The sequence below is a fragment of the Streptomyces ruber genome (assembly GCF_014648075.1).
GTDB lineage: Bacteria > Actinomycetota > Actinomycetes > Streptomycetales > Streptomycetaceae > Streptomyces > Streptomyces ruber.
The window spans coordinates 115,344-227,604 of record NZ_BMQK01000003.1; the positions used below are offsets into that span (position 1 = coordinate 115,344).

The following is a 112,261-nucleotide window of genomic DNA, read 5'->3' on the forward strand; positions in this document are numbered from 1 at the left end:
GGCTCGCCCATGCGGAGGACGCCCCCGGTGAACGCGACCAGGGGCTCGTCGGCGGGCGGGCAGACCGCTGCCGCGGAGTCGGCCATGTGCCGGGCCGCCGCGCGCAGGATGTCCGCGGCCACCGGGTCGTGCCCGGCGCGGGCGGCGACCTGCGGGGCGAAGGAGGCGAGCACGGCGGGACGGTCGGTACGGGGGTACAGGCGTCCGGGCAGCCCGTCGACGGGGCCGAACATCTCCTCGGCGGACGCCAGCAGGGCGGCCGAGCCGCCGGGGCGGCCGTCGTGGGCGCGCAGCGCCGCCTCCAGGCCCGCCCGGCCGATCCACGCCCCGCCGCCGCAGTCGCCCAGCAGATGTCCCCAGCCGTCCGCCCTGCGCCAGCTCCGCAGGTCGGTGCCGATCGCGATCAGCCCGGTGCCGGCGGCGACCACCGCGCCGGGCCGCGTGCCGAGGGCGCCGGTGTAGGCGGTGACCGCGTCGGCTACCAGGGCGATCCTGGGCGCACCGAACTCACGGGCCAGCGCGGACGGCAGTTCGGCGCGCATCCGGTCGCCGAGGGCGGCGAACCCGGTGGCGCCGATCACGACCGCCCGCGGCGGCCCGGAGCCCGCGGCACCGAGCAACTGCCGTGCCATGGGCAGCAGCTGGCCCAGCAGGTGCCCGGCGTCCACGCCCCGGTCCCCGATCCGCACGGGCTCGTCCGAGACCACGGGAGCACCGAGCGCCGCACCGCCCGCCGCCAGCACGGCCCGCAGACCGGAGCCCCCCGAGTCCACGGCCAGCACGACGGGCGAGGCCGGATCGCCGCCGGGGCCGCCCGGCGGCGACGGTGCGGCCGGAAGCGGTCCCGGCCCCGCGGCGGTCACGGCAGGCGCCAGTCCACCGGCTGCGCTCCCTGCCTCAGCAGCAGGTCGTTGGCGCGGCTGAACGGGCGGGAGCCGAAGAAGCCCCGGTCCGCCGACATGGGCGAGGGATGGGCGGACTCGATGGACGGGTAGTCGCCGAGCAGGGGGCGGAGGTTGCGGGCGTCCCGGCCCCACAGGACGGACACCAGCGGACGGCCGCGCGCCACCAGCGCCCTGATCGCCTGCTCCGTGACCTCCTCCCAGCCCTTGCCGCGGTGTGCCGCGGGGCGCCGGGGAGCCGTGGTGAGCGCTCTGTTGAGCAGCAGGACGCCCTGCTCGGTCCACGGTGTCAGGTCGCCGTTCGACGGCTGGGGCAGCGCGAGGTCGGCCTGCAGTTCGCGGAAGATGTTGATGAGGCTGCCCGGCAGCGGCCGCACGTCCGGCGCGACCGAGAAGGAGAGCCCCACCGCGTGTCCGGGCGTCGGGTACGGGTCCTGACCGACGATCAGGACGCGGACGTCGTCGAAGGGCTGCCGGAAGGCCCGCAGGACGTTCGCCCCGGCCGGGAGGTAGGTGCGTCCCGCGGCGATCTCGGCGCGCAGGAAGTCCCCCATCTCCGCGATCCGCCCGGCCACGGGGTCCAGGGCCTTCGCCCAGCCCGCCTCGACGATTTCATGCAAGGGTCGTGGTGCCACGGGCGTCACCCTACTGCCGTCCGCGCGACGACGATCAACCAGTGACCGCCGTACGACGGGGAATGACCGGTCGGTTGAGGAACGGGTCGCCTCCCGGGCGGACTTGACACACCGTGACGCGGACGCTCTTCCCCCGGCCGCGCGGACCGTCCCACGGGCACTCTCCTCTCGCTCGTCCTCCCCCTCCGTCCCGGTGTCAGTCCACGACCGCCGCGCGCACGCACAGCACGTCCGGCAGGTGGGACGCGAGCCGCCGCCAGCTGTCGCCGTCGTCGGCCGAGGCGTACACCTCGCCGTTGCGGTTGCCGAAGTACACGCCCGCCGGGTCCGCGCCGTCCGTGCACATCGCGTCGCGCAGCACCGTGCCGTAGTGGTCGGTGTCCGGCAGTCCGGCGGTGAGCGGCTCCCAGCTCTTGCCCGCGTCCGCCGTCCGGAAGACGCGGCAGCGCCGGCCGGCCGGTACCCGGTCCACGTCGGCGTTGATCGGGAAGACGTAGGCGGTGTCCCCGCGGCGCGGGTGGGCGGCCATGGCGAACCCGAACGTCGAGGGAAGGCCCTCGCCGATGTCCGTCCAGTGCGTGCCCGCGTCGTCGCTGCGGTACACACCCCAGTGGTTCTGCAGGTACAGCCGGTCGGGGACGGCCGCGTCCCGCGCGATCTTGTGCACGCACTGGCCGAACTCGGGATTCGGGTCGGGCAGGAACCCCGCGGCGACCCCGGAGTTCGAGGGGGACCAGCTCGCGCCGCCGTCCGCGGTGCGGAACACCCCGGCCGCGGAGACGGCGACCGTCACGGCCCGCGGGTCGCGCCCGTCGGTGAGGACGGTGTGCAGCCCCTCGCCGCCGCCACCGGGCATCCACCTGCCGCGCGTGGGGTGCTCCCAGAGCGGCCGGACGAGTGCGAAGCTCTCCCCCCGGTCCTCGGAGCGGTACAGGGCGGCCGGTTCCGTGCCCGCGTACACCACGTCCGGTTCGGCCGCCGACGGGTGCAGCTGCCAGACCCGCTCCAGTGAGGCGCCGGTGTCCTCGGGGAACCTGACGGGTGCCTGGGCGGGCTCGGTCCAGGTCCGTCCCAGGTCGTCGGAGTGGAACACCGAGGGGCCCCAGTGCGCGCTGTCGCCCCCGACGAGCAGCCGGGGCGTGTCCCGGCGGGTGTCGATGGCGATCGAGTACACGGCCTGCGCGTTGAAGTACGGGCTCTCGTCGAAATCCCAGCTCTGCCGGGAACCGCCGCGCCGCCGCCCGATGAACAGACCCTTGCGTGTGCCTACGGTGAGCAGGACGCCGGTCATGCCGACCACCTCCGGGACGTCGTTGTCTCAGACGGCAGTCAGTCTGCACCCCGGCACTGACAGTCACCTCGATGCGGGCGAAACCCCAGGTGGGCGACGTGAGCCCGCGGCACGGACCCGTGACCGAGCCCGCGGCGCGTGCCGTCGGGGGCCGCGGGCGGCCGGACCCCGGCTTGATGGCGCTGCCCTACGGGGTCATTCTTGGACATATGGTGACGGCTCCGCGTGGCCCCGAGCGGACGGACCCGGCCGGTGACGCCCTGGCCGTGGTCGACGCGCACGGCACCGTGACGGGCTGGAGCGAGGGGGCGCGCCGGCTGAGCGGCTACCCGGCCGCCGAGGTCACCGGCCGGCCCGTGACCGATCTGGTGGACCCGGGGGGCGGCGATCCGGCCGGGGCGTGGCGGAGCCTGTGCGGGGGCGGCGCCGCGACGGTGGTCCTGCGCCACCGGGACGGACACCGGACGGATCTCACGGTCCGGGCGTGTCCCGTACGGGGCGGGCGGCCCGCCTATGTGATCAGCGCGGTGCCGGACGACCGTGAGCGCCTCCTGGTCGAGGCGGTCTTCCGGCAGGCCTCCATGCCGATGTCCGTCTTCGACACCGAGCAGCGCTACCTCCGTATGAACGACGCGGCCAGCCGGGTCCTCGAGCGGCCGGAGTCGGAGCTGAGGCACCGGCCCTTCTTCCCGGACACCGCGGAGGACGCCAGTTTCCTGCGCCACCTGCGGCTGGTGGTGGAGACCGGGCGGCCGGTCCACTGGGAGAGCCGGACGAGCGGGCCGACCGGACGGCGCATGTACGCCTGGAACATCGAGATGTGGCCGGTGCGCGACTCCTCGGGCGAAGTGATCGGTACCGCGCTCGCCGCCCAGGACAGCAGCGAGCAGTACCTGGCCCGGCAGCGGCTGGCCATCCTGAACGAGGCCGCCGACGCGCTCGGCACCCAGCTGGACGTGACCCACACCGCCGAGGAACTGGTCGGCCTGGTCGTGCCCCGGTTCGCGGACGTCGCGGCCGTGGACCTCCTCGAATCGGTGCTCAGCGGCGAGGAGCCGCCCTCGGGCGTCGTCGGCGGTGAGGCGAAGCTGTGCCGGGTCGCCCACCACTCCCTCGGCTCCCCGCTGCCGCGCCCCCTGACGGAACTGGGCGCGGTGGAGAGCCACCCGCCGACCTCGCCGCCCGCGCGTGCGCTGGCCTCCGGCGAGATCGTGCTCGCCCGGACCGGGACCCCCGACGTCGACGACTGGCTGGAGCGGCGGGCCGTCCGGCGCCCCTGGCTGAGCGGGTGGCGGGGCCGGGACCTGTCCCTGATGGCGGTGCCCCTGGTGGCGCGGGGCACGACGCTGGGCGTGGCCATGTTCGCCCGGACGCTGCGGCCCGAGCAGCCCGTCGCCTTCGACCGCCACGACGTGTCGCTGGCGCAGGAGCTGGCCAGCCGGGCCGCCGTGTGCGCGGACAACGCCCGCCGTTACACGCGGGAGCGGACCACCGCACTGGCCCTGCAGCGCAGTCTGCTGCCGCAGGCCCTCACGGGCCAGGTGGCCGTCGAGATCGCGTCCCGGTACCAGCCCGCGCTGTCGCAGGCCGGCGTGGGCGGCGACTGGTTCGACGTGATCCCGCTGTCCGGCACCCGGGTGGCGCTGGTCGTCGGCGACGTCGTGGGCCACGGCATCCACGCCTCCGTGACCATGGGCCGGCTCCGTACGGCCGTGTGGACGCTGGCCGACGTCGACCTGCCGCCGGACGAGTTGCTCACCCACCTCGACGACCTGGTCGGACACCTCGCGACCGACGAGAGCCGGGAGACCGGGGAGATCGCGGCGACCTGCCTGTACGCCGTCTACGACCCGGTGTCCCGGCGCTGCACGCTCGCCTCCGCCGGCCATCCTCCGCCCGTCGTCCGGCTGCCCGAGGGCAGCGTACGGATCGTCGAGGTGTCCGCCGGTCCGATGCTCGGGGTCGGCGGGCTGCCGTTCGAGGCGACCGAGATCCAGCTTCCGGAGGGCTGCCTGCTGGCCCTGTACACCGACGGGCTGGTCGAGGGCCGCGAGCTCGACGTGGACTCGGGCCTGCGGGCCCTGTGCGCCGCCCTCGAGGCCCCCGCCGAGGACCTCGACGACCTGTGCGACACCGTGCTGCGTACCTGTCTGCCGGACACCCCCACCGACGACGTGGCCCTGCTGATCGCCCGCACCGAGGCCCTGGACGCGGACCGGGTGGCCGTCTGGGACATGCCCGCCGACCCGGCGATGGTCGCCACCGCCCGTCAGCACACCGTCGAGCAGCTCGCCCGCTGGGGCCTGGAGGAGGTGGCCTTCGTCACCGAGCTGGTGGTGAGCGAACTGGTCACCAACGCCATCCGCTACGGCGGTGCCCCCATCCAGTTGCGGCTCATCCGCGACAACTCGCTGATCTGCGAGGTCTCCGACGCCAGCAGCACCTCACCGCATCTGCGGCGGGCCCGCACCTACGACGAGGGCGGCCGGGGACTCCTCCTGGTCGCCCAGCTCACCGACCGCTGGGGCACCCGCCCGAACCGCAACGGCAAGACCATCTGGGCGGAGCAGTCGCTGCCGGGGGTATGAGGGCCACGAACGGAGCGGCCCCCTCCGGTGATTCGGAGGGGGCCGCTCCGTACGCGGGCGTCGCAGGCGTCAGACCGACCGGTGGTACTGGTGCGGGACGTGCGGCTCGGCGCCGAGCGCGCGGGCGGCGTGCTGCGCGAACGACGGGTCGCGCAGCAGCTCGCGGCCCAGCAGCACCGCGTCCGCCTCCCCGTTGACCAGGATCTTCTCGGCCTGCTCGGCCTCCGTGATCAGGCCCACGGCGGCGACCGGGAGCGAGGTCTCGGCCTTCACGCGCGCGGCGAACTCGACCTGGTAGCCGGGGCCGGTGGGGATGCGCACGCCGGAGGCGTTGCCGCCGGTCGACACGTCGAGCAGGTCCACGCCGTGGTCCTTCAGCTCGGCGGCGAAGCGCACCGTGTCGTCGGCCGTCCAGCCCCCCTCCTCCAGCCAGTCGGTGGCCGAGATGCGGAAGAACAGCGGCTTGTCCTCGGGCCACACCTCCCGTACGGCGTCGACGACCTCCAGGGCGAAGCGGACGCGGTTCTCGTACGAGCCGCCGTACTCGTCGTCGCGCTTGTTGGAGTGCGGGGAGAGGAACTCGTTGATCAGGTAGCCGTGGGCGCCGTGGATCTCGGCGACCTCGAAACCGGCGGCCAGGGCGCGGCGGGCCGCGTCCGCGAACAGGGCGACGTGCTCGCGGATCTGCTCGACGGTGAGTTCGGCGGGGACCGGGTGGCCCTCCTGGAACGGCACGGCGCTCGGCGCGAGCGGCTGCCAGCCGTACCCCTCGCCGGCCGCGATCGGCTCGCCGCCCTTCCAGGTGCGCTCGGTCGAGGCCTTGCGGCCGGCGTGCGCGAGCTGGATGCCGGGGACGGTGTTCTGCGTCCTCAGGAAGTCGGTGATCCGGCGGAAGGCCTCGACCTGGGTGTCGTTCCAGATGCCGAGGTCGTAGGGGGAGATACGGCCCTCGGGGCTGACGGCGGTGGCCTCCACGATGATCAGGCCCGTGCCGCCGGTGGCGCGCGCCGCGTAGTGCGCGAAGTGCCAGTCGTTGGGCGCGCCGGTCTCAGGACCCTCCGGGGCGGCCGAGTACTGGCACATCGGAGGCATCCACACCCGGTTGGGGAAGGTCAGTTCACGCAGGGTGTAGGGCTCGAAGAGCGCGCTCACGGCAGACTCCGTTCGTGTGGGGGACCGGGGTATCGTTCGTACGATAGTCATCGTAGTACGGCGGATGTCAAACTACGATGACTCTCGTACAATGAACGGCCATGAGGAATCCCATGAGGGATCCCGGAATACGCCCGGAGACACCCGCCCCGGACGAAGTGGAGCCGCCGTGACGACCCCCGCCCCTGTCAGTGCAGGCAGCCGCGATCTGCCGCACCCGCCGCGCGAGGAGATCCGCCTGGAGGGCGTGCTGCAGGCCCTGTCGGATCCGATGCGGCTCCGGATCGTGCGGGAGCTCGCCGCCGTCGGCGACGAACTCTCCTGTTCGCAGTTCGACCTGCCGGTCACCAAGTCCACGAGCACGCACCACTTCCGCGTGCTGCGCGAGACCGGGGTGATCCGGCAGGTCTACCGGGGCACCGCGAAACTGAACGGCCTGCGCGAGGACGACCTGGACGACCTGTTCCCCGGTCTCCTCGCCGGCGTCCTCGACGCGGCCGCCCGCCAGGACGCCCGCCTCGGGAGCGGGCCGGCCCTTCCGTCAGGCCACGCCGCCCCGCGCCGCGGCCAGCAGTGAGGTCCAGTCGGACAGCTTGACCACGCTCCGCCCGAGCGACGCCCCGAGCTCCGCCTCGGCGCGCTCGATCGCCTGCCAGCCGGACCAGTCCACGGGCGTGCGCCCCTCGGCCCGCAGGACGGCGAGCGGATCGTCCGGCAGCTCGCGCCGTACGAGCGCGGGCGCGTCCGCGAGCAGCGAGGCCACCGTCTCCTTGGCGCAGGGCCGGTTGGTGCCGATCACTCCGGTCGGGCCCCGCTTGATCCACCCGGCCACGTACTCGCCCGGCGCGACCACGCCCTCGCGCAGCACCCGCCCGGCCAGGTGCGGCACCGTGCCGCGCCCGGCGTCGAACGGCAGCCCCTCCAGCGGCACCCCGCGGTACCCCACGGACCGCAGCACGAGCTGGGCCTCGATCTCCTCGAACCGCCCGGTGCCGGTCACCCCGCCGCGGCCGTCCGGCTCCGTCCGCTCGAAACGCACCGCGCCCACCCGGTCCCCGCCGGCGTCGTCCGGCAGGAACGCCACGGGCCGCAGGAAGAAGCGCAGCCGCAGGCGGTGCCGGGGCGGGGGCGCGCCGGGGGCGGCCGCGCCCGCCCAGTCGCGCAGCACCTCCACGTTGCGGCGCAGGGGGCCGGGGAGGGCCGCCGGGTCGCCGTACCCGGGGTCGAGCTCCAGGTCCGCCCGCTCGACGGTGACCCGGGTGTCCGGCAGGGTCCCCAGTTCGCGCAGCTCCTTGGTGGTGAAGCGGGCCTGGGACGGGCCGCGCCGCCCCACCATGTGGACCTCGGTGACCTCGCTGGCGGCGAGCGCGCTGAGCGCGGCCTGGGGCATGTCGGTGGGGCTCAGCTCGGTGACGCCCCGCGCCAGCATCCGGGTCACGTCCACCGCGACGTTGCCGACGCCGATCACCACCGCCGTGCGCGCCCCGCTCAGGAAGGTGTCCGCGACGCAGTCCGGGTGCGCGCTGTACCAGGACACGAACTCCGTCGCCGACCAGCTGCCGCGCAGCTCCTCGCCGGGGATGCCGAGCCGGCGGTCGGTGGCGGCCCCCACGCAGTACACGACCGCGTGGTACAGCTCGCGCAGCCGGGCGGCCGGCAGCCCCGCCGGGCCGATCTCCACCCCGCCCAGGAAGCGCACCCGGTCGTGCTCCAGCACGGTGCGCAGGGTGTTCTGCAGCGACTTGATCTTCTCGTGGTCCGGCGCGACGCCGTAGCGCACCAGGCCGTACGGGCACGGCAGCCGGTCCAGCACGTCGACGCGTACCGCGGGGTCCTGCTGGACGAGGCTCTGGGCGGAGTAGACCCCGCTCGGTCCCGAGCCGACGACGGCGACACGCAGCACTGCGGAGCTCCTTACGGGAGGAGATCGCTGATGCCTTCAGCATCGCACCGCACCGGGCGGCGGGGGAGAGGGCGCGAAGGCGGTACGCCATACGCGCGCGGAGCCGGTGCGGCGGGCGGTGCGGCGGGTGGCGCGGGCGTCGTACGGGGGCCGCTGCGCTGACGGGGTGCGGTGGGCGGCCTTGGCGTGCGTGCCTCTTCGTTCACGGTGTGATCATTCACTTACGTTCCATAGGTGACGGTTGGAGCATTTCTGAATCTTTCTGATCGAAATTGGCCGGATAGTGCGGGTGGTGATGGCGGCGACGGGGGCGACGTCCACGTGTGGCCCGCGTGGCAGGTGCGCGACCGGGCCGGGGTCGCGGTGTGGTTCCACGCCCGGCTGGCCTTCGCCGACGGCGCCCGCGTCGACGCGCTCGCGGTGGCGGCCGGGGGGCGGGTCTCCCTCGAGGAGGTGCGCTCCGAGCCGCCCCTGGCACTCGACGACCTGGCCCTGCTGGCCGACTGGCTCGAGGGGCCGCTCTTCGAGGCGTGCGTCGTGGCCCGGTCGGGGCCGCCCGGACCACCCGGCGACCCCCGAGGAGCGCGCGGGCCGGAGGACGCGGTCTCACGGCACGTCCGGCCCGGCTGGCCGCGCGGTGCCGAGGGGCGCCGCAGGGTCGCCGAGGAGTACCGCGCGGCCCAGGAGCGGGGCGCCGACCCCGTGCTCGCCGTGATGTGCGCGACCGGCCACAGCCGCCGCAGGTCGCTCAGGCTGATCGCGGGCGCGCGCGACGCCGGACTGCTGGCGCCCCGCCACGTACGCCGCTGAGGTCACCCGGCGCGCCGCGGCCGGGCGCCGGCCGTCTCACGGCATCCGGCGCATCCGGCTGATCTCGGACGTCTGCTGCGCGATGACGTCGTCGGCCATCTCCTCGATCCGGATGTTGTTGCCCTGTGCCTTCACGTCCGTGGCCATGGTGACCGCGCCGTCGTGATGCGTGATCATCAGTTTCAGGAACAGCTCGTCGAAGGCCTCGCCCCGCGCCGCGCGCAGCTTTTCCAGCTGGGCCTCGGTCGCCATGCCGGGCATCGTCCCGTGATCGTGGGCGTGACCGTCCGGACCGCCCTGCTTGTCCTCGCCGTTCGATTTCAGCCAGCTCTCCATCATGGCGATCTCCGGCTGCTGCGCGGCCGTGATCCGCTCGGCGAGCCGCTTCACCTTGTCCGAATCGGCGCGCTCGGGGACGAGTCCGGCCATCTCCAGGGCCTGGCCGTGGTGCTCGATCATCATCCGGGCGTAGGCGAAGTCCGCCGAGTTGGGCGAGTCGTCCTCGGCGCGCCGCTTCTGCGCGTCGGCGGCGGAAAGGGTCTCGGCGGCCTCGCCCGGCAGGCCGGGAGCGATCACCGACGGGCCGGCCGCCCTGGCCGGATCCCTGTCCCCGCCGGAGTCCGGCCCGGAGTCGCAGCCCGCGAGCACGAGGACGGCGGCCGTCAGCGAGGCGGCGATCAGCGGTGCACGGGACGTGCGGCGAACGAGCACAGTGGCCTCCGGATGGGCACAGAACTGACGGACCCCTTGCGAATGTTGCTCACCGGTCTAGCACGGTTGCACGCGCGAGTGATCAGAAGAATTCGTTACAGGTGCGTTTCCATCTGTTGATCTGAGCATGCCGAAGACGATACTTCCGGTGGTCCGTGAACCGTTCATCTGCGAACGGCTACAAGGGAGGACGCAGTGACCCTGTTGAACGACCCGCGAACGCGGCGCAGACGCCTGGGAGTCGCCGCCACGGCGGCCGGGCTGCTCGCCGCGCTGCTCACGGCGGCCCCGGCGGCCGCGACCCCCGACCCCGGGGACGCCCCCGTCGGAAGGACGGAGGTCTCGAAGAACGACGTCAACGAGGCACGGAAGGCGATCGAGAACGGGGAGATACCCGGGGTGGACGAGATCGTCCACTCCGCCAACATCGAGCACGTCGCCAACGTCCCCAAGGACGCGCTGCCCGGCACCAACTCGGACCTGGCCTTCCAGGGCAAGTACGCCTTCGCCGGCAACTACGACGGCTTCCGCATCTTCGACATCAGCAACCCGAAGAAGCCCAGGACCGTCTCCCAGGTCCTCTGTCCCGGCTCGCAGAACGACATCTCGGTCGACGGCGACCTGCTCTTCCTGTCCACCGACTCCTCGCGCAGCGACAGTTCCTGCAACAGCACCACGCAGCCCGCCACGGAGAAGTCCTCGTGGGAGGGCATGAAGGTCTTCGACATCAGCGACAAGCGCAACCCGAAGTACGTCGCCGCCGTCGAGACCGCCTGCGGTTCGCACACCCACACGCTGGTGCCCGAGCGCAAGGACGTGTACATCTACGTCTCCTCGTACTCGCCGAGCGCGTCCTTCCCCGACTGCCAGCCCCCGCACGACGGCATCTCGGTCATCAAGGTGCCGCGCAAGGCCCCGCAGAAGGCGGCCGTGGTGGGCTTCCCGGTGCTCTTCCCCGGTGAGGGCGTGGACGGCGGCGGCAACCCGGGCGCGCCCACCAACCCGGGCGTGTCCAAGACCACGGGCTGCCACGACATCACCGTGCTGCCGTCCAAGGACCTGGCGGCGGGTGCCTGCATGGGCGACGGCATCCTGTTCTCCATCAAGGACCCGGAGCGTCCGAAGGTGATCGAACGGGTCCAGGACAACGTGAACTTCGCGTTCTGGCACTCGGCGACCTTCAATCAGAAGGCGGACAAGGTCGTCTTCACCGACGAGCTGGGCGGCGGCGGCGCGGCCACCTGCAACGCGGAGATCGGCCCGGACCGCGGGGCCAACGGCATCTACGACATCGTCGGCAAGGGCGACAAGCTGAAGCTGGAGTTCCGCAGCTACTACAAGATCCCCCGGCACCAGTCGGACGCCGAGAACTGCGTCGCCCACAACGGCTCGCTGATCCCGGTCAAGGGCAAGGACATCATGGTCCAGGCCTGGTACCAGGGCGGTGTCTCCGTCTGGGACTTCACCGACTCCGCCAGGCCCAAGGAGATCGCCTACTTCGAGCGGGGCCCGCTGTCCCTCGACGGCAGCCTGGGCGGTGGCTCGTGGTCGGCGTACTACTACAACGGCTACATCTACTCGAACGACATGGCCAAGGGCTTCGACGTGCTGAAGATCGACGACCGCCGCACGGACCCGGCGAAGCGCGTCCGCACGGACGAGCTGAACGTCCAGACCCAGCCGGACTACTTCGGCTGACCGCCCGGCCGCCGTGGCCGACGGGCGGCCGGTGCGTCCGTACGGCACCGTTCCGTCGAGAAGAAGCGTGACAGATCCTTGTCGCGTGCCGCCCCGCCGGACCCCTCGGGGTCCGGCGGGGCGCCCGACTCCCAGTCCAGTCCGTACCGCTCGAACAGTTCGGCCCTCAGCACGGTGAGGGGTAACGGCACGTTGGGGAGCACCATCGCGTACACCGCGCCCATGAGCAGGGAACGCAGCAGCGGATACCCCGCGGTGGCGTCCGTGCGGCCGTGGCGTGCGACCGTGTCCCCCAGCAGTTCGCCGAGCCGACGCTGTTCGGGGCACTGCATGAACCCCTCGGCATCGAGCAGCCCCGCCATGTGCTGGCGCATCAGTACGGGTTGGTCCCGGGCCAGCCCCAGGATCGCGTCGATCGCCCGCGCCATCCGTTCCCGGCCGTCCTCGGTGCGCGGCTCGCGCTCCAGCGCCTCCTCCAGTGTGCGGTGCATGAGCCGGTGCACGGCCGACTGCACCAACTGGCGCTTGCCTGGGAAGTAGTAGGACACCAGCCCGCGCGCCGATCCGGCCCGGTCCGCGATGGCCCCCAGCGTCGTCGCCTCGTAGCCGCGCTCGCCGACCAGTTCGACCGCAGCCTGAAGGAGCCGTTCCCGGGACCGTCGCCGCAATTCTTCATTGACCGAGGCGCTGCGCGGGGACATCCTGTAACTCCTGCGTTGACTGGCTGCCAGCCAACTATACTCAGCGCACCCAGGAGCTCACCCTGTGCGGACGCCCCTGGACAGCCGTCCGTCCCGGGCCACGCGGGGGATGGTCCGGGACGGACGGCCTCACTCCTCGCCGCGGGCGGTGGACCCGCCGCACGGGTCACCCGCGCCGCGCGCCTCCCCACCTCTCGTACGACGCCACGGCCAGCGCCACCGTCAGGGCGCCCAGCAGCCAGCCGCCCAGCACGTCCGTGGGCCAGTGCACACCGAGCCAGACGCGGGTCAGACCGACCCCGGCCACGGAGACCACCGCCACGGCGAGCGACGCGAGCCACAGGAGGCGCCCGGCGCCGTACAGCCGCAGCAGCCACAGCAGCAGACCGCACACCACCGTGGCCGTCATAGCGTGCCCCGAGGGAAAGGCCGCGTAGTGGGCGGAGTCCACGGGATCGGGCCACACGGGCCGCTCCCGGCCGACCGCGGCCTTCAGCCCCTGCTGCACCACCGTGCCCGACGCGCCCGCGACCACCAGCCACGCGGCGAGCAGCCGCTGCCCGTGTCTCCACAGCAGCCAGACGACGGCGACCGCACCCAGCACCCGCATGGTGTTGGGGTCCCACACCCAGTCCGTGAGGACGCGGGCGGCCCGGGTGACGCCGGGCTCGTCGACCGCCCAGCGATGCGTCGTGCGGGCGATGTCCCCGTCGAGCGACATCAGCGGCTGCCAGGAGGCGGCCACCAGCAGCAACAGCAGGACGGAGGGCACGGCGAGGACGACGGCGGCGCGTACGGCCGCGCGCGGGCCGGGCGGCCTCGGCGAGGAGTCGAGAGGCGGCGAGTGCATACGGTGATCCTCACCGACTTCCCGGGCCGCAGGCCAACTCCGCGGCGTGAGAAAGTCTTCACCTCGCGGCCGGAACCCGGCGGGGGACGCCAACAGTTGTGAGGAGATGACCGCCGGCGTGTTCCGCCCGGCGCGTCCCGGTCGAGTGCCGCACGACGTGCCGCCCCGGACCGGTCCCGCGCGGGGCGGCCGCTCTAACCGAGCGCCCGCAGCCCCGGCACGAACGCCACCAGCACCGGGACCACCGGGACCAGGGCCGCGGCCGCCGTCAGCCGCAGCCGGCGGACCGCCGGGAGCCGGTCCGGCGGGGTCAGGAGGCGGTCGACGCGCTGCGGGACATGGGCCTGCGGCGCCGGGCAGGGACCGAACACCCCGCGGTCCTCGTTGAGTTCGACCAGGGCGAGGGCGGTGGTGAGCCGGCCGAAGCGCCGGGACGCCATGTCGTCGGCGGCCAGCTCCACCAGACGGTGCATCTCGTCGCGGAACGCCGCGAACACCGGCACCTGCGGGAAGCCGTCCGCGAGGGCGGACGAGCAGTGCAGCAGCCAGTCGTGCCGCGCCCTGGCGTGACCCTGCTCGTGCGCGAGCAGGGCGTCCAGCTGCCGGCCCTTCAGGCGCCGCAACGCCGCCGTGGTGACGACGAGCCGGGGCTGCGCGCCGGGCAGCCACCAGGCGTCCGGACGGTCGCCCTCCAGGACGACCAGACGGTCGGGTCCCGGCGTCTCCCCGGGCAGCAGCGGGGCGCGTACGAGGAGTTCGGCCCGCCGTCGGCGGCGGCGCCGCCGCGTGCGGACGACCTCGCGGGCCAGCATCGCCGCGGTCCAGGCGCCGCCGCAGGCAAGGGCCACGGCGGTCGTCGCGGCCCACGTACGGCCGGTGCTCAACGCGTAGGCCTCCACCACCCCGTGGGGCGCGGGCGCGAACACATGCCCCCGCACGGCGGCCCAGGCGGCGGCCGCGCTCAGCGTCATCGACAGCGCACAGCACAGCAGGACGGCGACCACCACGCACTGCCAGGTCCACAGCGCGACCACGGGTTCACGGTCCGGCCAGTCGGCGCGGGCGAGCAGCCGCGGGGCGACGACGGCGGTCAGGGCGCCGAGCAGCAACAGTGCCGCGGGGACCATCATGCGGGCAGCCTATGAGGGGTGCGGCGCGCGGGGCACGGGGCCGGGCGGAAAGTGACGCAGACCACGGTTTCGTACAGCGCGGAGGGGTGCCGGCGCGCGGGGCCCGCGTCTCCCGTCCGTGCCGTCCGACCGCGCGGCTCAGAGCGCCGGCAGCATGACGAGCATCGCGATGCCCATCGACAGCCTGCACGCGCGCGCGACTTCCGGCCGGTCGCCCCAGCCGGTGCCGTCCCCCGCGGCCGCCGTGCGCGCGGGGTCCCCGGCCGCGGCCCCCACGGGCATCAGCCGGACACCGGTCCACAGGACGTACCCGGCGAAGTAGAGCAGCAGCGCACCGGTCACCCACGGCACGTCCGTCTGCCCGGAGCCCTCGTGCCCGCCGCCGTGGGAGCCGGGAGCGGCGGCCATGACGGCGGCCATGTAGGCCATCGCCAGCGAGCCCATCGCGTGGTGCAGGTGACGCGGGCGGGTCCGGGCCGCCCACAGGGCGCGCAGGGCGGCCGTGCCGAAGACGGCGGCGCAGGCCAGCCAGGCCCAGCGCGGCGGCGCCGACACGGCGGCGGGCACGGCCATCGCCGCCATGCCGAAGCCCATCAGCGCCTCCCCGCCCGCGGCCCGGCGCTGCTCCTCGACGGGGCTGCGCATCCGCAGCAGGCAGTAGGCGCCCGTCGCCGCGCACACCGCCACCAGCAGCCAGCCGGGTGCAGCCGGTCCATGCATCGCGCACCTCCCCGCTCGCCGCCGGACGGCCGGCGGTCCGGCGACGTCCGACGGTCGTCACGCGCCGTCTGTCGGGACATGCCCCCTCCCGGCGGGCGCGCATGCTGGCGCGAAGGGGTGCTCAGGAGCGCGCGCGAAGTGTTTTACTTGTGAAACACCTGTTAAAATCGACTTATGAGCAGTAACGGTTCGCCGTCCGTGCGCCCCCTTCCGGTCCTCGGTGCCCTCCGCCTCGGCCGCCCCTCGGACATCTGGTTCAAGCCCGCCCTGAGCGTCGTCGTCGCCGTCGCGCCGCCGAACCTGACGCTGGTGGCGCTCGACCGCCTCGACCTCGCCATGTACACGATGGCCGGATCGCTCTGCGCGCTCTACGCCCACAACCGCCCGTACGCCACCCGCGCGCGCGTGCTCGCCCTGGTCGTCCTGGGGATGCTCGGCTCCCTCGCCGGCGCTCTCGTCACGGCCTCGCTGACCTCGAACGCGGTCGTGCTGGTGACCGTCGGCGCGCTGCTCGCCGCCGCGCAGAAGGCGGTGTGCGACGCGACCCGCCTGGGCCCGCCCGGCAACGTGATCTTCGCGTTCGTCATGTCGGCGGCACTCTTCGTACCCCAGACCCTCGCCCAGGTGCCGGGTCACCTCGCGCTCGCCGCCGCCGCGGGCGCCTGGGCCTGGATCGTGGGCATGGCCCCCGCCCTCCCGCGCCCGCACGGACCGGAACGCCGGGCCGTCGCGGGCGCCCTGCACGCGGCGGCCGCCCACGCCGGCACCGGGGACCCGGCGGCGCGGGCCCGCGCCGCGGCCGCCGTCCACGCCGCCTGGCAGACGCTGCTCGCGAGCGGCGCCCGGCCGGCCGCCCGGCAGGCGCTGGAGCGGCTCGTGGTGCGCGCCGAGATCGCCCTCGCCGCGCCCGCCGACACCGACCCGGAGGAGCTGCGCCGCCTCGCCCGCGCCCTGCGCGGCACCGGCGCCGTCCCGCGCGCGGGCGACCTGGGCGCGGCCGCGGGCGAGGTGCTCGGCGCCGAGATCGAGCGGGCGACGCCCACGCCGCCGTGGTGGCGCGGACTCGGCCCGCTCGCCCCCATCGCCGTGCGCACCGCCGTCGGCTGCGCCCTCGCCGGATACGCCTCCCTCGCGATCGGCGTCGGCCGCCCGTACTGGGCCCTGGTCACCGCGGCCGCGCTGTACCAGGTCAACATCACCCTGACCTGGAACCGGGCCGTGCAGCGCGTCGTCGGCAACCTGGTCGGCGTCCTGGTCTTCGCCGCCGTCGCCCCGCTCGCCCACCTCCACCCGCTCGCCCTCGTCCTGTGCTGCCTCGCCTTCAACTTCGGCGCCGAGGCCCTGATCAGCCGCAACTACTGGCTCGGCAGCGTCTGCGTGACCCCGATGGCCCTGCTCATCACGGAGTTCGCGCACGTCGAGCGCACCGGTGAGCTGATGACCGACCGGATCCTGGACACCCTCGTCGGCGCGGTCGTCGGCTTCCTCGCGGCGATAGCCGTCACCAACCGCCGGGCGGGCGACCGCCTCGAACGGGCCGTCGCCGCCGTGGAGAGCGCCCGTGAGCACGCGGTCCGGACGCTCGCCGCCCCCTCCGCCGCTCCCGGCGCGGTCGAGGCCGCCCGCCGTCACCTCGCCGCCGCGCTGGTCGACCTGCGCGCCACCGCCGACGCCGCGGCCGGCGAATGGTGGCAGCGCGCCCTGCCCGAGGAGCGGGTGGTGAGCGCCGAACAGGCCGGGCATCGTACGCTCGCGGCGACGGTACGGCAGCGGACACAGCACACTGCGGAGGGTGCAGGGGCATGACGGCTGGCAGCGGGGGAGCGGGTGCGACGGACGGCGCGGTCGGACGGACGGTCACGGGGACGGGCAGCCCGGACGGCGTGCCCGTCGGCCCGCCACCGCCGGTGGACGGCGGCGACACGGTGGCCAAGGTGGTGCGCCAGTGGCGGGTCGTCCACCCGGAGCTGGACACCGGCCCCATGGAGATCATCGGCCGGGTGAACCGCTGCGCCGCCCTCCTCCAGCAGGCCGAGGACGCCCCGCTGCGCCGCGCCGGGCTCACCCGGCCCGAGTTCGACGTCCTGGGCACCCTGCGCCGCACCGGGCACGAACTGACCCCCAGCGAGATCGCCCGCGAGACCTTCTCCTCGGGCGCCGCCGTCACCAAGCGCCTCAAGCAGCTCACCGAGCGCGGCCTGGTCGAACGGCGCGGCGACGACCGCGACCGGCGCGTGGCCCACGTCCGGCTGACCGACGCGGGACGCGAGCTCGTCGACACGATCATCCCCGAGCAGCTCGGGTACGAGTCGGCCGTGCTGTCCGGGCTGGACGCCGAGGGACAGCGTGCCCTGGCCGCACTGCTGGGCGGACTGCTGATCCAGCTGGAGGGCCGGCTGGGCTCCTCACACCTCTGAACAGTCCTGAACGCCCGTGAAGAATCGTTCCGGGGGCGTTCAGGTCCCCGGCCGGTACCGCAGCGGATGGTCGGCGGGCACCTCCACCAGCACGATCTCCGTGCCGTCCGGGTCGGCGATCCACATCTCGATCAGTCCCCACGGCTCCCGCACCGGGGGCCGGCGCACCTCGACCCCGGCGGCCGCCAGTTCCGCGTGCGCCGCCCTCACGTCCGCCACCTGGAGCCACAGTCTCAGCGTGGGGGAGGCGGGGGCGTCCGCGCGGCCCGAGACCTCCAGGAAGCCGCCGCCGAGGAAGTAGACCGTGCCGCGTTCGGGGCCCGTGCCGAACTCCCGGTAGACGGGGAGTCCGAGCTGCTCGCCGTAGAAGGCGCGGGAACGCTCGGGGTCCGTGGGGCGCAGGAGGGTACGGCTGCTCAGTACGTGGATCATGTGGCGGAGCCTAGGCGCTCCGCTGTGCCGCGGCAGGCCGTTCCCGGGAGGCCGTCCAGGTGTCCCGGCTCCGCCGGCCGGGCCCGCCGCGCGGGGGACTAGGCTCGGCGCTGCACGAGACGCGTCACGCGACAGGAGTACCCCATGGACACCGCGATCCCCGACCTCACCTTCCGTGATGCCACCGAGGCCGACGCGGACGCCCTCGTCGCGCTCGTCGAGTCGGCGTACCGCGGGGAGTCCAGCCGGGCCGGGTGGACCACCGAGGCGGACATCCTGCACGGGCAGCGCACCGACCGGGAGAGCGTGCTGGAGGTCATCGGGGCGCCCGGCAGCCGGCTGCTCACCGTGGAGCGCGACGGCGCCGTCGTCGCCTGCTGCCAGCTCGAGCGGCGCGACGGGCACGCCTACTTCGGGATGTTCGCGGTCAGCCCCGCCCTGCAGGGCGCCGGACTCGGCAAGGCCGTCCTGGCCCGGGCCGAGCGGGAGGCGCGCGCGGACTGGGGCGCCGCGGAGATGCACATGACCGTGATCACCGCCCGCCAGGACCTCATCGCCTGGTACGAGCGGCGCGGCTACCGCCGTACGGGACGGACGAGCCCCTTCCCGTACGGCGACGAGCGGTTCGGTGTTCCGCAGCGGCCGGACCTGCGGTTCGAGCTGCTGGTCAAGGAGCTGGTCTGAGCCGGCCCGGCCGCGGCGCCGTCACGCGGTGAAGCGGCCCGTGCGCTTGATCTCCGGATAGTCGGTCGTCGCGCCGTCGAGCCCCAGCGCGCGCACCAGGCGCAGATGGTCCTGGGTGTTCACCACCCAGCCGATGATCCGCAGGTCCGCCTTGCGGGCCCGTTCGACGATCTCCAGCGTCAGCCGCCGGATGTTCAGCACCAGCGCCCCGGCCCCGACCGCCGTGGCGCGCTCCACCACATCGGTGCCGTAGCGGCTGGCCACCAGCGCGGTACGCACCCCGGGGACGAGCCGGGCGATCTCCGCCAGCGCCTCGTCGTGGAAGGACAGCACCTCCACCCGGGCGACCAGGTCCCTCCGGTGCATCACCTCGGCGAGCGCCCGCGCCGCCGCCACGTTCTTGATCTCCGCCTGCAGCGGGGCGCTCACCGCGTCCACGGCCTCCTCGAACGTCGGGACGCGCTCACCACGGCCCGCGTCGAGGGTGCGCAGCTCGGCGAGGGTCTTCTCGGCGATCGGGCCGCTGCCGTCGGTCGTACGGTCCACGTCGGCGTCGTGCATGACGACGAGCGCGCCGTCCTTGCTGAGGTGCAGGTCGAGTTCGATGACGTCGAGACCCGCGGCTTGCGCGGCGACGAAGGAGCGGAGGGTGTTCTCGGGCTCGACGCCCATCACCCCGCGGTGACCGATGGTGAGGAAGTTCAAGGCGACACTCGCTTCCGTCGACGGCGGCTCGGTCCGCGTGGGCGGAGGAGGCGGCTCCACGCGGCAAGGCCGCAGCGTAGTCCCACGGGCCGGTGATGCAGCCGATCCCGCGTGGGCGTGTACGAGCCGTACGGCAACCGGTGCGGGGAGACCGCCGCGGCGGCAGGCGGGAACGCGGTCACCCTCCGGTGGGCGCGTCCCGTGGCGGGTTGACCGTCGCGGGACCGGGTGGCGACGAGCCGACGCCCTTGAGTCGGCTTTCCGGCGACCTTGTGTCCGGCAGGCGGCGAAACAGGAGAATCTGCGGCGAACATATGAGTGAGCGCTACAACTTCCGGTGGTCGGCCTTGCGGAGGGCGTTCTGGCTTCCTTACGGTGAGGGGACGCAAGTTCTCCCGTGGAGGGTGGGTCATGACGGAAATTCTTGTGCGAGTGGGTTCGGAGGAGCAGGTTCCTCCCGTGGCCAGGGTGATCGATCACCCGGCCTGGCCCGTGCTCAAGGATGCCGTGGAGCAGATCCGGCCATGGCAGTCCAAGGACGGTTCCCTCGACCTCGACGCCGAGGGCGCCCCGGCCCGCGCGGACGCCGAGTCGGCCGTGGACCGTGTCGTCCGGGCGGTGGAGGAGCTCTCGCCGCTGCTGCCGCACGACGCCGCGTACCACCGGGCGCTGGTGCGGGACCTGCGGCGCTGGGCCGACGGCGGCTTCGGGGTGCCCGACTTCCTCGACTCCCTGCTGGCGTTCCAGCCGGCGGCCGACCGCAGGGACGGGCTGCAGCACCTCGTGGTCTTCCCGATGTACACGCAGAACGGCAACCCGGACCGCAATCTCGAAGCGGTCGTCCTCAGGATGGTCTGGCCGGACTGGCTCGCCGAACTGGAGCGCACCCGCTACGACAACCCCCTGTTCTGCGGCATCACGTTCGAGGACTTCACCGCCGGTTACGACACGAACTCGGCCGTCCTCTTCCCCGAGACCATCGCCGTGCGCGAGGCCCCCGAGCGCTTCACCTGGGGCGGCATCTTCTGCGACCGCGAGGCCGCCCGGTTCCGCCGGGTCACCGAGGCCGCCGTGGACGTGCTCGGTCTGGAACTGCCCGACGACGTCCGCGAGCTGATCGCCGACCAGGACCGCTGCCAGCAGGCCTTCGTCCTGTGGGACATGATCCACGACCGCACCCACAGCCATGGCGACCTGCCCTTCGATCCGTTCATGATCAAGCAGCGGCAGCCGTTCTGGATGTACGGCCTGGAGGAGCTGCGCTGCGACCTCACCGCCTTCAGGGAGGCGGTGAAGCTGGCGGACGACGGCGTCCCGCAGGGCCGCGACGTGCAGTACGCGATGCTGTTCGACCGGATGTTCCGCTTCCCGGTCACCGGTGCGCGCGTCCGCAACTACGACGGTCTCGGCGGCCAGCTCCTCTTCGCCTACCTGCACCGGCACGACGTCGTGCGCTGGACCGACAACAGGCTCTCCGTCGACTGGGAGCGCGCCCCGCAGGTCACCAACCAGCTGTGCGCCGAGATCGAGAAGCTCTACCGCGACGGCATCGACCGGCCGAAACTCGTCCACTGGTTCGCCGGGTACGAGCTGGTCTCCACCTACCTCGCCCCGCACCCCGGCTCCAAGTGGGCCAAGGGCCCCGACGCCCTGGATCTGTCGCTGCCGCCGCGTAAGCTCGTCGACGACGTGCTCCCGGACGAGTTCCCGCTGAGCATGTTCTACGAGGCGCTGGCCAAGAAGCTCAAGCACGTCATCGCCGCGACCAAGGGCATCGTCGCGGACACCGCGGCGCGGACGGCCGCGTGAGCGCCGCCCGCGCCGGAACCACCCGGACGGCCGGAACCGCTCGTACTGCTCAGGAGACACACATGGGGAACGGAAACGGCAACGGGGCACTGAGCGGTGCCGTCGTCGCGGTCGCCGGCGCCGGCGGTCCCGCCGGCCGCGCGGCGCTGCTGCGGCTCGCCGAGGCGGGGGCGACCGTCGTCGGCTCGGACAGCGACCCCGAGCGGCTGGCCGAGGCCGTGGACGCGGCACGCTACGCGCACGGCGGCGCCACCGTCGTGGGCGACACCGTCGACCTGCTCGACCTCCGGGCGGCCCGTGACTGGGCCACCCGCATCGAGAAGGACTTCGGGCGGGTGGACGGTCTCGTCCACCTCGTCGGCGGCTGGCGCGGCAGCGCGACCTTCGCGGAGACCGACCTCGCCGACTGGGACCTGCTGGAGAAGCTGCTCGTCCGCACCGTGCAGCACACCTCGCTCGCCTTCCACGACGCCCTGTCGCGCAGCGACCGCGGCCGGTACGTGCTGGTCAGCGCCGCGGGCGCGAGCAGGCCCACCGCGGGCAACGCCGCGTACGCCGCCGCGAAGGCCGCCGCCGAGGCGTGGACGCTCGCGATGGCGGACGGCTTCCGCAGGGCGGGGGGCGATCAGGGACCGGTGGCGGCGGCTGCGATCATGGTGGTGAAGGCGTTGGTGCACGAGGCCATGCGCGCCGAGCGCCCCGACGCGAAGTTCGCGGGCTTCACGGACGTGGGCGACCTCGCCGAGGCGGTCGCCGGCGTCTGGGAGCGGCCCGCCGCCGAAGTGAACGGGATGCGCCTGTGGCTGACCGAGAAGCCGTGAACCCCCCGAAGACCGACGCGCGCCGCCGTCACGACCCGGACGTCCGCGGGTTCGCCAGCGACAACTACGCCGGCGCCCACCCCGAGGTGCTCGCCGCCCTGTCCCTGGCCAACGGCGGGCACGAGGTGGCGTACGGCGGCGACGTCTACACGGAGAATCTCCAGCGGGTCCTCCGCAGCCACTTCGGCGCCACGGCCGAGGCGTACCCCGTGTTCAACGGCACCGGCGCCAACGTCCTCGCGCTCCAGGCCGTGACCGACCGCTGGGGCGCCGTGATCTGCGCCGAGAGCGCGCACATCAACGTGGACGAGGGCGGCGCCCCGGAGCGCATGGGCGGCCTGAAGCTGCTGACGGTGCCCACCCCCGACGGCAAGCTCACCCCGGAGCTGATCGACCGTCAGGCCTGGGGTTTCGAGGACGAGCACCGTGCGATGCCGCAGGTCGTCTCGCTCACCCAGTCCACCGAGCTGGGCACCCTCTACACGCCGGACGAGATACGGGCGATCTGCGAGCACGCCCACGCGCACGGCATGAAGGTGCACGTGGACGGCTCCCGGCTGGCCAACGCGGCCGCCTCCCTGGACGTGCCCATGCGGACGTTCACCAACGCGGCCGGCGTCGACATCCTCTCCCTCGGCGGGACGAAGAACGGCGCGCTGTTCGGCGAGGCGGTCGTCGTGATCAATCAGGACGCGGTGCGCCGGATGAACCACCTGCGCAAGCTGTCCATGCAGCTCGCCTCCAAGATGCGCTTCGTGTCGGTGCAGCTGGAGGCGCTGTTCGCCAAGGACCTGTGGCTGCGCAACGCCCGCCACGCCAACGAGATGGCCCGGCGGCTGGCCGAGGGCGTGCGCACCGTGCCCGGCGTGGAGATCCTGTACCCGGTCCGGGCCAACGCGGTGTTCGCCCGCCTGCCGCACGACGTGGCGGAGCGGCTGCGGAAGCGGTACCGCTTCTACTTCTGGGACGAGGCCGCCGGGCACGTCCGCTGGGTGTGCTCCTTCGACACGACCGAGGAGGACGTGGACGGCTTCCTGACGGCGCTGAAGGAGGAGACGGCGCGCTGACGCCCCGCAGGTGCAGGGCACCTCGGCGGCCCTGTCAGGGCGCTCCGGCCGCGGCGTCGGCGTAGCGGCGGGCCAGGCGGGCGAAGGCCTCCTTGAGTTCGGGCGGCCCGACGACCTCGATGTCGGCGTCGAACCCGCCGACGGCGGCGGCGAGGCCGGTCCACGACCAGGAGCCCAGTACGAGCCGGCAGCGGTCCGGGCCGAGTTCCTCGACGACCCCGTCATGGGTGTACCGGGACACGACCGCGGCGGGCAGGCCGAGGATCACCTCGCCGCGGCAGGGCCGCCCGCCCGGGCCGTCGGTGCCCTGGAACCTGCCCGCGACGAACGCGGCCACCTCGCCCCCGGGCACCTCGCGCGGGGTGAAGCGGGGCCCCGTGGGAGTGCGCGGGGTGATGCGGTCCGCGCGGAAGGTGCGCCAGTCCTCGCGGTCGAGGTCCCAGGCGACGAGGTACCAGCGCCCGTCCCAGGTGACGAGGTGGTGCGGCTCCACCCGGCGCGGCGGCGTCCCGGTGTCCCGGGCGGCGTCCGGGGCGGTGGCCCGGGCGTAGTCGAAGCGGAGCACCTCACGGGCGTGCACGGCGTCACCGAGCGCCACGAGCACGCCGCTGCCGACCCGCGGACGCGGCCCGACCGAGAGCCGCTCGACGGCGGTGACCTGCAGGGTGTCGATCCGGTGGCGCAGCCGGGCGGGCATGACCTGCCGCACGGTGTGCAGCGCGCGTGCCGCGGCCTCCTCGACGCCGGCACCGGAGGCGGTGGCGATCCGGAGCGCCACGGCGAGGGCGACGGCCTGCTCGTCGTCGAACAGCAGCGGAGGCAGCCGGGTACCCGCGCCGAGCCGGTACCCGCCGTCGGGACCCCTGACCGCCTCGATGGGGTAGCCCAGCTCACGCAGCCGGTCGACGTCGCGGCGCACGGTGCGCGCGCTGACGTCCAGCCGCTCCGCGAGCAGCGCCCCCGGCCAGTCCCGGCGCGCCTGGAGCAGCGAGAGCAGCGACAGCAGTCGCGCGGAGGTCTTCTGCATGCCCCCCATACTGGCCCGGGAAGCGGTCACGAACCGACCGCTTCTCCGAGCCTCGTCCGGCTCCCGCGGGCCGGCCGCACCGCCGTGGCCGGGCGGCTGAGCGGCCGGTGCGCCGTCAGCGGGCCTCGGCCGCGCGCACCTCTTCCGGCGTGGGAGCCGTGCCGCCCAGGTGCGCCGGAACCCACCAGGTGTCCTGGGGGCCCGTGGGGCGGACGGGGTAGGCGCGCTGCGCGGCCTCCAGCAGCTCCTGGACGCGGTCGCGCAGATGGCGGGTGATCGCACCCGCGTACTTGTCCTTGGGCGCCTGGATCGCCTCGCCGACCCGTATGGTGACCGGGATGTGGCTGCGCTTGAAGTTGCGCGGGTGCCCCTTGGTCCACAGCCGCTGCGTACCCCACACCGCCATCGGCACCAGCGGTACGCCCGCCTCCTGGGCCAGGCGGGCGGCGCCCGACTTGAAGGTCTTCAGCGTGAACGACCGCGAGATCGTGGCCTCCGGGAATATCCCCACGATCTCGCCGGACCGCAGCGAGGCCAGGGCGTGCGCGTACGCCTTCTCGCCCTGCGAACGGTCCACGGGGATGTGCTTCATGCTGCGCATCAGCGGCCCGGAGATCTTGTGCCGGAACACCGACTCCTTCGCCATGAAGCGCACCAGCCGCTTCTGGGGACGCGCGGCGAGGCCGTTGAAGATGAAGTCCAGGTAGCTGATGTGGTTGCTCACCAGCACCGCGCCGCCCGTACGCGGGATGTTCTCCCAGCCCTTGCAGTCGATCTTCAGATCCCAGGCCTTGAACAACGTGTGGGCGAGACCGACGACGGGACGGTAGACAAGCTCAGCCATGGACGAGGTGGACCCTTCTCTCTGCCGGGGAGGGAAGGGGACTCCCGGCGGGAAAGTTACGCAGCCGTAGGTCTACGGCATAGCGCAGATGGTGCCCCATCAAACGGACGGGCAACCAGCCCCGGTGCCGCGATATGGCGAGATCCTCGTCACGTCGTCCCTCGTGACCCCGACGGCGCGGGTGGCCGTTACTCAGCGCGTACGGCCGGTCGCTGGACGGACGGGCGCCGTCCGTGCCCCCGGAACGCCGGGTCGTCCGCCGACCGGGTTCCGGCCGGGAATCTTCGCGGCCGGAAGGACGCTGAAGCGGACGGACCGGACGGTCCGGGAGTGAGGGTGGCCGCGACGGCGGACGTCAGGGGACGGCCGGGCCGGCGGCGGAACGGAGAGGTGCGGTGCGCGGGTACGACGGGGACAGCAGGCTCGGGGCGGCGGAGCTGGGCACGGACCTGGGGGAACGGGCCACGCTCGTGCAGTTCTCCAGCGCGTTCTGCGCCCCCTGCCGGGCGACCCGCCGGGTGCTCACCGATGTCGCCGCGATGGTTCCCGGGGTCGCCCATGTGGAGATCGACGCCGAGCAGCACCTCGCCCTGGTGCGCGAACTGGAGATCGACCGCACGCCGACCGTGCTCGTCCTCGACGCGGCCGGGCACGTCGTGCGCCGGGCCGCGGGCCGGCCGCGCAGGGCCGATGTGATCGCGGCCCTCGGCGAGGCGGTCGGACCCGCATGACGTCCCCGGCCGGCCGGACGGCCCGGAGCGCGCGGCACCGGCGGCGGTGCGCGCGTCCTCCGGTCCCGTCCGGGCGGCATCCGGTCCGCCGCGTACGGCATCCGGTCCCGTGCGGGACACAACCGGTGGCGTACCTCCCGGATACCGGGACGCACTTGACTGTATGCCTCACTTATCGTCAGCCTGACCGTGTGCCCCGGGAACTCCGTCTCGTCGAACGTGTCCACGTGGACCTCGCCCGCACCGCGAGCGCGTGCTGTCCGGACCGCTGAGCGACCACGGAAATCCGCCTCACCTCCCGCAGAAGGGCATCGTCATGACGGCCGGCTCCGGTTTCGATACCTCCCACCCCCGGCTCGCCTCCCCCGACCTGCTGCGTTCCGTCTTCCGGCGGCACGCGGCCGGAGTCGCCGTGATCACGGCGCGCGGCCCGTCCGGCCCCGCCGGCTTCACCGCGACCTCGCTCAGCTCCGTCTCCGCCGAGCCCCCGCTGCTCTCCTTCGGCATCAGCACCGGCAGCTCCAGCTGGCCGGCCGTCTCCCGGGCCGGTCATGTCGGCGTGCACATACTCGGCGAGGACCAGCAGGAGCTGGCCGCCACCTTCGCCCGCAGCGGCGCCGACCGGTTCGCGGCGCCCACCCGGTGGAGCGCCGGTCCGGAGGACGTCCCGGTGCTGGACGGCGTGCTCGCCTGGCTGGTCTGCCGGGTGGTGGCACGGGTCCCGGCGGCGGACCACCGGATCGTGATCGGCGAGGTGGTCCTCGGCGACCCGTCGGGCGCGGGTCGTCCGCTGCTGTACCACCAGGGCCGCTACCACGGACTGCGGGACTGACCGCGCCAGGGCGGCGGCCGACCGATTACGCAGCGTTGTCAAGGTCACAGTTCAAAGCGCTTGCTCAGCGGGCAGCCAGTGACTGTACTGGCGAGTAATATTTTGGTCGGGAGCGTGGCCCGCCCCGACGGTGACCGGCTGCTTCAGGCGCCTATGCTGCCTGGAGGGAAGGCGGCCCGGAAGGCGGCCCCGAAATGACGATGCAGTAGGAGAGCCGGCGTGAGCTTGAGGATCGTTGTCACTGTGAAGTACGTGCCCGACGCCACTGGCGACCGGCACTTCGCCGATGACCTGACCGTCGACCGGGACGACGTGGACGGTCTGCTCTCGGAGCTCGACGAGTACGCGGTCGAGCAGGCTCTGCAGATCGCGGAGGAGGCCGACGACGCGGAGATCACCGTGCTGACCGTCGGCCCGGAGGACGCCAAGGACGCGCTGCGCAAGGCGCTGTCCATGGGTGCCGACAAGGCGATCCACGTCGAGGACGACGACCTGCACGGCACCGACGCCATCGGCACCTCCCTGGTGCTGGCCAAGGCGGTCGAGAAGGCCGGCTACGACCTGGTGATCTCCGGCATGGCCTCCACCGACGGTGTGATGGGCGTGGTGCCCGCGCTGCTCGCCGAGCGCCTGGGCGTCCCGCAGGTCACCCTGCTCTCCGAGGTCTCCGTCGAGGACGGCGTGGTGAAGGGCCGTCGCGACGGCGACGCCGCCTCCGAGCAGCTGGAGGCGTCCCTCCCGGCGGTCGTGTCGGTCACCGACCAGTCCGGTGAGGCGCGTTACCCGTCCTTCAAGGGCATCATGGCCGCCAAGAAGAAGCCGGTCACGTCCTGGGACCTGTCCGACCTGGACCTCGACGCCGACGAGGTCGGCCTGGAGGGTGCCTACACGGTCGTCGAATCCGCGACCGAGCGCCCGGCGCGCACCGCCGGCACGATCGTCAAGGACGAGGGCGAGGGCGGCAAGCAGCTCGCGGAGTTCCTGGCGGGCCAGAAGTTCATCTGAACCGGCCCGTCCGGCCGCCCGCCCCGCACACTTCACTGGAAGCAGGAGAGAAGAAGTCCCATGGCTGAAGTCCTCGTCTACGTCGACCACGTGGACGGTGCCGTCCGCAAGCCCACCCTGGAGCTGCTGACCCTGGCCCGCCGCATCGGCGAGCCGGTCGCCGTCGCCCTCGGCGCGGGCGCCGGGGACACCGCCGCCGCGCTCGCCGAGCACGGCGCGGTGAAGGTCCTCACCCACGACGCCGCCGAGTACGCCGACTACCTGGTCGTCCCGAAGGTCGACGCCCTGCAGGCCGCCTGCGAGCAGGTCTCCCCGGCCGCCGTGCTGGTGCCGTCCTCCACCGACGGCAAGGAGATCGCCGCGCGCCTGGCGCTGCGCATCGGCTCCGGCGTCATCACCGACGCGGTCGACCTCGAAGCCGGCGACGAGGGGCCGGTGGCCACGCAGTCGGTGTTCGCCGCCGCGTACACCACCAAGTCCCGTGTCTCCAAGGGCACCCCGGTCATCACGGTCAAGCCCAACAGCGCGGCCGTGGAGCCCGCCCCGGCCGCGGGGGAGGTCGAGGCCCTGTCCGTCACCTTCTCCGAGCAGGCCACCGGCACCAGGGTCACCGGCCGCACGCCGCGCGAGTCCACGGGCCGCCCGGAGCTGACCGAGGCCGCGATCGTGGTCTCCGGCGGCCGCGGGGTGAACGGCGCCGAGAACTTCGCGATCATCGAGGCCCTCGCCGACTCCCTCGGCGCGGCCGTCGGCGCCTCGCGCGCCGCGGTGGACGCGGGCTGGTACCCGCACACCAGCCAGGTCGGCCAGACCGGCAAGTCCGTCTCCCCGCAGCTGTACATCGCCTCCGGCATCTCGGGCGCGATCCAGCACCGGGCCGGCATGCAGACGTCGAAGACGATCGTGGCGGTCAACAAGGACGCCGAGGCCCCGATCTTCGAGCTGGTCGACTACGGCGTGGTCGGCGACCTCTTCGAGGTCGTCCCGCAGCTCACCGAGGAGATCAAGGCCCGCAAGGGCTGAACCCGCCGAGGGCCGCACCGGGGCCCCCGCGATCCCCGCGCACGCGCAGCCGGGTCGCGGGGGCCCCGGCCGTGTCAGCCGAGGGTGATCGACGCCTGCACCGGCAGGTGGTCGCTCGGGAACTGCCCGTCGCGGGAGAAGGTGTTGATCGACGCCGTGTGCACCGTGACACCCGGCGTGACCAGGATCCAGTCGATGCGGTCGCCGTCGCGCGTCAGCGGCTTGTACCCGTGGAACGTGGCGTACTGGGTGTTGTGCCAGGTGGCCTCGTCCCAGGTGTCGGTGAGGCCGGCGCCGAGCATCGTGTCGTACACCGGGTTTCCGTGGGCGGGGACGTTGAAGTCGCCGGTCACCACCAGGGGCAGCGCACGGTCGAGCCCGGCGGTCCTCTCGGCGATCAGCGCGGCGGCACGCTCGCGTGCGTTCTGGCTGACGTTGTCGAGGTGGGTGTTCAGGACGTAGAACTCCCGGCCGCCGTCGTGCAGATCGCGGAACCGGACCCACGTGACCATGCGGAGGTAACCGGCGCCCCAGGTGTTGGAGCCGATCACGTTCGGTGTGTCGGAGAGCCAGAAGTGGTCGTACTCCAGCGGAGCCAGCCGGCGGGTGTCGTAGAAGACCGCCATGAACTCGTCGCGGCTGCCGCCCGCGCGTCCGGTGCCGATCCAGTCCCAGTGCGGACCGAGATCGGACTCGATGTCGCGCACCTGCTGGTAAAGGCCCTCCTGGGTGCCGATGACGTGCGGGCTCTCACGGTGCAGCAGCTCGCGCATGACCGGTCGGCGGACGATCCAGCTGTTGGGTTCGGCCGTGCTCGCCAGGCGCAGGTTGAACGACATCACCTCCAGCCGGCCGCCCCGGGGGCCGGCGGCAGCGGCGGCGGGGGCGGCGGACAGCGCGGTACCGGCCAGCGGCAGGGCGGCCGCGGTGGCCAGTGCGGTCTTCAGGCCCGTGCGGCGAGTGATCCGACTGTGGTTCGGCACAGGGACTCCTTCGGCGGTGGGGGTTTCCGGACGAGTCGTGCGTACTTCGGTGAGAACGCTGCCCGTTGGACGTGAACATGCCGGGGTGGGGAAGTGGACCGCAGGCGAGACGGTGTTGACCGGCGGGAACGCGGTGGATAGCTTCGTGCGACACCGTTCAACGGATCGTTGATTCCGCGAAGCGCGAAGCGGGAGGGGCGCGGGATGGGGCAGCGTGAGCAGGTGGCGACCAGCCTCGCGGCCGCCGTCGGCGAGGAGATCGGCGCTCTCCTCGCCCCGGTGGACGCGGAACTGCTCCGTCACTATCCCGGAGACCCGGCCACCCGTCAGCCCGTCCACACCGTCTACGTCCCGGGCGACACCTTCACCGCCGGCACCGTCCGCTCCTGGGGCGACCAGGCCCTCGCGGCCCTCGACGAGCACGCCCCGGACGCCGCCTCCCTCGCCGCCGTGCTCGGCCTGGCCGGCGAGCTCGCCGAGCCGGTGTACGCGCGCGTGCGCGCCAAGCTGGAGCGCGAGCCCGTCGAAGACCTGCGCGTCGACTTCGAGGACGGCTACGGCCACCGCCCCGACGCCGAGGAGGACGAGGCCGCGGCCCGCGCCGCCCGGCTGATCGCCGAGGCCGACCGCGCCGGCACGGCGGCCCCGTACACGGGCATCCGTATGAAGTGCCTGGAGGCGCCGGTCCGCGACCGGGGCATCCGCACGCTCGACGTCTTCCTCAGCGGCCTGATGGAGGCCGGCGGACTGCCCGGCGGACTCGTGCTCACCCTGCCCAAGGTGACGTACGCCGAACAGGTCACCGCGATGGTCCGGCTGCTGGAGGCGTTCGAGGCGGCGCACGGCCTCGCACCCGGCCGGCTCGGCTTCGAGATCCAGATCGAGACCGGCCAGGCGATCCTCGCCGCCGACGGCACCGCGACCGTGGCTCGCATGATCCGGGCCGCCGGGGGCCGCGCCACCGGACTGCACTACGGCACCTTCGACTACAGCGCCTGTCTCGGCGTCTCCGCCGCGTACCAGGCGAGCGACCACCCCGCCGCCGACCACGCCAAGGCGATCATGCAGGTCGCCGCCGCGGGCACGGGCGTACGCGTCTCGGACGGCTCCACCAACGTCCTGCCGGTCGGCCCCGCCGAACGGGTCCACGAGGCGTGGCGGCTGCACTACGGCCTCACCCGCCGCGCCCTGGCCCGCGCCTACTACCAGGGCTGGGACATGCACCCCGGCCACCTCCCGACCCGGTACGCGGCCGTGTTCGCCTTCTACCGCGAGGGGTACGAGCAGGCCGCCGCGCGCCTCGCCCGGTACGCGGACCGGGCCGGCGGCGACGTGCTGGACGAACCCGCGACGGCCCGGGCCCTCGCCGGACACCTGCTGCGCGGCCTGGACTGCGGCGCGCTCGACCCCGACGAGGTGGCGACGGCGACCGAGGGCCTGACACGGGCCGACCTGGAGGGGTTCGCGGTGCCCCGCCCGGGGGTCTGAACGTCCGGGTACGGGCGGTCAGACGCCACCGCCCCGGCGCGCCCGCACGTCTCCCACGGCACCGCCCGCGTCCCCGTACCACCGCGCGCCGGAGGGCGGCACGTAACGCTCCAGTCCCGAGGCGACCACCAGGTCCTCCTCGGCGAGGACGCGCGTGCCCTTGTCGCACAGGCCCCGGTCGAACCGGGCGCGGGCGGAGAACTCCTCCGGTGTCTCCCCGAACATCTCCCGCAGCCGTGGTGACGCGGCGAGCAGTTCGGTCAGCAGCCGCCGCTCGCCCGGGTGGCGGCGCGGCGTGCGCGTGCCGTCGTGGAGGACGCCGTGCCGGTTGACGTAGGCGTGGACACCGGGGAGGGGCGGCCCGGCCGCCGTCTCGATCCGTACGGCCCCGCCGGGCAGCCAGGCGCGGTCGTACGCCCCTGACGACCGCGTGACACCCTCGCTGGCGTCGACGACGGCGAGCTGCCCGGCGTCGAGCCAGATCACGAACAGCTCCCGCACGGTCCCCGGGGAGGCGAACGGCGCCGCGGACACGTAGCCCATCAGGCTCACATGGGCGGACACACCGGTGTCGACGCCGGTGACCCGCGCGGCGACCATCGGCACGGGTGAGCGGATGCCGAACTCGTCCAGCTTGTCGCGCAGTTGGCCCGGGCAGGCGTTGGAACCCACGGCGAGCACGGGAACGCGGTCCTCGTACGTCCGCCGGCCCGGTGGCAGCGGCAGCAGCCGGTCGCCGGACAGCAGGCCGGACTCCGTGGGCCAGGCGCCCGGATAGGTGAGCGGCTCCGCGCGCGGGGCCACGGCGAGGCCGAGCTCCGCGAGAGTGCGTCCGCGCATCGGCGGCTCAGCCGGCCGGCGGCAGCTCGCCCGAGCCGCGGGTGATCAGACGGGTCGGCAGCTCGACGCGCTCCGGAGCGACGAGCGCGCCGTCGAGCCGGCGGAAGAGCCGGTCGGCGGCGGTGCGCCCGAGCCGGCCCGAGTCCTGGGCGACGACCGTTATGCCGGGCCGCAGCAGATCGGCCAGCTCGAAGTCGTCGAAGCCGACCAGGGCGACCGGGCGGCCGAGTTCGGCCAGCACCCGGACCACCGTGACCGTCACCCGGTTGTTGCCCGCGAAGATCGCGGTGACGGGCGCGGGACCCGAGAGCATCTCCTCGGCGGCGCGGCGCACCCGCTCGGGGACGGTGGCGCCCAGCGACGTCCAGGACGGCTCCACGGGTATCCCCGCGTCCTCCATGGCCGTCCGGTAGCCGCGCAGCCGCTCGGCGGCGGTGTGGATGCGCGGCATGTCGCCGATGAAGCCGATCCTCCGGTGGCCGTGCGCGACGAGGTGCGCGACCCCGGCCCGGGCGCCGCCGTGGTTGTCCGACAGCACCACGTCGGCGTCGATCCCCCCGGCCGGGCGGTCCACGAACACCGTGGCGACGCCCGCCCGGATCTCCGGTTCCAGATAGCGGTGGTCGCCGCCGGCCGGGATGATCACCAGTCCGTCCACCCGGCGGGCGCACAGGGCCAGCGCCAGCTCCTGCTCGCGGTCGGGGTCCTCCGCGCTGGAGCCGTTGAACAGCAGGGCGCCGTGGGCGCGCGCCACCTCCTCCACCGCACGGCTGAGCGGACCGTAGAACGGGTCCGCGAGGTCCTCCAGCACCAGGCCGATGCTCGCCGTGCGGCCCTTGCGCAGCACGCGCGCGCTGTCGTTGCGCCGGAAGCCCAGCGCCTCGATCGCCTCCTGTACCCGGCGCTCGGTGTCCGCGGTGACGCCGGGCTCGCCGTTGACGACACGGGACACCGTCTTCAGTCCGACTCCCGCGCGCGCGGCTACGTCTTTCATCGTCGGGCGGTTGCCGTAGCGGTTCTCGGGCCGGCGGGCGATCTCGGGCACGATGCGAAAGTCCTGTTCTGCCGTCGACGGTCGTGTTGTCGCGTTTCCGCCGGGCGGGGGTGCGCCGGCCGTCGGGCTCGTACGACGATGTGGCGTCGAGCATAGAACCCGTAGAGCCTGGACAACGTTGTCACGGGCGGGGGAGACTGTCCACCGCAATCCCGCCCCGTGCCTTTCACCGGGGCGCGTCGCAAGCAGGCGCCCCTCCGGCCGGGGAACCCGGTACGTCCGTGGGACGCCACAGCAGGGGGAGACCTGACACTCATGCAGACGGACCTCGTGGCCGCGCTCGACATCGGCGGCACCAAGATCGCGGGAGCCCTGGTGGACGACCGGGGCCGGATCCTGGTGCGGACCCAGCGCGCCACGCCCGCGCGGGAGGACGGGGAGACCGTGATGCGGGCCGTCGAGGAGGTGCTCGCCGAGCTGACCGCCTCCCCGCTGTGGAGCCGGGCGCGGGCCGTCGGGATCGGCAGCGCGGGCCCGGTGGACGCCTCCGCCGGCACGGTGAGTCCTGTGAACGTACCCGGCTGGCGCGGCTTCCCGCTGGTCGCCAGGGTCCGTGCGGTCACCGGCGGGCTGCCCGTCGAACTGATCGGCGACGGTGCGGCCATCACGGCCGCCGAGCACTGGCAGGGGGCGGCCCGCGGCCACGACAACGCGCTGTGCATGGTGGTCTCGACCGGCGTCGGCGGCGGTCTGGTCCTGAACGGGCGGCTGCATCCCGGGCCCACCGGCAACGCCGGTCACATCGGTCACATCTCCGTGGACCTCGACGGCGATCCGTGCCCGTGCGGGGCGCGCGGCTGTGTGGAGCGCATCGCGAGCGGGCCGAACATCGCGCGCCGCGCGCTGGAGGGCGGCTGGCGGCCCGGGCCCGGCGAGGACGCCTCGGCCGCCGCCGTGGCCGCGGCCGCCCGGGCCGGCGACCCCGTGGCGCTGGCCTCCTTCGAACGGGCCGCGCAGGCGCTCGCGGCGGGCATCGCGGCGACCGCGACCCTCGTCGAGGTCGACCTGGCGGTCGTCGGCGGCGGTGTGGCCAAGGCGGGCGACGTCCTCTTCGCCCCGCTGCGCACCGCCCTGAAGGACTACGCGACCCTGTCCTTCGTACAGCGGCTGACCGTGGCGCCCGCGCAGATGGGCACGGACGCGGGCCTGGTCGGCGCGGCCGCCGCGGCCCTGACCCGGAGGAGCGACGTCACGGCGGTGTGAGGCGCGCCGGGCCCGGCGGCCGCCGCCGACGGTCGGCCGCCCAGCCGAATCGCCCTGTTTCGCGTGACCTCGCACGCATTGCGCAGTTGGACCGGGCATGAAGAAGCGCAGCATGCTCGCCATCGCCTCCCTGGCCACCGGGTTCGTCGTCGCGGCCGTCACCCCGTCGCACAGCGCCGAGGCCGGTGAAGCGCTCGTCAGTCTGGACGTCGACGACCTCCTGAGGGAAGCCGGCTCCGTCGACAAGCTGATCACCGACAAGAGCCTGGAAGTCGACAAGCCGACGCTGGGCGGCAACGCGGGGCAGTAGTTCCCGGGGGGCGCCAAGGGGCAGCAGGGACTGGGCGGCTGACGTCCCGTCGACGGCGCCGGGTGCTCCGCCGGGCGGGCGGGGGACCCGGCGCGGTGTGTCCGGCTCCTCACCGGAGGCTGGTTTCCGTGCCGGGGTGGAGCGGGCAAGCCTCAGAGGGCCAACAGAAGAGGGGGAACCGTGATCGTCTGGATCAACGGTGCGTTCGGTGCGGGGAAGTCCACCACCGCACGGGAACTGATCGACCTGATCCCGAACAGCACGCTCTTCGACCCCGAGGTCATCGGCGGCGCACTCACGCACCTGCTGCCGGCCAAACGCCTCGCCGAGGTCGGCGACTACCAGGACCTGCCGAGCTGGCGTCGGCTCGTGGTGGACACGGCAGCCGCCATGCTCGCGGAGGTCGGCGGGACCCTCGTGGTTCCCATGACCCTGCTGCGCCAGGACTACCGCGACGAGATCTTCGGTGGTCTCGCCGCCCGCCGGATACCCGTACGGCACGTGCTCCTCGCCCCAGCCGAAACGATACTTCGCGAGCGGATAGCCAGACGGGAGATACCGCCCGACCTTCCCGACGGCGAGATGAGAGTCCGTCAGTGGTCGTACGACCACATCGAGCCCTACCACGCGGCGCTCGCGTCCTGGCTGACCGCCGACGCCCACGTCGTCGACACCAGCTTCCACACCCCGTACGAGACCGCGTCACGCGTGGCGGAGGCGGTGCGCACCGGCGACGTTCCGGTGTGCGACATCGTGCAGACCCCCGAGCCCACGGCCGAGACCCTCGCGGCGGGGGTGCTGCTCTTCGACGACCAGGACCGCTTCCTGCTCGTCGACCCCACGTACAAGGCGGGCTGGGAGTTCCCCGGCGGGGTCGTCGAGGCCGGTGAGGCGCCCGCGCGCGCGGGCGTGCGGGAGGTGGCCGAGGAGACCGGCATACACCTCGACGACGTACCCCGCCTGCTGGTCGTGGACTGGGAGCGGCCCGTGCCCCCCGGCTACGGCGGACTGCGCCTGCTGTACGACGGAGGACGCCTCGACAGCACCCGCCACCAGCGGCCCGTCCTGCCCGGCCCCGAACTGCGCGCATGGCGCTTCGTCACCGAGGAGGAGGCCGCCGACCTGCTGCCCCCCGTCCGCTACGAACGGCTCCGCTGGGCACTGCGGGCCCGCGAGCGGGGTACGGCGCTGTATCTGGAGGCGGGAGTGCCGGTGTAGCGCGCTGCGGCCGGCGCGGCGGGGCGTGGCGGCGGGGCCGCGGACGACCCGTCCGGCGGGTGCGGGGCGGCGACCACGGCGACCCGCCGACGCGCCACCGCCCGAGCGGCGGAGGCGGTCGGCTGCCCAGCCCGGTACACGGCCGACCGGCGGACGCGGCCCGTGGGCGGCCGTGGCGACGGGCCGGGCGCGGGCGCGGCGGCCGGCGCGGGCCGCGGGCGGTCGTGGTGACGGGGCGGACCCGTACCCGGCCGGTCGGTGAGGCCCGTGCGTGGCCGTGGCGACCGACCGCACCCATGCGCGTGGCCATGGTCGCTGGCGCGGCCTAAGTGCGGCCGTGGTGACGGGGCGGTCCTGTACCCGGCCGACCGGCCGGCGCGGCCCGTGCGTGGTCGTGGTGACCAGCCGGGCCCGGGCGCGGCGGCCGGTGCGGGCCGGGGGCGGTCGTGGTGACGGGCTGGTCCCGTACCCGGCCGGCCGGTCGGCGCGGCCCGTGCATGGCCGTCGCGACCGGTCGGGTACGGGCGCGGCGGCGGTCCCGCCGAGGGTGACGGTCCGCCGAGGGCGGCGGCCCCGTCGGAGGCAGCGGGGCCGGTCAGTTCGCCGCGTTCGCGTAGTTGCGCAGGAACAGTGCCTCCGCCACCGACAGGCGCTCCAGTTCCTCGGGGGACACGCTCTCGTCCAGGCCGTGGATCTGTGCCTCCGGCTCGCTCAGGCCGAACATGAGGATCTCGGCGTCCGGGTAGAGCCCGGCCAGCGTGGCGCAGAGCGGGATGGAGCCGCCCTCGCCCGCGTACCGCAGCTCCTCGCCGGGGTAGGCGAACGCCATCGCCGCCGCCATCGCCTCGTACGCCGGGCTCGCGGTGTCGGCGCGGAAGCCCTCGCCGAGTCCGACGAGTTCGAACTCGGCCCGCGCGCCCCACGGGACGCGGGCCTGGAGGTGCTCCTGGAGCAGCTTCGCCGCCTCGGCCGCGGGCGTCCCCGCCGGCACCCGCAGGTTGACCAGCGCCCGCGCGCTCGCCTGCACCGACGGCGTCGCGCCCACCACCGGCGGGCAGTCGATGCCGAGCACGGTCACCGCCGGGCGCGCCCAGACCCGGTCGGCGACCGTGCCCGAGCCGGTCAGCTCCACGCCGTCGAGCACCTTGGCGTCCCCGCGGAACTGCTCCTCCGGGTACTGCAGGCCCTGCCACTCGGCGTCCCCCTCGAGCCCGTCGACCGTCGTCGAACCGTCCTCGGCGCGCAACGAGTCCAGCATCCGGATCAGCGCGGCCAGCGCGTCGGGCGCCGCGCCGCCGAACTGTCCCGAGTGCAGGTTGCCCTCGAGCGTGTCGACCCGGACGCGCAGCAGGGCGGTGCCGCGCAGCGCCGCGGTGACCGTCGGCAGGCCCACCTGGAAGTTGCCGGTGTCGCCGATGAGGATCGCGTCGGCGGCGAGCAGCTCCGGGTGCTGCTCGGCGTACCGCTCGAGACCGCCGGTGGCCTGCTCCTCGGACCCCTCGACGATCACCTTGACGCCGACCGGGACCCCGCCGTTCGCCCGCAGCGCCCGCAGCGCGAGCAGATGCATGAGGACGCCGCCCTTGCAGTCGGCCGCGCCGCGCCCGTACCAGCGGCCGTCCCGCTCCGTCAGCTCGAACGCCGGGCTGGTCCACGCCTCCTCGTCCAGCGGCGGCTGCACGTCGTAGTGCGCGTAGAGCAGGACCGTCCGCGCGCCCTCGGGACCGGGCAGGTACCCGTACACCGACCGGGTGCCGTCCGGGGTGTCGAGCAGGGCCACGTCCTCGAAGCCCTCGGCGCGCAGCGCGTCCGCGACCCAGTTCGCGGCGGCGTCGCTCTCGCTCCGCGGGTACTGGGTGAAGTCCGCCACCGATCTGAAGGCCACCAGCTCGGTGAGCTCCTGCTTCGCCCGCGGCATCAGCGCGGCGACGGTCTCGGCGACATCGTTCGACGACATGGGCACGCTCCTGGGGGGTGCGACGTTGTACTCAGTTGTAGTACTGGCGGGTACGTGGCTGCGTACGCGCATAACGGTGTAAGGCGCACACGTCTGCCGATCCTCCCACAGCGGGCCGCGACGGGGACCGCCGTAGGATGCTCGGGACAACAGGCGCAGGCGGCGGATCGGGAGCAGTAGACCATCGTGAGCAGCGAGAACTCTTCGGCGGACGACATGCGGGACGACGTGCGGCAGGTGTGGGACGTCGTCGTGGTCGGCGCGGGACCCGCGGGGGCCTCGGCCGCGTACGCGGCGGCGGTCGCGGGACGGCGTGTCCTTCTGCTGGAGAAGGCGGAGCTGCCCCGTTACAAGACGTGCGGCGGCGGCATCATCGGCCCCTCGCGCGACTCGCTGCCGCCCGGTTTCGAGCTGCCGTTCAAGGACCGGGTACACGCGGTCACCTTCTCCCACAACGGCCGCTTCGCCCGCACCCGCCGCTCCAAGCAGATGCTGTTCGGGCTGGTCAACCGGCCCGAGTTCGACCAGCAGCTGGTCGAGCACGCCCAGAAGGCGGGCGCCGAGCTGCGCACCGGTGTCACGGTCTCGCGCGTCGAGCAGCACGGCTCCGCGGTGCCGGACCGCCGTACGGTGGCCGTCGTCCTGCAGGGCGGCGAGACGCTGCTCGCCCGGGCCGTCGTCGGGGCGGACGGCAGCGCCAGCCGGATAGGCGCCCACGTCGGGGTGAAGCTCGACCAGGTCGACCTCGGCCTGGAGGCGGAGATCCCGGTGCCCGAGACGGTCGCCGAGGACTGGAGGGGCCGCGTCCTCATCGACTGGGGGCCGATGCCCGGGAGTTACGGCTGGGTCTTCCCCAAGGGCGACACGCTGACGGTCGGTGTGATCTCCGCGCGCGGCGAGGGCGCGGCCACCAAGCGGTATCTGGAGGACTTCATCGGCCGGCTCGGCCTCGCCGGCTTCGAGCCGAGCATCTCCTCCGGGCACCTGACCCGCTGCCGCGCCGACGACTCGCCGCTGTCGCGCGGACGCGTGCTGGTCTGCGGGGACGCGGCCGGCATGCTGGAGCCGTGGACCCGCGAGGGCATCTCGTTCGCGCTGCGCTCCGGCCGGCTCGCGGGGGAGTGGGCCGTACGGATCGCGGAGGCGCACGACGCGGTCGACGCCCGCCGGCAGGCCCTCAACTACGCCTTCGCCGTCAAGTCGGGGCTCGGTGTCGAGATGAGCGTCGGCAGAACGATGCTGAAGGCGTTCGAGCGCCGCCCCGGCCTGTTCCACGCCGTCCTCACCGGCTTCCGGCCGGCGTGGCGGGCGTTCATGGACATCACGCGCGGCGCGACCACGCTCGGCGAACTCGTCCGCACCCACCCGCTGGCCCAGCGCGCCCTGACCGCGTTCGACCGCTGACCGCCCCGTCGCCGGTGCGGTGCGGCGCGGCCGGTCCGCGGCGCCCGGCAGCGCGGGAGCGGAGCCCGGCAGCGCGGTAAGCGGCGCCGGGGCCGTCACGGCCCCGGACGTCACGACTGCCCGTCCGACGGCCGCCGCCGCGCGAACACGGTGCGACGAGCCGCTCCCGAACACCACCGGGCCCGCCACCGGGCCCGCCACCGGACCCGCCGCCCCGTCAGACGCCCGCCACCCCCTCGTGCTCCGCCGACCGCCCGTTCCCCTGTGTCTCACGGGCCAGCCACGCGGCGATGGTGCGGGCGATCGGCTGCCCGGTGTCGATCTCCACGAACCCGAACTGGCCGGACTGGTTGCACTCCAGGAACCACCAGATGCCGTCGGCGTCCTCCGCGAAGTCGAAGGCTCCGTAGGCCAGCCGGGCCCGGCGCAGATAGGTGTGCACGGCCTCGGCCGTACGCACCGGTACGTCGACCGGCTCCCAGGACGTGCCGGCCCGGGTGAACCGCACGTCCACCTCGTCGGGTCCCGCGTCCGCGGCGACCGGCTTGCGGGCGGCCAGGAGACGGTCGCCCACGGCGGTGAGGCGGATGTCGGCACGCTTGGCGATCCGGCGTTGCAGCAGCGTCGGACCGAAGGCGACGGAGGCGAAGTCCGTGCCCGGTGCCACGCGGCTCGTCGGGACCGCCTCGGGCGGGTCCTGCGGATGCGTCCCGGACACGGTCTTGACCACCAGGTCGGGGAAGCGCTCCGCGAAGTCCCGGGCGGCCTGCGGGAACGTGGTGATCAGCGTGGCCGGCACGGGCAGCCCGGCGTGCTGGGCGAGGCGCAGCTGCCAGGGCTTGTGACGGGCCCGCGCGGCCGCGTCGGGATGGTTCATCCAGCGGGCGCCGGTGCCGCGCAGGATGCCGTACAGCGCCTGGGCGGACTCCTCGGACAGCCAGGCGGACGGCCGTACCGCCCGGGAGCCCGGGACCCCGGGCCTGCGGACCCAGACGGACCGCAGGCCGCTCGTGCTGACCAGGCGGCCACCGGCGGACAGATGCCCGCGGAACCCGCCGTGCACGTACTCACCCGAGAGCGCGACCCCGCCCGGCAGATCGGCCGGGTCGAGCCGGAGCACGGGGACACCGATCGCGTTGAGCCGGGCCACCACCATGTCCGCCGTCACATCCTGTTCGCACGTCAGGATCAGTACGGTCATCGTCGCCGGTCCGTGGTCAGTCGTCGAAGTGGGTCTTCGAGCCCGCGGTGGACGTCGTCGCCCCCGCCTCCCGCAACACGCCGTAGTCGTGGGCGGCGACGCTCCCGTCGGACAGGACGTTCAGCTGCAGGGCGGAGTCGTAGGTGTACGCGGCGCTGACCTCCAACTGCTCAGCCGGGCGAGCGTAGTTGAGTGCGAACAGTCGCATCGTCTCTCCTTGTTCGGGGGCCACCCGGGCATACGGACGGTGACACTCCGGCGTCACGCGGACAGCACGGGTCGCTGTGCTTCCATGGAGTAATACGCGTCGAACGAGTGATTGGTTTCCTCACGCTGTGTCACCGCGTGCGGGCGCCCGCCGCCCTCGCGTGCCGGTCGCGCCGGTCGCGGGCCATTGATGTGCGCGTACCTGCTACTTCCCCGTAGGCGGGGCACTATCGGCATGCCGGGGCCCGAGTGGTTGCGATTCGGTCACATTCGGGGCGTGCGGTGAAGCTTGTGAGTGACAGGCGGGGAACGGGGCAGGCGACCGACCACTCGAGAAAGGAGCCCCACCGTGCTCGTTCCCGACCCGAAGGTCGTCAGACAACTGCTGACCCGGTACGCGACGTTGAGGATCGCCCATGCGGAGAAGGAGACGCCGCGGACGGCACAGGACCTGGCCGAGGTCGGCAACGCCCTGTGCGCCCTGATGGGCGTGACCTGCGTCCACGAGGCGATCGCGGCCGCGGACGAGGTGCTGCTGGCGGCGGGCCGCAGGACGGGTACGGCCGCGGGAGGCGAGCGGGACCTGCCCCTGGCCGTCTGACGTCTCCGGCCGCCGACGACACCGGCTCCCCCTGTGCCCGTGTCTCCCGGGAGACGCTGGACGGGGGGTGCGGCCGACGGGCCCCGGTCGGGCACGGGGGCTCCGGCCGGCCGCCCGGCGGCATGCGGGGCGTGACCGCCCACGGAGGCACCGGCTTTCGTCCGGTTGTGCTCCTTCGGGCCTGGCCGCACCGGAGCGCCGACGCCCCGTCCGTGGCCTTTCGGTGAGCGCTCGTGGTGCGTTCGCGGCCGGGGTGGCGGCCGGGTCGGCCGGCGGGTCCGGTGGTGCCGGGGGGCATGGTCGTTCCGTTCGCGGGCTTTCGGGTGGATGCCGTGTTCGCGGGTGGGGTGGTGGTCGGTCGGCGGGTCCGGTGGTGCCGGAGGGGCATGGTCGTTCCGTTCGCGGGCTTTCGGGTGGATGCCGTGTTCGCGGGTGGGGTGGTGGTCGGTCGGCGGGTCCGGTGGTGCCGAAGGGGTACGGTCGTCCCGTCCGGGGCTTCCGGTCGTCGGGCGCCGTTCGCCCGTGTCCGGCACGGGCGTTGCCGGTGGCAGCGCGCGGAAGCGGCAGGGGGCTGCGCCGGCCGTCCGGTGGAGTTCTCATGTACCCGTGGAGCACGGCGGTATCACCGTTCGCATGCGGCACGTCAGGGGGCGATCGTCGCGTTCCGGCCTATGCTGAGGTGGCATGGAGGGGGATGCGTACGGGGGCGCGTCGGCCGGGCCGGTGGACTCGGGGGAGTCGTGGGGACCGCTCGTCGTCGTCGGCGGAGCCGGCGGGGCGGCACCCCTGCGGGCCGCGCACGTCGAACTGCCCGAGGAGAGCCCCGACCCCACCCTGCTGCCCGCGATCACCCTGCTGGAGCGCGCGGCCTCGCTGGGCGGCGTCCCCGACGGCCTCCCGCTGCCGCCCGGGCAACTGCTCGCCGGCCAGTACCGGCTGATCCGGCCGCTCGGCTACGGCGGACTCGGCGAGGTCTACCTCGCGCTGGACACCGCGGTCGACGACCGCGAGGTCGCCATCAAGATGCTGCACGCCGGACGCCAGGCCACCGAGGCCGGCGCCCTGGCCCGGGAGCGGCGCGCCCTGGTCGACCTCAGCCACGACGACATCATCCGCGTCTTCAACTACGGCCACCACCCCGACGCGGGCGACTTCCTCGTCCTGCAGTACGTGGACGGACTCACCCTGGAGGAGGTCCGGGCCCGCGCCCGGACCGGCCCCGACGAGTTCGGCGGCAGCCGCTTCCACGAGTTCGTGCTCGCGTACGGCGTCCGCATCCTGTCCGCGCTCGGACACCTGCACGCCGACCGGCCCGCCAAGGTCTACGGCGACCTGAAGCCCGACAACGTCATGCACGACGGCACCTCCACGAAGATCATCGACGTGGGCAGCGTCCGCGCGGCCGGGCAGCCCGGACACACCACGGACGGCTACCGGGCCCCCACCGTGGGCCCGGACGGCGAGTCCACCGGCCAGGACGACCTGTTCAGCCTCGGCGAGACCCTCAGACGGCTCAGCGGACTGGGCTCGTCGCCCGGCGAACTCGAGGAACTGGGCGACCTCGGCACACTCGGCGCCGGAGCGGGACCGGCCGCCGGCCGCATGACCGCCCCCGCGCCCCGCGGTCTCGGCCTCGTCTCGCTCGCCCGGGTGCTGTGCCGCGCGACCCGCACCGAACCGGCCGAACGGTTCGCCGACGCGCACGAGATGGAACAGCAGCTGCGCGGCGTCTTCCGCGAGCTGAGATCCCTGCGCACCGGCCTGGAGACCTTCGAGCCGTCGCCGCTCTTCCTCCCGTCGCCGTACGCGCTCGACGGAGCGCTCGGGTCCGCCCCGCCGCCGGCGCACTGGGCCGCGCCGGACGCGCCTCTCCCGTACGCGCCGCCGTCCCCCGCCGACGTCGCCCAGCGGCTGCCCGTGCCCCGGCCCGACCCGGACGACGCCCACCACGCCGAACTGAGCAGACTCGCCGACGCCGCCCCGGAGGCGCTGCTCCAGCACACCGCGGACTGGCGCGCGTCCACCGAGGTGCACCTGCTGCGCTGCCGCCTCAGACTGCGCGCCCCGGACGGCGGCCCCGAGGCGGCCGAGCGGGAACTCCGGGCCGCCGAACAGCTGGTCACCCCCGAGCGCGCCCCCTACGACTGGCGGCTGGACTGGCACCACGGCCTCCTCGCGCTCGCCCGCGGCCACGTGGCCGACGCGCGAGGGCACTTCGACCGCGTCTACGCCGCCATCCCTGGCGAGTACGCCCCGAAACTGGCCCTCGGGTACTGCGCCGAGCGGCTCGACCGGTGGGCGGAGGCCCTGACGTTCTACGAGGCGGTGCGGCTGCGCAACCCGTCCCTGGGCAGCGCGGCCTTCGGCGCCGCCCGCGCCCACCTCGCGCTCGGCCGCGAAGGGGCCCGGCAGGAGGCCGTACGGGCGCTGGACGCGGTGCCCCAGCACTCCCGGCACCGCACCGCCGCCCGCACGGCGGCCGTCCGCATCGGCGTCGCGCACCTGCGGACCACCGACGACGACGGCGAACTGCGCCGGCGGCTGCCGGAGGTACTGGACCGCCTCAGCCGGCTCTTCCACGCCCACGGCCTCACCGACGACCAGGCCCGCGTCCGGATGACCGCCGAGGTCTGGGAGGCCGCGCGGGACGCCCTCGAACGGGGCGCCCTGGACGCGGCGGGACTCGCCGCGCCCGCCGCCGGCACCGATCCGCGGCTCGCCTTCCCGGCCGACGCGACCCGCCTGCGTCAGGACCTGTCGCGGCTCTACCGCGCCCTCGCCCACCAGGCGGCCCGGTCCGCGGACCCCGAGGGCCCCGCCGTCGCCGAGACCCTCCTGGACCGCGCGTACGCGGTCCGCCCGCTCGCCTTCCGCCACCACAGGGACAGCCCATGGCTAGGGAAGAGAGTCGCCGCCTGGCTCCGCACGGCCGCCTCCGCGCCGCCCGGCGGACCGCCGTCGCCGTCGCACGGGCCACCGCCACCGTAGCCGCCGAACTCGCCCGCCGGGTCCACCGCTACGCCTGGCCGTCCGCCGCGGGCCGCCGCAACAGCGCCTACCTGCGGGACCGCCTCGTCGCCCTGCCCCTGCTCGCCCTGCTGGCGTTCGGCACGTTCGGACAGGCGTACGCCGATGTGCGCGGCGACCTGGCCCATGTACGGGACCGGCTGGCGCCCGCGCTCGTCGACCTCGCGGACGCGAAGGCGTCGCTGCTCATCGCGCAGACCGAGGCCGAGGTGAACCTGGGGGACGGCGGGGCGGCGGAGCTCGGCGGGCTCGGCGAGCGCTACCGCGTCCGGGTGGCCCGGGCGACGCAGAGCCTCAACCAGGTCGTGCGCGGCGGGGCCCTGACCGTGGCCGAGGAACAGGAGACGCGCGTGGTGTCCGCCCTCGTCGTGGACTACACCGCCTGGATCGCCCGCGCCCAGGGGCACGCGACCGATCCCGTCCTGCGGGACGCCGAGCTGAGCTACGCGCGCGGCATGCTCTGCTCGGCGCCGGCCGATGCCGGCCGGGACGGCGGGTACGACGGCCGTCCGCCGTGCGAACCGGCGGGACGGACGGCCGGCCCCGGCGCGACCTCGATCGTGGACCGCCTCGTGGGGCTGGAGGAGCGGGTGCGGGACCGGCTCGCCGAGCGGGCCGCCTGGGGTCCGGGCGTGCTCGCCGCCGCGGTGGTCTCCGCGCTCGCCTTCGCACTGCTGTGCGCCGGACTGTGGCGCACCGGGGTCTTCCTGCGGCAGCGCTTCCGCATCCGGTTCAGCGTCCCGCTCGCGGCGGCCGCCCTGCCCCTGCTCGCCGTCCCGCTGCTGACCTGGGACGCGCTGCGCGCGCAGGACGCGCAGGACGCGGCCGTGCCGGTCGCGGACGCCCTCGTCCATGACGTCTCCCCCGACACCGAGACCCACGCCGAGGAGCGCCCCTTCGACCGCGCGGGCCAGGCCGGCGCCCCCGCCGTCGCGGAACTGGCGTCCCGGGCCGACGGCGAACTGGCCGGCGGGCGGATCGCCTTCCTGGACGGCGCCGTCCCCCTCGTCCTGCCCGCCGGGCTCGCCACCGCCGTCCTCGCGGGCGGCGCCCTGCACGCCTACCGCCGTGAGTACCTGGCCGTCGTCCGCCCGGGAGCCGTCTCGTGACCCGACCACCGGCCCGCTTGCTGCGCGCCCTCCTCGCGACCTGCCTGCTCGTCCTCCTCCCCGGCTGCGCCACGGCCGAGCCGGACCCGCTCGTCGTCCTCGGCCCGTGGACGGGCAAGGAGGGCGAGGCCTTCGAGGAGGCCCTGAGGAGTCTGGACGACGGCACCGGGCGCGAGTACACGTACGAGGGCACCCGTTCGCTGCGCGAGACACTGCTGTCCCAGATGGAGGCGGACGACCCGCCGGACGTGGCGATTCTCAACAGCATCGGCGAACTCACCGAGTACGCACGGCGCGACCGGCTGCGGCCCCTCGTCGGGGAGGCCGCCGACCGCGCCTACCCGCCGTGGGCGCCCGCCCTGCTCGTGGACAGCCGGGCCCGCCGGTACTGGGTGCCGCTGAAGATCGACCTGAAGAGCCTGGTGTGGAGCGGGAAGGACGCGCCGCGCGACGACCCGGAGTGGTGCGTGGGGCTCGCCTCGCAGGCCACCTCCGGCTGGCCCGGCACCGACTGGATCGAGGACATCCTCCTGCACCAGGAGGGCCCCGAGTTCTACGAGAGCTGGGCGACGGGCCGGAGGGACTGGCGCGATCCGGCCGTCCGGCGCGCCTGGACGACCTGGTCCCGGCTGCTCGGCGACCGCACTCCCGCGTCCGTCCAGCACTCCCTGACCACGTCGTACGAGGGCGAGTCCGGGACCGGGGGCCCGCGCGGACTGCTCGACTCGCCCGGCTTCGACTGCACGCACGAGCACCAGAGCGCCTTCGTGCGCTACCTGTACGCGGGCGACGAGGTGCGCGTGGAACCGGCGGCCCGCTACCTCGGCGGACGGCCCGAGTACGCGGACGCGTACGAGGTCGCGGGGGACATGGCCGCCGTGTTCAGCGACGACCCGGGCGCCCAGGAACTGGTGGAGCGGCTGTCGGGCCGTGCGGGGCGGCAGCGCTGGCGGGCGGAGGCGGACCCGGCGGTGCGTCCGCTGTTCCCGGACACGGCGGACCACCCGCCGGGCCCGGCCGCCGACCCCGTCGAGCGGCGGATCCACGAACTGCTCACGGAGGACGCCCGCACCCTGTGCTTCGACGCCTCCGACGTGATGCCGCCCGCGCTGCGCGACGCCTTCCACCGGGCGGTGCTGGAATTCTTCCGGCACCCCTCGCAGAGCCGTCTCGACACGCTGCTCGGGCAGTTGGAGACCGTACGGCTGCGGATGGACGAGGACTACCGCGGGGACCGCTCGTTCCGGCCGCCGGAGGACATCTGCGCGAGCCCCGGCGGCTGAGCGGGCGCGAGCCGGTCGCAAGGGGCGCGGATCAGACCACCACGACCCGTACCCCCGCCTCCTCGAACCGCCGTACCGTCCCCTCGTCCGCCGCCGAGTCCGTGACCAGGGTGTGCACCGCCGCGGTCGGGCAGATCCGGGCGAACGCCCGCCGGCCCAGCTTGCTGGAGTCGGCCGCGACGACGACCCGGGCGGCGCGCTCGCACAGCAGCCGGTTGACCGCCGCCTCCGCCTCGTCGTGCGCCGCCGCGCCGTCGCGCACGTCGAGGGCGACCACGCCGAGCACGGCCACGTCCACGGTGATCTGGCCGAGCACCCCGTCGGCGAGCGGCCCGACCAGCTCGTAGGAGGAGGGGCGGGCGACCCCGCCGGTCAGGACGATCTTGAACTGGGGGCGCACGGCCAGCTCGCCCGCGATATTGAGCGCGTTGGTGACGACGGTCAGCGCGGGGGCGCCCGAGGTCAGGTCGGGGCGTACGGCCAGGGCCCGCGCGACCGCCGTGGTGGTCGTGCCGCCGGTCAGGCCGACCGCCTCGCCGGGAGAGACCAGGTGCGCGACCGCCCGGGCGATCCGCTCCTTCTCCGGGGCGCGGCGGGCGGTCTTGTAGCGCAGCGGCAGCTCGTACGAGACGCCGTGCACGACCGCACCGCCCCGGGTGCGCACGAGCATCTGCTGCTCGGCCAGCCCGTCGAAGTCGCGGCGGATCGTCGCGGGGGAGACGGAGAGCTCGGCCGCCGCCTCCTCGACGTCCAGCCGGCCCCGCTCGACGAGCAGGTCCAGCAGCGCCTTCCAGCGGGCGTCGCGCGACATCCGAGCCTCCGTTCGACGCGTCGGTCCTCCGGCGACCCTAGCGCAGCCGGCGGGATGAAGTGGCGTCCGCATGCTTGAAAGTGCTTGGAAGGTGGCTCTATCTTGCAGAAACGAGCGTCATGCGGTGTCCAGTCCGGAGGGGTCGGGGTATGAGCCACGTCGAGGACGAGCTGAACAGCCAGCCGGAGTGCTGGGCCCGCGCCGCCGGGGAGGCCCCCCGCCACGCGGCGGTGCTGCCCGGCGCGGGGGAGCGGGTGGCGATCGTGGGGTGCGGGACCTCGTACTTCATGGCGAAGGCGGCCGCCGGCCTGCGCGAGGGGTCGGGGCAGGGCGAGACCGACGCGTACGCCGCCTCGGAGTTCCCGCACGGCCGCCCGTACGACCGGGTCGTCGCCCTCACCCGGTCCGGCACCACCACCGAGGTCCTCGACCTCCTCGGCCGGCTGCGGGGGAGTATCCGGACGGTCGCGGTCACCGCGGACCCGGCCACTCCGGTGGCGACGGCCGCCGACGACCTCGTCGTCCTGGACTTCGCCGACGAACGGTCCGTCGTCCAGACGCGTTTCGCGACCACGGCGCTCACCCTGCTCCGCGCCCACCTCGGCCTGCACACCGGCACCGCCGTCGCCGACGCCCGCACCGCGCTGCGGGCGCCGCTGCCCGAACAGCTCGTCGGCAGCACGCAGTTCACCTTCCTCGGCCGCGGCTGGACCGTCGGGCTCGCCGACGAGGCCGCGCTGAAGATGCGCGAGGCCGCGCTGGCGTGGGCCGAGTCCTACCCGGCCATGGAGTACCGGCACGGCCCGATCAGCGTCACCACGCGGTCCACGGCCACCTGGATGCTCGGCGACGCACCCGACGGGCTGGCCCGGCAGGTGCGCGACACGGGCGCGGCCTGGGTGGCGGGCGGGCTCGATCCGCTCGCCGAACTGGTCCGCGCCCAGCGGCTCGCCGTCGCCGTGGCCGCGGCCCGCGGACTCGACCCGGACCGGCCCCGCCACCTCACCCGCTCGGTGATCCTCGACGCCGCCGCCCTGCACGAGGGATAGGGGGAGCAGCCGTGCCGCTCGTCACCACCGGTGAACTGATCACCGAGGCCGCCGCCGCCCGCACCGCGGTCCCCGCGTTCAACGTCATCACCCTGGAACACGTCGAGGCGGTCGTCCGGGGCGCCGAGTCCGCCGGCTCGTCCGTCGTCCTCCAGGTCAGCGAGAACGCGGTGCGGTTCCGCGGCGGACACCTCCTGCCGCTGGCCCGCGCCGCGACCGCCGCCGCCGAGCGCGCGGGCGTGCCCGTCGCCCTGCACCTCGACCACGTCCAGGACGACGACCTGCTGCGCGGGGCGCCCGACGCCGGGTTCAGCTCCGTGATGTACGACGCGTCCCGGCTGCCGTACGAGGAGAACCTCGCCGCCACCCGCGCCGCCGCCGACTGGGCGCACGCGCGCGGACTGTGGATCGAGGCCGAGCTGGGGCAGGTCGGCGGGAAGCACGGGGCGCCGCCGCTCGACGCGCACGCCCCCGGGGCCCGTACCGACCCGGGCGAGGCCCGCGCCTTCGTCGCCGACTCCGGCGTGGACGCCCTGGCCGTGGCGATCGGCAGCGCGCACGCCATGACCACGCGCACCGCCGCCCTCGACCACGCCCTGCTGAAGCGCCTGCGCGCCGCGCTGGACGTGCCGCTGGTCCTGCACGGCTCCTCCGGGGTCCCCGACGGCGAGCTCAGGGCGGCCGTCGGGGGCGGCATCGCGAAGGTCAACATCGGGACGGCCCTCAACATCGCGCTGACGGGCGCGGTCCGGCAGCACCTCGCCGCCCACCCCGGCACGGTGGACCCGCGGCACTGGCTCGCCGTGGGCCGCGAGGCCATGGCGGGCACGGTGACCCGGCTGATCAGTGTCCTCGTCGGCCCTTGACCGCCCTGAGCACCACGAACTTCGGATCGCCCGCCACCACGGTGCTGTTGCCGAACAGCCGGCGCAGCTTCACGTGGTAGCCGAGGTGGCGGTTGCCGACCACCCACAGCTCGCCGCCGGGGCGCAGCGCCCGCTTCGCCCCGGTGAACATCCGCCACGCCGTGGCGTCCGTCGTCGCCTGGTGGGAGTGGAACGGCGGGTTGTTGAGCACGAGGTCGACGCTGCCGGGCTCGAAGCCCTCCATCCCGTCGCCGACGCGGAACTCCGCCTTCCCGTCGGCGTTGGCCCGGTACGTGGCCTCCGCGGAGGCCACCGCCTGGTACGACTCGTCCACGAACACCACCTCGGTGTCCGGCGCGGTCAGCGCCATGGCCGTCCCCACGACACCGTTGCCGCAGCCGAGGTCGACGACACGGGAGCCGCCTCCGGCGGGCGGGGCGTCCGGCAGGTGTTTCAGGAAGAACCGGGTGCCGATGTCGAGGCGGTCGGCGCAGAACACGCCCGCGTGGTTCACGACGGTGCGGCCGGAGACCGGGCCGACGTCCACGGGGAGCGCGTAGCGGTACGGCCAGGGACTGGCGTCCCGGTGCAGAGCCGGGTCGGGCGACGAGAAGATCAGCCGGGCCTTCTTCCGCGCGAGCGACGTCCGGGTCGGGCCGAGGATCCGTTCGAACAGCCGCAGCGTCGAGGTGTGGATCTCCTTCACCATGCCCGTGCCGACGACGACCGTGTCCGTGTGCACCGCGGGAGCCAGCCGCAGCAGCTGGTCCTCCAGCAGGGCGAGGCTCTTCGGCACGCGCACCAGCAGGACGTCGATCCGTCCGGGCGGCGGGTCCTGGGTGGTGAGCAGGCGCACGGACGCGGCCGGGACACCGTTGCGCTCCAGGTTCGCCAGGGTCGCCCGCCGCGCCAGGTACGAGTCCGTGATCTGTACCGGGCGGTGCGCGGCGAGTGCCGTGGTCAGCGCGCCCCAGCGGTCGCCCACGACCACGACCGTGCCGGATGGCCCGGTGCCGCTCTCCGCCAGGTGACCCAGCAGGTACTCGTCGGCGGCGTCCCAGGCGCGCAGCCGGTCGCGGGGGTCCTCGGGGAAGCGGGTCAGCGCGAGCCCGTCCCAGGGCGTGGTCATCCGGTCGTTCATCGTGCGTCCAGGCTAGCCGAGCCGCAGGTCGGGACCGGCCGGCCGGAATCGGCGAGGATGGGACCATGGACGCCGAGCTGTTCCCCAGGGACCGGGCGGAGATCGCGCCGGGGGCCGTGCACGTGCCCGACTGGCTGGACGCGGGAGCCCAGCGGCGGCTGCTCGACGCCTGCCGCGCGTGGGCCCGGCCGCCCGCCGGACTGCGCACGGTGCGCACCCCCGGCGGCGGCACGATGACGGCCCGGCAGGTCTGCCTCGGCTGGCACTGGTACCCGTACGCCTACGCCCGCACGGTCGTCGACGGCGACGGTACGCCGGTGAAGCCGTTCCCGGACTGGCTCGGTGAGCTCGGCCGGCGGGCGGTCGCGGACGCCCTCGGCGAGGGCGCGGCCACGGCCCCGTACGACATCGCCCTGATCAACTTCTACGGCGGTGACGCCCGCATGGGCATGCACCGCGACAGCGACGAGAGGTCGGACGCCCCGGTGGTGTCCCTGAGCCTCGGCGACACCTGTGTCTTCCGCTTCGGCAACACCGCGACGCGGACGCGGCCCTACACGGACGTCGAGCTGCGCAGCGGCGACCTGTTCGTGTTCGGCGGCGCGTCCCGGCTCGCGTACCACGGTGTGCCCCGGGTGCACCCGGGCAGCGCGCCGCCCGGACTCGGCCTGACCGGGCGGCTGAACGTGACGCTGCGGGTGAGCGGCCTCGACGCGAACTGACCCGGACCGACGGGAGACCACGGCCGGTCCGCCGGGGCGCCCGGCGGGCGGATCATGCGACACTGTGCCCTCATGGACGGCAAAGAGGCCCCGAGGAAGGCGGGCGGAGCGACCACACGGACGCGACTGGACCGGGGGCGCGCGGCACTCGGCCCGGCGCTGCAGCTCGTGCACACCGGACGCGCCCCGACCCGCGCCGTGCTCACCGCCGAACTCGGCGTCACCCGCGCCACCGCGGGCGCCGTCGCCGCCGAACTGGAGGCGCTCGGGCTGATCCGCGTCGACGCGCACCCGGGCGCAGCGGGTTCCCAGGGCCGCCCCTCCCACCGGCTGGAGGTCGCCGGGGACGGGCCCGTCGCCCTCGCCGCCCAGGTGCACGCCGACGGCTGGCGCGCCGCCCTGGTGGGGCTCGGCGGGCGGATCGTCGCCACCGCGCCCGGCTGCGAGACCGTCGACGCGGACCCCGCGAAGGTGCTCGGCTCGGTCGTCGACGCGGGGGCGGAGCTGCTGCGCGAGACCGGGCGGCGGTGCGTGGGCGCCGCGGTCGCCGTGCCGTCCGCGGTCGCCGAACCGGAGGGGCTCGCGCTGGCCCCGCTGCACCTGGCCTGGCCCGCGGGTGCGCCCGTGCGGGAGATCTTCGCCGAGCGGGTGCGCGCCGCCGGCATCACGGGACCGGTGTTCGCGGCGAACGACGTCAACCTCGTCGCCCTCGCCGAGCACCGGCACGGCGCGGGACGCGGCGCACGGGACCTGCTGTGCGTGGCCACCGGGCACCGGGGTGTCGGTGGTGCGCTGGTGCTCGACGGCCGTCTGCACACGGGCAGTTCGGGGCTCGCGCTGGAGGTGGGGCACCTCACGGTCAACCCCGAGGGCGGGCGCCCCTGTCACTGCGGGAGCCGCGGCTGCCTGGACGTGGAGGCGGACCCGCTGGCCCTCCTCACGGCGGCCGGCCGCGAACCGGGGCCCGTGGTGTCACTGCTCCGGCAGGCCGAGGACCTGATCCGCACCCGGTACGACGACCCGGCCGTCCGCACGGCCACCGAGGCGCTGATCGACCGGCTGGGTCTGGGCCTCGCCGGGCTGGTCAACATCCTCAACCCGGACCGCATCATCCTCGGCGGCCTGCACCGCACCCTCCTGGAGACCGACCCCGACCGGCTGCGCGCGGTCGTCACCGACCGCAGCCTGTGGGGACGGCAGAGCGGTGGCGTGCCGATCCTGCCGTGCACCCTGGACCACAACAGTCTCGTGGGCGCGGCCGAGTTGGCCTGGCAGCCGGTTCTCGACGATCCGATCGCGGCGTTGACCTAGCGGTCTGCCGGGTCCGGTGTGCCGCCTGTGCCGTCTGCGGGTGCGTCGTGGCTGATCGTTCCCCGAGTTCTCGGCTTCGCTCGAACAGGGGGACCCCCACCGGGGCATGGCCGCATCGTGCATACAGCGCCGCGCCCCTTACGGGGCGCACGACACACGTGGTAGCGCTCCCACCGGAGCCGGGGGCACCGCCCGGTCAGCCCGCGACGGCCGACCGGGCGGGCGTGTGTTCCGCCCGGCGTCTGCGCGGCGTCGACCGGTGCGCGGGCGCGTGCGCCGGGCGCGTCGGCATCGCCATGGGCTCCACCGGCTCCACGGGCTCGTCGGCGGGAGCCGGCAGCGTGAACCACACCACCTTCCCCGACTCGCCGTGGGGCCGCGCGCCCCAGCTCTCGCTCACCGCGGCGACCAGGGCGAGACCGCGGCCGCATGTCTCGGTGAGGTCCGCGTCCCGCAGTACCGGCAGCCGCGGATCGTGGTCGTGCACCGAGACCGTGAGCCGGTCGAGCAGGAGCTCGATCTCCACGGTGCACAACTTGTCCGGCTGGGCGTGCCGGTGGACGTTGGTCAGCAGTTCGGTCACGCCGAGCGCCGCCTGGTCGATCAAAGAATCGAGATGCCAGTAGCGCAGTTGTGCAGAAATGATTCTGCGCACCTGGCCTATCCGCGCCGGCAGGGCTTGCAGCTCCACCGTGCAGTGCCTGCTTGGGTTGCTGATCACGACTGCGACTCCCCGAATTGAGGTCCGGAAGAAGACGGAGGACGGATTCAGCGAGGTGGCTGCGGGACGACGCCGCCTGCTGTGCGGCAGCACCCGGCTGCCGCCCTGTCTTGGCGCGGTGTGGCTGCCTGGGGCGGCCGCCCGCGGTTGTGCCCGGCGGGCTGGTTCACAGCGTGGTCGCCGGTAAACCCAGAGTGACGTGAGTAAAGCGTGACTCAGGGCCGTTCGTCCCGCAACTCGCGGCCTGTTTCAGTGGCCGCGCCCCGCAGCCCTGCGCACGGCTTCGATGAAGCGACGCGCCGAAGGCGGCCCGGGCTTGCCCGGTGCGGGGTCGTACTCGCCGAGTGTCAGGGTGTAACGCGTGCCGTTCAGATCGGCCAGCGCCCGGTCCTCATGGGCGAACCAGGGCCTGGAGGCGCGCACCGCCTGTACCGGCGCACTGTCGATCTCGCTGCCGTAGCTGGTGAGCAACTGCAGCCTGCCGTCCTCGATCCGTACCTGTCCGGCCCGGGTGAGTGAGCGCAGCCTCTTGCCGATCCGCACGCCCGTAGCCGCGAACTCCGGCTCCGTCATCCTTCTCTCCGCCCCCTTGCGCGTGTCGTGTCGGCCTGAGCTCTCTCGGCGACCCGTCTGGGTCGTGGTGCTGTGCACCCCCGTACGGGCTGCTGCTCGGCCCGTGCGGTGAAGTCTGCACGCCCCCGGCGTCGAGCACCAGTGCGCATGGTCGGGAGCGGGCCGCCTCCGGAGGGCGCGCCGGGAGCGCAACGGTTGAATGCGCCCCCATGCGCCCGCGCACCACCCGTCACAGGTGCGCTTTGGGCTCCTCAAAGTGCTGTTTATGCAGGTGAGAAGCGTGCGGCGGGTGTCTATGATCGAGGAATCCGACCGTGAGAAGCGCCGTCGGCGATACGCGTGAGGAGCCCCGCGGTGACCATCCCCCCGACGCCCCGGACCGGCCGGATCCTGGACACCTTCGACGTCGACCGCAGCGACGCCGGCTACCGGGAGTGGCTCAAAGAGGCCGTACGCAAGGTGCAGGCCGACGCGAACAGATCGGCGGACACGCACCTGCTCCGTTTCCCGCTGCCGGAGGCGTGGGACGTCGATCTCTATCTCAAGGACGAGTCGACCCATCCCACCGGGAGCCTCAAGCACCGGCTGGCCCGCTCGCTGTTCCTGTACGGGCTGTGCAATGGCTGGATCCGCCCGGGCCGCCCGGTGATCGAGGCGTCCAGCGGCTCGACGGCCGTCTCGGAGGCGTACTTCGCGGGGCTGATCGGCGTGCCCTTCATCGCGGTCATGCCGCGCACGACGAGCGCCGAGAAGTGCCGACTGATCGAGTTCCACGGAGGCCGGTGCCACTTCGTGGACGACCCGCGCACGATGTACGAGGCGGCCCTCGCCCTCGCGGCCGAGACGGGGGGCCACTATATGGACCAGTTCACCTACGCCGAACGTGCCACGGACTGGCGCGGCAACAACAACATCGCCGAATCGATCTTCCGTCAGATGGAGTTGGAGCGGTTCCCCGAACCCGCCTGGATCGTCGCCACGGCCGGGACCGGAGGCACCTCGGCGACCATCGCGCGGTACGTGCACTACCGGCAGTATGACACTCGCATATGCGTCGCGGACCCCGAAAACTCATGTTTCTTCGACGGGTGGGCCACCGGCGATCCGGACGTCACCTGTGACCGCGGTTCCCGCATCGAGGGCATCGGCCGGCCCCGCATGGAACCGAGCTTCGTGCCCGGTGCCGTCGACCGGATGATGAAGGTCCCGGACGCGGCGAGCGTGGCGGCCGTACGGGCCCTGGAGGCGGCGATCGGCCGCAGGGCGGGCGGCTCCACGGGCACCGGACTGTGGAGCGCCCTGCGGATCGTCGCCGAGATGGTGGCCGAGGGCCGGAGCGGCAGCGTGGTCACGCTGCTGTGCGACCCCGGCGACCGCTACCTCGACAAGTACTACTCCGACGCGTGGCTCGCGGAACAGGGCCTCGACATCACCCCGTACGCGGCGGCCGTCGAGACACTCCTCGGCACCGGGGCGTGGCCGGCCTGAGACCGCGTCAGGCGTCGTCGGCGGGTGTCGCGGGACCGCCCGCGATCACCAGTTCCCTGAGGTGCTCGGAGACCTCCGCGCGCGCCGCCCCCGGCAGCCCCGCGTCGGTGACCAGGCTGTCGACCTGCTCCAGGGAGGCGAACGAACTCAGGCCCACCGTGCCCCACTTGGTGTGGTCCGCCACCACGACGACCCGCCGCGCGGACTGCACGAGCCGCCGGTTGGTCTCCGCCTCCGCCAGGTTCGGCGTGGACAGGCCCGCCTCGACCGATATGCCGTGCACACCGAGGAACAGCAGGTCGAAGTGGAGCGCCGCGATCGCCTGGTCGGCGACCGGCCCCACGAGGGAGTCCGACGGGGTGCGCACCCCGCCCGTGAGCACGACCGTGGCCGCGCCCGGCCGCTGCCCCGCGGTGCGCTGCGCGGAGTGGAACACGTCGGCCACCCGCACCGAGTTGGTGACCACGGTCAGGTCCGGCACGTCGAGCAGCCGGTGCGCCAGCGCGTACGTCGTCGTGCCCCCGGAGAGCGCGATCGCCGCCCCGGGGACGACCAGCTCGGCTGCCGCCCGCGCGATGTCCTCCTTGGCGGTCGGCTCCAGACCGGACTTGGCCTCGAACCCCGGCTCGTGCGTGCTCGCCTCGGCCACCGGTACCGCGCCGCCGTGCACCTTCGCGACGGCGCCCTGGCGGGCGAGCGCGTCCAGGTCGCGGCGGACCGTCATGTCGGACACACCGAGCTTGCGCGTCAGTTCGTTGACCCGGACCCCGCCGCGGCGCCGCACCTCGTCGAGGATCAGGGCACGGCGCTGCTCCGCGAGGAGGTTCTGGTTGTCACTCACGCCCGCTCCGGTCCTTTCGCCCCATCACGCCTCCCGTACCCCCTCCGACGAGGGCATTTCTTCCGCGCCCGGCCTTGGAGGACGTCCCATCCTCGCACGGACGGGCGCCGCGCCGCGTCACTGCCCGCGCCGACGTGCGCACGTCACGCGACAACCTTCCGTGCGGGTTCGTCCCGCAGACCGGCCCCCGATCGGGGAGATTCGGTGACCGCGGGTGTAGGCGCCGCACATCGGCGGGATCATGTGCGTGCACATCTCGACCGCCTTGGTCACGGCACGGGGGAGAGGGCAGAACAGTGGCACGTACGGCGGAGCGCGGCGAGAACACGGCGGACGGCGGGGACCCCGGCTCCGCGGAGAGCGATGCGCGGAGCACGGAGAGCACGGGGGACAGACCCGGCCCGGCACTCGAACTGCTCGTCCACGGCGTGGGCGGCACCACACCGGAGGAGATGCTCGACGACCCGCGGACCGTACGGGTCACCGGCGACGGCATCGCGGCCGTCTTCCGGCGCGTCGACGACGCCGACGCGGAGAGACGCCCCGAGGACTACCGCGGCAGACCGGTGCCCGAGGCGTACGTCTGGTGCAACCTGACCTCCGGCAACGGCTCACGCGCCCTGTGGCTGTTGCTGCTGCCGTTCATGGTGGTCAACCTGGCCCACTGGATGCGCCCCACGACCCGGGACCGGCAGCGCACGGTACGGCTGTACGGCCTGCTGGTGCGGCTGGCCGGGCTGACCCTGACCGTGCTCCTCGTGGCCGCGGCCTGCGAGGTCGCCCTCGACCTGACCGCCTGGCAGTGCGCGGGCACCCGCGCGTGCGCCGAGGAGCACTCGTGGCTCGGCTTCCTGTCGCCCGACGTGTCCGGCGGCGGCTGGTGGAGCGCGCCCGGCCGCCGGCTCGCCCTGGCCTCGCTGGTCCCGGCCGCGCTCACCGGACTGCTGTGGTACCTGTCCCACCGCACCTGGCGCACGTACGAGTCGCAGCAGCCGGCGCGGGACGTGGCCGGGCGCGCGGAGGAGTCCGAGAACATCGCGCTGGACCGGCCGGGCTTCTGGTACGGGCGCCGGCTGGTGGCCCGGCTGCGCGCCGCGCACACGGCGGCGGGCTTCCTCACCGTCGCGGCGGCGGTGGGCACCTCCGCCGCCCGGTACGACCGCGGGCCCGGCGGTCCCGTGCCGCTCGAGGTGCTGGGCTGGCTGCTGAACGCCACGCTGGCCGCCGGGGCGGTCGTCGTGGTGTGGGTGGTGTGCCGCAGAGGACGCGGCGAGCGGCGCCTGGACCGGGAGCTGGACCGCGCCCTGGTGCGCCGCCTGCCCGTCGCCTCGGTCGCCGTGTGGCTCCTGGCGGTGCTGTACGCGGGCTGGCCGCGCCCGGAGTGGACGTCCGGGGGGCGGCTGCCGGGCGACATGACGTTCGGCGGGATCACCCTGGTGCAGAGCCTGCTCGTCGTCGTGCTCGGCGTGGTCGCCCAGGTGCTGTACCGCTCGCGCCCCGACCCGCGCGCCGCGATGCGCGGCCTCGCCGGGCCCGCGGTCGCGATGCTCGCGTGCGCGCTCGGCGGGGTGATGTCCGGGGGCGTGGCCCAGCGCGTAGCGGACTGGCTGAACGGCACCGGGGACACGGCGGTCCTCGGCCCGCCCGTGCTGCTGACCTGGCAGGCGTCCGTCATCCCGCCGCTGCTGGTCGTGGTCGCGGTGCTCGTCGCCTGGCTGGCCTGGCGCACCACGGTGCTGCACCGCCGCGAACTGGTCGTGGTGGAGCGCGAGTACGGGCTGGAGAAGCACGGCCGCCGGGGCGGAGTGTCGGCCGACGGCACGGGCACCGGCACGTACGACAGGAGGGGCGCCGGGCCGGGCACCGGCAAGAAGGGATCCGTCCGCCCGGACGACGACGAGGCCGAACGCAGGGACACCGCCCGTACCCGGCGCATCGCCCGCACCCGCGCCATGGCCGCCCTCACCGACCGCGCGCCGCGCATCGTCGGCATCGTCTCCGCGGTGACGCTGCTGCTGGGCATCGGCTCCCTGCTGGGGGCCACCCTGACCGGCGAGGTGCCGGGCGAGGCCGCGCGCGGCACGTCCCCCTTCGTCGAGGGGGCCGCGCAGACGGCGCAGGCGCTCGGGTCCTGGCTGATCGGCTTCGGCTTCATCCTGTTCGTCACCTGGGGCCGGCGCGCCTACAAGGACGCCTCCGCACGGCGCACCATCGGCATCCTCTGGGACGTCGGCACCTTCTGGCCGCGCGCCGCCCACCCCTTCGCGCCGCCCTGCTACGCCGAGCGCGCCGTACCCGACCTGACCTGGCGCATGGAGACGTGGACGCGCGCCACCGGCGGGCGGCTGGTGATCTCCGGGCACTCCCAGGGCAGCGTCCTCGCGGCGGCCGCCGCCTGGCAGTTGTCGCCGTCGGTCCGGGAACGGGTCGCGCTGCTCACCTACGGCTCACCGCTGGAGCGGCTGTACGGCCGCTGGTTCCCGGCCCACTTCGGTCCGCACGCGCTCGATGCCCTGCACCGCGAGATCGACTGCTGGCGCAACCTCCACCGCCGCACCGACCCCATCGGCGGGCCGGTGCGGGTGCACGCGGCCGAGGGGGCCGACGGGGCCGACGGACCCGAGGTCGACGCGGAGCCCTTCAGGGACCCCCTCGCCTACGGCCGTACCCGGGCCCACCCGCTGCCCACGCCGATCCTCGGCCACTCCGACTACCAGGCCGACCCGGCCTTCGCCCGGGAACGGAAGCGGCTCCTCGACCGGATCGGGCCCGAGGTGCCGGGCCAGCGCGCCGCGGGCCGATGACCGGCCGGCGGGCCGGCGGCGACGTCACGCCGGCGGCCCGCGGGCGCCGGCGTGCCGGATTCACGGCAGGACCGGCAGGTCCTCCGGGTACAGCAGCGTCAGGTCGTCCGTGCTCGGCTCGGCGAGCTGGGCGACCCGGCCCGCGTGCCGCTCCACCATCGCCTCGAAGGTCTGCCGCGCGGTGCGGCCGTTGCCGAACGTCGGGCCCTTCGGTATCGCCGTGAAGTACTTCAGCAGGGCCTCCGGGGTGCCGGGACCGAGCCGGTACTCCTGCTCCTCCGCCTGCTGCTCCACGATCCGCAGCAGGTCCTCGGCCCCGTAGTCGCCGAAGGTGATGGTGCGGGAGAAGCGGGAGGCGACACCCGGGTTGACCGACAGGAAGCGTTCCATCTCCGCCGTGTAGCCCGCCACGATGACCACCACCGCCTCCCGGTGGTCCTCCATCAGCTTCACCAGCGTGTCGATGGCCTCCTTGCCGAAGTCGCGGCCCGCGTCCTCCGGCGACAGCGCGTACGCCTCGTCGATGAACAGCACGCCGCCGCGCGCCCGGTCGAACGCCTCCTGGGTGCGGATCGCGGTCGAGCCGATGTGCTCGCCGACCAGGTCCACCCGGGACACCTCCACCAGGTGCCCCTTCTCCAGGACGCCGAGCGAGGCCAGGATCTCGCCGTACAGCCGGGCGACCGTCGTCTTGCCGGTGCCGGGGGCGCCGGTGAAGACCAGGTGGCGCCGTACGGAGGCGGCCTTCAGGCCGGCCTCGCGGCGCCGCCGCCCCACCTCGATCATGTCGGTCAGGGCGCGCACCTCGCGCTTGACGCTGTCCAGGCCGACCAGCGCGTCGAGTTCGCCGAGCACGTCCGCCGAGGTGCGCGCGGGCATGACGGGCTCGGCGGCGGGCGCCGGCGGAAGCGCCGGTTCGGTGGCGCGCGGCGCCGGGACCGTGCTCAGCAGGCCGACGGTCCCGGCCGCCGGCCGCGCGGCGGGCTCGGCGGGCTCCCGCGGTACGGGCGCCCTGACACCCGCGCTCTCGTCGCTGGTGCAGTCCTCGACGAGGGGCCCGCCCGCGCCGCCGGGGCCGTCCGCGAACTCGTAGCCGCCGCGCGCACAGCGCTCCGTACGGCACTTGCGCAAGGTCGAGCGGCAGCCGTCGATGATGTGGAAGCCGTAGCCGCCGCTGCCCGTGACCCGGCAGTGCAGGAAGGAGCCGCGGCCGTCCGCCGAGACATAGAACCCGGCCTCCGCGGGCGAGGTGACCGTGCAGCGCTCGACGGTGGGGTCGGCGCCCTTGGTGACGATCACCCCGGTCTGCACCTCGTCCAGAGTGCACTCGGACAGCGTGCCGCCGCTGCCGTGGTCGCGGAACCAGGCGCCCGTCGCGGCCTCCCGGATGCGGCAGTCGTCGAGCTGCGCGGTGGCGCCGTCGCTGACCGACACGGCCGTGTTGCGCACCTGCGTCAGGTCGCTGTCGACGACGTCGGCGCGCGAACCGCGGTCCAGCACGAACAGGGCGTCCGGCACGTCGTGCACCCGGCACGCGTCCAGCACCGCCGTCGCGCCGTCGCTCACCCAGACCGCGGGGTAGTCGCCCGTGCTGTCGGAGATCTCGCACTGGTTGGCGTCCACGCGGGTGCCCGGGTCCCACACCGACAGCCCGTTGCGCCCGAACCGCTGCACCGTGGTGCGCGTCAGCGTGAGCACCGAACGGGACCGCAGGTCCACCGCGTTCTCCGGGATGTCGTGGATGCGGCAGTCGGCGAGCGTGAGCACCGCGTCCGTGTCGAGCGTGACGCCGTCCCCGCTGGTGCGGTGCACCTCGCAGTCGGTCAGGTACGCCGAGGCCCGCCCGGTGACCTGCACACCGGAGCCCCGCACCTCGTACACCTCGCAGCCGACCGCCTCCAGCGAGGAGTTCTCGCCGGTCGCCGACAGGCCCACCCCGGAGGCGTGGTGCACCCGGCAGCGCTCGAGGCGGGGATGGGCGCCGCCGCGGACGGCGACGGCCGCCTGCCCGGCCGCGACGACCTCGCACTCCTCGAACACCCCGCTGCCGCCGTCCACCACGGCGATGCCGACGCCCGCGGGATTGTCCACGGTGCAGCGGCGCACGGTCGGCCGGGCGCCGCCGCGCACCTCGATGCCGGCAGCCGACCGGGTCACGATCCGTACGTCGAGGAGCTCGGGCACACCGTCCTCGACGAGCAGCGCGGGCGCGGCCGAGTCCTGCCCCTCCACGTGCAGGTCCTGCACCACGGCGGAGGCGCGCACGGTGAGCGGCACCCCGTCGGCCGGCGCGATGCGCACGGAGCCGGGCGCCCCCTCGGGGCCGCGCAGGGTCACCACCCGGTCCACGACCAGGTTCTCCCGGTAGGTGCCGGGGGCGACGGTGAGCACGTCGCCGTCGCTCGCCGCCTCGAGGGCCGCGGCGAGCGAGGCGTATTCACCCGTGCGGCGCCGCCACCGCGATGTGCCGGTGTGCGTCACCTGGACCGTGCCCTGTGCCATGGCGCTGCTGTGCCCCCACCTTGTCGAACGCGGGTCGATTGCCGAAGAGTTCGGCCGGTCCACCGTAGCGTGCGTGGGGCGGGGAAGTTGACCAGAGCCTCAGGGGGCCGTTCAGCTGCCGGTGCCCGTCCTGCCCCAGTCCGGTCCCGCCCTGCCCCACGCCTGGTCCAGACGGGCGTAGCGGCGCCGGACCATGCGCCAGACGATCAGCCGCCGGCCGCCCTCGGCCAGCCCCGCGGTCCCCAGCGCCGCGCCCAGGCCGGCCAGCACGGCGTGCGTCGTCGCGGTGGCGGTGTCCAGCGGGCGGCCCACGGGCCGTCCCTTCCGGTCGGTCCAGAGCGGGAAGCGGTCGCCCGGACGGGGGTCGTCCAGGCCCGCGGTGACCGTGCCGTGCCGCTCGGTGCCGTCCGGGGCGGTCCAGTCGGCGACCACGCGGCTGTGCCGGTCGCCCGCGGTGGCGGTCTCGGGGTTCAGCTCCAGCGGGGAGCGGGCGGACTCGCCGACGACGGTGGCCGCCACCTCGTGCCGGACCCGGTGCTGTTCCCGTACGGACCGCTGCAGGGCGTCCTGGGCGGCGGTCCCGACGACGGCGCCGGTCACGGGCGCGGCCAGGAGTATCAGGACGAGGACCGTGAACGCCAGCCACGCCTCGACCAGGTCCGTGGTGCGGCGCAGCGGGTTGTGCCGCCAGCGCCAGACTCCAGCGATCGCTCGCACCGTTCCGCACCCCCTTCCGCGTCGGTGATGACCCCGGGCGGAGCCGTCCACGCGCGGGCCCCGGCAAAAGAGAGCGGAATCACCCCCGTGACGCGCCTCGCGACCGGCCTCTCACGAACCCGCCACGACGGCTCAACGAGCGTCGAGCGGACCCGTGTTCCCGTACCGCCGCTCGGCGGCTCCGGGGACGCCGGGAACCCCGGCGGCTCCGGGGACCGCAGGATCATCGGCGGCCTCCAGCACACGGACCGGGTCGCCGACCCGGACCGTGCCGACGCCCTCCGGTATCAGGTTCTGCCCGAAGATCAGCTCGCCGCCGATGCGGCGGTGGCGCGCCAGGGTGCGCAGCGGCTCCCGGCCGCGTTCGCCGGTGCCCTGGTCGGTGGTGGTCACCACGCACCGCCCGCACATCTTGACGACCCGGAAGGTGACCTCCCCGATGGCTATGCGCCGCCAGGAGTCCTCGGCCCAGGCGCCGGTGCCCGCCACGACCACACTCGGCCGGAAACGGTTCATGGGCAGCGGGCCCTCCTCCGCGTACTCCCCCTGCGCCACCAGGGAGTTGAGGGCGTCCAGCGACGCCAGCGAGGTGAGCAGCAGCGGATAGCCGTCCGCGAAGCTCACCGTCTCGCCCGGGCGCCCGTACTCCAGGTCGACGGGGCGGCGCCTCGCGGGGTCGTCGAGGTGGACCAGCGTCACGTCGGTCCCCAGATGGCCGCTGAACCAGGCGTGCGCCGCCGCGTCGGCGGGGACCGCCTCCACCTTCTCCCCGAAGATGTCCACCGTCGTCGTCCGCACCGGCTCGGGGACGGTGACGGTGAGCGGCGCGCGGCCGGGCGCGGACAGTGCGAGACCGCCGCCGGGTGACGGCTCGGCGGCGGCCAGTGCCATACGCGGATGCTGACGCTGGGTGACGACCCTGCCCATTCCGTCGACGAGCACCCAACGCCGGTCCCCCGCGAGCCCCCAGGGCTCCACCGCGGCCTCGGCGGGCGCGATGCCCCCGGCCGCCTTCAACGGATGGACGTGGATCGAGTGCAGCGACGGATTCTCCATGCGGTCATCCTGCCCGAAGGCACGGACAGCCCCATGCGAAACAGGTCAGTAGCCGCGGTACTGCTGTCCGTTGTACTGGTCCTGGTACGGCGCGGGAGCCGGGGCCGGGCGGGGAGCGGCGGGGCGCATCGCCTCGTACCCCGCACCGCCCGCCATCGGACGGGGCGGCTGCGGCTGGGCACCGGGATAACCGCGCGGACCCGCGGGCTGCTGCGGGATGTAGGCGGTGGGCGCCTGGTGCAGCGGCGCGGGCGCGGGCGCGGGCACCGGCATGGGCATGTGCTGCTGGGCCTGCGGGTAGCCGTACGCGGGAGCCGGCTGGGAGGGGGCGGCCGGCAGCGCGGGGAGGGCGGACGGAAGTGCGGGAAGGTTACTGCCCGGCATGTCGTACGCCGCGGGGACCCGGATCGGGGCGATCTGCGGGGTGCCCCGCTCGGCCACGAGGGAGTCGTAGATGGGGGTGTCCGAGAAGGACGAGGCGGAGTAGTAGCCACCGCCATAGGTGGAGCGGGGGGAGGTCATAGCACCTAAGTTAAGCCCACGATGTGCTGGTTGGGGAGACCGATAAGAGGGTTGTTCCACGTGTTCGTTGTGACGCTCGATACCCAATGCGAGCGAACGCGCAGAAAAGGGACGTCAGGGCGTGTTCGTATCGTGTGAAGGCCGGTGAAGAGTGAGTTCCCGGCAGGTTACGGGGAGTTGACCGGCGGTCCTCCGGTGCGGTCCTGAGCGGCGGGAACCGGCCACTCACCGCTGTCCAGGCGCGGGACGCGCGTAGGTGCGCCCCTTCCACGCCGCACCGCGCCCCCTGTGGTGCCGCACCGCCGAGTCCACCGTCATCAGCAGGTACAGCAGCGCCGTGAACGGCAGCAGCGGCGCGAGCCACGGCGGCTGCCGGTAGTGGCGGAGCATCGGCACGTACGTCGCCGTCATCAGCAGCCACGCCACCCCGCCGGCGACCGCGGCCGCCGTGCTCCCCGGCCCCTCCGACACGAGACCCGCCACGGACGCCACCGGCGGCACCAGATAGACCACCGCGAGCCCGGCCACCGTCCCGGCGAGCAGCGGCGGACTGTGCCGGAGCTGGGCGTACGCGCTGCGCGCCACCATGTGCCACAGGTCGCGCAGCCGCGGATACGGCCGCACGCTGTCCACCCGCTCGGCGAGCCCCAGCCAGATGTGGCCGCCACCATCCTTGACGGCCCGCGCGAGCGCCACGTCGTCGATGAGGGCGCCGCGGACGGCGTCCGGGACCCGGGCCCGTTCGGCGGCGTCCGCGCGCAGCAGGACGCACCCGCCGGCCGCGGCGGCCGTGCGCCCGCCCCGGACACCGACCCGGCGGAACGGGTAGAGCTGCGCGAAGAAGTAGACGAAGGCGGGGACGACGAGCCGTTCCCACGTGCTCGCGACGCGCAGCCGCGCCATCTGCGAGACGAGGTCGTAGCCGCCGGTGCGCGCCGCGGCCACCAGCTCCCGCAGGCTGTCCGGGGCGTGCGCGATGTCCGCGTCCGTCAGCAGCAGGAACTCCGGTCCGCGCGCGCGTGCCAGGCCGATGCCGTGCCGTACCGCCCACAGCTTGCCCGTCCAGTCCGCGGGCGGCTCGCCGGGGGAGGAGACGGTGAGCGGCAGACCGGCGTGGCGGCGCGCGAGGGCACGGGCCAGCTCGCCGGTGCCGTCCGTGCTGCCGTCGTCGACCAGGACCACCTCCGCGCGGCCCGGGTAGTCCTGCGTCAGCAGCGAGGGGAGGCTCATCGGCAGGACGGCCGCCTCGTCCCGCGCGGGGACGACCACGCAGACGGACGGCCAGGCGTCCGGCTCGCGGCGCGGTGGCAGCGTGACGTCGGTGCGCCAGAAGAAGCCCTGGCCGAGCAGCAGCCACAGCCAGGCGGCGAGTGATCCGGCGGCGGTCCACACGAGGGCGCTCACCCCTCGCAGTCTGCCCCACGGCGCCGGAGGACCGGCGCCGATCGACTATCGTGACCGGGTGAAGATCGCGCTCATGGACTCAGGAATAGGGCTCCTCCCGGCCGCCGCCGCGGTGCGCCGGCTGCGGCCCGACGCCGATCTCGTGCTCTCCTCGGACCCGGCCGGCATGCCCTGGGGACCGCGCACGCCCGAGGACCTGACCGTACGGGCCCTCGCCGTCGCGGAGGCCGCCGCGGCGCACCGGCCCGACGCGCTGATCGTCGCCTGCAACACCGCCTCCGTGCACACCCTGCCCGCCCTGCGGGCCCGCCTGGAACCCGCGCTGCCCGTCGTCGGCACGGTCCCCGCGATCAAGCCGGCCGCGGCGGGCGGCGGTCCCGTGGCCATCTGGGCGACGCCCGCCACCACCGGCAGCCCCTACCAGCGCGCGCTGATCGAGGAATTCGCCTCCGGGGTCGGCGTCACCGAGGTGGCCTGCCCCGGGCTGGCCGAAGCGGTCCAGCGCGCGGACGGGGCGGCCGTCGACGCCGCGATCGCCGCGGCGGCCGCCCTCACCCCGGCCGACACGAGGGCCGTCGTCCTCGGCTGCACCCATTACGAGCTGGTCGCCGAACGCATCCGCGCGGCCGTGCAGCGCCCCGGCCTCCCGCCGCTCGTCCTGCACGGTTCCGCCGGTGCGGTGGCCGCCCAGGCGCTGCGCCGGATCGGTGAGCGCACGGGGAGTGACGCCGGTGCCGGTGCCGCCGGTCTCACGGTGCTCCTCGACGGCCGGGAGGCCGAGCTGCCCGCGGCCGCGCTGGCGTACGCGGAGGGGCGTCTGCTGCGGGCGGTCGGCAGCCCGGTGCGGTGAACCGCGGACCGGCCGGTGCCGGCCGTCCTCGGTCCCTCCCGCACGGGCGCCGTGGTGGCCGGGATGCGGAACGTGAGTAGTCTCATAGTCATGAGGGAGTCTCCCCACGGCGACGAGGGCAGCCCCGAGAGGGCCGCCCCCATCGAGATCTGGACCGGCCGCGCCAGGAACCGCGGGCAGTGGCTGCTGGCGCTGGGCGGTGCCGCGTGCGTCGCCCTCGGCATCGAACTGGCCGTCGACTCCGCATGGACGCCGGGCGTCGCGCTCGTCATGTCGGCCGCGGGCTGCATCGCGGCGGGGCTGCTCGTGCTGTTCGGCACGGTCGCCTTCGTGCACGTCGCCGTGAAGGTCGACGAGGACTGCCTCGAGGTGCGGTGCGGCCACATCGGCGTGCCGCGCTGCCGCATCCCCTTCTCGCAGGTGGCCGGCGTCGACTTCGCGCCGAGCGTCACCCCTCGCCACTGGGGCGGCTGGGGCTACCGGTGGCGGCCCGAGAAGGGCACCGCCGTCGTCGTCCGGCGCGGTGAGGCCGTGGTGCTGCGGCTGTGGAACGGCCATACGTTCACGATCACGGTGGACGACGCGGAGGCCGCCGTACGGATCATCCGCGACCGGCTGCGGCGGGCGACGTCCGGCGCCAAGGGCTGAGTCCCGCGTCGGGAACCGGGCGGGACGGCCGAGATCTCTCCCGGCGGTCACTCGTCCGTCCCACACGGCTCCGCCCGTTGCGAGGGCGTCGGCCGCGCGGCCGACGGAGCGGGCGGAGCGGGCGGAGCCGTGTCGTCAGCCCCGTCGTCCCCGCCGTCCCGGCCGCCCCCGTCGTCATCAAGTGGCCGTGCCGTCGCGATGCCCGCGAGCAGACCCGCCGCCGCCGTGACCGTGGTGAAGCTCAGCGCGTTCCCGGCCGTGGCCACGAGCGCCAGCGCGGTCAGGGCCGCCCCCGCGGTGAGGACGAGCGGCGTGGACCGGCCGGACCGCCACAGCGCGTACAGCAGCCAGCAGAACACCGCGCCCAGCAGGGCCGCGCCGAGCAGCCCCTGCTCCGCCGCCTGCTGCAGCGGCGCCGAGTGGGGCCTGCCGTCGGGCGCCGGAGACAGGGTCCGCGCCGCCGGCGCGGTGAGCTCGGCGAAGCGCCCGGGCCCCACGCCGAGAGCCGGTTCCCGGTGCACCATGCCGAGCGCGGCCCGCCACAGCGCGGCCCGCTGCGACGTGAGCCGGTCCTCCAGGACGGTGGTGGGCCCGCCGGGCAGGACGTCCTCGGCGACCGCCCAGCTCACTCCGGTGGCGAGGCAGGCGGTGACCGCGAGGACGGACAGGCCGAGGGCACGGCGGCGCACGCGGGACGCGGCGAGCGAGCACAGCAGCACCCCGGCCGACAGCACACAGCCCGCCACGGAGCCCAGCGCACCCGCGGCCACCGCGACACCGGCGGCCAGCAGCCACAGGGCCGGCCGCAGCGCCGGTGTCCTGGCCGCCCGGGCCGCGCAGGCCGCGGCGCCCGCCGACAGGGCGAACAGGGCCGCGGTGGCACCGGCGTCACCGAGCGGCGCGACGAACTGGCCGGGACCGACGTGCGGCCCGGTCACGGCCAGCGAGACACCGGCCAGGGCCCCGGCGCCCGGCGCGGCGACCGGCAGCAGCGCCCCGCAGATACGGCCCGAGGCGTAGCCCGCGGCCACGGCCAGCACCGCGAGCAGCACGCCCTCCGGACGGCCGCCGCGGGCGGCCGCCGTGACCAGTGCCCACGCCGCGCACGCGCCGAGCAGGACGACGCCTGCCGTGTCCGCGGCGCCGCGTCTGTCACCCGCGGCCGGCGCACCGGCCGCGGACACCGCCCCCGTGGTACCCACCCGTCTGCCCCCCGACTGTGACGGGCCTCGCCGGCCCGGCCGGACGCGACCGGGAGGCTCAAGGCTCCGGCACACGGTAACGAGGGGTGCGCCGGGTTGTGGACGACTGGTGCAGAAACGTTTTGGTAAATGCCGGGAACGCGCGCCGGCGGCGGGCCTCCGCCCGTCGGCCGGACGGCGCCGCCGGGGCCCAGGTCACGCGCCGTACACTCCGTGGAGTGACCGCCACCGCAACATCCGTACGCGAGCCGGACCAGTCCGGCCTCCCTCCCGCGCCCGCGTCGCGCGCGGCCCGGCTGGCGCGCGGGCTCGTCCCCGCCGTCGTCGCCGCGCTGGCCGGGGTGCTGCTGTACGTCAGCTTCCCGCCGCGCACCCTGTGGTGGCTGGCCGTGCCGGCCTTCGCCGCCTTCGGCGGGGTGCTGCGCGGCCGGACCTGGAAGGCGGGCCTCGGGCTCGGCTACCTCTTCGGCCTCGGTCTCCTGCTGCCGCTGCTCGTGTGGACGGGGGTGGAGGTGGGCCCCGGGCCGTGGCTGGCGCTCGCCTTCGTCGAGGCGGTGTTCGTCGCGCTGGTCGGCGCGGGCGTCGCGGCGGTCTCGCGGCTGCCCGGGTGGCCGGTGTGGGCGGCGGCCGTGTGGATCGCGGGCGAGGCGGCACGCGCGCGCGTGCCGTTCGGCGGCTTCCCCTGGGGCAAGGTCGCCTTCGGGCAGGCGGACGGCGTGTTCCTGCCGCTGGCCGCGCTCGGCGGCACCCCGGTGCTCGGCTTCGCGGTCGTGCTGTGCGGCTTCGGGCTGTACGGGGCGGTGCGCCTCGCCGTCGAGCGGCGGCGCACCGGAGCCGTGCGGCGGGCGACGGCGGCGGTCGCGCTGCTCGGCGTGGCCGTGCCCGTGGCGGGCGCCCTCGCGGCGCGCGGCCTGGTGAGCGACGCGGCGGAGGACGGCACCGCGACCGTCGCCGTGATCCAGGGCAACGTCCCGCGCGCGGGGCTCGGCTTCAACGCCCAGCGGCGCGCCGTACTGGACCACCACGCCAGGGAAACCCGGCGGCTGGCCGCCGAGGTGGAGGCCGGCGAGGTGGCGCGGCCGGACTTCGTGCTGTGGCCGGAGAACTCCTCCGACATCGATCCGTTCACCAACACCGACGCGTACGACGTCATCGACGCCGCCGCCAAGGCGATCGGCGCCCCGATATCCGTCGGCGGAGTCGTCCAGGAGGGCGGCGGGCTCTACAACCAGCAGATTCTGTGGGACCCCGAGAAGGGCCCCGTCGACACCTACGACAAGCGGCAGATCCAGCCCTTCGGCGAGTACCTGCCGCTGCGCTCGCTGATCGGCGCGATCAACAGCGAGTGGACCTCCATGGTCCGCCAGGACTTCAGCCGGGGCACCGAGGCCAAGGTGTTCGATCTGAACGGCACCGGGGTCGGCCTCGCCACCTGCTACGAGGCCGCGTTCGACGGGGTCGTGCGCGACACCGTCCGCGAGGGCGCACAGATGATCTCGGTGCCCAGCAACAACGCCACCTTCGACCGCAGCGAGATGACCTACCAGCAGCTCGCCATGTCCCGCGTCCGCGCCGTCGAGCACAGCCGTACCGTGACCGTGCCGGTGACCAGCGGCGTCAGCGCGGTGATCATGCCGGACGGGGAGGTCACGCAGCGGACGGGGATGTTCGTCGCCGACTCCCTGGTGCAGGAGGTGCCGCTGCGCTCCTCCGAGACGCCCGCGACCCGTCTCGGAGCTCTGCCCGAGGTGCTGCTGGTGCTCGTCGCGGTCGGCGGGCTCGGATGGGCCGTGGTGGCGGGGGTGTACGGGCGGCGTGCGGGGGGCGCCGGAGGCGCGGGGAGCGCGTAGCCCGGCGTACGCCGGGGCACGAGTCGAGCGTGTGCCGTCGCGCACGCTGCGGAACGCCCCGAAGCGGTGGAGCGAGGCACGTTAGGGTCGCCCCATGGCTACTCCCGACTTCATCCGCGAACTCCGGGCCACCGCCGGTCACCAGCTGCTCTGGCTCCCCGGTGTCACCGCCCTCGTCTTCGACGACCAGGGCAGGCTGCTGCTGAACCGCCGGTCCGACACCCGCAAGTGGGCGCTCCTCGGCGGCATCCCGGATCCGGGGGAGCAGCCGGCGGCCTGCGCGGTCCGGGAGGTCTTCGAGGAGACGGCGGTGACGTGCGTCGCCGAGCGGATCGTCCTCGTGCAGGCCCTCGACCCGGTGCGCTACGACAACGGCGACGTCTGCCAGTTCATGGACATCACCTTCCGCTGCCGTGCCGTCGGCGGTGAGGCACGCGTGAACGACGACGAGTCGCTGGAGGTGGGGTGGTTCGCGGTGGACGCGCTGCCGCAGCTCAACGATTTCGCACTGCTGCGGATCAAGCAGGCCCTGTCCGACGGGCCCGCCTGGTTCACCCCCGCGACCTGAGAAAGAGCGGCCCGCGCGTCTTGACGTGCCCTTGGCATGATGGGTTCATGGGAGCGCTCCCATCCATGTGCCCATGCTCATGCCCATGTTTCTTGGCGCTCACTCCCAGGAGTCGCAGTGAGAACACTGAGAAGCACGACTCGAAGCACCGCGCGGAAGCGCTCCCCGGCCCGTCTGCTGACCGCGCTGGCGGCCGCCGTCGGTCTCACGGTCCTGGGTCTCCTCGCCCCGGCCGCCGTCCAGGCGCAGCAGGCCGCCCCCACCGCCACCGGCCTCCACATCCGCGACGGCCGCCTGGTGGAGGGCAACGGCAACGATTTCGTCATGCGGGGCGTCAACCACGCCCACACCTGGTACCCGGGCGAGACGCAGTCACTGGCCGACATCAAGGCGCTCGGCGCCAACTCCGTCCGCGTCGTGCTCGGCAGCGGTCAGCGCTGGGCCGCGAACAGTCCTTCGGACGTGGCGAACGTGATCGCCCAGTGCAAGGCCAACCGGCTGATCTGCGTGCTGGAGGTGCACGACACCACCGGCTACGGCGAGGAGGCCGCGGCCGCCACGCTCGACCAGGCCGCCGACTACTGGATCGGCCTGAAGAGCGTGCTGGCCGGCCAGGAGGACTACGTCATCGTCAACATCGGCAACGAGCCCTGGGGCAACACCGACCCCGAGGGCTGGACCGCCCCCACCGTCGCGGCCGTCGAGAAGCTGCGCGCCGCCGGGTTCCAGCACACGATCATGGTGGACGCGCCCAACTGGGGCCAGGACTGGCAGGGCGTCATGCGGGCCAACGCCCGGTCGGTGTACGACGCCGACCCCACCGGCAACCTGATCTTCTCGATCCACATGTACAGCGTCTACAGCACCGCCCAGGTGATCGACGACTACCTGGACGCCTTCGTGGACGCCGGACTGCCCATCCTGATCGGTGAGTTCGGCGGGCCCGCCGACCAGTGGGGCGACCCCGACGAGGACAGCATGATGGCCGCCGCCGAGCGGCTCGACCTCGGTTACCTGGCCTGGTCCTGGAGCGGCAACACCGACCCGATCCTCGACCTGGCGATCGACTTCGACCCCAGCCGGCTCAGCTCCTGGGGCGAGCGCATCTTCCACGGTGCGAACGGCATCGTGCAGACCGCGCGGGAGGCCACCGTCTTCGGTGGCGGCGGCAGCCCGGGGGACACCCAGGCCCCGTCGGCCCCCGGCACCCCCACCGCCTCGTCCGTCGCGGCCACGTCCGTGACCCTCACCTGGACCGCCTCCACCGACGACGTCGGCGTCACCGGCTACGACGTCGTCCGGGTCAGCGGCGGCTCCGAGAGCCCGGTCGCCGCCTCCACCACCAACCGGGCCACCCTGACCGGTCTCACCGCCGGCACCGCGTACACCTTCGCCGTGTACGCGCGGGACGCGGCGGGCAACCGCTCGGCCCGCTCGGCCACCGTGGACGTCACCACCCGGCCGGGCGGCGGCACTCCCGGTACGGCCTGCTCCGTCGCGTACCGCGTGGTGGGCGAGTGGCCGGGCGGCTTCCAGGGCGAGATCACCGTCCGCAACACCGGTACCGCCCCCCTCAACGGCTGGACGCTCGGCTTCAGCTTCCCGAACGGCCAGACGGTCGCCAGCATGTGGGGCGGTACGCCCACCCAGAGCGGCGGTGCGGTGAGCGTCGCCGCCGCCTCCTACAACGCCACGATCACCGCGGGCGGCTCCGTCACCGTCGGTTTCACCGGCACCAAGGGCGCCACCAACACCGCCCCGGCCGCGTTCACGCTCAACGGCACCGCCTGCGCCACCGCCTGACCGGCCGCCTCCACCGGCCGGCGGGAGACCTCCCGCCGGCCGGTGGAGGCGTCGCGGCCGGTTCCGCCGCCGCGGTCAGGCGGCCGGCGCCGGATACGTCGGGTACTCCACCCCGGACACGTGCTGGACGACGCGGACGACCTGGCACGAGTAACCGAACTCGTTGTCGTACCAGAGGTAGAGGATGGCGTTGTCGCCCTCGGCCTTGGTGGCGCCGGCGTCGACGATCGAGGCGTGGCGCGAGCCGATGAAGTCGCTGGAGACCGCGTCGGGGGCGGTGGTGAAGTCGATCTGGCGCTTCAGCGGCGAGGTGAGGGACACGGTGCGGAGGTGGTCGAGGACCTCCTCGCGCGTGGCCTCCCGGGCGAGCGTCAGGTTGAGGATCGCGATCGAGACGTCCGGCACCGGTACGCGGATCGAGCTGCCGGTGATCCTCGCCTTCAGACCGGGCAGTGCCTTGGCGACGGCGGAGGCGGCACCGGTCTCGGTGATCACCATGTTGAGCGGTGCCGAGCGGCCGCGGCGGTCGGCCTTGTGGTAGTTGTCCAGCAGGTTCTGGTCGTTGGTGAACGAGTGGACGGTCTCCACGTGGCCGCGCACCACGCCGAACTCGTCGTCCATCGCCTTCAGCGGCGGGACGATGGCGTTGGTGGTGCAGGACGCGCAGGACAGGATCCGCTCGTCCGGCTTGACCGTGTCGTGGTTGACGCCGTGCACGATGTTGGGGACGTCGCCCTTGCCCGGTGCCGTCAGGACGACCTTGTCGATGCCGGGGCGCAGGTGCTGCGACAGGCCCTCGCGGTCACGCCACTTGCCGGTGTTGTCGATGAGGACGGCGTCCCTGATGCCGTACGCCGTGTAGTCGACCTCCGACGGGTCGTTCGCGTATATCACCTTGATCTCGTTGCCGTTGGCGACGATCGTGCCGGCCGCCTCGTCGACGGTGATCGTGCCCTGGAACTGGCCGTGGACCGAGTCGCGGCGCAGCAGCGAGGCGCGCTTGACCAGGTCCCCGCCGGCGCCGGTGCCGCGGACGACGACGGCGCGCAGCCGCAGCCCGTTGCCGGAGCCGGCCTTCTCGATGAGCAGCCGGGCGACGAGCCGGCCGATGCGCCCGAACCCGTAGAGAACGACGTCGCGCGGCTCGCGGCGCTCGGTCCTGCCCGCCCCCGTGGCGCCGGCGACGGCCTCGGCGGTGAACTGCTCGACAGTGAGACCGCGGTCGTCGGCCGCGTAGGAGGCGGCCAGCATGCCGAGGTCGATCTGGGAGGGGCCGAGGTCGAGCGAGGTGAGGGCCCGCAGGAACGGCCAGGTGTCGGTGACCGAGAGCTCCTCGCCGGCGATCTGCCGGGCGAACCGGTGGGTCTTGAGGATGCTGATCACCGACTTGTTCACCAGGGAGCGGCTGTGGAGCAGGACGGTGACGTCCCGCTCGCGGTGCAGCTTCCCGATGATCGGGATCATCGATTCCGCGATCTCCTCGCGGCGCATCCAGTGGGTGAACGAGTCGTCGTTGACAGTCACAGGTGTCTCTTTCGAGCTAGACGGCGCTCACATGTTAACTCCCCTCTCGCTCATCTGATCAAGGCTTCGCACCTCTGGCGGGGTCGCCCCGCGGAACGGGGCGTGCGGCTCGTCGGCCACGGGCTGGTCGCCCACGTGCACGACGCCGGTGCGTGTCCGGCGCGCGACCCGCGGGCCGTGGGTGGCGTTCTCGGTGATGGCGTGGTGATGTCGCAGGCCAGGTCGTCTTCGGTGGCATGGGTGAGGGCCACCGCGGCGTCGTCGTCCGGGAACGTCTCCAGCGCGCACGGCGGGCCGATCACGGCCCGAGCCGAGCGGGGGAAGCATGCGGACGGCTCCGTCGGGTACGCGACCCGCGTTGCGACCGGGGCGACAAGCCGTCCCGGGACGTCCGTTCCGCCACTACCCCGGGAACCACCATGGACACACCCTGGTACGACGACACCGTGCCCGAGCCCGTGCCGCCGGCGCAGCGGGCGCTGACCACGCTCGCCGGGAACATCGGATGTGCCGCGGACGCCGGAGGCGCCGATGACGCCGGAACCGCCGGAAACACCGCCGCGCTGGACACACTGGCCTCCAGCGACGTGCTGATACCCGTGCCGGACGACGCCACGGAGGAGGACGCCGCCGACCCGTCGATGCTGGCCCTGCCCGTACTGGAGCGGCCGGGCGGCGAACAGGTGGTGCCCGTGTTCACCACGGAGACGGAGATGGCGGGGCTGCTGCCGTACGTGGAGCGCTACCGGCTGGTACCGCTGGGCGCGCTCGCCGCGCAGTGGCCCGAGGGCGACCTGGCGCTCACCATCGACGCCACCTCGCCCCACGGCCTGACGCTCACCGCGCAGGGGGTGCGCACCCTGCTGGCGCGGCCGCAGGGCTGAGCACGCCGCCGGAGACCGGCGGTCCCGTCAGCCGGCCGGACCCAGGGTGCGGGCCAGCGCCGCCCGTTGCAGGGGCAGGACCAGGGCGTGCAGGTCGCGCCCGCGCTGGGTGAGGGCCACCCAGATCCCGCGCCGGTCCTCCTCGCAGACCGTGCGCCGCACCAGCCCGTCCCTCTCCAGACGGCCGATCAGCCGGGACAGCGCGCTCTGGCTGAGATGCACCCGCGCGGCGATGTCCTGCACGCGGCAGTGCTCGCAGGCGTCCCCCTCCGCCGTCGCGGAGACGAGGACGTCGAGCACCTCGAAGTCGCTGGCACCGAGGCCGTGCGGATGGAGCACGCGGTCGATCTCGCACAGGGTGCGCGCGTGTACCGAGAGGATCTCCCGCCACCGTTCCTCGAGGCGGGCCTCGACCGTCTTCACTGCCATGAACGCACGGTAACAGACCCCCGCGCGGTGATTGCGCGTGCAAGCAGTGCTCGCATCCATGTCCGATTCGCCACCGTTCGCCGATGCCGCCGAACGCCGCCGACGCGCGGGTGCGTCGGGTCACGCCTCAGGTCGAGGCCCGCCGCACCAGCTCGGTCGGCAGGATCACCGCCGCCGGGTCCTCGCCGCCGATCTGCGCGAGGAGCACCCGCACCATCTCGTTGCTGATGCGGTCCCAGGGCTGGCGGATCGTGGTGAGCGCCGGGGTGGCGGACGTGGCGGCGGGCGAGTCGTCGAAGCCGCCCACGGCGACGTCGTCCGGGACCCGCCGGCCGGCGCGGTGCAGTGCGCCCAGCACGCCCTGCGCCATCAGGTCGGAGGCGACGAACACCGCGTCGATGTCCGGTGCCAGCTCCAGCAGCCGTTCCGCGCCCGCCTCACCGCTGGCCCGGCTGTAGTCGCCGGACACGACCAGCCGTTCGTCGACGCCGATCCCCGCCTCGCCGAGCACCTCCCGGTAGCCCGCGAGACGCTCCACGCCGCCCGGGGTGTCCTGCGGGCCGGTCACCATGCCGATGCGGCGGCGGCCCAGCGACAGCAGATGGCGCACCATGTCCCGGGCGCCGTCCCGGTCGTCCGCCGCCACGTAACTCACCTTCGAACCGAGCCCGATGGGCTTGCCGCACGCGACCAGCGGCACGCCCGCCGCGCGCAGCTCCTCGGCGACGGGATCCCCGGAGTGGCTGGACACCAGCAGCACCCCGTCGACATGCCCCGCGGTGATGTACCGCGTGATGCGCCGCCGCTCGTCCTTCGTGCCCGCCAGCATCAGCAGCAGCGGGATGTCGTGCGCGGCCAGCGCCTGGGTGCAGCCGCGCAGCAGGACGTTGAAGTTGGGGTCCTCGAAGAACCTCTCCTGGGGCTCGGTGAGCAGGAAGCCGATGGAGTCCGACCGCCCGGTGATCAGGGAGCGGGCGTGCCGGTTCACGACGTAACCCGTCTTCCGGATCGCCGCGTTGACGGCCTCCTGGGCCGCGGGGCTGACGTAGTGCCCGCCGTTGAGGACGCGGGACACGGTGCCCCGGGACACCCCGGCCTCGCGTGCCACGTCGTGGATCGTCGGCGGCCTGCGCCGGCCCCCCGTAGTGCTCATGGTCATGACTTTACGGCCCCGGAGAGCAGGTCGAGGCTCCAGAACCGCTGGACGACCAGGAACAGCGCGATCAGCGGCCCCACCGCGAGCAGCGCGCCCGTGATGACGAGGGTGTACAGCGCGGGGGTGTTGGCGCCCTGTTCGAGGAGCGTGAACAGCCCCAGCGTGATGGGGAACTTCTCGTCGTCGCTGAGCATGATGTACGGCAGCAGGAAGTTGTTCCACACGGCCACGAACTGGAACAGGAACACGGTCACCAGGCCCGGCACCATCATCGGCAGCGCGATCCGCGTGAAGATCCGCCACTCGCCCGCCCCGTCCATCCGCCCGGCCTCCACCACGTCGGCGGGCACGGCGGCGGCCGCGTAGATCCGGGCGAGGTACACGCCGTACGGGGAGAGGACCAGCGGCAGCAGCACGGACGCGTACGAATCCGTCAGGTCGGCCTCGGCCAGCAGCAGGTACTGCGGGACCGCGAGGATCACCGGCGGCATCAGCACGCCCGCCATGAGGATGTTGAAGACGGTCTCGCGCCCCCGGAAGCGGTAGATCGCGAGCGCGTAGCCGCTGACCGCGGAGACGGCCGTGGAGAGCAGCGCGCCGAGGCCCGCGTAGAGCGCGGAGTTGCCCATCCACGTCCAGTACACGCCGTCGCGGTAGGCGTTCAGGTCGGACAGGTTGTCCGCGAGGCCGGTGCCCGGCAGGAAGGTGAACGTGGAGAACAGCTCACGGCCCGACTTGGTGGCCGCGATCACCACCCACGCCACCGGCAGCAGACAGTAGAGGGCGCCCAGCGCCAGGGTGAGCGTCGGGACGAGGGCGATGCGGCGGCGGCGCGCGGGAGGCGGTCCCTGTGCGGTGCCGGGCGTGATGCCCGCCGGGGCGTCCTTGCGCACGGCGAGAGAACTCATCGTGCCTCCTCCTGCCGGGTACGGGAGTTCGCGGCCCGCAGGAAGCCGAAGGACAGCAGCAGCGTGGCGACGGCGATCAGCACCGCGCCCGCGGCGGCCGCGTGGATGTCGCCCTTGCCGAAGGCGTCCTGGTACACCTTCATCAGCGGACTCCACGTCGTGGAGACGGAGTTGGTGAGGGGCTTGAGGGTGGTCGGCTCGCTGAACACCTGGAGCGTCGCGATGATCGAGAAGAAGAAGGTCAGCACCAGCGAGGGCGCCACCATCGGGATCTTGATCCGCAGCGCGGTCTGCAGCGGCGTGGCGCCGTCCAGCCGGGCCGCCTCGTACACCTCGGCGGGGATCGCCCGCAGCGCGGTGTAGATGACGATCATGTTGAAGCCGGTGCCGCCCCACACCGCGATGTTCGACAGGGCGAGGTACAGCGGCCCGCCGTCCAGCAGGTCCGGCTGCGGCATCCCCAGCCTGTCGAGCACGAAGTGGAAGGGGCTCACGTCCGGCAGGTAGAGGAAGCCCCACAGCAGCGCCGCCACGACGCCCGGGACGGCGTACGGCAGGAAGATCGCGAGCCGGGTGAAGCGTGTCCCGCGGACCTTCTCGCTGTCCAGCATCAGCGCGAACACCAGCGCCAGGCCCAGCATCACCGGGACGACGATCGCACCGTACCCGAGCACGCGCAGCGCACCGGACAGCAGTTCGGAGTCGGTCAGGGCGGCGGTGTGGTTCTCGACGCCGGCCCACACCTCGGCACGCGCGCCCGCGCCCAGCCCGAGGCCCTTGACCTCGACCTTGTGCAGGCTCAGCCAGAGCGCGTAACCGATGGGCAGCGCGAAGAAGAGGGCGAACAGGACGGTCGCCGGGAGGAGGAAGAGGTACGGGGCGCCGCGTCCACGCCCGTGCGAGCGGGCACGGGCGCGGGGCGGCCGCCCGGCCGGCGCCGCCACGCCCCCGGCCGGCTCCCTGCGCGGGTCCCTCACTCCGCGACCTCGAAGCCCTGCTTCTTCAGGTCGGCGACCGTGTCGTCCTGCATCTTCGTCAGGGCGGCACCGAAGTCGGACCTGTCCTTCGCGGCGGCGGCGAACGCGTCCTTGAAGGTGGTGTACGCGACGTTCACGTTCGGGCCCCACGCGGACGGTGCCGTGGTCCCGGCGATCGCGGCGGCCTGCGTGTAGAAGTCCGGCTGGTTGGAGAAGTAGCCGGGCGGTTCCGAGAACGCGTCGCTGAGCTGCGCGTTCGTCGCGGCCGGGTAGACGCCGCTGTTCTTGGCGAGCGCGGCCAGCGCCTCCCGGTCGGTGTTCAGCCAGGTGGCGAACTTCGCGGCGGCCGCCTTGTGCCTCGAGTCGGTGGTCACGGCGGTGGAGGAGCCGCCCCAGCTGCCGGTCACGGTGTCGTCGCCGGACCACTGCGGCAGCGGCGCCATCTTCCACCTGCCCGCCGTGTCGGGCGCGGCGGTGGCCATGGTGCCGGGCGCCCACACCGCGCTCACCCAGGCGATCTGCCGGCCGGTGTCGAGCGCCTTGTTCCAGGCCGGGGTGTACATGGGCTGGTTGTCGATGACGCCTTCCCGCACCAGGCCGCCCCAGAAGTCGGCGACCTTCCGCGTGGCCGCGTCGTCGATGCCGACCTTCCACTTCTGGCCCTCGGTGGTCCACCACCTGGCGCCCGCCTGCTGGGCGAGGCCCGCGAACAGACCGGAGTCGTTGGCGGAGAAGGTGGTCAGGTCGAGGTCGGGCGCCTTCTCCTTGAGCTCGCGCGCGGTGTCGGCGAACTCCTCCCAGGTCGTCGGCACCGTCAGGCCGTGCTTCTCGAACAGGTCCTCGCGGTAGAAGAACATCATCGGCGCGACGTCCTGCGGGATCGCGTAGACCGCGTCCGAGCCCAGCGTCGTCTGCTGCCACACCGCCTCGGCGAACTGCTCCTTCGCGTCGCCGGCCTCGCCCGAGATGTCGGCGACCGCGTCATTGCTGACCAGCGTCGGCAGGGCCTGGTACTCGGCCTGCACCAGGTCGGGCCCCTGGCCGGCCTTGTGCGCGGTGAGGATCTTGGTGACCAGGGTGTCTCCGGAGGCCTGCTTCTTCACCGTGACGGTGATCTGCTGCTCCTTGCCGGGCCCCTCGTTCCACAGGTCGACGACCCTGTCCATGCCCGGTGTCCAGGTCCAGTAGGTGAGCTTCGCGGGACCGGACCGCGCGCCGGTCCCGTCGTCGGACGAGCCGCAGGCGGCGAGCGTGGTGGCGCCGAGTGTCACGGCGACCGCGGTGGCCACAAAGCGGCTCTGCTTCGTGTCGGGCATGGACAGTTCTCCCCTGACTTCCCCTGACCAGAGGTCTCCGCACACCGCAGGGACCTCCCGGCTTCTGTGAGCGTTCACAGTAGAGAAACATCCACGACACTTGTCAATGGTTGTTGCTGTGCGGTTATGTTGGCTCCGCGCCGTCGGCGCTGTGTGTGCACGTTCCCAAATGATCGATTGCAAGGAGTTCCGCTCATGCCGGAGACCGCACCCGAGGGCCTCACCGGGCTCGCCTTCGGCGGGGACTACAACCCCGAGCAGTGGCCGGAGGAGGTGTGGCAGGAGGACGTCCGGCTGATGCGCGAGGCGGGCGTCACGATGGTGAGCGTCGGCATCTTCTCCTGGGCCCTGCTGGAACCGTCCCCCGGGACCTACGACTTCGGCTGGCTGGACCGTGTCCTGGACCTGCTGCACGACAACGGCGTCCGCGTCGACCTCGGCACCCCGACCGTCGTCCCGCCCGTCTGGTTCTACCGCGCCCACCCCGAGGCGCTGCCCGTGGCCGCCGACGGCACCCGCTACGAGTTCGGCTCACGCGGCGCCATCTGCCACAGCAACGCCGACTACCGCGCCGCCGCCGCGAACATCACCACGAAGCTCGCCGAGCGGTACGCGGACCACCCCGCGCTCGCCCTGTGGCACGTGCACAACGAGTACGGCGTCCCCGTCTCCGCCTGCTACTGCGACTCCTGCGCCGCGCACTTCCGCCGCTGGCTGGCACGGACCTACGGCACGGTGGAGGCGGTCAACGAGGCATGGGGCACCGCCTTCTGGGGTCAGCGCTACACCGGCTTCGAGCAGATCAACCCGCCGCGCACGACCCCCACCGTCGGCAACCCCGGCCAGGCCCTGGACTACCGGCGGTTCGCCGACGTCACCCTCCGCGAGAACTTCACGGCGGAGCGGGACATCCTGCACCGTCTCTCACCGGGCATCCCGGTCACGACCAACTTCATGACCGCGCTCAGCCAGTGCGACTCCATCGACTACTGGGCCTGGGGACGCGAGGTCGACCTCGTCTCCAACGACCACTACCTGATCACCGACGGCCGCCGCACCCACGTCAACCTCGCCATGGCCGCCGACCTCACCCGTTCTGTCGCGGGCGGCGCGCCCTGGCTGCTCCTGGAGCACTCCACGTCCGGCGTCAACTGGCAGCCCCGCAACCCCGCGAAGGCGCCGGGCCAGATGGCGCGCAACTCCCTCGCCCACGTGGCGCGCGGCTCCGACGGCGCCATGTTCTTCCAGTGGCGCCAGTCCCGGCGGGGCGCCGAGAAGTTCCACTCGTCGATGGTGCCGCACGCCGGCACCGACTCCCGCGTCTGGCGCGAGGTCGTCGAGCTCGGCGCGCACCTCGACGCGCTCGGCGCGGTCCGCGGCACCCGCACCGTCGCCGACGCGGCCGTCCTGTGGGACTGGCACTCCTGGTGGGCGCAGGGCCTCCAGTGGCGTCCCAGCGAGGACCACGACCCGCGCGAGCGCGCCGACGCCTTCTACGAGGCCCTCTACGACCACCACCTCACGGTCGACTTCGCCCACCCGGAAGCCGACCTGTCGGCCTATCCCCTCGTCGTCGTCCCCGCGCTGTACCTGACGACCGAGGCGGCGGGCGCCAACCTGCGGCGGTACGTCGAGCGGGGCGGCACGCTCGTCGTCTCGTACTTCTCCGGCATCGTCGACGAGCACGACGCCGTCCACGACGGGCCGTACCCCGGCGCCCTGCGGGACGTGCTCGGCCTGACCGTGGAGGAGTTCTCACCGCTGCTGGCCGGTGAGGGCGTCCGCCTGACCGGGCCGGACGAGGCCGAGCTCACCGGCGACGTGTGGACCGAGTTCGTGGTGCCGCGCGGCGCCGAGACCGTGTGGACCTACGCCGACGGGCTCACCGCGGGCCGCCCCGCCGTCACCCGGTACCGCCTCGGCGAGGGCACCGCCTGGTACGTGTCGACCCGCCTCGACGCGCGGGGCCTCGGCGTTCTGCTGGGCCGGGCCGCCGACGACGCCGGCGTCGCACTCCGTACCGAGCTGCCGCGCGACGTGGAGGTGGTGCGTCGTGAGGGCGAGTCGGGCACGTACGTGTTCGTGATCAACCACAGCTCCTCGGACGCCAAGGTGCCGCTGGACGGGAACGGGGCCGAGGTGCTGACGGGTGACCGTGCCGCGGGCGGCCTGGTGGTGCCCGCGGGGGCCGTACGGGCCGTACGCCTCGACGGCCGCTGAGCCGCCGCACGCCGTTCGCCACCGCGTTGTCGAACCACCAGCGGGTGCCCGGGGGCAACGGCTGGGACCCCGCCGACCCGGCCTCCGGCAACGGCTGGGAGAACCAGGCCCTGTTCGGCTACCACGGCCGGGCGCTGCCGGCGACGGAGTGGTTCGGGCACCGTCGGGCACCGTCGTGACGCCCCAGGTCCGGGACCCGGCCCCGACGTGGCGCGGGGTCCGGCCGCGCCGTGCGGCCGGACCCCTTCTCCGCGCCGGCGGTTCACGGGACGCCGCGGGCGCGGAAGGGCGCGGTGCGCGCTGCGCGTCTCCGCACGCCGTGCGCCGAGCGGGCCGGCCGGCGTGTGCGGCTCCCGGAGCGCAGGCCACCCGCACATCCAGGTGAACACGCGGCCGTGGAACGGGGCATCACCCTCACGGTGGGCGTGCGGGGGCCGGCGGTACGGGCGTGCCGGACGTGCGTGCGGGCGCACGCGCGCGTGTCCCGGTGCGTGCGGGAGGGACGGGCCGGGAGCGGACGCCTGCGCGACGAGGGGCGTCCGGCCGTGACCGGTGCGCGGGAGCGGCGCCCCGGCCCTCCGCCGTGCTGCGAGGATGGGCCGCCTCAACCGGTGAACAGGGAGGCGCGCATGGAACGGTCAGGGGGCGGGCTCGTACCGCTGGCGTACGTGGGCATCGGCGGGCGGGGGCCCGAGGACGTGGTCGCCGACGACCGGGGCAGGATCCTGACCGGCGTGGAGGACGGGCGCGTCCTGCGGCTGAGCGGGGTCGCTGATCCCGTGCGCGCGCGGGTCGAGGTGCTCGCGGAGACCGGCGGCCGGCCCCTCGGGCTCGAACTCCTGCCGGACGGCGACCTGTTGGTGTGCGACGCGCGGATGGGACTGCTCCGGGTGTCGACCGGCGACGGTACCGTGCGGGTGCTCGCGGACTCGGTCGCCGGTGAGCCGCTGAACTGCTGCAGCAACGCCGTCGCGCTGTCGGACGGCACGGTCTGCTTCACCGCCGCCAGCCGCCGGTATCCGCTCGAGCACTGGCTCGCCGACCTGGTGGAGCACTCCGGAACGGGGCGGCTGCTGCGCCTGGCGCCGGGGGACGACACGCCCGAAGTGCTGCTGGACGGGATCCAGTTCGCCAACGGGCTGGCCGTCTCGGGCGACGAATCGTTCCTCGTCGTGGCGGAGACCGGCAGCCGGCGGCTCGTCCGCCACTGGCTCACCGGACCGGACGCGGGCCGCGGTGAGCCCTTCGTCGAGGACCTGCCGGGCGCGCCCGACAACATGTGGCGCGACCCGGAGGACGGACTGATCTGGGTGGCGCTCGCCGGTCCGCGCGTGCCCGCCCTGGACGCCGTGCACCGGACCGGTCCGGCCGTGCGGCGTGCCGCCGCCCGGGCCGCGGTCCACGCGCCCTTCCGGCCCGGGGGGTTCGCCGGCGCGCTGGCGGTCGACGACGAGGGCCGGATCGTCCACGAACTCACCCGCCGCGACTCCGGGTTCCGCATGACCACCAGTGTCTGCCGCACCGGGGACCGGCTGGTCATGGGGAGCGTGTGGGAGAGCGGGGTCGCGGTGTACGAGGCACCGGGGCAGCGCACGGAGGGCTCTTGAGGGCACCGGGGGCACGGACCGGGGACGGCGGGGGCGGAGCCCCGGCCCGGGCGGCGCCCGCCTGACCCGCCCCCGCTCCGGCCGGGCGGGCGGGGAGCCGTCGCGAGCTGGGCCGTACGGTGCGCTCGACGGCTCCGGACGGTCCCGCGCCGCCGCGGGTGGCCGTTCCACCGGGCGAGACCGTACGTCTCGGAACGGGGTGTTCCCCGGGTGTGCCGACGGCTGAAAACGATCGTTTGATCCCGAGGGGCAGTACGGAGAGTGACCGGGGGGCCTTCGCGAAAATTCTCCGCGTGCCCTTGTCGATCTTCTTCGACCCTCTCGGAGCCCTCCTCGCGCAAGATCGACGGTCATGGGGACCCGTGATCGGGTGGGCACCGGAGGCAGGTGCCGAGGGCTTCGGCGGGGCTTCCGCCGCGCCGGTCCGCGGGCCGGGCCGGCCGGGGAGGCCGCGCCGCGCCGGGGTGCGGTACGGCGCGTGGCGCCCGACGGGCGCCCTCGGGCCGCGGCGCGCGGCCCGGTGGGCCCGCCGGACCTTCTGCGACCAGGGAGTTCGGCACCGGGCGGCCGGTCCGCCGGCCCTCGCGCGGAGGTCTCGGGCCGCGGGTGCGGCCCGGAGGGCTCCGGCTGCGCGGGGGCCGCGAACGGTCTGTTCCCCCCGGTCAGGTCGCCGGGCAGGGTGCTCCCGGCAGCCGTGCGCCACGGCTGCCGGACGGTCGGGGCGCGGAGCGCGTCACCGGCGCGGAGTGCGGCCGGGCTCATGCGGCGCGTCCCCAGACGGCGGTACCGGGGCGCCCGGCGCGACGTCCGTTGATGGAGGGCACCTGGGTGTGCCGGATGTCCGCGAGGACCGCGCGACCCGAGTGCTTGCCGTCGTACAGGGCGGCGTCCGCGGCCCGCTGGAGCAGGGACAGGTCGCGTATACCCAGCGTGTCCGGGGCGGCGGCACCGACCGAGGCGGCCACGTCGACGGTCCGCCCGTCGTCGAGGTTCACGGGGGTGTGCAGCATCCGCACCAGTTGCTGCAGCCGCACCTCACGCCGTTCGGGTTCCATGCGCACCACGATCGCGAACTCGTCGCCGCCCAGGCGGCCGACGGCCGCGCGGGGGCCCGCCCAGGCCTGGAGCCGGGCGGCCGTGGCGGTCAGCACCGCGTCGCCCGCCGCGTGCCCCAGCGTGTCGTTGATGCCCTTGAAGTGGTCCTGGTCGACCAGCACCACCAGCACGTCGTCGCCGTGCCGGCGCAGCAGCTGGCGGGCCTTGGCGGTGAAACTGTCGCGCCGCAGCAGCCCGGTCAACGGGTCGCGGCGGGCGGCGGCCAGCCGCCGGTGCAGCGCCACGGCGTGGACCGTCCACCCGGTCAACGGGATCGCGGCCGTCGTGAGGATCAGGGTGCGCTGCCCGAACCGGGCCGGGGTGAGAAGGTTGGACGTCATAGTCATGTTCTCCGTCTCGTCTCGTACGGGAGGGGTGCCCGGGACAGCCGATGACGCCGCCAAGCATGTGCCGCTGGCCCGTGACACAGCTACGGCAGAAAATCGCCTTCGCGGTGCCGGGTGGAACGACCGTTCCGGCGACGGGCTGTCGTGGCCGGCCGCCGGGCTCCGGTCCTGACCGGGAACCGCGGGCCCGCCGGCCGTCCGGCCGTCGGCCGGTGACTCCGGCTCCGGCCTGCTGCGAGGCGCGTGCGGCGTCGCACACCTCGTCCGCGTTCCGGATCGTCTCACCGGGTTGACCGGCCCGGCCGGTGAACACGCACAGTCCGGGCGGGACGCCATGGTGCACCGGGACGTCAACATCCCGAAAAGGGCAGAATTTTGACGTCTTTCTTCCCTCTTGATGCCCGTGAGTAGCGGTCCGCCACGTCCGCGCCGGTGACGGAGAGTGCGGAAAACGGTCGTCAGGGCGGTGGCACCGGCGGACGGCCGGGCCGTCGCTGTCAAGACCGCCCATGCGGGACGGAACGAGTTCGCGTCACGATCGCCACGGCCGCCCCGCCCCGCCCGGTCCACCCGGTGCGGCACCCCCTCGCACGGCAGTCCGCACGGCGCCACGGCACGGCACGTCCGTACGGGACCTCGCACGGGAAGAAGATCGTTCCCCGCCCGGTGGATCAGCGGCGCCGGTGGCCGTGGGCCCGCCGCACGCGCAGGGCCAGCGCGACCAGACCGGCGCCGAGCGCGGTGGCGGCCGTGATCCCGACCGCGCCCGCGAGCGCCGCCGCTCCCGTCCGGCCGGAGCCGGCGGCCCCGCCCCCGCTCCCGGCGCCCCCGCCGGCACCGGGGCCGGGACCGCGCGGTGACGTCGGTGCGGCCGGCGCCGCGGGGCGGGGCGGGGACAGCGAGCCCACCGGGCCGACGCGCCCGGCCGCCCGGAACCCCCAGTCGAGCAGGGCGCGGGCCTCCTCGTAGACGGCGAGGCTGCCGCCCTCCTGGGGGTTCATCACGGTGGCGATCAGGGTGCGGTCCCCCCTGCGGGCCGCGGCGACGAGCGTGTTGCCCGCGGCGCTGGTGTAGCCGTTCTTGACCCCGATCAGTCCGGGGTACCGGGGGACACCGTCGCCGGTGAGCAGCCGGTTGGTGTTGCGGATGCCGTACACCCGGTCGCCCGCCGGGAACTCGGCCTCGACGGTGGCGGAGTACCGAGCGAAGTCCTTGTCGCGCAGCCCGGCCCGGCCGAAGACCGTGAGGTCGTACGCCGACGACACCTGCCCCGGCGCGTCGTAGCCGTCGGGGGAGACGACGCGGGTGTCGTGGGCGCCGAGCGCGCGGGCCCTGGCCTGCATCCGGGCGGCCGTCGCGCGCCAGCCGCCGCCCAGCGCGGCCAGCACACGCACCGCGTCGTTGCCCGAGCTGAGGAAGACGCCCCGCCACAGGTCGGCCACCTCGTAGGTGTGGTGTTCCCGCACCCCGACCAGGCTGCTGCCGGGGCCGATGTCCGCCAGCTCCCCCTCGGTGACGGTGTGTCTCAGGCCGGCGGGCAGGGTCGGCAGCACGGTCAGCGCGAACAGGATCTTCAGGGTGCTGGCGGGCGGCAGCCTGCGGTGCGCGTCGTGCGCGGCCAGCACCTCACCGGTGCCGGCGTCGGCCACCAGCCACGACAGTGCGGAGACCTCGTCCGGGAGCTGTGGTGCCCCGGGCCGGAGGCGCACCCGGATCCCGGGCGCGTGCGGCGGCACCGGACGCGGCGGGGAGGTGGTCCGCGACGGCGCCGTGACACCCGGCGCGTGCCCGTCCGCCGGCGTGGCGGACGAGGCGGCGCCCGGCGCGGGGCCCGTCACTCCGATCGCCCAGGCGACGGCGCAGGACACGGCGACGCGGGCGGGAAGTCCGGCGGTCATACCGCCAACGTAGGAACACGCACGGCGTCCGTCCGGGTGCCGGGGCCGCCCACGGGCGCCGAGCACCCGGATGCACCAAGCGGAACCTGGCGAGCACGGGGCAAGGGGAAGGGCGTCCGCCCGGTCCGTCCGTCCGCCCGGTCCGTCCGTCTGCCCGGTCCGTCCGGTCCGTCCGTCCGGTCCGTCCGTCCGTCCGGTCCGTCCGTCCGCCCGGTCCGTCCGGTCCGTCCGGTCCGTCCGTCCGCCCGGTCCGTTCAGGAAGGGGGCAGCGTCGGCTGCACCTGGCGCAGGAAGGCCGCGTTGTCCGGGGTGCCGCGCATGCGCTCCAGCAGCGTCCGCAGGTACGCGGTGTCCTTGCCGTCCCGGCCGTCCCGGGTCCGCAGGGCGCGCCGCAGCCCCCGTACGGCCGTCAACTCGGCCGGGGAGAGCAGCAGTTCCTCGCGGCGGGTGCCGGAGGGGACGAGGTCGACGGCCGGGAAGACGCGGCGGTCGGCGAGGGCGCGGTCGAGGCGGAGCTCCATGTTGCCGGTGCTCTTCAGCTCCTCGAAGAAGAAGTCGTCGGCACGCGAGCCGGTCTCCACCAGCGCGGTGGCGAGGATGGTCAGCGAGCCGCCCTCCTCGGTGCGGCGCGCGGCGCCGAAGAGCCGCTTGGGACCGTGCAGAGCGCCCGCGTCGACACCGCCGCTCAGGGTGCGGCCGCCGCCGGCGGCCGCGTTGTTGTGGGCGCGGCACAGCCTGGTCAGCGAGTCCAGCAGGACGACGACGTCCTCACCCTGTTCGACGAGGCGCTTGGCGCGTTCCACGACGAGTTCGGCGAGCGCGATGTGCTGCTTCGCCGTCCGGTCGAACGTCGAGGCGAAGACCTCGCCCCGCACGGAGCGCCGCATGTCCGTGACCTCCTCGGGCCGCTCGTCGAGGAGCACCACCATCAGCCGGCACTCGGGGTGGTTGCCGGTGATCGCGGCGGCGAGCTGCTGGACGAGCACCGTCTTGCCGGTCCTCGGCGGTGCCACGATCAGGCCGCGCTGGCCCTTGCCGACGGGGGCCACGAGGTCGACGAGCCGCCCGGTGAGACCGCTCGCCGGGTGTTCGAGGCGGAGCCGGTCGTGCGGGTGCAGCGGAGTGAGGTCGCTGAAGTGCGGGCGGCCGCGCAGCTGTTCGGGCGTACGGCCGTTGACCAGCGTGACCTCGGCGAGGGCGCGCCGGTCGCCGCGCAGCCCGTCCACGGTGTCGCCCTTGCGCAGGCCGTACCGGCGGACGAGCGCGGCGGGCACCTGCGGATCGCCGGGGGAGGGCAGGCAGCCCTCGGTGCGCAGCAGCCCCTGGCCGCCCTGCGCGATGTCGAGCACACCGGAGACGGGCGCCGGGAGCCGCCGGACGGGTGGGGTTTCGAGTGCTGTGGTCATGCGTGGGTGTCCTTTCGTGGTCCTACGTGGTCCTACGGACAGGCACAGGAGGCAGAGGGAAGGGAGGAAGTGCCAGGAGGCGGTGGGAACACGCCTCATCACGGCGGGGAGACATCACGTCGCGCTCATGACGGGACACGCCTGACGTGGTGACACGGAAGCCGTCGCGCCCGGCCGGCCGTCGACGACGGACACGGTGGCGAACGGAGAGAGAAACAACTGGCACCGGCGCCCCGAAGCGGGCGAACACGAGTGCTCAGCACAGTCTAACACCGGACCGGGCCGTCCGGCGGGGAGATCTCCAGGTGAGCGCGAAGGCGTGCGCCGGTTGAACCGCGGCCGCCCGCGGGCCGTACAGGGGGAGGCGGTCCCGGCCTCCCGAGCCGGTCCGCCGCTCCGCCCCCGCACCACCCGTCGGAAGGACACTCGGGGTGTCGCTCTTCACGCGAATCCGCCACCTGCCCGTTCCGGGCCGGGCGCCCACGGACGAGGCCCCCGGCCCGGACGCGGCAACGGCCACCGCCACGGCTCCGGCTCCGCGCGGCCTGCGGGCCGGGCACCCCGACGCCGCCCGCGTCCTCGCCCGGGCGGTCAGCGTGCTGGCCGCCGCCGTGGTGCTGTTCGCCCTGCTCATGCCGGCCAGCGCCGAGTACTTCACGCCGGGGCAGTTCCTGCGGCTCCCGGTCGAGGCGATCCTCGGCGCCGCGCTGCTGATCGTGCTGCCGGGCAGACCGCGGCCGCCCGTCGCCGTGGCCATGGGCGTCGGCCTCGCCCTGCTGGTGGTCCTGAAGCTGCTCGACATCGGGTTCAACCAGTTCCTCGGGCGGGAGTTCGACCTCGTGCTGGACTGGGGACTGCTCGACGACGCCCTGTCGTACCTGGAGGACACCGCCGGCCGTACGGGCGCGCTCGGCGCCGCGGCCGGGGCGGTGGTGCTGGTGCTGCTCCTGCTCGTCGGGCTGACGCTGGCGGTGCTCCGGCTCGCCGCCCTCATGGTCCGCAGCAAGGAGAGGGCCACCCGGGCCGTCATCACCGCCGGAACCGTGTGGATCACGTGCGCGGCGCTGGGGCTCCAGCTCCTCGGCAGCACGCCGGTCGCCTCCCGGAACACCTTCGGGCTCGTGGAGGCCCGGGGGAAGCGGGTGGCGGCGGCGCTGCGGGACGAGGCCGCGTTCGCCAAGGAGGTGCGGAAGGACGCCTTCGCCGACGTACCGCCCGGCGAACTGCTCACCGGGCTGCGCGGCAAGGACGTCATCTTCGCGTTCGTCGAGAGCTACGGCCGCGGCGCGATCGACGACGGGGCCATCGCGCCCGGGGTGCGCGCCTCGCTCGACGAGGACACCGAGACCCTGCGCGCGGCCGGGTACGCGGCGAAGAGCGGCTGGCTCACCTCGGCGACGTACGGCGGCGGCAGCTGGCTCGGCCACTCCACCTTCCTGACCGGACTGTGGATCGACAACCAGAGCCGCTACCGCACCGTCACCTCCGGCGACCGGCTGAGCATCGTCGGCGCCTTCGCGCGCACGGGCGCCTGGCGCACGGTCGGCGTCATGCCGGGCGTGCAGAAGAACTGGCCCGAGGGCCGCTTCTACGGCTTCGACCGCGTCTACGACTCCCGCGACCTCGGCTACCGGGGACCGAAGTTCAGCTGGTCGACCATGCCCGACCAGTACGCCCTGTCCGCCTTCGAACGCCTGGAACACGGCCGGAAGCAGGACAAGCCGCTGATGTCGCAGCTCATCCTCACCTCCAGCCACCAGCCGTGGGCGCCGGTGCCGAAGCTGATCGGCTGGGACGAGGTCGGCGACGGCTCGGTCTACGACGGCATCGAGAAGGCGGGGAAGAAGCCGGCGGACGTCTTCTACGACGACGCCGCGGTGAAGCGGGAGTACGGCAGGTCCGTCCAGTACTCGGTGCGGAGCCTCGTCAGTTACGTGGAGCGGTACGGGAGCGACGACACCGTGCTCGTCCTCCTCGGCGACCACCAGCCCCTCGCCCGGGTCAGCGGCAACGGCGCGAGCCACGACGTGCCCGTCAGCGTCGTCGCCCACGACCCGGAGGTCCTCGACCGGATCGCGGACTGGGACTGGGCCGACGGGCTGACACCCGGGAAGGACACCCCCGTGTGGCGGATGGACGCCTTCCGGGACCGCTTCCTGACGGCGTACGGGCCGCGTCCGGGGACCGGATGACGGCCCGCCGGCGGCTCAGCGGGCGGGAGCGAAGACGCCGAAGCCGAAGCCCCGCGCCTTGACCGTGCCGTCGTCCAGCGCCACGCCCGACGCCTCCAGCACCTCCCAGCCGTCCGGAGCCCACCCCCGTCCCGCTCCCTCGAAGCGCCAGCCCGCCTCCTCCCGGCGCGGATTGACCACCACGAGGTACCGGCCGCCCCGCACGTACACGAACGGCCAGCCCTCGTGCAGCACCTCGACCGAACCGCCGGACCCCAGCTCGGGCGTGCCGGCGCGCAGGGCGATCAGACGGCGCACGAGATGCAGCAGGGAGGTGTCGTCGACGCGCTGGGCGGCCACGGACGGACGGTCCGGGGACGGGTCGAGCGGCAGGTAGAAACGGTCCGCCGGAGCCGTGGAGAACCCGGCGCCCGGGCTGTCGTCCCACTGCATGGGCGTGCGCGAACCCGCCCGGTTGTAGCGGGGGCCGAGCACGCTGCCCTCCTTGTCGGGCAGGTCCGGGACGTACCGCATGCCGATCTCGTCGCCGTAGTAGATCGCCGGCAGTGTCGGCCAGGTCAGCTGGAAGGCGAACGCGGCGGGGAGCTGCTCGGCGCCGCGGGGGCCGCAGTTGAGGCGGGAGAAGTCGTGGTTGGCGGTGGGCAGGGCGATGAACCCGCGGTCCCCGATGACCGCGGTCGCCTGCCGCCAGGCCGCCACGAAGGTACGCGGCGAACCCTTGCCGCTCGCGTCGAAGAAGCAGTCGAGGGGGTCCCAGACCTCGTTGACCGTGCCCTCGCCGTTGCTCCACAGCGAGCGCAGGGCCAGCCCGTCGGCGGGCCCGCCGGTCTGCAGGAAGAAGTCCGCGTGGAAGCCGGCCGGCACCGACACCTCGGGCTCGCCCCACTCCGACAGCAGCACCGCGGCGGGGTGCGCGGCGTCCAGCCAGTGCCGCAGCCCCGTCCACACGCGCGCGGTCTCCACCCGGCCCGGGTCGTCCTTGACCAGCGACGCGGCCATGTCGACGCGGAACCCGGACACGCCGAGCCGCAGCCAGTGGTCCATGATCGTGCGCAGCGCCTCCCGGTTGGCGCGCGGTCCCTCCGCGTCGACCGGCTGCCGCCAGGGCTCGGCGGGGTCGGTGCGCGCGTAGCCGAAGTTGAGGGCGGGCTGGGAGTCGAAGAAGTTCGGCAGGTATGCGCCCGGCCGGGTGCCGGGGGAGGCGACGAAGCCCTCCGGGCGGCCCTCGGACGTCCAGATGTAGCGGTGGTCGTCCGGGTCGTCCATGGCCGCGCGGAACCACGGGTGCCGGTCGGAGGTGTGGCCGGCGACGAGGTCGAGCAGGATGCGGATGCCGCGTCGGCCCGCCTCGTCGACCAGCCGTACCAGGTCGTCCGTCGAGCCGTAGCGGGGCGCGACGTCCAGGTAGTCCGCGACGTCGTACCCGGCGTCGCGGAACGGCGAGACGAAGCAGGGGTTCAGCCAGACGGCGTCGACGCCCAGCCAGAGCAGGTGGTCGAGGTGTTCGGTGATCCCGGCGAAGTCACCGATGCCGTCGCCATTGGAGTCGGCGAACGACTGCGGGTAGATCTGGTAGAAGACGGCGTCGGCCAGCCAGGCGGGGGCGGGACGGAACGTGGTCATGCTGTGACCCTAGGCCGGTGCACCCGGACCGCGCTGCCTCTTAGGCTGACCGGGTGTTCACTCCCGAGGGTCCCGGCCTCCGCGAACTGGCCGTCCAGGCGCTGTCGTCCGTCGAGCGCGGCTACGACCTGCTCGCACCCAAGTTCGACCACACGCCCTTCCGTACGCCGGACGCCGTCCTGGACGCGGTGGGCAGGGCGCTCTCCTCCCGGGGACCGTTCGGCCACGGGCTCGACCTGTGCTGCGGCACCGGCGCCGGGATGGGCGTGCTGCGCGCGGTGTGCCGGGAGAGCGTGACCGGAGTGGACATCAGCGCGGGGATGCTCGCGGTGGGGAGGGAGCGGCCGGACAGCGGCGGCCCGCGCGCCGCGTGGGTGCGCGGCGACGCCCTCGCCCTGCCCTTCGGGCCCGTCTTCGACCTGGTCGTGAGCTTCGGCGCGTTCGGGCACTTCCTGCCCCGCGAGCTGCCCGCGCTGTTCGCCCAGGTGCACGCGGTGCTGCGGCCGGGCGGCCGGTTCGCGTTCCCGCTCCCGGCGCCCGCCCCGCCGGGCTCCCGCCGCTACTGGGCCACGCTGGGCTTCGACGCGGCGATGCGGGTGCGGAACGCCGTGTGGCGCCCGCCGTTCGTCATGTACTACCGCCCGTTCCGGCTCGGCCTCGTACGGCCGGAGCTGGAACGGGCCGGGTTCGGCGTGGAGCTGAGCGCGCTGCCCGAGTTCGGCCGCCTGCCCGACGGCAGCCCGCGGTGCCGGCTGGTCGTGGCGGCCCGCCGGCCCTGACCGCTAGACGTGCGACGGCAGCCAGGCCAGCTTGACCGCCTCCTGGTGGGGGCCGCCGCCCTCGTGGTCGTTGAAGTCGTACACCTCGATGCGCTTGTCGTCTCCGGACCAGGCGTTGAAGGCCGCGAAGACCGTCGACGGCGGGCACGTCTGGTCCTCCAGCGCCGCGGAGAACAGGGCGGGCGCCCGGCCGCGCGCGGCGAAGTGCACCCCGTCGAAGTAGGCGAGCGTCCGGCGGACCCGCTCGGTGCGGCCGCGGTGGGTCTTCAGGTACCTGCCGATCTCGCGGTACGGGTCACGGTCCGTCAGCGTCGTGGCGCGCGGGAAGTCGCACAGGAACGGCACGTCCGGGGCGACCGCGACGAGGTCCGGCACCAGGCCGCCGGCGGCGATCGCGATGCCGCCGCCCTGGCTGGTCCCGATGACCGCCGTCCGCGCCGCGTCGGTCAGCGGATGGGCGCGGGCCGCCTCCACGGCGCGCACCGCGTCCGCGTACACGCGCCGGTAGTAGTACGTCTCCGGGTCCTCGATCCCGCGGGTCATGTGCCCGGGCTGGGCGGGCGCGCTGCCCACCGGGTCCGCGGTGTCGCCGTTCGTCCAGCCGCTGCCCTGCCCGCGGGTGTCCATCACGAAGTGCGCGAAGCCCGCCGAGGCCCACAGCAGGTGGGTGTGCGGCAGTCCCCGGCCGCCGCCGTACCCGATGTACTCGACGACCGTGGGCAGCGGCGCCGTGGCCCCCGCCGGCAGGACCAGCCAGCCCTTCACCGGGTGGCCGCCGTAACCGGCGAAGGTGACGTCGTACACCTCGACCGTGCTCAGGTGCGTCCCGACCGGCGCGAAGACGGCGTCGAGCTCGTGCTCGCGGGTCTCCTGCAGCGTCTTCGCCCAGAAGGCGTCGAAGTCCCCGGGCTCGGTCGAAGCGCTTCGGTACTCGCGGAGTTCGTCCAGGGGCAGATCGAACAGGGCCATGGGTCGACACCTTCGTGAGGTCTGGGGTGCGGATGATCACACCGTACGGTGCCGGGACGCACGCCGCCAGAGTCCCGTACCGGCGGCGGCCCTTTCCGGGCGGGCGTCGGGTCCCCGGCGCGTCCCGCCTCAGCCGAAGCGCTCGATGCGGATCCGGTCGACGGGCTGCCCGGCCTCGACCAGGAGCCGCGAGGCGTGCTCGGCGAAGGAGTTCGAGCCGCACACATAGGCCTCCCAGCCACCGGGCGGCGGTGCGGCCAGGAACGGCGCCACATGGGCGGCCGTCAGCCGGCCCACGGGCACACCCCCGGGTGCGCGCCGCGTGAACACGGGCGTCGTCTCCGGGCCGAACTCCCGCGCGTAGATGAGGTCTTCGGGCCCCCGCGCGGACACCAGCAGCCTGAGCGGAACGGACAGGTCCCGCGCCCGGTGGTGGCGCACCATGGACATCAGCGGCACGACGCCGGAGCCGGCGCCCACCAGCAGCGCGGGCCGGTCGCCCGGCCAGGCGAAGAACCCGCTGAGCGGGCCCCGCACCTCGATCCGGTCCCCCGGCCGGGCCACCGTGTGGAACCAGCCCGACACCTCCCCGCCCTCGACGTGGTCCAGGGTCAGCTCGATGTGCCCGCTGTCGTCGGGCGGCGACGCGATCGAGTAGTGGCGCTGGGCCACGTGACCGTCCTCGGCGGTCAGCCGCAGCATCAGGTGCTGGCCGGGCAGGTGCCCCGCCCAGTCCGGCACGGCGAGACGGAACGTCGACGCGCGCGGGGTCTCGCGGCGGACCGAGACGAGCGTCGCGGTCCGCCACACCGAGGCGGTCTGCTCGCCCACGGCGATCCGCCCGGGCACGGCGAAACGCGTCGGGGGAGTGAAGGGGGTCGTGGGAGCGGCGGTCTCAGTCACCGGCGTACCGCTGTTCTTCCCAGGGGTTGCCGCGCGCGTGGTAGCCGTTGCGCTCCCAGAACCCCGGCTCGTCGTGGTCGAGGAGCCGCAGGCCTGCGATCCACTTCGTGCTCTTCCAGAAGTACAGGTGCGGCACCAGCAGCCGTGCGGGACCCCCGTGCTCGGCGGGCAGCGGCTTCCCGTCGTCGTAGGTGAACGCGATCCACGCCCGCCCGCCCCGGAGGTCGGCGAGCGGCAGGTTCGCGGTGTACCCGGTGTGCGCGTACGCGACCGCGTGGGTGGCCGACGCGTCGGGCCGTACCGCGTCCAGGAAGGCGTCCAGGGACACGCCACCGAACCGCGTCCCGAACTTCGACCAGCCCGTCACGCAGTGGATGTCGCCCTCGTAGACGGAGCCGGGCAGCGCGTGCGCCGCGTCCCAGTCCCAGGTGCGCGGCTCGGCCACCGCTCCGTCGATCCGGAACGTCCAGTCACCGGGCGCGAGGTGCGGGGTGACCTCGGCGGACAGGACGGGCCAGTCCTTCCCGGCGTCGTACTGGCCGGGCGGCAGTCCCGCGTCGGGGACGCGCGGGCGCCCGGTGAACCCTCGGGTGACGTGCATGCGGTGCGGTGCCTCCGGAGCCGGCCGCGCGGGGGAGGCGCCGGCCGGTTGCGCGCCGGGGAAGGCGCTGGTCAGTTGCTTCTCCCTCCACCGTACGCGGTCCGGGCAGTGGTCCGTCCCGCAGCCCCCTCACCACCGGTCCACGCCCGCCTGTGATCATTGCGGTTCCGTGAACGCGCGGGCGGCACGGGAACAGCCGGCGCCCGGACTCCGTTGCCGCCGGTGCGACCGTGTCCGTGTCGGTGGCAGCGAAGGAGAGGGACAGCACCCATGCCCAAGGCGTACGTCTTCACGCGGTACGGCGGACCGGAGACCGAGGCCCTCGTGGAGCGGGACCGGCCGGTCCCCGGCCCCGGCGAGCTGCTGGTCGAGGTCCGCGCGGCCGGCGTCAACCCCGTCGACTTCAAGCAGCGCAACGGGTACGTCCGCCCCGGTGAGAGCGCACGCGAGCTGCCCGCCGTGCTCGGCAACGAGGTCGCCGGGGTCGTGGCGGAGACGGGCCCGGACGTCACCGGCTTCGCCGTCGGCGACGAGGTCTTCGGCAACCCGGTCACCGGCGGGTACGCCGAGTACACGCTGCTGCCCGTCACGGTCACCGCGCACAAGCCCGCCGGGCTCTCCTTCACCGACGCGGCCGCCCTGCCCGTCGCCGCGGCCACCGCGTACGACGGCGTCCGCCAGCTGGACCTGCCGGCCGGTGCCACCCTCGTGGTCACGGGCGCGGGCGGCGGGGTCGGCGTGGCCGCCGTGCAGATCGCCCGCGCCTTCGGGATACGGGTCGTCGGGGTCGCGAGCGCGGGCAAGAAGAACCTCGTGGAGTCGCTCGGCGCCGTGCACGTGCCGTCCGGCCCCGGCCTCCCCGGCTTCACCGAGGGCGTGCGGGCCGCGGCGCCGGACGGCGTGGACGCGGTGTTCGACCTGGTGGGCGGCGACGTCCTCAGGGCCGCGGCCGAGCTGCTGCCCGACCGTACGAAGCTGATCACCGCGGGCGGCAAGGACATCGTGGCCGGGCTCGGCGGCGCGCCCGTCGTCCGGGCCCGGAACGCGGCCGTGCTCGACGAGGTGGCGCGACTCGTCGTAGACGGCTCCCTGCGGCCGCACGTCACGGGGACGTTCCCGCTCGACCGCGCGGGCGAGGCGCTGCGCACGGTCGAGGAGGGTCACGCCACCGGCAAGATCGTGATCGAGGTCGCCCGATGAGCCGTCCGCTCACGGGCAGCCCGGCGAGCACGGGGACCACGAGGACCACGGGAATCAAGGGGAACACGGGGAACACGGGAACTGCGGGGAGTACGACGGGCGCGGGGAACGCGCGCCGGACGGCGGCGGACCGCCCGGCCGCGCCGCACGTCCTCGACCACCCCGCCCTGACCGCGCTCACCGGCCCGCACGCCCGCTTCGCCGAGCGGCACGGCCGCATCCTGCGCTACCCCGCCGACGTGACCCCCTGGGTGGCCCTGCCCGAGGAACCGGACGCCCGTGACTGGGCCGTCCTCGCGGCGCTGGCGGGCCCCGGCGGGGAGGTGCCGCTGCTCGGCTTCGACGGCCGGGTGCCGGACGACTGGGAGGTGATCTGGGACGCCGAGGGCGTCCAGCTCGTCGACGACGGCGTCGCCACCGCGCCCGACCCGGAGGCGGTCCGGCTCGGTCCCGCCGACGTGCCCGAGATACTGGACCTGGTGGCGCTCACCCGGCCCGGGCCGTTCCTGCCCCGCACCATCGAGCTCGGGACCTATCTCGGCATCCGCCGCAACGGCGTCCTCGTCGCGATGGCGGGCGAGCGGCTGCACCCGCCGGGGTGGACCGAGATCAGCGCGGTCTGCACCCACCCGGACGCCCGGGGCGAGGGCCTCGCCGGCCGGCTCGTCCGCGCCGTCGCCCACGGCATCCGCGAGCGGGGCGAGACCCCGTTCCTGCACGCCGCCGCCGGCAACGTGAACGCCGTGCGGCTGTACGAGTCGATGGGCTTCGCGCTGCGGCGCGGGACCAGGTTCATGACGGCCCGGGTGCCGGCCGCGGCGGGACGGGGCGAGACGGTGGGGGCCGTGCGGCGGATGGAGTAGGGTGACACGGCCAGTCGTCACGGCGCAGGCGCGCCGTCGAGTCGCCGAGGAGGTGGGACCGATCACCACAGTGTCAGGTCGGGTGCTCCGTCTCCCGTGCGGCGTGGTGCGCCGCCGGTAGGCCACGCGCGAGCGCCCTTCGCCCACCGAAAGGCCTCTCGGCACCATGCCATCCCCGTCGCCGCTTCTGCCGACGTCCGCTGTCGTCGCCGCCCTCCGTTCCGCCGGCTGTGTCTTCGCCGAGGACGAGGCGGAGCTGATACTTTCCACCGCCCGCACCCCCGACGAGGCCGCCGGCATGGTGGACCGCAGGGCGTCCGGGCTGCCCCTCGAACTCGTCCTCGGCTGGGCCGGGTTCGCGGGTCTGCGCATCACCGTCGGCCCCGGGGTCTTCGTGCCCCGGCGCCGTACCGAGTTCCTCGTCGAGCAGGCGCTGGCGGCCCTGCCCGGGGCGTCGGTCGTCGTGGACCTGTGCTGCGGGTCGGGCGCGGTCGGCGCGGCGCTGGCCGCGTCCCTCGACGGCGCCGAACTGCACGCCGCCGACGTCGACCCGGCGGCCGTGCGCTGCGCCCGCCGCAACCTCGCGCCGTTCGGCGGCCACGTCCACGAGGGCGACCTCTTCACGGCCCTGCCCGACGCCCTGCGCGGCCGCGTCGACATCCTCGCGGCGAACGTCCCGTACGTACCCACCGAGGAGATCGCCCTCCTGCCCGCGGAGGCCCGCGACCACGAGCCGCCGGTCGCGCTCGACGGGGGCGCCGACGGCCTCGACGTCCTGCGCCGGGTCGCCGCCGGGGCCGCGCCGTGGCTGGCCCCCGGCGGCAGCCTGTTCGTCGAGACGAGCGAACACCAGGCGCCGCTCGCCCTGGAGACCCTCACCCGCGCCGGACTGGCCGCGCGCCTGGCGGTGTCGGAGGAGTGGTACGCCCACGTGGCGATCGGCACGAAGCCCGCGCCGGGGTCCTCCTGAGCCGGCCGGCGGCCACTGCCCGGAGGCGGTGGCAGCCGGTTCAGAAGCGGCTCGGCCCGGTGCGTCGGCGCAGGTACCGGATCGCCGCTCCCGTGCCCGCGGCCACCAGGGCCAGGCCGCCCAGCAGGGTGAGGGCGCCGTAGTCCTCCGTGGCCCCGCCGACGCCGCCCAGGACGCCGCGCGAAGGGGTGGGCGACGGGGACGGGGGACGGGCGGGGAGGAGGCCCGCGGGGGCGGAGCCGACGGGGGAGGGCAGGGTGGTGGCGGAGATCGTCGGGGCGCCCGGGACGAGGATCGCCTGGGTGCCGGCCGTGGTCCCGTCCTTGCAGACCACGGTGACCGTGTAGGTGCCGGCGCCGACGTTCGTCCAGGCGGCGGACTGCGTGCCGCTCGTACCGGTCAGCGTGGCCCGGCGGCCCCGGGAGAAGTCGGCCTGCCCGCCGGCGAGCAGGGAGGCCCGGCCGAAGCTGCCGTCGGGGTTCATCGCGGAGCAGGTGCTGGTGGTCACCTCGACCGAGGCCCCGACGGCGCTCACGGAGATCCCCGGTCCGGCCTGCGCGGCCCCGGCCGGGGCCGGCGGGAGCGAGACGACGGCGGCCGCGGCCAGTGCGGCGCGTGCGAGCATCTGTCCGGTACGCATAGGACTGCCCTCCGGCGGCACGGTCGGCGGTACGTCCGGTGGGCCGCCGTGGGTGGGGGAGGCCCGTGCTGCCTCGAGCCGAGCCAATGCGGCACGGCCGCTCCGCGCATCCGGACGGCACCCGGCCGGGTGACGGGTTCCCGCGTCCGGGGGAGCCGCCCGGTCGTCACCGGCCCGTCGTCACCGTCCGTTCCTCCGAGAACCCGCCCCAGGTTCCGTCCGGCAGCTTCGCCCTGATCCGCACCCGGTGCGTGACCCCGGACTCGCGTCCCGCGTAGAAGCTGTGCTCGGCCTCGTCCCGGGGCGCGGGGCCGCCCCAGACGAGCGAGGTGGCCAGGCGTCCGTCGAGATGGATCTCGTACTCCGTGATCACCCCGTCGGCGCGCGGCGGTACCCAGGACAGGTCGATGTGGTACGCCCCGTCGGCCCGGTGGGTCGACGCCCGGAACCGGGTGGGCGCCGTGCCCCGGCCGTCGTCCGACCCGGGTGCGGTGGTGATCTCGACCGTGGCACTCGTGGGGGAGACGTTGTCCGCCGCGTCCCGTGCCCGCACGCCGAACGAGTAGCGGGTGCCGGGCCGCAGCCCCGTCACCACGGTCGCCGTCTGCCCGCCGCCCACACGGTGGATGCTCGAGCCGCCCTGGAGGATGTCGTACGACACCACGGCCCGGTCGTCCGTCGAGCCCTCCCAGCTCAGCTGGACCGCGCGGCTGCCGGCCGCCTTGCCGCTCAGCCGCTCCGGCCGGGTCGGCGCCCGCTCGTCGGCGGCGGTCGCGGCGGGCGTGGTGGCGCGCACCGGCGGGCTGGGCGGCCCGAGAGCGCCCTCGGCGCTCCGGGCCCGGACGGTGAAGTCGTACTCCGTTGCGGGTTCGAGCCCGACGACGTCCGTCATGTGCGCGGAGCCGGGCACCTCCTTGACCTTCTCCCGCCCGCGGTACACCTCGTACGCGGCGATCTCCGGTTCCCCGGTCGCCCGGTTCCACATGACGTGCACGCTGCCGGAACTGCCGGCCTGGGCCGTGACCCCGGCGGGGGCCGGCGGGACGCGGCGCCCCTCGCTCATGTCCTGCCCGCAGGCGGCGGTGAGGAGCAGTGACCCGCAGAGCACCAGCACGGAAACGCGTCGCACGGCGCCGCCTCCCCTCGACAATTGGTCTGTACCTATATGGCGTGCGTGGCGTGACCGCGTCAAGAGGGAGGGCGGCCGGACCCCGTTCCGCTTCCGACCGGTCCCCGCGGCGTCCACCGTCCGGCCCCTCCCGCGTGGCCCTGCTCCGCGCGCCCCGGCACTGTGGGGCGCGTGACGCCCCGCGACCTCCGCCGACGCGCACTGGCCCTGGCCGGCGCCGCCCTGCTCGCCTCGGCCCTGCCACCGGCACCCGCCCGCGCCGGAACGGAGGACGCCGTCGGCGCCGCGGACCTGCTGGCCGCACTGGGCGACTGCCGGCCGGTCTCCCGGGGGAGCTACCGCAGCGACCGCGGCGCCCCCGCCGACATCCCCGTGTGCGGCACGCGCGACGTGGCGTTCTGGACGGCCGACATGGACATCGACTGCGACGGCCGGGCCGGTGCCCGCTGCAACCGCCGCACCGACCCGGACTTCCGGCCCACCACCGCCTTCCGGCAGTCCGACGGGCGGTACCTCAGCGCCGAGACGCTGCCCTTCGTCGTCGTACCCCGCCCGAGCCGCCTCTGGGACCACCGCGCGTACGGCGTGGCCGGCGGCTCCGTCGTCGCCGTCGTCCACCGGGACCGTGTCCGGTACGCGGTCGTCGGCGACACCGGCCCGGCGGACATCATCGGTGAGGCCTCGTACGCGGCGGCGAAGGACCTGGGTCTCGACCCGGACCCGCGCGCCGGAGGCACCGGCGGCGGAGTCACGTACATCGTCTTCAGGAACGCCCGCGTGAACCCCGTCGAGGACCACCGCCGGGCGGTGACCCGGGGCGAGGCCCTGACGCGCGCGTTCCTGCGGGACTCGCGGCGGAACGAGCCGGAGCAGACGCCGGCGAGGTGACACGGACCCCGGTCCGTCCGCCACCTCGCCGCTCCGTCACTCCTTCCGGTAGGTGTACGCCTCCCGTGCCGCGGCCTCCACCGCGTCGAGGTCCGCGCCCGCCGAGGCCGTGACGACCGCCGCCACCGCGCCCTCCACGAAGGGGGCGTCGACCAGGCGGGTGCCCGGGGGCAGTTCGTCGCCCTCGGCGAGGAGCGCCTTCACCGTCAGCACCGCGCTGCCGAGGTCCGCCAGGACCGCCACCCCGGCCCCGCGGTCCACCGCCGCGGCGGCCGCCGCCAGCAGCTCCGCGCTGGTGCCCAGCCCGCCGTCCGCGGTGCCGCCCGCCGGGGCGACCGGAGCCGTGGCCCCGCCGCCCGCGAGGCCCACCGCGAGCTCGGCCACCGAGGAGGCCACCGCGGCGCTGTGCGACACGAGAACGATGCCGACCCGCTGCCCGTCAGACATCGGCGGCCTCCGCCAGGGCGGCGACCAGCAGCGCGGCGGACGTGGCGCCGGGGTCCCGGTGCCCGACACTGCGCTCGCCCAGATAGCTCGCCCGGCCCTTGCGCGCCCGCAGCGGGGTCGTCGCCTCGGCGCCCCGCTCCGCCGCGTCGGCCGCCGCGGCGAACGACTCACCGAGCGCGTCGACGGCCGGTACGAGCGCGTCGAGCATCGTCTTGTCCCCGGGCGCCGCCCCGCCGAGCGTCGCCACCGCCGCCACGCCCGCGCGCAGCGCCTCCCGCAGCCGCTCCTCCCCGACCTCGGCCGCGTCCGTGCCGAGCGTCTTGCCGGTGCGGCGCAGCAGCGTGCCGTACAACGGCCCCGACGCCCCGCCCACCGTCGAGATCAGCTGCCGTCCGGCGAGCTGCAGGACGGCGCCGGGCGTCGCCGGCGCCTCCTTCTCCAGCGCGGCCACGACGGCGGCGAAGCCGCGCTGCAGATTGCTGCCGTGGTCCGCGTCCCCGATCGGGGAGTCGAGGGCGGTGAGCCGTTCCGCCTCGCGGTCCACGGCCGCCGCGGCGGCCGTCATCCAACGGCGGAAGAAGTCGGCGTCGAGCACGGGATCTCCTTGCGTTGCGTGGTACGGAGCGTGAGAGGAAGGGAGTGGGAGGGGGGAGGAGGACGGGGGGGAGGGGCGGGGGATCGGTTGAGGGAGACGGGGAGGGACTCAGCCGCCCCAGCGCAGCCCCGGTGTCCGCACCGGGGCGTCGTACAGCCGCAGCAGCTCCTCGTCGACCTGGCACAGCGTCACCGACGCACCGGCCATGTCGAGGGAGGTCACGTAGTTGCCGACGAGGACGCGCGCCACGGGCACACCCCGCTCGGCGAGCCGGCGCTGCACCTCCGCGTTGAAGCCGTACAGCTCCAGCAGCGGGGTGGCGCCCATGCCGTTCACCAGGACCAGCACGGGGTTGCGCGGGTTCATGTCCTCCAGGACGGCGTCGACGGAGAAGTCGGCGATCTCCCGGGAGGTCATCATCGCGCGCCGTTCCCGCCCCGGCTCGCCGTGGATGCCGACGCCGAGCTCCAGCTCACCGGCAGGCAGGTCGAAGGTGGGGCTGCCCTTCGCCGGAGTCGTACAGGCGTCGAGCGCGACGCCGAAGCTGCGCGAGTTGTCGTTGACCTTCCGGGCCAGTGACTCCACCTGCTCCAGCGGACGCCCCTCCTCGGCGGCCGCCCCGGCGATCTTCTCCACGAACAGCGTGGCACCGGTACCGCGCCGGCCGGCGGTGTAGAGGCTGTCGGACACGGCGACGTCGTCGTCCACCAGGACCTTCGCGACCTGGATGCCCTCGTCCTCGGCGAGTTCCACCGCCATGTCGAAGTTGAGCACGTCACCGGTGTAGTTCTTGACGACGAACAGCACACCCGCACCGCTGTCGACCGCGGCGGCGGCCCGCACCATCTGGTCCGGCACGGGCGAGGTGAACACCTCCCCGGGGCAGGCGGCGGAGAGCATTCCCGGTCCCACGAAGCACCCGTGCAACGGCTCGTGCCCCGAGCCGCCACCGGACACAAGGGCCACCTTCCCGTCCACCGGGGCGTCCCGGCGCACGATCACCCGGTTCTCCACGTCCACGATCAGCTCCGGATGGGCGGCAGCCATACCCCGCAGGGCGTCCGCGACCACGGTCTCCGGGACGTTGATGAGCATCCTCATGGTTACCTCCTGGTGAGGTCGGCAGGTGTGGCTGTGACGTGCGTTCGCCTGGTCGGGTGGGCTGGTCCGGGGTGTCCACCCCGGCGGTCCGTCGGTCTTCGTCTACCCGGACGTCCGCCATGGGTGCGGGTCACGTGCCAGACGGTCCCGCGACCCGCGATGCCGGAATCGGTGATTGCTGCCGGCCATCCTGATCGGTTCTGCGTCGCGGCGCCACGTGCACGGTAGTAACAGGCCCGGGGGCCCCTGTCCGATGGCCGTAATAACAGGCCCTTCGGCCGTACCGAAGTGGTTGGTCACGGCGACGCGACTGACCGATGGGCAGACGCGCGCCGCCACTCCCGGAACAGCAGTGCTCCAGGAACACCGGCGCGCGCCGGGCTCACGGCCTCGGCGTGAAGTCGGGCAGGGTGAGGGCCGAGTGAGCCGGTCGCCCCTTCGCGGCGGAGGGGGTGGCCTCGATGTCGCGGAGCATGTCGTTGCGCTGCTCCAGGGCCCGGGCGGTGGTCGGGAAGAGTGTGGCGTCGCCCTTGCCGACCTGGTCCTGGTTCAGGGTCACGAACTCGCGGGTGGTGTGTTCGTAGGCGGCGAAGCCCGCGGTGTGGTCCCGGTCGGCCAGGGAACCGGCGAGCATGTACGCGCCGACGAGGGCGAGGCTGGAGCCCTGCCCGGTGAGGAACGAGGGTGCGTACGCGGCGTCGCCCACCAGCGCGACCCTGCCGCTGGACCAGCGGGGCATGCGGATCTGGCCGACCGTGTCGAAGAACAGGTCGTCCGCGTCGTTCAGGGCGGCGAGCATGGCCGGGACCTTCCATCCCGCGTCGGCGAAGACCGAGGCGACCAGGTTCCGTCGGGCCTCCGGGTCCCGGAACGCGTCGGACGGCGGTTCCGGGTGAGTGAAGGTCAGGAGGGCGTGCACGGCGTCCTCGTCCTCCACGGCGTAGAGTGCCGCGGCCCTGCCCGGGGTGTTCCACATCAGCAGTTCGTGGGAGAGGCCGAACGTGTTGCGCATGGTGAAGCCGGCGAAGCAGTAGCCGAGGTACCGGTGGAACCGTCCTTCGGGGCCGAACAGGAGCTCGCGGGTGCGTGAGTGCAGTCCGTCCGCCCCGAACACCATGTCGAACGTGCGGCTGCCGCCCCCGCGGAAGGTGACGTCGACCCCGTGGCCGGTCTGGTGCAGGGTGTCGACGGAGTCGTCGAACAGGAACTCCACGTCGTCACGGACCGTCGTGTAGAGGGCGGCGGTCAGGTCGCCGCGCCGCACCTCCAGGTCCCGTCCCGCGACACCGCCGGTGACGGTGTGCGGGGCGACCGAGGCCACCTCGCCGCCGTCCCCGTCGAGGAAGGTCAGCCGGCGCAGGTCGATGTGCATGTCCCGCAGTCGCGGCAGGATGCCCATCCTCCGGACGACATCGAGGGCGGTGCCGCGCACGTCGACGGGATGACCACCGCCACGGAACGTGCCCGCCTTCTCGACCACCGTGACCGTGAACCCGTGGCGGTTCAGCCAGAACGCGAGGGCGGGCCCCGCGACTCCGGCCCCGGATATCAGGGCCGTGCGCTTCGGCGCGGTGCGGACGGTACGGGTGGGGCGGGTCTCTCTCAACCGGTCGGTGCGGGTCATTTCTTGGCTCCTTCGCGCATGGTGCGGGCGACAAGCAGGGACAGCGCCGTGACGGCGCCGGCTGAGACGAAGCCGGTCACGAAGGCCGATTCGGCCGGGACGTCCGACCCGTTGGGGGTGCCGGCGGTGAGGATCGCGCCGCTGACCTGCACCCCCACGGCGAAGCCGATCACGCGGGTCACCAGGACCAGGCCGGTGGCGATGCCGGTGTCGCTCCGGTCGACGGACGTGGCGGTGCCGGCCACCATCGCCGTGACGCACAGACCGTTGGCGAGCGAGATGAACATCTTGCCGATGACGAGGTGCCACACCTCGGTGTGGACGGCCGCCAGGGCGATCAGGGCGGCGGCCATGATGGCGATCCCGGCGGTGATCACGGCGCGCGAGCCGAAACGCCGCGCCCCGATCCCGCTGACCGGCCCGGCCAGCGACGCGGCCACGGCGCCGGGCAGCAGGTAGAGACCGATCTCGGTGGCGTCGGCGCCGAAACCGTACGTGTCGGCGGGCACCGCGAACAGCTGCGGCACGAGGTAGACCGGCACCGAGGTACCGACGCAGACCACGGACGTCAGCACGCACGACTTCCACACCGCGGGCCGTGCCAGCATGCGCAGATCGACCATCGGTGAGGCCGCGCGCCGTTCGACGGCCGCCCATCCGGTCACGAAGGCGGCCAGCAGTACGACAAGGGCGCCGAGCACGAGTGGCCGTGTGCCGATGTCGGGCGCCAGCGCGAGGACGAGCATGAGCGTGACCAGCGTTCCGCTGAGGAGGAGCAGGCCGGGCCAGTCGATTCCGGCCTCGTCCGGGCGGTCCGGCGGATCGTGCGGCATCAGTCTGTTCACCAGCAGGGTGGCGCCGATGACCGCGATCGTCGGCAGCGCGAACATCCAGTGCCGGGAGAGCTGTTCCGCCACGGGGCCGGCCGACAGCGTCCCCGCCATCCCGCCTCCGACGAACAGCCCGCTGACCACCCCGATGGCCACCTTCGACGCTCCCGCGGGAAGGTGTGCGCGCACCAGGACGAACGACAGGGGCAGCGCGCCCACCATCGCCCCCTGCAGCACCTGACCGAGCAGCAGCACCGGCAGGTTCGGTGCCAGGGCGGACACCAGACCGCCGGCGCAGACCACCGTCATCAGTCGGACCAGGACCCTTTTTCCGCCGTAACGGTCGCCCAACTTGCCTGCCACCGGTGTGACGAGCGCTCCGGTGATGAGGAGCACGATGCTGAGCAGCGCCCCCTCGGCGGGGCTCATGTCCAGCTCGCGTTGGAGGAGCGGAAGCGTCGGCGTCACCACCGACTCCAGGGCGCCGGTGGCGACGGCCAGCATGCCGAGGGCCCCTACAGCGGCCTTTCCGATGCGGACCGGTGGAGCGAGGGTTGCGGTCATGGACGTCCCTTCCGTCTCGCCGGGCCGACTACACTACACCGTGCAGTGTAGGAAAGGTAGGATGCGTCCATGCCGACCACGAAGACACTGCGCGAGGGGTCCGCGCGGAAGCGGGCCGCCATCCTCTCGGCGGCCCGGGAGCTGTTTCTCGCCGACGGCTTCGACCGGACCAGCGTCGACGCGGTCGCCGCCCGGGCCGAGGTGTCCAAGCGGACGGTCTACGACTACTTCGGCGACAAGCAGACGCTTCTTCGAGCGGTCGTCGACGCCGTCGGCCAGTCACTGATCACCACGATCCGGCGCACCCTCGACGACACCCTCACCGACCTCCCCGAGGCCGCCGGACTGGAGGACGCCCTGGTCACGTTCTCCATGAGCATCGCGACCGACATGCTCGGCTCGGCGGAGTACGCGACGCTGCAACGACTGGTCCGGGCGGAATCCGGCCATCTGCCGCACCGGGGCTACAACTCCATGGCAGACACCCCCGACGAGGCACTCGCCGAGCGGTTCGCCGCCCTCGCCGCGGCCGGGCTGCTCGATGTCCCCGACCCCCGGCTCGCGGCCGACCAGTTCATCGCGCTGACCTTCGGCGTCGCGCTGGACAGGCTGGGCTCCGCGAACGCCGCGGAGGACGCCCGCGTGCGGCCACTCGTCGTCGAGGGGGTGCGGACCTTCCTCCGGGCCTACCGGACCAGGTAGGGCCGGGGGCACGGCACGGACAGTACGGGCGGCACGAGCAGCCCGGGCGGCACGCGGGAACAGTGCGCCGTCGCGGGCGCCGCTCGGCCCTCGTCCATGACGTACGCCGGCATGGCCTGCATCGTCACCACGCTCGCGGCCTTCGCGCTGGTGGCCCTCGTCGCCAGGGGGTGACGAAGCCGTGACCGCCGAGAACGTCGTCGGCCCGGTCGTGGCCGTCGCCCTGATTGGCTGTCCCGTCCTCGCTCTGGTGCTCCCGGAGACCATGACCACCGGCACCTCGGCCGCCAAGGAGGCCGGGGACATGGTGGACCTGGACTCCGGCCCCACCGAGCTCATCGAGCTCATCGAGATCGTGGAGATCGGCAACCAGTCGCTGATCACCCGGGGGCGGACGAGCTCAACGTCATGCGGCTGTCCTCGCCGGACTCCGCGATCCTCGCCGCGGTGATCCTCAACGCGCTGATCATTGTCGTGCTCGTGCCGCTCGCCCTGCGGGGAGTGCGCTACCGGTCGGTGAGCGCCGACCGGATGCTCCGCCGCCACCTCGCCGTCTACGGCCTGGGCGGCCTGATCGCCCCCCTTCGTCCGCATCGAACGCGTCGATCTGATCATCTTCGTCGGCCACGGAACCGGCCGACCACCATGAACACCCCTGTCGCCACAGTGCGCCTGCTCGGAGCGGACCTGCGGGCCCTCCTCGTCCTCACCCTGCTGACCGGCGTCGTCTATCCACTGGCCGTCACCGGCTGGCCGTCACCGGCGTCGCGCAGGCCCCGTTCCCCGGCAGGGCGAACGGCTCCGAGGTGACGGCGGACGGCAGGGTCGTCGGGTCCTCGCTGATCGGCCAGTCCTACGACCTGCCGTCGAAGGAGGGCCGGAAGAGTCCCGACGCCGACTTGAGGTGGTTCCAGGGCCGCCCGGCCGATGGACTCGGCACCAGCAGCTACAACACCCGGTACGACCTGCTCCTGCCGGGGGCCACCAACCTCGCCGCCGACGCCGCCGACAACGAGGTCCTCGTGCGGCGGGGGGAGGAGGCGAAGGCCGCCGTCGGCCGGGACGACTCGGTGCCCGGCCACGCCGTCCGGCCCTCCGACGTGCCCCCCCGACGCGGTGACCTCCGCCGGCTCCGGACTGGACCCGGACATCTCGCCGCGGTACGCGCGGCTGCAGGTCCACCGGGTCGCCGAGCGGAACGGGCTGCCCGTCGAGCGGGTGGAGAGGCTGGTCGAGGAGCACACGCGGGGCCGGACGCCCGGCTTCATCGGCGAGCCACGGGTCAGCGTCCTGGAACTCGGCATCGGGCTCGGCGCACTTCTGGAGACGTCATGACCCCGGCGCCCGGACCCGTCACGGGCGCTGACAGGGGTGGACCGCAGCACAGCTTCGGGCCGTCGGCGCCCGCTGTGAAGTCGGCTCCACCCTCCTCGGCGCCGAGCTCCGCTTCGGCGGGCGTGCACACCGCGTCGCCCGGACCGAGGTCGTCAAGGACCTCATCGCCCTGCGGTTCGCCGACGGCGGCCCCCTGCTGCGGCTGGAACGCGGCACCGTCACCGTCGAGTGGGTGCCGCCGGTGCGCAGTCACGTCACCGAGCCGATGCGGTACGGCCGGCTGTTCCTGGCCGCGGACGCCGCGCACATCGTGGGAGAACTGCACGGGACTGCCGTTCCGGTGCGCCGCACGGCAGGCCGGTGGCGGACCGTACGTCAGCCCTGCGTCCGGTTGCCCTTGGGCTTGGCCGGCTGGTCGGGGGTGCCGTGCGGCGGCGGGCTGAACGGCTCGGGCGACGTCGCCGGCGTGACGGGCGAGCCCGCGCGGCCCGTCCCCACCTCGGGGCGCAGACCGGCGGGGTCGCCGGACGTCGGTTCGGCGCCCGCGCGCAGCTGCTCCAGCCGGGACGTCAGCACCTGCACCGCGGGGAGGCGGTCGGCGTGCTCGCGCTCGTACGCCAGCAGTTGCTCCACCTCCCCGACGGTGAGCGTGCGGACACGGCTCTCCACGCTGCCGATCGGCAGCTGGTCGTAGTCGGGCAGCGGCAGGGTGCTGCGGTCGGCCATGACTCTCTACTCCCTTTGGTGCTCGTTTCGGTGCCGTGCCGTCTCCGGGCCGCGCGAGGCGCCGTCAGTGGGCGCCCAGTCCTCCGCTGCCGAAGGAACCGCTGCCGCCGTTGCTCCAGCGGTGACGCGGCTTGCCCGGGCTGGGCCGCGAGGACGCGTTGCCGAATCCGTGCAGGTCGTGGGGGAGGGTCCGGGTGTCGCTGCGCGGCATCTCGTCGGGCTCGCGGCACGCGGTCTCCTGGTACACCGGCCCGCCGTCGGGCAGCTTGGGCTGTTCGTCCGGCCGGGGCCGGGGCAGCTCACGGCGCCAGATCCGCCTGCCCATGTAGAGGGCACCGATCAGCACCGCCACCACGACCAGGCCGGCCACGAACGGGCCGATACCGATCATGTGATCCCGGTTCACGGCGAGATCCATCAGTTCCGTGTTCATGTGAGGTGAGTACCCCAGTCATAACCGGCGAACCAGGATGAATGGCTCATTTCTCCCGGGCGTCGCGCGTCCGGGAACGGTTCGCCTTCCGGATCGCGTCGAGCAGCTCTGCCTTGCTCATCCGTGACCGGCCGTCGACGCCGAGCCGCCGGGCGACCTCGTAGAGGTGCCCCTTGGACGCGTTCTCGTCGACGCCCTCACCGCTCCGGCCGCCCTGCTGCCGGGGGCGCGCGGACCGGGGATCGGAGGGGCCGCGCCGGCCGTGCTCCTTGCGCTCCCAGTGGTCGCCGACCTTCTCGTACGAGTGCTTCAGCGCGCCGAAGGCGACGCGGTGCGCCCGCTCACCCTCGCCGTACTGTTCGACCGCCGAGTCGTGCGCCTTGATCCAGGTGCGCCGGGCGCCCTCGGGGGAGCGTTCCAGCGTCGAGGGCAGTTCCTGTCGTCCGGGCACGGTCACCCACCTCCTGGAGCCGGGGACGGCCGGGTGCCCTACCGGACGGCGCAGAAACAGATGCGGAGTCGGCCGGTTTGGTGTAAGTCGGCACGGCTACCCGCCCGATGTGACCTCAACGACTTCCCAACAGGAACTCTTCCGATTTCTCGAGGACCGTTTCGCGTGTGCGCAGGCGTGCACCGAGTGCGCGCGGGCGTGCGCCCTTCGTGCCAGCCTCGTGGACCCGGACGGCTCCACCGACCAGGAACGCGTGCGGCGCAAGGGCATCATGTGCGCGGAGGTGTGCGACGCCACCTGCCGCGTGCTGTCCGAGCAGGCGGGGCAGGACGAGGCCACCCTGCGCGTGCAGGTGGAATGGTGCCGCACCGTGTGCCTGGAGACCGCGCACGCCTTCGACGAGCACCCCGGCGCGGAGGACGGCGCGAAGGCGTGCCGCGAGTGCGCTCAGGCATGTACCGACTTCCTCGCCACGCTGGACGCCTGACCGTCCGGCCGCCGGTCCGTGTCGCGGTCGGCGGCGCCACGCCGGCCCCGGCGCTTCCGTCCGGCACCGTACAAACCCGGACCACACCCCGCCATACTGGACGCGCTGGGGCGGGGCCGGACACACCGGGGGGCGGTCGGCAGGCATGGCGGACTCCAGGCTGATCCAGGGCCGGTACCGGTTGCTCGACCGGATCGGGCGCGGCGGGATGGGGGAGGTGTGGCGCGCGAAGGACGAGTCCCTGGGGCGGCACGTCGCCGTGAAGTGCCTCAAGCCCCTTTACACGCAGACCGGTCACACCTTCGCCCGGGTGCTCAGGGAGCGGTTCCGGCGCGAGGCCCGGGTGGCCGCGGCCCTCCAGCACCGCGGGGTCACCGTCGTCCACGACTTCGGCGAGGCGGACGGCGTGCTGTACCTCGTGATGGAGCTGCTCCAGGGCCGGAACCTGAGCCAGCTGCTGGAGGACAACCGGGGCCACCCCCTGGCCGTCGCCGACGTCGTCGACGTCGCGGCCCAGGGCGCCGCCGCGCTCGCCTACACCCACCGGCAGGGCATCGTGCACCGCGACCTGAAGCCCGCCAACATCATGCGGCTCACCGACGGCACGGTGAAGATATGCGACTTCGGCATAGCCCGGCTGGGCCGCGACATCGGTCTCACCTCCCGGCTCACCGGCACCGGCACAGCCATGGGCACCCCGCACTACATGTCCCCCGAGCAGATCGGCGGCGATCCGGTCGACCACCGCAGCGACCTGTACTCGTTCGGATGCGTGCTCTACGAGATCGCCACCGGGGTGCCGCCCTTCGACCTCGACGACGCGTGGGCCGTCCTCGTCGGCCACCGGGACACCCCGCCCGAGCCGCCCCGCAGTCACCGGGCCGACCTCCCCGGACACGTGGAGCGGGTCATCCTCGATCTGCTCGCCAAGCGGCCGGAGAACCGTCCGCAGGACGCCCTCGAACTGGAGCGCCGGCTCGACGGCGACGGCGGCCGGAGCCGGAACGGCGGCACGCCGGCCCGGATGCGGACGGTCGTGTCGTACCCCGTGGCGCCCCTGCCCCTGCCCCGGCCCCGCCCCGTCCCGGAACCGTCGGGCACGCCGGGCACGCCGGGCTCGTCCGGTGCGCCCGTCGCGTCCCGTCTGCCGTCCTGGACCCGGGGCATGACCACCGGGCACAAGGCGGCCGGGGCCGGGCTGCGCACCACCCCGCCGGACCCCTCCGCGGGCCTCAGCGGCGAGTGGATCGCCCGCCCCCTCACCGGCCGCGCCCGGCAGCCCGCGGTCCCCGCCCGGCCCGCCCCCTCGCCCGAACTGCTCACCGCCCTCGCGGGACGCCACAACGCCGGTCTCAGCCTGGGCCGCCTCGGCCGCTGGACCGAGGCGGGGGAGGTGCACCGCGCGGTCGCCGCCGAACGCGAGCACGCCCTCGGCCCCGACCATCCCGACACCCTCACCAGCCGCTACGAGGTCGGGTTCACCCTCAGCCGCACCGACAGGCCCGCGGACGCCCTGCGCGAGTTCGACCACGTCGCCCACGTGCGGGAGCGCGTCCTCGGCCCCGAGCACCCCGACACGCTCGCCGCCCGCCAGGAGGCGGCCTACGTCCTCGGCCGGCTGGGCCGTCATCCGGAGGCACACCAGGCGTACGCCTCCGTCCTCGCCGCGCGGACGCGCGTCATGGGCCCCGACCATCCGGACACCCTGCGCTGCCGGCACAACCTCGCCGTCAACCTCAGCCGGCTGGGCCGCCTGGAGGACTCGTACACGATGGCGTGCGAGGTGGCCGACGCCCGCGCGCGGGTGCTCGGCCCGGCGCACCCCGACACGCTCGTCACCCGGTACGAGGTCGCCTACCTGCTGGGCCAGTCGGGCCGCTGGCCGGAGGCGCTCGGCAGGTACGAGGAGGTCGCCGGGGACCGTGCCCGGGCCCTCGGCCCCGACCATCCCGACACCCTCTCCGCCCGCTACGAGGTCGGCATCGGCCTGGGGCGGCTCGGCCGCAGCATGGAGGCCCTGGGCCTCTACCGGGACCTCGTCGAGGACCGGACCCGCGTCCAGGGCCCCGACCACCCCGAAACCCTCCGCGCCCGCCACGGCCTCGGCGTCAACCTCGGCCGGCTCGGCCGCTGGGAGGAGGCGCTCGCCGAGGCCCGCGACGTGTGCGCGATCCGCGAGCGGGTCCTCGGCCCCGACCACCCGGACACCCTGGTCAGCCGTCGCGAGGTCGCCGTGGGACTCGGGTGGCTGGGCCGCTGGGCGGACGCCCTCACCGCGTACCGGCACGTCGCCGACGTCCGTGAGCGCGTCCTCGGCGCCGCCCATCCCGACGTGCTCGCCGGCCGCAACGACGAGGCGCACTGCCTGGAGCAGCTCGGCCGCGGCCAGGAGGCCGTGGAGCTGTACCGGAAGGTCGCGGCGTTACGGCAGCGGGGGGCCGTGGGCGGCCGGTGACCGGCGGGCGCGGTGGACGACGGCGGCCCGCCGGCTCCTGGCCGTCGCCGATCAGCGCGTGCTACCAAGGGTCATGCGCGCACCCGAGGGACACCGCAGGTACGACGCCGTGATCGTCGGCGGCGGCCACAACGGCCTGGTCGCCGCCGCCTACCTCGCCCGCGC

General features: G+C 74.1%; 102 protein-coding genes and 4 pseudogenes (2 of these 106 only partly in view). 52 read left to right on the forward strand and 54 right to left on the reverse strand.

The features are described from left to right. The 3 genes from IEZ04_RS08680 to IEZ04_RS08690 form a co-directional block, all read right to left on the reverse strand. On the reverse strand, window positions 1-782 hold the 5' portion of the coding sequence (locus IEZ04_RS08680; protein WP_189216618.1) for an N-acetylglucosamine kinase. The gene continues 172 nt to the left of window position 1, outside the view; the window shows 782 of its 954 coding nt (coding positions 1-782); its start codon is at window positions 780-782; its stop codon lies off the left edge, out of view. Window positions 783-859: 77 nt separating this feature from the next. Then, window positions 860-1,537, reverse strand: coding sequence for a uracil-DNA glycosylase (locus IEZ04_RS08685; protein ID WP_189216142.1), 678 nt, complete (start codon window positions 1,535-1,537; stop codon window positions 860-862). 196 nt (window positions 1,538-1,733) lie between these two features. After that, window positions 1,734-2,828: a WD40/YVTN/BNR-like repeat-containing protein gene (locus tag IEZ04_RS08690; protein WP_189216143.1), complete on the reverse strand. Its 1,095-nt coding sequence runs from the start codon at window positions 2,826-2,828 to the stop codon at window positions 1,734-1,736. A gap of 209 nt (window positions 2,829-3,037) precedes the next feature. Here IEZ04_RS08690 and IEZ04_RS08695 point away from each other — a divergent pair, with 209 nt between their 5' ends. After that, window positions 3,038-5,416, forward strand: a complete 2,379-nt coding sequence (locus tag IEZ04_RS08695) for a SpoIIE family protein phosphatase (protein ID WP_189216144.1) — start codon at window positions 3,038-3,040, stop codon at window positions 5,414-5,416. Between the two features lie 69 nt (window positions 5,417-5,485). Here IEZ04_RS08695 and IEZ04_RS08700 read toward each other — a convergent pair whose 3' ends face one another. Beyond that, window positions 5,486-6,568: an NADH:flavin oxidoreductase/NADH oxidase gene (locus tag IEZ04_RS08700; RefSeq protein WP_189216145.1), complete on the reverse strand. Its 1,083-nt coding sequence runs from the start codon at window positions 6,566-6,568 to the stop codon at window positions 5,486-5,488. 169 nt (window positions 6,569-6,737) lie between these two features. Between IEZ04_RS08700 and IEZ04_RS08705 the strand changes: the two genes are divergently transcribed. Next, window positions 6,738-7,145, forward strand: coding sequence for an ArsR/SmtB family transcription factor (locus IEZ04_RS08705; RefSeq protein WP_189216146.1), 408 nt, complete (start codon window positions 6,738-6,740; stop codon window positions 7,143-7,145). Here IEZ04_RS08705 and IEZ04_RS08710 read toward each other — a convergent pair. Then, complete coding sequence (locus tag IEZ04_RS08710; protein ID WP_189216147.1) at window positions 7,110-8,471, reverse strand: FAD-dependent oxidoreductase; 1,362 nt, start codon at window positions 8,469-8,471, stop codon at window positions 7,110-7,112. The genes IEZ04_RS08705 and IEZ04_RS08710 overlap by 36 nt on opposite strands. Before the next feature lie 321 nt (window positions 8,472-8,792). On the opposite strand from IEZ04_RS08710, the gene IEZ04_RS08715 reads away from it, so the two are divergent. Continuing rightward, window positions 8,793-9,281, forward strand: coding sequence for a DUF6214 family protein (locus tag IEZ04_RS08715; RefSeq protein ID WP_189216148.1), 489 nt, complete (start codon window positions 8,793-8,795; stop codon window positions 9,279-9,281). Window positions 9,282-9,317: 36 nt separating this feature from the next. On the opposite strand, the gene IEZ04_RS08720 is transcribed toward IEZ04_RS08715, so the two are convergent. Beyond that, window positions 9,318-9,992, reverse strand: coding sequence for a DUF305 domain-containing protein (locus IEZ04_RS08720; protein WP_189216149.1), 675 nt, complete (start codon window positions 9,990-9,992; stop codon window positions 9,318-9,320). A gap of 195 nt (window positions 9,993-10,187) precedes the next feature. Between IEZ04_RS08720 and IEZ04_RS08725 the strand changes: the two genes are divergently transcribed. Then, entirely contained in the window at window positions 10,188-11,690 is a 1,503-nt protein-coding gene (locus IEZ04_RS08725) for an LVIVD repeat-containing protein (protein ID WP_189216150.1), read from the forward strand. Here the strand turns inward: IEZ04_RS08725 and IEZ04_RS08730 are convergent. The 4 genes from IEZ04_RS08730 to IEZ04_RS08745 all read right to left on the reverse strand — a co-directional run bounded on the left by IEZ04_RS08730 (window position 11,678) and on the right by IEZ04_RS08745 (window position 15,091). Continuing rightward, window positions 11,678-12,391 carry a TetR/AcrR family transcriptional regulator gene (locus tag IEZ04_RS08730; RefSeq protein WP_189216151.1) on the reverse strand — a complete coding sequence of 238 codons (714 nt, stop codon included), beginning with the start codon at window positions 12,389-12,391 and terminating at the stop codon, window positions 11,678-11,680. The two genes, IEZ04_RS08725 and IEZ04_RS08730, sit on opposite strands and share 13 nt — an antisense overlap. 166 nt (window positions 12,392-12,557) lie before the next feature. After that, window positions 12,558-13,241, reverse strand: a complete 684-nt coding sequence (locus IEZ04_RS08735; protein ID WP_189216152.1) for a phosphatase PAP2 family protein — start codon at window positions 13,239-13,241, stop codon at window positions 12,558-12,560. Window positions 13,242-13,435: 194 nt separating this feature from the next. Further along, window positions 13,436-14,371, reverse strand: coding sequence for a M56 family metallopeptidase (locus IEZ04_RS08740; RefSeq protein ID WP_189216153.1), 936 nt, complete (start codon window positions 14,369-14,371; stop codon window positions 13,436-13,438). A 138-nt stretch (window positions 14,372-14,509) separates the two neighbouring features. Further along, complete coding sequence (locus IEZ04_RS08745; protein WP_189216154.1) at window positions 14,510-15,091, reverse strand: DUF5134 domain-containing protein; 582 nt, start codon at window positions 15,089-15,091, stop codon at window positions 14,510-14,512. 174 nt (window positions 15,092-15,265) lie between these two features. Between IEZ04_RS08745 and IEZ04_RS08750 the strand changes: the two genes are divergently transcribed. Together IEZ04_RS08750 and IEZ04_RS08755 are read left to right on the forward strand one after the other, a co-directional pair. Then, window positions 15,266-16,897, forward strand: a complete 1,632-nt coding sequence (locus tag IEZ04_RS08750) for an FUSC family protein (RefSeq protein ID WP_189216155.1) — start codon at window positions 15,266-15,268, stop codon at window positions 16,895-16,897. Further along, complete coding sequence (locus tag IEZ04_RS08755) at window positions 16,894-17,508, forward strand: MarR family winged helix-turn-helix transcriptional regulator (RefSeq protein ID WP_189216156.1); 615 nt, start codon at window positions 16,894-16,896, stop codon at window positions 17,506-17,508. Before IEZ04_RS08750 ends, IEZ04_RS08755 begins: the two co-directional genes overlap by 4 nt. A 39-nt stretch (window positions 17,509-17,547) precedes the next feature. Here IEZ04_RS08755 and IEZ04_RS08760 read toward each other — a convergent pair whose 3' ends face one another. Further along, window positions 17,548-17,940, reverse strand: a complete 393-nt coding sequence (locus tag IEZ04_RS08760) for a VOC family protein (protein ID WP_189216157.1) — start codon at window positions 17,938-17,940, stop codon at window positions 17,548-17,550. Window positions 17,941-18,084: 144 nt separating this feature from the next. On the opposite strand from IEZ04_RS08760, the gene IEZ04_RS08765 reads away from it, so the two are divergent. Then, window positions 18,085-18,624: a GNAT family N-acetyltransferase gene (locus tag IEZ04_RS08765; protein ID WP_189216158.1), complete on the forward strand. Its 540-nt coding sequence runs from the start codon at window positions 18,085-18,087 to the stop codon at window positions 18,622-18,624. Window positions 18,625-18,645: 21 nt separating this feature from the next. Here the strand turns inward: IEZ04_RS08765 and IEZ04_RS08770 are convergent, their stop codons facing one another. Then, entirely contained in the window at window positions 18,646-19,329 is a 684-nt protein-coding gene (locus tag IEZ04_RS08770) for a glycerophosphodiester phosphodiesterase (protein ID WP_189216159.1), read from the reverse strand. A gap of 411 nt (window positions 19,330-19,740) precedes the next feature. On the opposite strand from IEZ04_RS08770, the gene IEZ04_RS08775 reads away from it, so the two are divergent. The 3 genes from IEZ04_RS08775 to IEZ04_RS08785 all read left to right on the forward strand — a co-directional run bounded on the left by IEZ04_RS08775 (window position 19,741) and on the right by IEZ04_RS08785 (window position 23,026). Further along, a complete protein-coding gene (locus tag IEZ04_RS08775; protein WP_189216160.1) occupies window positions 19,741-21,138 on the forward strand; it encodes a DUF6421 family protein in 1,398 nt (465 codons plus the stop codon). Window positions 21,139-21,200: 62 nt separating this feature from the next. Then, entirely contained in the window at window positions 21,201-21,959 is a 759-nt protein-coding gene (locus IEZ04_RS08780) for an SDR family NAD(P)-dependent oxidoreductase (RefSeq protein ID WP_189216161.1), read from the forward strand. After that, entirely contained in the window at window positions 21,956-23,026 is a 1,071-nt protein-coding gene (locus IEZ04_RS08785; RefSeq protein WP_189216162.1) for a threonine aldolase family protein, read from the forward strand. The genes IEZ04_RS08780 and IEZ04_RS08785 overlap by 4 nt, the downstream gene beginning before the upstream one ends. Before the next feature lie 34 nt (window positions 23,027-23,060). Here IEZ04_RS08785 and IEZ04_RS08790 read toward each other — a convergent pair whose 3' ends face one another. Continuing rightward, window positions 23,061-24,053 carry a helix-turn-helix transcriptional regulator gene (locus IEZ04_RS08790; RefSeq protein ID WP_189216163.1) on the reverse strand — a complete coding sequence of 331 codons (993 nt, stop codon included), beginning with the start codon at window positions 24,051-24,053 and terminating at the stop codon, window positions 23,061-23,063. 115 nt (window positions 24,054-24,168) lie between these two features. Next, complete coding sequence (locus tag IEZ04_RS08795) at window positions 24,169-24,897, reverse strand: lysophospholipid acyltransferase family protein (protein ID WP_189216164.1); 729 nt, start codon at window positions 24,895-24,897, stop codon at window positions 24,169-24,171. Window positions 24,898-25,287: 390 nt separating this feature from the next. Between IEZ04_RS08795 and IEZ04_RS08800 the strand changes: the two are divergent. The 5 genes and pseudogenes from IEZ04_RS08800 to IEZ04_RS08815 all read left to right on the forward strand — a co-directional run bounded on the left by IEZ04_RS08800 (window position 25,288) and on the right by IEZ04_RS08815 (window position 28,488). After that, a pseudogene (locus tag IEZ04_RS08800) lies at window positions 25,288-25,628 on the forward strand (thioredoxin family protein). After that, on the forward strand, window positions 25,625-25,900 hold the full coding sequence (locus tag IEZ04_RS35935; RefSeq protein WP_373296276.1) for a putative leader peptide: 276 nt from the start codon (window positions 25,625-25,627) through the stop codon (window positions 25,898-25,900). The pseudogene IEZ04_RS08800 and the gene IEZ04_RS35935 overlap by 4 nt, the downstream one beginning before the upstream one ends. Before the next feature lie 44 nt (window positions 25,901-25,944). Beyond that, window positions 25,945-26,460 carry a flavin reductase family protein gene (locus IEZ04_RS08805; protein WP_189216619.1) on the forward strand — a complete coding sequence of 172 codons (516 nt, stop codon included), beginning with the start codon at window positions 25,945-25,947 and terminating at the stop codon, window positions 26,458-26,460. Window positions 26,461-26,679: 219 nt separating this feature from the next. Next, window positions 26,680-27,465 (forward strand): electron transfer flavoprotein subunit beta/FixA family protein, encoded by a 786-nt coding sequence (locus IEZ04_RS08810; RefSeq protein WP_189216166.1) that lies wholly within the window; start codon window positions 26,680-26,682, stop codon window positions 27,463-27,465. A 60-nt stretch (window positions 27,466-27,525) separates the two neighbouring features. Then, window positions 27,526-28,488: an electron transfer flavoprotein subunit alpha/FixB family protein gene (locus IEZ04_RS08815; protein WP_189216167.1), complete on the forward strand. Its 963-nt coding sequence runs from the start codon at window positions 27,526-27,528 to the stop codon at window positions 28,486-28,488. Between the two features lie 74 nt (window positions 28,489-28,562). On the opposite strand, the gene IEZ04_RS08820 is transcribed toward IEZ04_RS08815, so the two are convergent. Beyond that, window positions 28,563-29,471, reverse strand: coding sequence for an endonuclease/exonuclease/phosphatase family protein (locus IEZ04_RS08820; protein WP_189216168.1), 909 nt, complete (start codon window positions 29,469-29,471; stop codon window positions 28,563-28,565). 204 nt (window positions 29,472-29,675) lie between these two features. Between IEZ04_RS08820 and IEZ04_RS08825 the strand changes: the two genes are divergently transcribed. Then, on the forward strand, window positions 29,676-30,959 hold the full coding sequence (locus IEZ04_RS08825) for a DUF6986 family protein (protein ID WP_189216169.1): 1,284 nt from the start codon (window positions 29,676-29,678) through the stop codon (window positions 30,957-30,959). A gap of 18 nt (window positions 30,960-30,977) precedes the next feature. Here the strand turns inward: IEZ04_RS08825 and IEZ04_RS08830 are convergent, their stop codons facing one another. Together IEZ04_RS08830 and IEZ04_RS08835 are read right to left on the reverse strand one after the other, a co-directional pair. Further along, window positions 30,978-31,799: a hypothetical protein gene (locus IEZ04_RS08830; protein ID WP_229820905.1), complete on the reverse strand. Its 822-nt coding sequence runs from the start codon at window positions 31,797-31,799 to the stop codon at window positions 30,978-30,980. 7 nt (window positions 31,800-31,806) lie between these two features. Then, on the reverse strand, window positions 31,807-32,793 hold the full coding sequence (locus IEZ04_RS08835; RefSeq protein WP_229820962.1) for a LacI family DNA-binding transcriptional regulator: 987 nt from the start codon (window positions 32,791-32,793) through the stop codon (window positions 31,807-31,809). Between the two features lie 315 nt (window positions 32,794-33,108). Here IEZ04_RS08835 and IEZ04_RS08840 point away from each other — a divergent pair, with 315 nt between their 5' ends. From IEZ04_RS08840 to IEZ04_RS08850, 3 genes are all read left to right on the forward strand, one after another. Continuing rightward, a complete protein-coding gene (locus IEZ04_RS08840) occupies window positions 33,109-34,056 on the forward strand; it encodes an ROK family protein (RefSeq protein ID WP_189216171.1) in 948 nt (315 codons plus the stop codon). Window positions 34,057-34,153: 97 nt separating this feature from the next. Next, window positions 34,154-34,366, forward strand: coding sequence for a hypothetical protein (locus IEZ04_RS08845; RefSeq protein ID WP_189216172.1), 213 nt, complete (start codon window positions 34,154-34,156; stop codon window positions 34,364-34,366). Between the two features lie 180 nt (window positions 34,367-34,546). Then, window positions 34,547-35,584, forward strand: a complete 1,038-nt coding sequence (locus IEZ04_RS08850) for an NUDIX hydrolase (RefSeq protein WP_189216173.1) — start codon at window positions 34,547-34,549, stop codon at window positions 35,582-35,584. Window positions 35,585-36,179: 595 nt separating this feature from the next. On the opposite strand, the gene IEZ04_RS08855 is transcribed toward IEZ04_RS08850, so the two are convergent. Further along, on the reverse strand, window positions 36,180-37,541 hold the full coding sequence (locus tag IEZ04_RS08855; protein WP_189216174.1) for a dipeptidase: 1,362 nt from the start codon (window positions 37,539-37,541) through the stop codon (window positions 36,180-36,182). Window positions 37,542-37,727: 186 nt separating this feature from the next. On the opposite strand from IEZ04_RS08855, the gene IEZ04_RS08860 reads away from it, so the two are divergent. Continuing rightward, window positions 37,728-38,945 (forward strand): geranylgeranyl reductase family protein, encoded by a 1,218-nt coding sequence (locus tag IEZ04_RS08860; RefSeq protein ID WP_189216175.1) that lies wholly within the window; start codon window positions 37,728-37,730, stop codon window positions 38,943-38,945. A 217-nt stretch (window positions 38,946-39,162) separates the two neighbouring features. Here IEZ04_RS08860 and tgmB read toward each other — a convergent pair whose 3' ends face one another. Together tgmB and tgmA are read right to left on the reverse strand one after the other, a co-directional pair. After that, window positions 39,163-40,146, reverse strand: a complete 984-nt coding sequence (gene tgmB / locus IEZ04_RS08865) for an ATP-grasp ribosomal peptide maturase (protein WP_189216176.1) — start codon at window positions 40,144-40,146, stop codon at window positions 39,163-39,165. Between the two features lie 16 nt (window positions 40,147-40,162). After that, window positions 40,163-40,354 (reverse strand): putative ATP-grasp-modified RiPP, encoded by a 192-nt coding sequence (gene tgmA / locus IEZ04_RS08870; protein WP_189216177.1) that lies wholly within the window; start codon window positions 40,352-40,354, stop codon window positions 40,163-40,165. 348 nt (window positions 40,355-40,702) lie between these two features. On the opposite strand from tgmA, the gene IEZ04_RS08875 reads away from it, so the two are divergent. The 4 genes from IEZ04_RS08875 (at window position 40,703) to IEZ04_RS08890 (ending at window position 46,373) form a co-directional block, all read left to right on the forward strand. Then, on the forward strand, window positions 40,703-40,954 hold the full coding sequence (locus IEZ04_RS08875) for a DUF5133 domain-containing protein (RefSeq protein ID WP_189216178.1): 252 nt from the start codon (window positions 40,703-40,705) through the stop codon (window positions 40,952-40,954). Between the two features lie 684 nt (window positions 40,955-41,638). Beyond that, a complete protein-coding gene (locus IEZ04_RS08880) occupies window positions 41,639-43,942 on the forward strand; it encodes a tetratricopeptide repeat protein (RefSeq protein ID WP_189216179.1) in 2,304 nt (767 codons plus the stop codon). Next, window positions 43,846-45,090, forward strand: coding sequence for a GlnX family signal transduction membrane protein (locus IEZ04_RS08885; protein ID WP_189216180.1), 1,245 nt, complete (start codon window positions 43,846-43,848; stop codon window positions 45,088-45,090). Before IEZ04_RS08880 ends, IEZ04_RS08885 begins: the two co-directional genes overlap by 97 nt. Further along, complete coding sequence (locus tag IEZ04_RS08890; protein WP_229820906.1) at window positions 45,087-46,373, forward strand: alpha-glucoside ABC transporter substrate-binding protein; 1,287 nt, start codon at window positions 45,087-45,089, stop codon at window positions 46,371-46,373. Before IEZ04_RS08885 ends, IEZ04_RS08890 begins: the two co-directional genes overlap by 4 nt. 31 nt (window positions 46,374-46,404) lie before the next feature. On the opposite strand, the gene IEZ04_RS08895 is transcribed toward IEZ04_RS08890, so the two are convergent. Further along, window positions 46,405-47,184, reverse strand: a complete 780-nt coding sequence (locus IEZ04_RS08895) for a DeoR/GlpR family DNA-binding transcription regulator (RefSeq protein WP_189216181.1) — start codon at window positions 47,182-47,184, stop codon at window positions 46,405-46,407. 149 nt (window positions 47,185-47,333) lie between these two features. Between IEZ04_RS08895 and IEZ04_RS08900 the strand changes: the two genes are divergently transcribed. Beyond that, the gene (locus IEZ04_RS08900) at window positions 47,334-48,233 is read left to right on the forward strand and encodes an SIS domain-containing protein (RefSeq protein WP_189216182.1); all 900 of its coding nucleotides are present in this window, start codon (window positions 47,334-47,336) and stop codon (window positions 48,231-48,233) included. Window positions 48,234-48,244: 11 nt separating this feature from the next. Continuing rightward, window positions 48,245-49,099, forward strand: coding sequence for a class II fructose-bisphosphate aldolase (locus tag IEZ04_RS08905; protein WP_189216183.1), 855 nt, complete (start codon window positions 48,245-48,247; stop codon window positions 49,097-49,099). Here the strand turns inward: IEZ04_RS08905 and IEZ04_RS08910 are convergent. Continuing rightward, entirely contained in the window at window positions 49,077-50,240 is a 1,164-nt protein-coding gene (locus tag IEZ04_RS08910) for a methyltransferase (RefSeq protein ID WP_189216184.1), read from the reverse strand. The genes IEZ04_RS08905 and IEZ04_RS08910 overlap by 23 nt on opposite strands. Before the next feature lie 65 nt (window positions 50,241-50,305). Between IEZ04_RS08910 and IEZ04_RS08915 the strand changes: the two genes are divergently transcribed. Both IEZ04_RS08915 and IEZ04_RS08920 read left to right on the forward strand, forming a co-directional pair. After that, window positions 50,306-50,962, forward strand: coding sequence for an alpha-ketoglutarate-dependent dioxygenase AlkB family protein (locus IEZ04_RS08915; protein WP_189216185.1), 657 nt, complete (start codon window positions 50,306-50,308; stop codon window positions 50,960-50,962). Window positions 50,963-51,034: 72 nt separating this feature from the next. After that, a complete protein-coding gene (locus tag IEZ04_RS08920; protein WP_189216186.1) occupies window positions 51,035-52,273 on the forward strand; it encodes an ROK family protein in 1,239 nt (412 codons plus the stop codon). A gap of 196 nt (window positions 52,274-52,469) precedes the next feature. Here IEZ04_RS08920 and IEZ04_RS08925 read toward each other — a convergent pair whose 3' ends face one another. Together IEZ04_RS08925 and IEZ04_RS08930 are read right to left on the reverse strand one after the other, a co-directional pair. Further along, a complete protein-coding gene (locus IEZ04_RS08925) occupies window positions 52,470-52,994 on the reverse strand; it encodes an ATP-binding protein (RefSeq protein WP_189216187.1) in 525 nt (174 codons plus the stop codon). A 249-nt stretch (window positions 52,995-53,243) separates the two neighbouring features. Continuing rightward, complete coding sequence (locus tag IEZ04_RS08930; RefSeq protein ID WP_189216188.1) at window positions 53,244-53,567, reverse strand: hypothetical protein; 324 nt, start codon at window positions 53,565-53,567, stop codon at window positions 53,244-53,246. Between the two features lie 354 nt (window positions 53,568-53,921). On the opposite strand from IEZ04_RS08930, the gene cds1 reads away from it, so the two are divergent. Beyond that, window positions 53,922-55,055 (forward strand): L-cysteine desulfhydrase Cds1, encoded by a 1,134-nt coding sequence (gene cds1, locus IEZ04_RS08935; RefSeq protein WP_373296277.1) that lies wholly within the window; start codon window positions 53,922-53,924, stop codon window positions 55,053-55,055. A 7-nt stretch (window positions 55,056-55,062) separates the two neighbouring features. On the opposite strand, the gene IEZ04_RS08940 is transcribed toward cds1, so the two are convergent. Next, window positions 55,063-55,896 carry a DeoR/GlpR family DNA-binding transcription regulator gene (locus IEZ04_RS08940; protein WP_189216189.1) on the reverse strand — a complete coding sequence of 278 codons (834 nt, stop codon included), beginning with the start codon at window positions 55,894-55,896 and terminating at the stop codon, window positions 55,063-55,065. Between the two features lie 452 nt (window positions 55,897-56,348). On the opposite strand from IEZ04_RS08940, the gene IEZ04_RS08945 reads away from it, so the two are divergent. Continuing rightward, complete coding sequence (locus IEZ04_RS08945; protein WP_189216622.1) at window positions 56,349-58,700, forward strand: hypothetical protein; 2,352 nt, start codon at window positions 56,349-56,351, stop codon at window positions 58,698-58,700. A gap of 60 nt (window positions 58,701-58,760) precedes the next feature. On the opposite strand, the gene IEZ04_RS08950 is transcribed toward IEZ04_RS08945, so the two are convergent. The 5 genes from IEZ04_RS08950 to IEZ04_RS08970 form a co-directional block, all read right to left on the reverse strand. After that, window positions 58,761-61,202: a right-handed parallel beta-helix repeat-containing protein gene (locus tag IEZ04_RS08950; RefSeq protein ID WP_189216190.1), complete on the reverse strand. Its 2,442-nt coding sequence runs from the start codon at window positions 61,200-61,202 to the stop codon at window positions 58,761-58,763. A 111-nt stretch (window positions 61,203-61,313) separates the two neighbouring features. Then, window positions 61,314-61,919, reverse strand: a complete 606-nt coding sequence (locus IEZ04_RS08955) for an Rv1733c family protein (protein ID WP_189216191.1) — start codon at window positions 61,917-61,919, stop codon at window positions 61,314-61,316. 132 nt (window positions 61,920-62,051) lie between these two features. Next, window positions 62,052-62,975 (reverse strand): MOSC domain-containing protein, encoded by a 924-nt coding sequence (locus tag IEZ04_RS08960; RefSeq protein ID WP_189216192.1) that lies wholly within the window; start codon window positions 62,973-62,975, stop codon window positions 62,052-62,054. A gap of 45 nt (window positions 62,976-63,020) precedes the next feature. Beyond that, the gene (locus IEZ04_RS08965) at window positions 63,021-63,497 is read right to left on the reverse strand and encodes a DUF6643 family protein (protein WP_189216193.1); all 477 of its coding nucleotides are present in this window, start codon (window positions 63,495-63,497) and stop codon (window positions 63,021-63,023) included. Between the two features lie 225 nt (window positions 63,498-63,722). Then, complete coding sequence (locus IEZ04_RS08970) at window positions 63,723-64,901, reverse strand: glycosyltransferase (protein WP_189216194.1); 1,179 nt, start codon at window positions 64,899-64,901, stop codon at window positions 63,723-63,725. 58 nt (window positions 64,902-64,959) lie between these two features. Between IEZ04_RS08970 and IEZ04_RS08975 the strand changes: the two genes are divergently transcribed. Both IEZ04_RS08975 and IEZ04_RS08980 read left to right on the forward strand, forming a co-directional pair. Then, entirely contained in the window at window positions 64,960-65,751 is a 792-nt protein-coding gene (locus IEZ04_RS08975; protein WP_189216195.1) for a glutamate racemase, read from the forward strand. A 90-nt stretch (window positions 65,752-65,841) separates the two neighbouring features. Beyond that, window positions 65,842-66,399, forward strand: a complete 558-nt coding sequence (locus IEZ04_RS08980; protein WP_189216196.1) for a hypothetical protein — start codon at window positions 65,842-65,844, stop codon at window positions 66,397-66,399. A gap of 47 nt (window positions 66,400-66,446) precedes the next feature. Here IEZ04_RS08980 and IEZ04_RS08985 read toward each other — a convergent pair whose 3' ends face one another. After that, on the reverse strand, window positions 66,447-67,583 hold the full coding sequence (locus tag IEZ04_RS08985; protein WP_229820907.1) for an O-antigen ligase family protein: 1,137 nt from the start codon (window positions 67,581-67,583) through the stop codon (window positions 66,447-66,449). 236 nt (window positions 67,584-67,819) lie between these two features. Here IEZ04_RS08985 and lnt point away from each other — a divergent pair, with 236 nt between their 5' ends. The 3 genes from lnt to IEZ04_RS09000 all read left to right on the forward strand — a co-directional run bounded on the left by lnt (window position 67,820) and on the right by IEZ04_RS09000 (window position 71,822). Beyond that, window positions 67,820-69,451 carry an apolipoprotein N-acyltransferase gene (gene lnt / locus IEZ04_RS08990; protein WP_189216198.1) on the forward strand — a complete coding sequence of 544 codons (1,632 nt, stop codon included), beginning with the start codon at window positions 67,820-67,822 and terminating at the stop codon, window positions 69,449-69,451. A gap of 94 nt (window positions 69,452-69,545) precedes the next feature. Next, entirely contained in the window at window positions 69,546-70,019 is a 474-nt protein-coding gene (locus IEZ04_RS08995) for an NUDIX hydrolase (RefSeq protein ID WP_189216199.1), read from the forward strand. 126 nt (window positions 70,020-70,145) lie between these two features. Continuing rightward, a complete protein-coding gene (locus IEZ04_RS09000) occupies window positions 70,146-71,822 on the forward strand; it encodes a cellulase family glycosylhydrolase (RefSeq protein ID WP_229820964.1) in 1,677 nt (558 codons plus the stop codon). 75 nt (window positions 71,823-71,897) lie between these two features. Here IEZ04_RS09000 and IEZ04_RS09005 read toward each other — a convergent pair whose 3' ends face one another. Beyond that, window positions 71,898-73,346, reverse strand: a complete 1,449-nt coding sequence (locus IEZ04_RS09005; protein WP_189216201.1) for a glyceraldehyde-3-phosphate dehydrogenase — start codon at window positions 73,344-73,346, stop codon at window positions 71,898-71,900. Between the two features lie 419 nt (window positions 73,347-73,765). Between IEZ04_RS09005 and IEZ04_RS09010 the strand changes: the two genes are divergently transcribed. Next, entirely contained in the window at window positions 73,766-74,230 is a 465-nt protein-coding gene (locus IEZ04_RS09010; protein WP_189216202.1) for an SseB family protein, read from the forward strand. 27 nt (window positions 74,231-74,257) lie between these two features. On the opposite strand, the gene IEZ04_RS09015 is transcribed toward IEZ04_RS09010, so the two are convergent. The 5 genes from IEZ04_RS09015 to IEZ04_RS09035 form a co-directional block, all read right to left on the reverse strand. Continuing rightward, complete coding sequence (locus tag IEZ04_RS09015; protein ID WP_189216203.1) at window positions 74,258-74,659, reverse strand: MarR family winged helix-turn-helix transcriptional regulator; 402 nt, start codon at window positions 74,657-74,659, stop codon at window positions 74,258-74,260. A gap of 127 nt (window positions 74,660-74,786) precedes the next feature. Then, complete coding sequence (locus IEZ04_RS09020) at window positions 74,787-75,818, reverse strand: LacI family DNA-binding transcriptional regulator (protein ID WP_189216204.1); 1,032 nt, start codon at window positions 75,816-75,818, stop codon at window positions 74,787-74,789. Then, the gene (locus IEZ04_RS09025) at window positions 75,815-76,723 is read right to left on the reverse strand and encodes a carbohydrate ABC transporter permease (protein WP_189216205.1); all 909 of its coding nucleotides are present in this window, start codon (window positions 76,721-76,723) and stop codon (window positions 75,815-75,817) included. Before IEZ04_RS09025 ends, IEZ04_RS09020 begins: the two co-directional genes overlap by 4 nt. Then, the gene (locus tag IEZ04_RS09030; RefSeq protein ID WP_189216206.1) at window positions 76,720-77,667 is read right to left on the reverse strand and encodes a carbohydrate ABC transporter permease; all 948 of its coding nucleotides are present in this window, start codon (window positions 77,665-77,667) and stop codon (window positions 76,720-76,722) included. Before IEZ04_RS09030 ends, IEZ04_RS09025 begins: the two co-directional genes overlap by 4 nt. Window positions 77,668-77,696: 29 nt before the next feature. Next, window positions 77,697-79,016: an ABC transporter substrate-binding protein gene (locus IEZ04_RS09035; RefSeq protein WP_189216207.1), complete on the reverse strand. Its 1,320-nt coding sequence runs from the start codon at window positions 79,014-79,016 to the stop codon at window positions 77,697-77,699. A gap of 195 nt (window positions 79,017-79,211) precedes the next feature. Between IEZ04_RS09035 and IEZ04_RS09040 the strand changes: the two genes are divergently transcribed. From IEZ04_RS09040 to IEZ04_RS09050, 3 genes are all read left to right on the forward strand, one after another. After that, entirely contained in the window at window positions 79,212-81,236 is a 2,025-nt protein-coding gene (locus IEZ04_RS09040; RefSeq protein WP_189216208.1) for a beta-galactosidase, read from the forward strand. A gap of 26 nt (window positions 81,237-81,262) precedes the next feature. Further along, window positions 81,263-81,415 carry a hypothetical protein gene (locus IEZ04_RS09045; RefSeq protein ID WP_189216674.1) on the forward strand — a complete coding sequence of 51 codons (153 nt, stop codon included), beginning with the start codon at window positions 81,263-81,265 and terminating at the stop codon, window positions 81,413-81,415. Between the two features lie 450 nt (window positions 81,416-81,865). Continuing rightward, entirely contained in the window at window positions 81,866-82,843 is a 978-nt protein-coding gene (locus IEZ04_RS09050) for an SMP-30/gluconolactonase/LRE family protein (protein WP_189216209.1), read from the forward strand. A 758-nt stretch (window positions 82,844-83,601) separates the two neighbouring features. Here the strand turns inward: IEZ04_RS09050 and IEZ04_RS09055 are convergent. From IEZ04_RS09055 to rho, 3 genes are all read right to left on the reverse strand, one after another. Further along, on the reverse strand, window positions 83,602-84,279 hold the full coding sequence (locus IEZ04_RS09055) for a GGDEF domain-containing protein (protein WP_189216210.1): 678 nt from the start codon (window positions 84,277-84,279) through the stop codon (window positions 83,602-83,604). A gap of 677 nt (window positions 84,280-84,956) precedes the next feature. Beyond that, entirely contained in the window at window positions 84,957-86,183 is a 1,227-nt protein-coding gene (locus IEZ04_RS09060; protein ID WP_189216211.1) for a D-alanyl-D-alanine carboxypeptidase family protein, read from the reverse strand. A gap of 254 nt (window positions 86,184-86,437) precedes the next feature. Further along, window positions 86,438-87,589: a transcription termination factor Rho gene (rho, locus tag IEZ04_RS09065; protein WP_189216212.1), complete on the reverse strand. Its 1,152-nt coding sequence runs from the start codon at window positions 87,587-87,589 to the stop codon at window positions 86,438-86,440. A gap of 431 nt (window positions 87,590-88,020) precedes the next feature. On the opposite strand from rho, the gene IEZ04_RS09070 reads away from it, so the two are divergent. Continuing rightward, the gene (locus tag IEZ04_RS09070; RefSeq protein ID WP_373296278.1) at window positions 88,021-89,781 is read left to right on the forward strand and encodes an alkaline phosphatase family protein; all 1,761 of its coding nucleotides are present in this window, start codon (window positions 88,021-88,023) and stop codon (window positions 89,779-89,781) included. Window positions 89,782-89,796: 15 nt separating this feature from the next. Here IEZ04_RS09070 and IEZ04_RS09075 read toward each other — a convergent pair whose 3' ends face one another. Next, window positions 89,797-91,404, reverse strand: a complete 1,608-nt coding sequence (locus tag IEZ04_RS09075) for an alpha-amylase family glycosyl hydrolase (protein ID WP_189216213.1) — start codon at window positions 91,402-91,404, stop codon at window positions 89,797-89,799. Between the two features lie 53 nt (window positions 91,405-91,457). Here IEZ04_RS09075 and IEZ04_RS09080 point away from each other — a divergent pair, with 53 nt between their 5' ends. Next, complete coding sequence (locus tag IEZ04_RS09080) at window positions 91,458-92,183, forward strand: class I SAM-dependent methyltransferase (protein WP_189216214.1); 726 nt, start codon at window positions 91,458-91,460, stop codon at window positions 92,181-92,183. Window positions 92,184-92,186: 3 nt separating this feature from the next. On the opposite strand, the gene IEZ04_RS09085 is transcribed toward IEZ04_RS09080, so the two are convergent. From IEZ04_RS09085 to IEZ04_RS09095, 3 genes are all read right to left on the reverse strand, one after another. Next, window positions 92,187-93,152 carry an acetylxylan esterase gene (locus IEZ04_RS09085; protein ID WP_189216215.1) on the reverse strand — a complete coding sequence of 322 codons (966 nt, stop codon included), beginning with the start codon at window positions 93,150-93,152 and terminating at the stop codon, window positions 92,187-92,189. Between the two features lie 129 nt (window positions 93,153-93,281). Further along, on the reverse strand, window positions 93,282-94,055 hold the full coding sequence (locus tag IEZ04_RS09090; protein WP_229820908.1) for a ferredoxin reductase: 774 nt from the start codon (window positions 94,053-94,055) through the stop codon (window positions 93,282-93,284). Continuing rightward, window positions 94,048-94,656, reverse strand: coding sequence for a sulfite oxidase-like oxidoreductase (locus IEZ04_RS09095; protein WP_189216216.1), 609 nt, complete (start codon window positions 94,654-94,656; stop codon window positions 94,048-94,050). Before IEZ04_RS09095 ends, IEZ04_RS09090 begins: the two co-directional genes overlap by 8 nt. 270 nt (window positions 94,657-94,926) lie before the next feature. On the opposite strand from IEZ04_RS09095, the gene IEZ04_RS09100 reads away from it, so the two are divergent. The 3 genes from IEZ04_RS09100 (at window position 94,927) to IEZ04_RS09110 (ending at window position 97,689) form a co-directional block, all read left to right on the forward strand. Next, window positions 94,927-95,856 carry an NADP-dependent oxidoreductase gene (locus tag IEZ04_RS09100; RefSeq protein WP_189216217.1) on the forward strand — a complete coding sequence of 310 codons (930 nt, stop codon included), beginning with the start codon at window positions 94,927-94,929 and terminating at the stop codon, window positions 95,854-95,856. Continuing rightward, the gene (locus IEZ04_RS09105) at window positions 95,853-96,719 is read left to right on the forward strand and encodes a GNAT family N-acetyltransferase (RefSeq protein WP_189216218.1); all 867 of its coding nucleotides are present in this window, start codon (window positions 95,853-95,855) and stop codon (window positions 96,717-96,719) included. The genes IEZ04_RS09100 and IEZ04_RS09105 overlap by 4 nt, the downstream gene beginning before the upstream one ends. A 166-nt stretch (window positions 96,720-96,885) precedes the next feature. Continuing rightward, entirely contained in the window at window positions 96,886-97,689 is an 804-nt protein-coding gene (locus tag IEZ04_RS09110; RefSeq protein WP_189216219.1) for a putative protein N(5)-glutamine methyltransferase, read from the forward strand. A gap of 40 nt (window positions 97,690-97,729) precedes the next feature. On the opposite strand, the gene IEZ04_RS09115 is transcribed toward IEZ04_RS09110, so the two are convergent. Both IEZ04_RS09115 and IEZ04_RS09120 read right to left on the reverse strand, forming a co-directional pair. After that, window positions 97,730-98,329 (reverse strand): hypothetical protein, encoded by a 600-nt coding sequence (locus tag IEZ04_RS09115; protein ID WP_189216220.1) that lies wholly within the window; start codon window positions 98,327-98,329, stop codon window positions 97,730-97,732. 166 nt (window positions 98,330-98,495) lie between these two features. Beyond that, window positions 98,496-99,458, reverse strand: coding sequence for a fibronectin type III domain-containing protein (locus IEZ04_RS09120; RefSeq protein ID WP_229820909.1), 963 nt, complete (start codon window positions 99,456-99,458; stop codon window positions 98,496-98,498). A gap of 171 nt (window positions 99,459-99,629) precedes the next feature. On the opposite strand from IEZ04_RS09120, the gene IEZ04_RS09125 reads away from it, so the two are divergent. Then, a complete protein-coding gene (locus tag IEZ04_RS09125; RefSeq protein WP_229820910.1) occupies window positions 99,630-100,346 on the forward strand; it encodes a glycoside hydrolase family 75 protein in 717 nt (238 codons plus the stop codon). A 36-nt stretch (window positions 100,347-100,382) separates the two neighbouring features. Here the strand turns inward: IEZ04_RS09125 and IEZ04_RS09130 are convergent, their stop codons facing one another. The 5 genes from IEZ04_RS09130 to IEZ04_RS09150 form a co-directional block, all read right to left on the reverse strand. Further along, window positions 100,383-100,793 carry a PTS-dependent dihydroxyacetone kinase phosphotransferase subunit DhaM gene (locus tag IEZ04_RS09130; RefSeq protein WP_189216222.1) on the reverse strand — a complete coding sequence of 137 codons (411 nt, stop codon included), beginning with the start codon at window positions 100,791-100,793 and terminating at the stop codon, window positions 100,383-100,385. Next, the gene (dhaL, locus tag IEZ04_RS09135; RefSeq protein ID WP_189216223.1) at window positions 100,786-101,388 is read right to left on the reverse strand and encodes a dihydroxyacetone kinase subunit DhaL; all 603 of its coding nucleotides are present in this window, start codon (window positions 101,386-101,388) and stop codon (window positions 100,786-100,788) included. The genes IEZ04_RS09130 and dhaL overlap by 8 nt, the downstream gene beginning before the upstream one ends. 108 nt (window positions 101,389-101,496) lie before the next feature. Next, window positions 101,497-102,489, reverse strand: coding sequence for a dihydroxyacetone kinase subunit DhaK (gene dhaK, locus IEZ04_RS09140; RefSeq protein WP_189216224.1), 993 nt, complete (start codon window positions 102,487-102,489; stop codon window positions 101,497-101,499). Window positions 102,490-102,871: 382 nt separating this feature from the next. After that, complete coding sequence (locus IEZ04_RS09145; RefSeq protein ID WP_189216225.1) at window positions 102,872-104,113, reverse strand: FAD-dependent monooxygenase; 1,242 nt, start codon at window positions 104,111-104,113, stop codon at window positions 102,872-102,874. Continuing rightward, window positions 104,110-105,507, reverse strand: a complete 1,398-nt coding sequence (locus IEZ04_RS09150) for an MFS transporter (protein WP_189216226.1) — start codon at window positions 105,505-105,507, stop codon at window positions 104,110-104,112. The genes IEZ04_RS09145 and IEZ04_RS09150 overlap by 4 nt, the downstream gene beginning before the upstream one ends. A gap of 69 nt (window positions 105,508-105,576) precedes the next feature. On the opposite strand from IEZ04_RS09150, the gene IEZ04_RS09155 reads away from it, so the two are divergent. From IEZ04_RS09155 to IEZ04_RS34665, 4 genes and pseudogenes are all read left to right on the forward strand, one after another. Further along, window positions 105,577-106,209, forward strand: a complete 633-nt coding sequence (locus IEZ04_RS09155; RefSeq protein WP_189216227.1) for a TetR/AcrR family transcriptional regulator — start codon at window positions 105,577-105,579, stop codon at window positions 106,207-106,209. Between the two features lie 181 nt (window positions 106,210-106,390). Further along, a pseudogene (locus IEZ04_RS09160) lies at window positions 106,391-106,858 on the forward strand (potassium-transporting ATPase subunit B); the annotation flags it as partial. Continuing rightward, a pseudogene (locus IEZ04_RS09165) lies at window positions 106,855-107,544 on the forward strand (potassium-transporting ATPase subunit C). The pseudogenes IEZ04_RS09160 and IEZ04_RS09165, both read left to right, overlap by 4 nt. Window positions 107,545-107,743: 199 nt before the next feature. Next, window positions 107,744-107,857: pseudogene (locus tag IEZ04_RS34665) on the forward strand (FAD-dependent monooxygenase); the annotation flags it as partial. Window positions 107,858-107,919: 62 nt separating this feature from the next. On the opposite strand, the gene IEZ04_RS09170 reads toward IEZ04_RS34665, so the two are convergent. The 3 genes from IEZ04_RS09170 to IEZ04_RS09180 form a co-directional block, all read right to left on the reverse strand. Further along, entirely contained in the window at window positions 107,920-108,270 is a 351-nt protein-coding gene (locus IEZ04_RS09170) for a DUF8129 domain-containing protein (protein ID WP_189216228.1), read from the reverse strand. 64 nt (window positions 108,271-108,334) lie between these two features. Beyond that, window positions 108,335-108,703 carry a DUF6479 family protein gene (locus tag IEZ04_RS09175; RefSeq protein WP_189216229.1) on the reverse strand — a complete coding sequence of 123 codons (369 nt, stop codon included), beginning with the start codon at window positions 108,701-108,703 and terminating at the stop codon, window positions 108,335-108,337. Between the two features lie 46 nt (window positions 108,704-108,749). Continuing rightward, window positions 108,750-109,154 (reverse strand): ChaB family protein, encoded by a 405-nt coding sequence (locus IEZ04_RS09180; protein WP_189216230.1) that lies wholly within the window; start codon window positions 109,152-109,154, stop codon window positions 108,750-108,752. A 109-nt stretch (window positions 109,155-109,263) separates the two neighbouring features. On the opposite strand from IEZ04_RS09180, the gene IEZ04_RS09185 reads away from it, so the two are divergent. From IEZ04_RS09185 to IEZ04_RS09195, 3 genes are all read left to right on the forward strand, one after another. After that, entirely contained in the window at window positions 109,264-109,641 is a 378-nt protein-coding gene (locus tag IEZ04_RS09185; protein WP_189216231.1) for a four-helix bundle copper-binding protein, read from the forward strand. 145 nt (window positions 109,642-109,786) lie between these two features. Then, window positions 109,787-112,096, forward strand: coding sequence for a serine/threonine-protein kinase (locus IEZ04_RS09190; RefSeq protein WP_189216232.1), 2,310 nt, complete (start codon window positions 109,787-109,789; stop codon window positions 112,094-112,096). A gap of 73 nt (window positions 112,097-112,169) precedes the next feature. After that, window positions 112,170-112,261: the 5' portion of a phytoene desaturase family protein gene (locus tag IEZ04_RS09195; protein WP_189216233.1), read on the forward strand. The gene runs 1,504 nt beyond the window's last position; only the first 92 of its 1,596 coding nucleotides appear in the window; its start codon is at window positions 112,170-112,172; its stop codon lies beyond the right edge, outside the window.

What these genes read in the sequence shown, in the direction of transcription:
- IEZ04_RS08690 (WP_189216143.1), bottom strand. Translation starts at nt 2,828, where the DNA reads ATGACCGGCGTCCTGCTCACCGTAGGCACACGCAAGGGTCTGTTCATC.
- IEZ04_RS08695 (WP_189216144.1), top strand. Translation starts at nt 3,038, where the DNA reads ATGGTGACGGCTCCGCGTGGCCCCGAGCGGACGGACCCGGCCGGTGAC.
- IEZ04_RS08730 (WP_189216151.1), bottom strand. Translation starts at nt 12,391, where the DNA reads ATGTCCCCGCGCAGCGCCTCGGTCAATGAAGAATTGCGGCGACGGTCC.
- IEZ04_RS08735 (WP_189216152.1), bottom strand. Translation starts at nt 13,241, where the DNA reads ATGCACTCGCCGCCTCTCGACTCCTCGCCGAGGCCGCCCGGCCCGCGC.
- IEZ04_RS08740 (WP_189216153.1), bottom strand. Translation starts at nt 14,371, where the DNA reads ATGATGGTCCCCGCGGCACTGTTGCTGCTCGGCGCCCTGACCGCCGTC.
- IEZ04_RS08745 (WP_189216154.1), bottom strand. Translation starts at nt 15,091, where the DNA reads ATGCATGGACCGGCTGCACCCGGCTGGCTGCTGGTGGCGGTGTGCGCG.
- IEZ04_RS08750 (WP_189216155.1), top strand. Translation starts at nt 15,266, where the DNA reads ATGAGCAGTAACGGTTCGCCGTCCGTGCGCCCCCTTCCGGTCCTCGGT.
- IEZ04_RS08755 (WP_189216156.1), top strand. Translation starts at nt 16,894, where the DNA reads ATGACGGCTGGCAGCGGGGGAGCGGGTGCGACGGACGGCGCGGTCGGA.
- IEZ04_RS08760 (WP_189216157.1), bottom strand. Translation starts at nt 17,940, where the DNA reads ATGATCCACGTACTGAGCAGCCGTACCCTCCTGCGCCCCACGGACCCC.
- IEZ04_RS08765 (WP_189216158.1), top strand. Translation starts at nt 18,085, where the DNA reads ATGGACACCGCGATCCCCGACCTCACCTTCCGTGATGCCACCGAGGCC.
- IEZ04_RS08775 (WP_189216160.1), top strand. Translation starts at nt 19,741, where the DNA reads ATGACGGAAATTCTTGTGCGAGTGGGTTCGGAGGAGCAGGTTCCTCCC.
- IEZ04_RS08780 (WP_189216161.1), top strand. Translation starts at nt 21,201, where the DNA reads ATGGGGAACGGAAACGGCAACGGGGCACTGAGCGGTGCCGTCGTCGCG.
- IEZ04_RS08790 (WP_189216163.1), bottom strand. Translation starts at nt 24,053, where the DNA reads ATGCAGAAGACCTCCGCGCGACTGCTGTCGCTGCTCTCGCTGCTCCAG.
- IEZ04_RS08795 (WP_189216164.1), bottom strand. Translation starts at nt 24,897, where the DNA reads ATGGCTGAGCTTGTCTACCGTCCCGTCGTCGGTCTCGCCCACACGTTG.
- IEZ04_RS35935 (WP_373296276.1), top strand. Translation starts at nt 25,625, where the DNA reads ATGACGTCCCCGGCCGGCCGGACGGCCCGGAGCGCGCGGCACCGGCGG.
- IEZ04_RS08805 (WP_189216619.1), top strand. Translation starts at nt 25,945, where the DNA reads ATGACGGCCGGCTCCGGTTTCGATACCTCCCACCCCCGGCTCGCCTCC.
- IEZ04_RS08815 (WP_189216167.1), top strand. Translation starts at nt 27,526, where the DNA reads ATGGCTGAAGTCCTCGTCTACGTCGACCACGTGGACGGTGCCGTCCGC.
- IEZ04_RS08825 (WP_189216169.1), top strand. Translation starts at nt 29,676, where the DNA reads ATGGGGCAGCGTGAGCAGGTGGCGACCAGCCTCGCGGCCGCCGTCGGC.
- IEZ04_RS08830 (WP_229820905.1), bottom strand. Translation starts at nt 31,799, where the DNA reads ATGCGCGGACGCACTCTCGCGGAGCTCGGCCTCGCCGTGGCCCCGCGC.
- IEZ04_RS08835 (WP_229820962.1), bottom strand. Translation starts at nt 32,793, where the DNA reads ATGAAAGACGTAGCCGCGCGCGCGGGAGTCGGACTGAAGACGGTGTCC.
- IEZ04_RS08840 (WP_189216171.1), top strand. Translation starts at nt 33,109, where the DNA reads ATGCAGACGGACCTCGTGGCCGCGCTCGACATCGGCGGCACCAAGATC.
- IEZ04_RS08845 (WP_189216172.1), top strand. Translation starts at nt 34,154, where the DNA reads ATGAAGAAGCGCAGCATGCTCGCCATCGCCTCCCTGGCCACCGGGTTC.
- IEZ04_RS08855 (WP_189216174.1), bottom strand. Translation starts at nt 37,541, where the DNA reads ATGTCGTCGAACGATGTCGCCGAGACCGTCGCCGCGCTGATGCCGCGG.
- tgmB (WP_189216176.1), bottom strand. Translation starts at nt 40,146, where the DNA reads ATGACCGTACTGATCCTGACGTGCGAACAGGATGTGACGGCGGACATG.
- tgmA (WP_189216177.1), bottom strand. Translation starts at nt 40,354, where the DNA reads ATGCGACTGTTCGCACTCAACTACGCTCGCCCGGCTGAGCAGTTGGAG.
- IEZ04_RS08880 (WP_189216179.1), top strand. Translation starts at nt 41,639, where the DNA reads ATGGAGGGGGATGCGTACGGGGGCGCGTCGGCCGGGCCGGTGGACTCG.
- IEZ04_RS08885 (WP_189216180.1), top strand. Translation starts at nt 43,846, where the DNA reads ATGGCTAGGGAAGAGAGTCGCCGCCTGGCTCCGCACGGCCGCCTCCGC.
- IEZ04_RS08895 (WP_189216181.1), bottom strand. Translation starts at nt 47,184, where the DNA reads ATGTCGCGCGACGCCCGCTGGAAGGCGCTGCTGGACCTGCTCGTCGAG.
- IEZ04_RS08900 (WP_189216182.1), top strand. Translation starts at nt 47,334, where the DNA reads ATGAGCCACGTCGAGGACGAGCTGAACAGCCAGCCGGAGTGCTGGGCC.
- IEZ04_RS08910 (WP_189216184.1), bottom strand. Translation starts at nt 50,240, where the DNA reads ATGAACGACCGGATGACCACGCCCTGGGACGGGCTCGCGCTGACCCGC.
- IEZ04_RS08915 (WP_189216185.1), top strand. Translation starts at nt 50,306, where the DNA reads ATGGACGCCGAGCTGTTCCCCAGGGACCGGGCGGAGATCGCGCCGGGG.
- IEZ04_RS08920 (WP_189216186.1), top strand. Translation starts at nt 51,035, where the DNA reads ATGGACGGCAAAGAGGCCCCGAGGAAGGCGGGCGGAGCGACCACACGG.
- IEZ04_RS08930 (WP_189216188.1), bottom strand. Translation starts at nt 53,567, where the DNA reads ATGACGGAGCCGGAGTTCGCGGCTACGGGCGTGCGGATCGGCAAGAGG.
- IEZ04_RS08945 (WP_189216622.1), top strand. Translation starts at nt 56,349, where the DNA reads ATGCTCGACGACCCGCGGACCGTACGGGTCACCGGCGACGGCATCGCG.
- IEZ04_RS08950 (WP_189216190.1), bottom strand. Translation starts at nt 61,202, where the DNA reads ATGGCACAGGGCACGGTCCAGGTGACGCACACCGGCACATCGCGGTGG.
- IEZ04_RS08960 (WP_189216192.1), bottom strand. Translation starts at nt 62,975, where the DNA reads ATGGAGAATCCGTCGCTGCACTCGATCCACGTCCATCCGTTGAAGGCG.
- IEZ04_RS08965 (WP_189216193.1), bottom strand. Translation starts at nt 63,497, where the DNA reads ATGACCTCCCCCCGCTCCACCTATGGCGGTGGCTACTACTCCGCCTCG.
- IEZ04_RS08980 (WP_189216196.1), top strand. Translation starts at nt 65,842, where the DNA reads ATGAGGGAGTCTCCCCACGGCGACGAGGGCAGCCCCGAGAGGGCCGCC.
- IEZ04_RS08995 (WP_189216199.1), top strand. Translation starts at nt 69,546, where the DNA reads ATGGCTACTCCCGACTTCATCCGCGAACTCCGGGCCACCGCCGGTCAC.
- IEZ04_RS09010 (WP_189216202.1), top strand. Translation starts at nt 73,766, where the DNA reads ATGGACACACCCTGGTACGACGACACCGTGCCCGAGCCCGTGCCGCCG.
- IEZ04_RS09015 (WP_189216203.1), bottom strand. Translation starts at nt 74,659, where the DNA reads ATGGCAGTGAAGACGGTCGAGGCCCGCCTCGAGGAACGGTGGCGGGAG.
- IEZ04_RS09020 (WP_189216204.1), bottom strand. Translation starts at nt 75,818, where the DNA reads ATGACCATGAGCACTACGGGGGGCCGGCGCAGGCCGCCGACGATCCAC.
- IEZ04_RS09025 (WP_189216205.1), bottom strand. Translation starts at nt 76,723, where the DNA reads ATGAGTTCTCTCGCCGTGCGCAAGGACGCCCCGGCGGGCATCACGCCC.
- IEZ04_RS09035 (WP_189216207.1), bottom strand. Translation starts at nt 79,016, where the DNA reads ATGCCCGACACGAAGCAGAGCCGCTTTGTGGCCACCGCGGTCGCCGTG.
- IEZ04_RS09040 (WP_189216208.1), top strand. Translation starts at nt 79,212, where the DNA reads ATGCCGGAGACCGCACCCGAGGGCCTCACCGGGCTCGCCTTCGGCGGG.
- IEZ04_RS09050 (WP_189216209.1), top strand. Translation starts at nt 81,866, where the DNA reads ATGGAACGGTCAGGGGGCGGGCTCGTACCGCTGGCGTACGTGGGCATC.
- IEZ04_RS09055 (WP_189216210.1), bottom strand. Translation starts at nt 84,279, where the DNA reads ATGACGTCCAACCTTCTCACCCCGGCCCGGTTCGGGCAGCGCACCCTG.
- IEZ04_RS09060 (WP_189216211.1), bottom strand. Translation starts at nt 86,183, where the DNA reads ATGACCGCCGGACTTCCCGCCCGCGTCGCCGTGTCCTGCGCCGTCGCC.
- rho (WP_189216212.1), bottom strand. Translation starts at nt 87,589, where the DNA reads ATGACCACAGCACTCGAAACCCCACCCGTCCGGCGGCTCCCGGCGCCC.
- IEZ04_RS09075 (WP_189216213.1), bottom strand. Translation starts at nt 91,404, where the DNA reads ATGACCACGTTCCGTCCCGCCCCCGCCTGGCTGGCCGACGCCGTCTTC.
- IEZ04_RS09085 (WP_189216215.1), bottom strand. Translation starts at nt 93,152, where the DNA reads ATGGCCCTGTTCGATCTGCCCCTGGACGAACTCCGCGAGTACCGAAGC.
- IEZ04_RS09095 (WP_189216216.1), bottom strand. Translation starts at nt 94,656, where the DNA reads ATGCACGTCACCCGAGGGTTCACCGGGCGCCCGCGCGTCCCCGACGCG.
- IEZ04_RS09100 (WP_189216217.1), top strand. Translation starts at nt 94,927, where the DNA reads ATGCCCAAGGCGTACGTCTTCACGCGGTACGGCGGACCGGAGACCGAG.
- IEZ04_RS09105 (WP_189216218.1), top strand. Translation starts at nt 95,853, where the DNA reads ATGAGCCGTCCGCTCACGGGCAGCCCGGCGAGCACGGGGACCACGAGG.
- IEZ04_RS09110 (WP_189216219.1), top strand. Translation starts at nt 96,886, where the DNA reads ATGCCATCCCCGTCGCCGCTTCTGCCGACGTCCGCTGTCGTCGCCGCC.
- IEZ04_RS09115 (WP_189216220.1), bottom strand. Translation starts at nt 98,329, where the DNA reads ATGCGTACCGGACAGATGCTCGCACGCGCCGCACTGGCCGCGGCCGCC.
- IEZ04_RS09130 (WP_189216222.1), bottom strand. Translation starts at nt 100,793, where the DNA reads ATGTCTGACGGGCAGCGGGTCGGCATCGTTCTCGTGTCGCACAGCGCC.
- dhaK (WP_189216224.1), bottom strand. Translation starts at nt 102,489, where the DNA reads ATGAGGATGCTCATCAACGTCCCGGAGACCGTGGTCGCGGACGCCCTG.
- IEZ04_RS09145 (WP_189216225.1), bottom strand. Translation starts at nt 104,113, where the DNA reads ATGACCCGCACCGACCGGTTGAGAGAGACCCGCCCCACCCGTACCGTC.
- IEZ04_RS09150 (WP_189216226.1), bottom strand. Translation starts at nt 105,507, where the DNA reads ATGACCGCAACCCTCGCTCCACCGGTCCGCATCGGAAAGGCCGCTGTA.
- IEZ04_RS09155 (WP_189216227.1), top strand. Translation starts at nt 105,577, where the DNA reads ATGCCGACCACGAAGACACTGCGCGAGGGGTCCGCGCGGAAGCGGGCC.
- IEZ04_RS09170 (WP_189216228.1), bottom strand. Translation starts at nt 108,270, where the DNA reads ATGGCCGACCGCAGCACCCTGCCGCTGCCCGACTACGACCAGCTGCCG.
- IEZ04_RS09175 (WP_189216229.1), bottom strand. Translation starts at nt 108,703, where the DNA reads ATGAACACGGAACTGATGGATCTCGCCGTGAACCGGGATCACATGATC.
- IEZ04_RS09190 (WP_189216232.1), top strand. Translation starts at nt 109,787, where the DNA reads ATGGCGGACTCCAGGCTGATCCAGGGCCGGTACCGGTTGCTCGACCGG.